This window comes from Myxococcus sp. CA005, assembly GCF_006518205.1.
GTDB lineage: Bacteria > Myxococcota > Myxococcia > Myxococcales > Myxococcaceae > Myxococcus > Myxococcus xanthus.
In genome coordinates this window covers 1-115,343 of sequence record NZ_SRLV01000011.1, presented here as the reverse complement: position 1 = coordinate 115,343, position 115,343 = coordinate 1, and the positions used below count along the sequence as shown (strand labels likewise).

Genomic DNA, 115,343 nt, shown 5'->3' with positions numbered 1-115,343 from the left:
CAGCTCGAGTACCTGGGCCGCATCGACCACCAGGTGAAGATTCGCGGCTTCCGCATCGAGCTGGGCGAAATCCAGACGGTGCTCAGCCTGCACCCGGCGGTGCGTGAGGCGCTGGTGCTCGTGCGTGAGAGCTCGCCCGGGAACAAGTCCCTGGTGGCCTACGTCGCGTCGTCCGAACAGCCTCCGCCCAGCGTCAACGAGCTGCGCCAGCATCTGCTCGGCAAGCTGCCGGACTACATGGTCCCCAGCGCCTTCGTGATGATGGAGCGCTTCCCGCTCACGGCGAACGGCAAGGTGGACCGCAAGGCCCTTCCGGAGCCCGAGGGCGCCCGCGCGGACCTGGCCGACCCGTACGTCGCGCCCCGGACGAAGGAGGAGGAAGCCCTCTGCGCAATCTGGGCGCAGGTGCTGGAAGTCCCGCGCGTGGGAATCCATGACAACTTCTTCGCGCTGGGAGGCGACTCCATCCTGAGCATCCAGGTGCTCACGCTGGCGCAGAAGCAGGACATCCGCTTCTCGTTGCAGCAGCTCTTCCAGCACCAGACGGTGGCGGAGCTGGCGGCGGCCGCCGCGAAGGCGGAGCCCGCGCGTGAGGTCTTCCCGCGCACCGAGCCCTTCGGCCTCATCTCCGCCGAGGACCGGGCGAAGGTGCCCGAAAGCGTGGAGGACGCCTACCCGCTGGCCCGCATCCAGGCCGGAATGCTCTTCCACATGGAGCTGGCGCCCACCTCGAACATCTACCACAACACGGACAGCTTCCATCTGCGCCTGAAGGCGCCGTTCGACCCCGCGCGCTTCGTGGAAGCCGTGCAGGTGGTGACGGCACGGCAGCCCGTGCTGCGGACGGCGTTCGACATGACGTCGTACAGCGAGCCGTTGCAGTTGGTGCACCGCGAGGCCCAGCTCTCCGTCGAAATCACCGACGTCCGCCACCTGTCCACCGAGGCGCAGGACGCCGAGGTCCGCAAACTGCTGGAGGACGAAAAGCAGCAACACTTCGACCTCGCGTGCCCTCCGCTGCTGCGCTTCTTCATCCACATCCGTGGTGAACGGGACTTCCAGTTCACGCTCACGGAGTGCCACGCCATCATCGACGGCTGGAGCCTCCACTCCACGTTGGTGGAGATGTTCAACCACTACTACGCGCTGGTGAACCACCAGGAGCCGCCGCGCTTCGAACCGCTGAGCATCACCTACCGCGACTTCGTGGCCATGGAGCGGCAGGCCCTCGCGTCCGAGGACCACCAACGCTACTGGCGAGAGCTGCTGGAGGACGGACAGGTCATGCGCGTGCCGCGCTGGCGCCGTCCACTGGCGGAGGGCGAGCCACGCATCGCCACGGTGAAGGTGCCCATCTCTCCCGAAGTGAGCGAGGGCCTGAATGCCCTGACGCGGACCGCGGGCGTGCCCTTCAAGAGCATCCTGCTCGCGTCGCACCTCAAGGTGATGAGCGTGCTGAGCGGTCAGGAGGACGTCATCACCGGCACGGGCGTCAACAGCCGCCCCGAGGAAGGCGATGGCTCGAAGCTGCGCGGCATCTTCCTCAACACGGTGCCCTTCCGCCTGAAGCTGGCCCCCGGAAGCTGGCTGTCGCTGGTCCGCGCCGCCTTCGACGCGGAGCGTGCGCTCTATCCGTACCGCCGCTACCCCATGGCGGAGATTCAGCGGCAGTGGGGCCGCGAGACGCTCTACGAAGTCATGTTCAACTACATGCACTTCCACGTCCTCCACGACATCGCGGGCACGCTCGCAGAGCTGGAGGCGCTGAGCACCATCCGCTCCGAGGGAACCAACGTCACCCTCGCCGTCCACTTCCAGACCGAGCCCCACACGCAGGAGCTCACGCTGGAGCTGGACTACAACGCCGTCGAGCTGGACCACGCCCAGGTGGAGCAGATTGGCGCGTGCTTCGCGCGCGTCCTCCACGCGCTGGCCTTCGAGGCCGAGGCCGCGCACCACACCTCCAGCCCACTGCCCGCCGACGTGCAGCGCCGGATGCTGGTGGAGTGGAACGACACCGCCGCCGCGCTGCCCACGGAGCCCACGTTCCTCTCCCGCTTCGAGGCCCGCGCCGCCGCCACGCCGGATGCGCTCGCCGTGGTCGATGGCGAACGGACGCTGACGTACCGGGAGCTGGATACACGTGCCAACCAGCTCGCGCATCATCTGGTGTCGCTGGGCGCGAGCCCGGAGCGCGTGGTGGCGCTCGGCCTGGACCGCTCCGTCGAGTTGGTCACCAGCCTCCTGGCAACGCTCAAGGCCGGCGCGGCCTACCTGCCGCTGGACCCGAGCTACCCCGAAGAGCGCCTGGCCTACATGCTGTCCGATTCGCGCGCCGTCGTGCTGCTCACCACGCAGACGCAAGAGGCCACGTTCACGGGCGCCAGCGTTCCTCGGCTCCTGGTGGAGCAGGAAGCGGTTCGGCTGGCGACGTTGCCGACGGAGGCACCGGCTTCGACCGCCGCTGGGGACTCACTGGCGTACGTCATCTACACCTCGGGCTCCACGGGGCTGCCCAAGGGCACGCTGCTCACGCAGCGAGGGCTGCTCAACTACCTGACGTGGGCCCAGGACGCCTACGCGGTGAAGCCGGGCCAGGGCTCGCTGGTCCACACGTCCATCGCGTTCGACGCCACCATCACCAGCCTCCTCACGCCGCTGCTCGCGGGGGGAGCCGTTCACCTGGTGCCGTCGGGGCGGGAGGTGGAAGCACTCGCACTCGCGCTCCAGCAGCCGAGAGGGCATGACCTGGTCAAGCTCACGCCGGCTCACCTCCAGGTGTTGTCCGGGCTGATGACGCCGGAGGCACTGTCGAAGCTGACTGGCACCTTCGTCGTGGGTGGCGAGGCCTTGCCGCCCTCCACCGTCGCCTTCTGGCGGAAGCACGCGCCCCAGATCCGGCTCATCAACGAGTACGGCCCCACGGAGACGGTGGTCGGCTGCTCCACCCATGACGTCAGCGCGGGTGAGTTGCCCGACGGCATCGTCCCCATCGGCCGGCCCATCGCCAACACGGCGCTCTACGTCCTGGACGCGCGCATGCAGCCAGTGCCCGTGGGTGTCTCGGGCGAGCTCTACATCGGAGGCACCGGCGTGGCGCGCGGCTACCTGGGCCGCCCCGCCCTCACGGCCGAGCGCTTCGTGCCGAGCCCGTTCGGTCAGAGTCCGGGACAGCGCCTCTACCGCACGGGGGACCAGGCCCGCTTCCTGCCGGACGGCACGCTGGAGTTCCTCGGACGCCGTGATGGACAGGTGAAGCTGCGCGGCTATCGCATCGAGCTGGGCGAAATCGAAGCCACCCTCCGCCAGCACGCGTCCGTGCGGGACGCGGTCGTCATCGTGCGCGAAGACTTCCCTGGGGACCAGCGGCTGGCCGCCTACGTCATCCCGCACGCAGACACGGCAGCGGATACGGCCGGCGTGCGCGCCTTCCTCCAACAGCGGCTGCCCGAGCACATGGTGCCCGCCGCCCTGGTCGCGCTGGAGACCCTGCCGCTCACAGCCAATGGCAAGGTGGACCGCAAGGCCCTGCCCATCCCCGACGGCCTGCTCTCCTCCGAGTCCCGCGCGGCGCCGCGAAACGGCACCGAGGAGCTGATGGCCAGCATCTGGTCGGACGTGCTGCACACGAACCATGCTGGCATCCACGACCACTTCTTCGACCTGGGCGGCCACTCGCTGCTGGCCACGCGCGTGGTGTCGCGGATTCGCGAGGCCTTCGGCGTGGAGTTGCCCATCGCCGCGCTCTTCGAGGCGCCCACCATCGCCACGCTGTCGGAGCGCGTCCAGGTGCTCCAGGCCCAGCAGGCCGGTGAAGCACCACCCCCGCCGCTCCAGCCCTCCTCTCGCGACGGCGAGCTGCCCCTGTCCTTCGCACAGCAGCGGCTCTGGTTCCTGTACCAGATGGAGCCGGACAGCCCCTTCTACAACATGCCCGCCGTCATCCGGCTGACGGGCGCGTTGGACCCGGACACCGTGCAGCGCTGCCTGGAGGCGCTCATCCGCCGCCACGAATCGCTGCGCACGACGTTCCGGATGAATGGCCAGACGCCCGTCCAGGTCATCCACCCGCCCGCCGCACCGAAGGTGGAGACCGTCGACCTGCGCGGCCTTCCACTGGAGCGCCGTGAAGTCAAAGCGCGCCGCCTGTCCGACGAAGAGGCCCGCCGTCCCTTCGATCTGACTCGCGGCCCGCTCTGCCGGATGGGGCTCATCCAGTTGGATGACCAGGAACACCTGCTGCTGCTGACCCTGCACCACATCATCGCCGACGGTTGGTCGCTGTCTGTGCTCGTCCGCGAGGTCGCCGAGCTCTACGCCGCCCTCTCCGCGGGCCAGCCGCCGCCGCTCGCCGCCCTGCCCGTCCAATACGCGGACTACGCGCGGTGGCAGCGGGAGTGGCTGTCCGGTCCCGTGTTGGAACGGCAGCTCGACTACTGGAAGCAGCGGCTCGCCGGGGCTCCGCCCAACCTGGACCTCCCCACGGACCGTCCACGGCCTCCGGTGCAGAGCTTCCGCGGCGCCACGCACCAGGGCGTGCTGCTGCCCGTGGACGCGGCCAAGGCGTTGCAGGCGCTCTGCCGGAAGGAGAGCGTCACCCCGTTCATGGCGGTGATGGCGGCCTTCCAGGCGCTGATGCACCGCTACGCCGGCGAGACGGACATCGTCGTCGGCACGGACATCGCCAACCGCAACCGCTCCGGCACCGAAGGGCTCATTGGATTCTTCGTCAACCAGCTCGTCATTCGCGGCGACCTGAGCGGGGACCCCAGCTTCCGGGCCCTGCTGGCGCAGACGCGGCGGGTGGCGCTCGATGCCTACGCTCACCAGGACCTCCCCTTCGAGGAACTGGTGAAGGCGCTCAACCCGGAGCGCGACCTCAGTTACTCGCCGCTGTTCCAGGTGAAGCTCATCCTCCAGAACGCACCATCCTCCGACCTCCACCTGGACGGACTGACGCTGCGCGAGGAGACCAGCACCACCGGCGCCGCCAAGTTCGACATGACGTGGGTGGCCACGGAGACCGAGCAGGGCCTGGAGTGTCTGTGCGAGTACAGCACCGACCTGTTCGACGCGGCCACCATCGACCGGATGATGGGCAACCTGCGTGAACTGCTCCTGGGCGCCATGGCCGTGCCAGACGAGCGCGTCTCCCGCCTCCCGCTGCTGTCCCAGGCGGAGCGGCAGCAGTCGCTGCTGGCGTGGAACGACACCGCCACGCCCCGAAGCCCGGGCCTCTGCGCGCATCACGTCTTCGAGCAACAGGCGGCACGGACGCCAGACACGGTGGCGGTGTCCTTCGAGGGACAGCAGCTCACCTACCGCGAGCTGGACGCGCGGGCGAACCAGCTCGCCTGGCACCTGAAAGCGTCCGGCGTGGGCCCCGAGGTCCGCGTGGGCCTGTGCGTGGACCGCTCGCTGGAGCTGGTGGTGGGCATCCTGGGCATCCTCAAGGCCGGCGGCGCGTGGCTGCCGCTGGACCCGTCGTATCCGGTGGAGCGGCTGACGCTGATGATGCGCGACGCGGCCATCCCGGTGCTCGTCACGCAGGAGCACCTGGCGGATGAGCTTCCCGCGCTCGGGCTGCTGGTCTGCCTGGACACGGACTGGCCGCTCATCGCCAGCCAACCGCAGACGCCGCTCGCGGTGGAGATGTCCGAGGACAACCTCGCGTACATCATCTTCACGTCGGGCTCGACGGGCCGCCCCAAGGGCACGCTGCTGACGCACCGGGGCCTGTGCAACACGGCGCTGGCCGCCATCCAGGCCCACCGCGTCCACGAGAAGAGCCGCGTGCTTCAGTTCGCCGCCTTCGGCTTCGACGCGTCGGTGTGCGAGGTGTTCTCCACGCTGCTCGCGGGCGCGCAGCTCTGCCTCGCTCCCCGGGAGGCCATCATGCCTGGCGCGCCGCTCCAGGGCCTGTTGACCGCGCAGGAGATAACAGGCGTCACGCTGACGCCGTCGGTGCTGGCGCAGTTGGAGCCGGAGACGTTGCCGAAGCTGGAGTCCGTCGTCTCCGCGGGCGAGGCCTGCTCGCCGGAGCTGGCGCGCCGGTGGCTGAAGTCCCGCCGCTTCATCAACGCGTACGGCCCCACCGAGGCGACCATCTGCGCATCGGTGGACGAGGCCCTGGACACCGACCGGCTGGGCATCGGCCGTGCGTGGGCCAACGTCCGGCTCTACGTGTTGGATGGCCAGATGCAGCCGGTGCCCGTAGGCGTACCGGGTGAGCTGTTCATCGGCGGCGCGGGCGTCGCTCGCGGTTACCTGGGCCGGCCGGACCTGAGCGCCGAGCGCTTCGTGCCGGACCCGTTCGCGGTGGAGCCCGGAGGACGGCTGTACCGGACGGGAGACCGGGTGCGCTGGCTGGCCGAAGGGCGACTGGAGTTCCTGGGCCGCCTGGACCACCAGGTGAAGCTGCGTGGCTTCCGCATCGAGCTGGGCGAAATCGAAGCGGCGCTGGCCGAGCACCCAGAGGTGCAGGACGCCGCGGTGCTGGTGCGGGAGGAGGCACCGGGCCGCAAGCAACTGGTGGCCTACGTCGTCGCTGACGATGAGGAGCAGCCGCCCGAACAGGACGCCCTGCGCCGGGCCCTGGAGTCACGCCTGCCCGAGTACATGGTGCCGTCCGCCTTCATCATGCTGAAGGCCATGCCGCTGACGCCCAGTGGCAAGGTGGACCGCAAGGCCCTGCCCTCGCTGGCGCAGGAGCAGGTGAAGCGCGAGCACGTCCACGTCGCGCCCCGCAACCCAGTGGAGCAGACGCTGGCGGACATCTGGGCGACGGTGCTGTCCCGCGAGCGCGTCAGCATCCACGACAACTTCTTCGAGCTGGGTGGCGACTCCATCATCAGCATCCAGGTCATCGCGCGAGCGCTGGAGGCCGGGCTTCACATCAGCCCCCGTCAGTTCTTCCAGTACCAGACCATCGCCGCCTTGGCCCCGCACGTGGGTCAGGCCCAGGTCGTGGAGAGCGAGCAGGGACCGGTGACGGGCCCCGTCCCGCTCACGCCCATCCAGCACTGGTTCTTCGAGTGGCAGCTCCCGCACCTCCATCACTACAACCAGTCGCTGTTGCTGGGACTGCGTCAGCCCGTCGCCGCGTCCGTTCTCCAGGACGCGCTGCGGGCCCTGGTCGCGCACCATGACGCGCTCCGCCTGCGCTTCGAGCGGACCCCCGATGGCTGGCGCCAGGAGAGCCTGGGGCTCGACAGCACCGTGACGCTGCGGGAGGTGGACCTGTCCGGACTGGACGAGGCCGCGCAGCGCGCCGCATTGGAGGAAGAAGGCCTGCGTGCCCAGGCGGGCTTCCGGCTGGGGGAGGCTCCGCTGGTGGTGGCCGTGCGCTTCCACCTGGGTCCGCAGCGGGGTGACCGGTTGCTGCTCGGCATCCACCACCTCGCGGTGGATGCCGTGTCCTGGCGCGTGCTGCTCATGGACCTGGAGACGGCGTGCCAACAGCTCGGCCAGGGGCAGCCGGTGGCGCTGCCTCCGAAGACGACGTCCTTCCAGGCCTGGGCTCGCCGCTTGGACTCCTTCGCGGCCAGCACGGAGCTGGAGCACGAGGCCGACTACTGGCTGAGCCAGGGTGAAGACACAGCGCCGCTCCCCGTGGACACCACGGACGGCGACAACACCTTGGCCTCCGCACGCACGTTGACGGTGGCGTTGGACGCCGAGGAGACCCGGCTCCTGCTTCAGGAGGTGCCGACGGCCTGGCGTGCCCGCATCGACGAGGTGCTGCTGACGGCGCTCGCACAGGCACTCTCCACCTGGACGGGACAGCGCCGGCTGCGTGTCCAACTGGAAGGCCACGGCCGCGAGGACCTGTTCGACGGCGTGGACCTGAGCCGCACCGTGGGCTGGTTCACCAGCGCCTACCCGGTGACGCTGGAGCTGCCCCGGGATGGCAGCGTGGGTGACGAACTCCGCGCTGTGCGTGATTCCCTGCGGCAGGTGCCGCGCAAGGGCCTGGGCTACGGGCTGGTGCGTTACCTTCGCCAGGACGAGCAAGGCACCCGGCTCCGTGCGCAGCCGGAAGCGCCGGTGGCCTTCAACTACCTGGGCCAGCTCGACTCGGCCCTGCCCACCTCGTCGCTGCTGGCGCCCGCGGACGAGCCCTTCGGCGCGCAGCAGGGGGCGCTCGGCCAGCGGCGGCAGGTGCTGGAGGTGAATGCACACGTCCTGGGCGGCAAGCTGGAGGTGTCCTTCACCTACAGCGAGGCGCTGCACCAGCGCACCACGGTGGGCGCACTGGCGCAGGGCTACGTCCACGCGCTCCGGGCCCTGGTGGACCAGCGGCGCGGCGAGGACGCGGCGCGGTTCTCCCCCGTGGACTTCCCGCTGGCGAAGGTGACGCAGGCCACGCTGAACGGCCTGATGCAGTCATACCCGGAGATGGAGGACCTCTACCCGCTGTCTCCCATGCAGCAGGGCATGCTCTTCCACGCCATGCTCGACCCCGACTCGGGGATGTACTTCGAGCGCGCGGCGTGGACGTTGGACACGGACCTCGACCGCGAGGCGCTGCGCGAGGCCTGGCAGCAGGTGATGGCGCGCTACCCCATCCTCCGCACCAGCTTCGTGGGTGAGGAACTGGAAGCGCCGCTCCAGCTCGTGAACCGTAGGTCCGTGCTGCCGTGGGACGAGCAGGACTGGATCCACCTGTCCGAGCCGGAGCAGCAGACCCGGCTGTCAGCCTGGATGGACGCGGACCGGGCGCGAGGCTTCAACTTGAAGCAGGCGCCGCTGATGCGCGTAGGCGTCCTGCGCCTGGGCATTCGGACGTGGCGCGTGGTGTGGAGCTTCCACCACTTGCTGCTCGATGGTTGGAGCGTGGGCCGCGTCCTCAACGAGATGCTGGCCATCTACGACGCGCAGCTCCGTCAGCAGCCGGTGCGGCTGGAGCAGCCGCCCGTGTTCCGCGACTACATCGCCTGGCTCCAGAGCCGGGAGATTTCGCAGGCGGAGACCTGGTGGAAGCAAGCACTGCGAGGCTTCGGCGAGCCCACGCCCCTCCCCGGTGAAACGGGAGGCCAGGCGCGCACCGCTGCGCAGGTCATGGGCGAGCGCAAGGTCCACGTGTCCGCCGAGGTGACGGAGCAGCTCCGCGCCTTCTCGCGGCGGCACCAGGTGACGCTCAGCACGCTGGTCCAGGCGGCCTGGGCCCTGGTGCTCGGACGTCATGCGGGCCAGGACGACGTCGTCTTCGGCGTCACCGTCGCGGGCCGACCACCGGAGCTTCCGGGCGTGGAACAGATGGTGGGCCTGTTCATCAACACACTGCCGGCCCGCGTGTCGCTGTTGGCCCAAAGCAAGGTGGTGGACTGGCTGAAGGCGCTCCAGGCGTGGCAGGTGGAGCGGGCTCCGTTCGAGTACGCGCCTCTGGTGAATGTCCAGGGCTGGAGCCCCGTGCCGCGTGGCACCCCGCTCTTCGAGAGCCTCGTCGTCTTCGAGAACTACCCCGTGGAGGATTCAGTGCGGCAGGGCGCGGGCGCGCTGGAGGTGCGCGACGTCACCGCTCAGGAGCGCACCAACTATCCGCTGACGCTCTCCGCGCATGCGGACAAGCAGCTGATGCTGAACCTGGACTTCGAGTCTCCTCGCCTCGGCGTGGAAGCCATGGAGCGGCTGCTGGAGCAGATCCAGACGGTCCTGGTGGGCATCCTCGGCGCGGAGGACAAGCACCTGTGGGAGCTGTCGCTGCTCACGCAGGAGGCCCGTCGCGAGGTGCTGTTCGACTGGAACGACACGCACGTGCCTGGACTGGGCGCGTGCCTCCACGAACTCTTCGAGGCACAGGCCCAGCGGACGCCGGACGCGGTCGCCGTGGTCGCGCCGGAGGCGGGCTCGCTCACATACGGGCAGCTCGACGCGAAGGCGAACCAGCTCGCGCACCACCTGCGCTCCCGGGGCATCGGCCCCGAGGTGCTGGTGGGCGTGTGCCTGGAGCGGACGCCGGAGCTGCTGGTAGCGCTGCTGGGCATCCTCAAGGCGGGCGGCGCCTACGTCCCGCTCGATCCCACCTACCCAGCCGAGCGACTCGCGCGCATGGCCTCCGAGGCCCGGCTCTCCCTGCTGCTCACCCAGCAGTCCCTCGTGGAGACCTTCGTCAACCCGGAGGTGTCGCTCTACCTGCTGGACACGGAGGCACCAGCCCGCGCCGCGCTGTCCACCCAGGCCCCCACGCGGCTCACCACGCTGGACGGTCTGGCGTACGTCGTCTTCACCTCCGGCTCCACGGGCACGCCCAAGGGCGTGATGATCTCCCACCGGAGCTGGACCAACGCGTACCTCGGCTGGGAGCGGAGCTATGGGCTGCGGGAGCACTGCCGCAGCCACCTGCAGATGGCCAGCTTCTCCTTCGACGTGTTCGCGGGAGACCTGTCCCGAGCGCTGTGCTCGGGCGGCAAGCTTGTGCTCTGCCCGCGGGAGTGGCTGCTCGAACCGCCCCGCCTGCTCGCGCTGATGAAGGAGCAGGCCGTGGACTGCGCCGAGTTCGTCCCCGCCGTGCTGCGCGGGCTGCTCCAGCACCTGGAGGAGACGGGCCAGACGCTGGACTTCATGCGCGTGCTCGTGGCCGGCTCCGACGCCTGGTACGTGAACGAGTACCACCGGCTCCAGGCCGTCATCGGCGACGACACGCGGCTCATCAACTCGTATGGCGTCAGCGAGGCGACCATCGACAGCACATGGTTCGAAAGCGGCGACCTGGGCCCCGGCGACACGCAACTGGTCCCCATTGGCCGTCCCTTCGCCAACAACCGCCTCTACGTGCTGGATGCGCACCAGCAGCCGGTGCCCGCCGGCATCGCGGGCGAGCTCTTCATCGGCGGCGAGGGCGTGGCGCGCGGCTACTGCCACCGCCCCGACCTGACCGCGGAGCGCTTCGTCCCCGCCCCGTTCGCCACCGAGCCTGGTGCGCGGCTCTACCGCACGGGAGACCGGGCGCGGTACCTGCTGGGAGGCGACCTGGAGTTCCTCGGCCGGGCAGACACGCAGGTGAAGCTGCGCGGCTTCCGCGTCGAGCTGGGCGAAATCGAGTCCGCGCTCGGCAAGCACCCGGCCGTCCAGGGCGCGGTGGTGCTGCTACGCGAGGACCCGGGGACGCCCCGCCGCCTCGTCGCCTACGTGGTGGGCTCAGACATCCGCGACACGGCGGTGCTCCGCGACCACCTGAGGGAGAGACTTCCCGACTACATGGTGCCGGCCGTCTTCGTGCGCCTGGAGTCCATCCCCCTGAGTCCGAACGGCAAGGTGGACCGCAAGGCCTTCCCTGCGCCGGACGCAACTCAGCGCACGGGCGAGCAGCGGGTCGTCGAACCGCGCTCGGAGACGGAGGTGAGTCTGCTCGCGCTCTGGAAGGACGTGCTGGGCCAAACGTCGCTGGGCGTCACGGACGACTTCTTCGACGTGGGCGGGCACTCGCTGCTGGCCACGCAGATCATCTCGCGCACCAACGCGATGTTCCAGGTGACGCTGCCGCTGCGCGCCCTCTTCGAGCACCCCACCATCGCAGGGATGGCGGAGCAAGTGGTGCTCGCGCAGTTGGAAGGCGTGGACGAAGCCGCGCTGGCCTCCGCCATGGAGGAAGTCGGCGACCTTTCGGACGCGGACCTGGAGAAGCTCCTGGAGGGGACGAATGAGTGACCTGCTCAAGAAGCTCGCGGGCCTCTCCCCGGAGAAGCGCGAGGCGGTGCTCAAGAAGCTGCGACAGCAGAACGTGGTCGCCGCGCCGAAGGAAGAGGCACGCACACCCGGCATCCCGCGCGTCTCACGGGAGCAGCCGCTGCCGCTCTCCTTCCCGCAGCGCCGGCTCTGGTTCCTGGACCAGTTCGAGCCCGGGACACCCGCTTACAACATCCCGGAGTTCGTGCGCCTCACCGGGCCGCTCCACGTCCCCTCCCTGGAGCGTGCGCTGAACGAGGTCATCCGGCGCCATGAGGTGCTGCGCACGACCTTCGTCGCGAAGGACGGCGAACCCCAGCAGCGCATCCTCCCGGAGCTGACGCTGTCGCTGGGCGTGCTGGACCTGAGCTACCTGCCAGGCCCCAAGCGCGATCCCCTGTGCGAGGAGCTGGCGATTCAGCTCGCGGGGACGTCCTTCGACCTCGCGGCGGGGCCGCTGCTCCACGCGAGGCTGGTGCGCATGGGCGACGAGGACCACGTCCTCCTGCTCGTCGTGCACCACATCGTGTCGGACGGCTGGTCCACCGGCATCTTCGTCCAGGAGCTGACGGCGCTTTATGCCGCCTTCGCCCAGGACAAGCCGTCACCGCTGCCGGAGCTCCCGCTCCAGTACGCGGACTTCGCGGCGTGGCAGCAGCAGTGGATGCAGGGCGACGTGCTGGCGTCGCAGCTCGACTACTGGCGCCAGCAGCTCGAAGGGAGCGACAGCGCGCTCAAGCTGCCCACCGACAGGCCGCGCCCGCGCGTGCGCACCTACGCGGGTGGCAAGCAGAGCTTCCAGGTCGCCCCTGCCGTAGCCCAGCAACTGAAGACGCTGGGGACTCAGGAGAAGGCGTCGCTCTACATGGTGCTGCTGGCGGCGATCCAGACGCTGCTCCACCGCTACACGCGCGAGCCGCGCATCAGCGTCGGCACGTACATCGCGAACCGGAACCGGACGGAGGTGGAGCCGCTCATCGGCTTCTTCCTCAACACACTCGTCATGCGCACGGGGCTCGAAGGCAATCCCACCTTCCGGGAGCTGCTGCGGCGCGTGGTGGACGTGACGCTGGGGGCTTACGGGCACCAGGACATCCCCTTCGAAAAGCTGCTGGAGGAGCTGGCGCCGTCGCGCGACACCAGCCACTCCCCCTTCTTCCAGGTGATGCTGGTGCTCCAGAACACGCCCACGCCCCCAGCCGAGCTGGGCGCGCTGCGGATGGAGTCTTTCAGCGTCTCCGGTGAAGCCTTCGCGCAGTTCGACCTGACGCTGTGGTTCTCCGAGGAAGCCGGTGGCCTGCAAGGCATCTGGGAGTACAACCGGGACCTCTTCGACGCCTCCACCATCGAGCGGATGGTCGCCCACTTCCAGACGCTGCTCGCGGGCATCGCCGCAAACCCGGCACAGCGGCTCATCGAGCTGCCGGTGCTTCCGGCGAATGAGCGTCAGCGCATCCTGCATGACTGGAACCAGGCCCGGCTCGACGTACCGCCGGGCACGTGCATCCATCACCTCATCGAGGCGCACGCCGCGCGCACACCCGATGCCATCGCCGTCACCGACCCCGGACGCCGGCTCACCTACGCACAGTTGAACGCGAAGGCCAATCAACTGGCGCACCACCTGCGTTCCGTGGGCGTGGGGCCCGAGCGAATCACCGGCGTCTTCCTGGACCGCTCCGTGGACATGGTGGTCGCGGTGCTCGCCGTGCTCAAGGCGGGCGGCGCCTACGTTCCGCTGGATCCGTCGTATCCGCCGGAGCGCACGGCGCTCATGCTCGCGGACAGCCGGCCCGCGGTGCTCATCACTCGCCAGGGCCTGGCGTCCCTCCTCTCCGCGCCGCTGCCGCCCGTGGTGGCCGTCGACACGGACGCGGACGCCATCGCCGCGAGACCCACGACGACGCCCGAGGGCGGCGCGAGCCCGGAGCACCTCGCCTACGTCGTCTACACGTCTGGCTCCACGGGCCGCCCCAAGGGCGTGATGATTTCGCACCAGAGCTTCGCCAACGCCTACCTCGCCTGGGAGCGCGACTACCGGCTGCCCGCGCTGCGCGCCCACCTCCAGATGGCAAGCTTCTCCTTCGACGTATTCTCCGGCGACCTCGCCCGGGCGCTCGGTGCGGGGAAGACGTTGGTGCTTTGCCCGCGTGAATGGCTGCTCGAGCCCGAAAAGCTCTACGGCTTGATGCAGCGAGAGCAGGTGGACAGCGGCGAGTTCGTCCCCGCCGTGGTCCGGCTGCTGATGGGGTACCTCCAGGAGAACAATCTCCGGCTGGACTTCATGCGCCTGCTCATCGTCGGCTCGGACACCTGGGACATGCGCGAGTACCACCAGCTCCGCGGCCTGTGCGGACCGGACACGCGGCTGGTGAGTTCCTACGGCCTGAGCGAAGCCACCATCGACAGCACGTACTTCGAACAGCCCGAGCCCACGCCCAGCGAGCAGATCGTCCCCATTGGCCGGCCCTTCGCCAACACGCAGATGTACCTGCTGGACAGCGCGATGCAGCCGGTGCCCATCGGCATCTCGGGAGAACTCTTCGTGGGCGGTGACGGGCTCGCGCGTGGCTACTGGGGCCAGTCGAACCTGACCGCCGAGCGCTTCGTGCCCAATCCCTTCAGCGCCACACCGGGCGCCCGCCTGTACCGTACGGGCGACCTGGCCCGCTACACGGAGGACGGCACCCTCGCCTTCATCGGCCGCAACGACACGCAGGTGAAGATTCGCGGCCATCGCATCGAACTGGATGAAATCAAGGCGAAGCTGCTGGAGCACTTCTCGGTCCAGGCCGTGGAGCTGCTCGTCCACGAGGACGCTGGCAACAAGCAGCTCGTCGCCTACCTCACGCTCACGACGCCAGACGTGGCCACGGCCGATGACTTGCGGCAGCACCTCAAGAAGCACCTGCCGCCGTACATGGTGCCCGCGGCCTTCGTCATCCTGGCCGCCTTCCCGCTCACCCCCAACGGCAAGGTGGACCGCAAGGCCCTGCCCGCGCCAGAGAGCGTCCGCCGCGACGCGCAGGACGGCTTCGTCGCTCCGCGCGACGAGGTGGAGACCCGGCTCGCGGCCATCTGGGAGGAGCTGCTGGCAGTGCGCCCCATCGGCGTGCACGACAACTTCTTCGACCAGGGCGGCCATTCACTGCTGGCCGTCCGGCTGATGGTGCGAATCCGTGAGCAATTCGGCCGCGCCCTTCCGCTGTCGGTCCTCTTCCAGAACCCCGCGCTGGAGCAGCTCGCCAAGGCGCTCCACGAAGAGGCGTCGCCCGCGCCATGGTCGCCGCTGGTGACGCTCCAACCGGGAGCAGGCCGCCGCGCCCTGTTCTGCGTCCCGGGCGCCGGTGGAAACGCCGTCTACCTTCGCGAGCTGGCCCAGGCACTGGGCCCCACCCTGCCGGTGCATGCCTTCCAGGCACGCGGGCTGGATGGACGCGCGGAGCCGCACCGCTCCGTCGAGGAGATGGCCGAGTGCTACATCGAAGCGCTCAAGCAGGTGCAACCGCAGGGGCCATACCACCTGCTGGGCCACTCCTTCGGGAGCTGGGTCGCCTTCGAGATGGCGCAGCAGCTCCGGAAGCAGGGCGAGTCGATTGCCTTCGTGGGCATCCTCAACACCACCGTCCCGGTGAACGAGGCCCCGCCGAGCGAGGCGCCCCCGTTCGACGACGCGGACTGGATGGCCTCTGTCGCGAGCACGGCCGGCCGTCTCTACGGCGTGGACCTGGGCATCTCCGCCGAGGCGCTCCGGCCGCTGTCTGCCGAAGCGCGCCGAGAGTACCTGACCCACAGGCTGGTCCAGGCGGGGCTCCTCCCCGACGGCGCGGACAGCCAGCAGGTCCAAGGGTTCATCGACGTCTACAAGGCCGCGTACGAGATTGATTACGTCCCCCGGGACACGTTCCCCGTTCCCGTCGCCCTCTTCCGGGCCCAGGAGCGGCACGAGGAAGACGGCATCGTCCCCGAGTCCTTCGCGGACGACCCGAGCTGGGGCTGGGGCCGCCACGCCTCCACGGCCGTCACGCCCGTGACGGTGCCGGGAGACCACATGACGATGCTGGCCGCGCCGCACGTCCAGGTGCTGGCGGAGTTCGTGCGCCAGGGCCTCGTCCGAGCCGGAGCCATTCGATGACGGCGGCGCCGTCCTTCCCCATGAAGTCCGCCGTCGTCATCTGGCTGGGACAGGTCCTGTCACTGCTGGGCTCGGGGCTGACGAGCTTCGCGCTCGGCGTCTGGACGTACAAGACGACGGGCGACGTGACGCAGTACGCGCTGGTCATGCTCTCCGCGACGCTGCCCGCCATCCTGCTCGGGCCAGTGGCCGGTGCGCTCGTGGACCGATGGAACCGCCGCTGGGTGCTGGTGCTCAGCGACGCGGCCGCCGGCCTGTCGAGCCTCGTGCTGGCGCTGTTGCTGTTCAATGACTTGCTCCAACCCTGGCACGCCTACGTCACGACCGCCGTGGTGTCGACGGCCAGCGCGTTCCAGCAGCCGGCCTTCGGCGTGCTCGTCTCCACGGTGGTGCCGCCGCAACATCTGGGGCGGGCCAACGGATTGGTGCAGGTCGGGCTCGCGTTCTCCCAACTGGTGGCCCCCATGTTGAGCGCCACCCTGATGGAGCTCATCGAACTCAAGGGCATCCTGCTCATCGACGCGACGACGCTCGTGCTCGGCGCGCTGCCCCTGCTCCTGGCGCGAATCCCCCGGGAGCACCTCGTGTCGTCGTCTGGCGAGGAGCGGGTGCCGCTGCTCGAGGCGATTCGGGCTGGCGGTGCCTACCTGCGCGCCACCCCAGGACTCCTGGCGCTCATTGGCTTCCTCGCGGCCAGCAACTTCCTGACCGGCACGGTCGAGGTCCTCGTCACCCCGCTGGTCCTGTCCTTCGCGGACGTGCGCACCCTGGGCGCACTCACCACCGCGGGTGGCGTGGGCATGTTGGCGGGCAGCCTGGTCATCAGCGCCTGGGGCGGCCCCAAGCGACTGATGAATGGCTTGCTCGGGTTCCAGCTCACCTGTGGACTCGCGCTCATCTGCGTCGGGCTGGCCACCTCCGTTCCCGTGCTGGCCGGTGTCGCCTTCGCGTTCTTCTTCGGCCTCCCCATCATCAACGGCTCCAGCCAGACGCTCCTCCAGCGCATCGTGCCCCTGGCGCTCCGCGGCCGTGTCTTCGCTTTCACCAGCACCATCACCGGGGCCATGTTGCCGCTGGCGTACACGATCGCCGGGCCTCTGGCGGACCACGCCTTCGAACCCGCCATGGCCTCGGGAGGAAAGCTCGTCCCCCTGCTGGGTGCGTTCGTCGGCGAGGGCCCGGGCCGAGGCATCGCCTTGATGTTCCTCATCGCGGGCGTGCTGGCGGTCCTCATGACGCTGCTGGCCACGCTCTACCGCCCGCTGCGTGAGCTGGACGTGCCCCCTCAGGACGCGCCTTCCGCCGAACCCGCGGCGAGCCCCTGAACCCTCCCCTCTTCCCACGACTTCCCAAGGAGACCCGCCATGCCGAGTCCCAGCCGTTCCGTACAGACCCTGACCGACCTGCTGCGCTGGCGCGCCTCGAACCAGACCGAGGCCCGCGCATATACGTTCCTCCAGGATGGCGAAGGCCAGGAGACCACCTGGACCTATGGCGATTTGGATCGCCAGGCCCGCGCCATTGCCGCGGCGCTCCAGGAGCACAAGGGCGCTGGCGAGCGAGCGCTGCTGCTGTATCCACCGGGGCTCGACTACATCGCGGCGTTCTTCGGCAGCCTGTACGCGGGCGTGGCCGCGGTGCCAGCCTATCCTCCCGCGCAGCTCCAGGCCGTCACGCGCATCCTCTCCATCCTCCAGGATGCGAAGCCACGCTTCGCGCTCACCACGCACGAAATCCTGGAGAGCGTGAACGCACTGGCCGAGGCCTACCCCGTCCTGAAGGACATCCGCTGGATTGCGACGGACGCGCTGGAGGATGGGCTGGAGGATGGCTGGAAGCGCCCCGCCATCACCGGCGACACGCTGGCCTTCCTCCAGTACACGTCAGGCTCCACGTCGACGCCCAAGGGCGTGATGGTGCTGCACCGGAACCTGATGTCCAACGAGGAGATGATCCGGCAGGGCTTCAGCCACGACGACCCGCCGACGATATGCGGCTGGCTGCCGCTGTACCACGACATGGGACTCATCGGCACGGTGCTCCAGCCGATGTACCTGGGATCGCACTCCATCGTGATGTCCCCGTGGTCCTTCCTGCAGCGCCCCATCCGCTGGCTGAACACCATCACGAAGTACCGTGCGACGACGAGCGGCGGGCCCAACTTCGCCTACGCGCTCTGCACGCGAAAGGTGAAGCCGGAGAAGCTCGCTTCGCTAGACCTGAGTTCGTGGCGCGTCGCCTTCAATGGCGCGGAGCCCGTGCGGGCGGAGACGCTGGTGGAGTTCGCGGACACCTTCGCGCCCGCCGGCTTCCGCCGGGAGGCCTTCTATCCCTGCTATGGCCTCGCGGAGGCGACGCTCTTCGTGTCGGGAGGCATCACCTCCGAGTTGCCACGCCACCTCACCGTGGATTCGGCGGCGCTCGAGCAGAACCGCGCCGTGGCCGCCCAGCCGGGCCCGTCCGCGCGAACGCTCGTCAGCTCCGGGCGGAGCTGGGGTGACAGCCTCATCCGCATCGTGAATCCAGAGACGCTGGTGGCGTGCGCACCGGGCGAGGTGGGCGAAATCTGGACGGCCGGTCCCCACGTCACTCACGGCTACTGGGGACGCGAGGAGACGAACGCAGAGACCTTCCAGGCGCGCATCCAGGGCAGCGAGGAAGGTCCCTTCCTGCGTACCGGCGATTTGGGCTTCATGATTGACGGCGATCTGTATGTCACCGGCCGCATCAAGGACCTCATCATCGTCGACGGTCGGAACCACTACCCGCAGGACCTCGAGCTGACGGCCGAGAGCCAGCACCCGGCGCTGCGCCCTGGCTGCTCGGTGGCGTTCTCCGTCGACCACCCGGAGGGCGAGCGGCTGGTGGTGCTGGTGGAGGTCAGCGCCCGCTTCGCTCCATCCGAACAGGGTGATGGCGCCCAGTCCCTGAACGGGAGCGCGCTCCAGAAGACCATCCGGCAGGCCGTGGCCGCCGCGCACTCCGTGGACGTCCATGAGGTCGTCCTGCTCCAGCAGGGCGAGGTCCTCAAGACGTCCAGCGGCAAGGTCCAGCGGCGCGCCTGCCGGGCGAAGTACGTGGAGGGCAGCCTCCAGCGCTGGGCCGCGTAGTCCGTCCCGCGCGGCATGTTGAAGCAGGCCCTCGCTACCTGCGAGGTCCGAGCACGATGATCGCCATCCCCAGGATGGCGACGAGCGCGCCCACGAGGTCCCACGTCGTGGGTCGCTCCCCTTCCACGAGCCACAGCCAGACGAGCGCCACGGCGATGTACACCCCGCCGTAAGCCGCATAGGTGCGGGCCGCGCCTGTCGGATGCAGCGTGAGCAGCCATGCGAAGACGGCGAGGCTCCCCGCCGCGGGCACGAGGAGCAGGGGTGACTTCCCCTGACGGAGCCAGAGGTAGGGCAGATAGCAGCCCACCACCTCGGCCACCGCGGTGAGAACGAAGAGCCCGAAGGCGTACAGCAGATTCACGGTGAGGAACCTTTCGTGACGCGCGGGTCAGGCCTTCGCTGGCGCTGCCGTTCCGTGGAGGTTGCCGAGGTGTTGCCGCGTGTCCGAGTCCATGCGCCGAGCCTTCCACCAATCCCCCGCCCTTCCCAGTCCAGAACCTGGCCCTCTGGCATCGGCTCACCCGCGGACACTCCGGGAGCGAATCGGACTCGCGGGCCTGCTGGCGCCTTGTGTGCGCGCGGCGGCTGAGGCATCCGGAGGGAGGCGGGAAACAGCACCCGCGCCGCTCCCCCTGGACATCCCACCGGGTACCCGCGACATGACGCTCATCCCGCCGCCAGAGGTCCAGGACACAGCCCCTCGCAAGAAACGGTGGCCGCGCGCCGTCGCGTGGACCCTGGGCGCACTCGTGGTGCTGGAAGTCTCCATCAACGTGGCGCTCAACCTGGGCGCCGTCCAGGCCATCATGCGCCGGTCCACCAGCCGGACCGAGCTCGCCTGGAAGCGCGCGTGGTGGCTCTGGCCCTTCGGACAGCTCCACCTCCGCGACTTCACGCTGACCCAGCAGAATCAAAACCAGTGGTGGCAGGTGAACCTGGACGCGTTGGAGGCCAACGTGTCGCTGACCGCCCTGCTGAGCAAGCGCGTGGACGTGCAGCGCATCGACGGGCATGGCGCGCGCTTCCGGATTGAACCGTCATTCGGCATCGAGAAGGAACCACCACCGGGCCCGGACTACCGCCCGTGGGTCATCCAACTGGCCGACGTAACGGTCCACGAGGTTCGCGAGTTGGACTTCGGCCGGGTCCGCTTCGTGGGGAACCTGGACGTGCAAGGCTCGCTGGACATCAAGGGCCGGGAGCGCATCCACGTCGAGACGCCCTCGATTCGCGTGGTCTCCGGTGCCATGGAGTTCGACCGGAAACCTGTCACCCGGCTGGAGCGCCTGGAGGCCAAGGCACGGCTCGAAGTCCCCTTCACGGACGACCAGGGCTGGGACCTCTCACGGGCGCTCAGCGCACAGGTGACGGGCCAGATGGAGCTGCTCCCACTGGACTGGCTGAACGAGCACCTGGGGTCGAACAACGCCGTCTCCCTGAAAGGGGGCGAAGGCAAGGTGGACCTGGACCTCCGCATCAAAGACGGAGGGCTGGCCGATGACAGCCGCATTGACGTCCAGGGCCAGGAGTTGAACGTGCGGGCCGGTCCCATCCGAGCGCGTGCGCCCTGGGCACTCAAGGCCTCGCTGGCTTCGGAGAGCCAGGACGCGCGGAAAGGGACGGCAACGCTTTCCTTCGCGCCCGTGCGGGTGTCCGGTCCCGAAGGAACGGGAGCAGAGGTCCCTGAAATCACCCTCACCGTCCTCGCGCGTCGCAGCGCGGAGCAGTCGGATTGGGAGCTCGAGCCGGACCTCCGCGTGGCCAGGAGCCGGCCGTTGGACTTGAGGATGCTCAACCCCTGGCTGGCGCGGACGATGGAAATCGACTCCGGGTTCATGACGGTGCAGAGCCGGGAGCAGTCGAAGTTCGCGAAGGTCCAGGACTCGCTGCGGCTGAGCGTGGACTCCGACCTCGTCTCCGGACGCATGGGAAACATCAAGGTCCTGCTGCGCGCCGAGGCGGACGTGGATGCACGGAACCTGTCGTGGGACACGAAGTCCCTGGCCCTGACGGGGACGACGCTCCGGCTGACGAATGTGTCCACGAATGGCCCCGTGCCCATCCGCGCTTGGAGCGGCGTCTTCACCCTGCCCCAGGCCCGACTGTCCCTGTCTCCGACGGTGCTGTCGGCACACTTCGCCAGCAAGCTCACGGACACACAACCTGTCGCCGCGCTGCTCACGTCCGCGAAGAATCTGCCGCGCTTCCTGACGTCCCTGCTCAACATCCGGGACGTCACCGTGACGGGCCGGGTGCAGATTGACGAAGGCGGACTCCAACTGCGCGAGCTGAAGGCGGACGGTGACGGCTTCTCCCTGCAAGGACACCTGGACCTCGCAGGCGGAGAGCTGCAGGGCGCGCTCCTGGCGACCCTGGGCGCCCTCACCGGTGGAATCGAATTCAAACCCGGCGGACAGGACCTGCACCTGCTGAACGCGAAGCAGTGGTTCGCGAAACAGCCTGAGCCACCGTTCCGGTAGGAGCACTTCGAGCTGTCCCTGTCGCAGTTCGTCTTCCAAGACGGCCAGGATGCAGCGCGTGATGCCCAATCCCGCCACGCACATCTGGTGGAGGGTACGTTGATTGTTGCTGGAGCCCCCCGGCTGTGGCGACCGCACGCCACGCATGCCGCGCCTCAATCGACCCCAAAGTCACCTTGCATTTCCTGTGGGATCGAGGCGCCCTGTCAGGAAGAAAACCCATTTCCACGTCTGGCGAGCAGATCGCTCGGGACCGAGATCTGGCCCCGCGAAGGTTGGCCGTGTCGTTCCCGTTGCCCTCCGCCCGTCATGTGGTATAGAGCCGCCCCGAAGCGCGAAGGACCCGCCCCATTACCAAAGCTGTTGCACGGACAGCGGGCGAGCAGGTAGGAAGGCAGTGGAAGTTCCGCAGTAAAAGCCGTAGGTTGCATCCCACTTACGGCCAGGTAGCTCACCTGGTTAGAGCGGCGGTCTCATAATCCGCAGGTAGTCAGTTCAAGTCTGACCCTGGCCACACAGAAGCCCCTGGAATCGTTGAGATTCCAGGGGCTTTTCGTTTGCTGCGCCCTGCTCCGGACCTCAGGCGGCCCGCGCGCGCCACCACTGGCGCACCTGGCACTCCAGCGTGGAGCGCAGGGGCACCCAGGCCGCGGTCGACCAGTGCCACTGGGACAGCCGGCGGAACCACCAGTACGAGACCGAAATCGACACGTCCACGGACGACACGTAGTGCCACCAGTGGATGGGGATGAAGAGGATCTCCCCAGGGCCTAGGAGGACGTCCACCCCGCGCGCACGGCTCAGGCGCGGGAAGCGCTCCAGGTCCGGCTGCGCGACGTTGACCGGGCTGTATCCCCCCAGGCAGCGCCCGCTCGAACAGTTCTCATGCCACGGCGCGTAGAGGTTGGGCGTGTCCTCCGGCGCGAAGAGCGTCAACCGCTTGCGCCCCAGCACCTGCACCAGCAGGTTGTCGGAAGGGTCGCGATGCAGCGACGTGAAGGCGCCCGCCGGGCCGAACCAGAAGATGGGTGACAGCCGGAGCTTGCGGCGCACCCGCTCGGGGTAGGGCCGGTGATGGACCTGGTAGGCATCCAACGAGCCGACATCCCGATGCAGCTCGGGCAACTGCGCCATCACCGAAGCGAAGTTCAAATAGTACTTCGGGCTTTCCGACGACAGCAGTTCCACATACCGGGCCAGCGTCGTCTGGAGCACCTCCTTCTCCCCCCAGTGCAGCATCGGGTCCTGACTGCGCTGGACCTCCACCTGCACGGGCGTGTCTCCAAACCTGTCCGCGAAGAAGCGTGGCGTCCACCGGCCACAGGCGGGCCATGTGGATGCGATTCCCGTGAGGATGACGGGCCGGCCTTTCGAAACGAATTCCCGATAGAACTCCTCAGGAGTCGGATTGTCGATGCGCTCAATACCGTTGGAGGCATTCTGCATGGCAATGCGCCTATGAGATAAGAGAAGGTATTCACCAGACTCCCGGCTGGCGCCGCGCGCCCTGCCTGGCCTTGAAAGGACATACCATGAAGGCTGCTGACCCGAGGAGCGTGGGCTTCGCATCACTGGCAGCATTCTTATGCAATCACTGTGGAAAACGATTGGACGACGCTCCGCGGTTCCACTGCTTTGAATGCGCCATGGATTCGTGCGAAGCCTGCATCAAAAAGCAACCCGCCGGCCGTTGGCTCGAAAGCCATGGCCCCGGACACACGGTGGGCTGTTTCCAGCAGCCGCCCATGCCGGGAGGCGCCCGCCTCCAGGAAGAGGTGCGGCGCTTCATCGCGGACGTCCAACGGGACCACACCTACTCCGGGGTCAACACCTATCTGGGAAACACGGTGATGAAGACGCTGCTTCCCCTGCTACAGCGCGCGGCGACCGAGCAGGTCGCGCCTCCGGACGATCAGACCGTGCGCATGATGGAGATGTTCCATGCGCACCTGCGCCGCAGGGTCCAGGGCAGACTCGTGGACTACTTCGAACGCCCCCCCCTGCTCGGCCGGGACGTCCCCGACACCGTCTTCGCGCTGAGCCAGGGCGTCTCCGATTGCATGCGATGGCGAGGCATCCCCTTGTTCAAGACGGTGTACGACCTGGCGCTCTATCCACGCCTGCTGTCGGACCTGCGGCCGCGCACGATCTTCGAAAGCGGAAGCGCGAATGGCGGCGGCGCCCTCTGGCTGGCAGACCAGCTCACGGCGCTGGAACTCGACTGCCATATCCACACATATGACCTGGTGAAGCCAGACGTCTCTCATCCGCGGGTCAGCTTCATGCAGGGGGACAGCCACAAGATTCAGAAGGTCTTCACGCCGGAACTGCTGAGAGCAGCACCTCACCCCTGGCTTTTCATCGAAGACGCCCATGTCAACGTCGACGGAATCCTGACGTACCTCCACGAATACCTCCGGCCGGGCGACTACGTCATCGTGGAGGACCCCGAAAGCGGACGCGTGTCAGGCGAAGAGTCGCTCGTCGAAGACCAACTCGGCAGGTTTCTCTGGCACCACCGCGAGGCCTACCGGGTCGATACCTTCTACACCGATTTCTTCGGCTACAACGCAAGCTGCGCCATGGATGCCATTTTCAAGCGAGTCTGAACGCCACCCCGTTTGAAGGAGGGGCCCGCGGTGCCCCGCCAAGGCAGCGCGGCCCCGCCCGCCAGGATTCATCAACCCACCGGCATGGAGGCCGCCGTCGCCCCCTGGCGGCCCAGGATGCGCAGCAACTGCTTGCGCGCGAAGTGGTAGTTCACCCGGGCCGTGGTGCCCACCGAGGCGAGCGTCCACCACCAGAAGTTCAACGAAATGGACAGCTCCAGCGTCCGGACATGGTGCCACCAGCCCGCGGGGATGAACAGCAGCTCGCCAGGCTCGAGAATTGTCTCGTAGGGCTGCGCCTCCGCGAAGCGCGGAAACCTTCGTGCATCCGGCGCCTCGATGTCCACGGGGCTGAAGATGACGGTGGGCATGTCGAGCGCCGGGTAATACAGGTGGCGCGAATCCTGGGGCGAGTACAGCGTCCACTTCTTGCGCCCGGAGATCTGGGCATTGAAGTTCTCCTGCCGATCGAAATGCACCGCGGACACGGTCCCCGCGGGCCCGAGCCAGAAGCCGGGACGCAAGGTCAGCCGGTCTTGAAGCGCTCGAGGGTAATGCGGCGGGATGCCCCAGGTTTGCGGCGGTGATTCGAAGTCCCCGAGCAGTTCGGGGGCCGCATCGAAGATGTTGGCATACGTCACGTAGTACGCCCCTGGCGGATGTTCGCCAGACATCATCCGAGCAATGGTGTCTCCAAGCCGGGCCTCTTCGTAGTAGCGGTTGCGCAGGAACTCGAGGGGATCGTTCGACGGCACCGAGGCCCTGCTTCGCTCGACGACGACGCGGTGGTCTCCAAACCGTTGCTTGAAAGAGTCCGCGCTCCAACGCGTCACAGCCGGCCAGTGGCTGACCACTCCGGTGAGCACCACCGGGCGGCGCTTCTCCAGATAATGCTCACGGAAGAAGGCGGGCGTGGGACTGGAAATTCGCTCAATGGCAATGGGGTGCTTGGCGTTCATACCTCTCCCGACGGAAGCCGGACTCTAACAATCATTGTCACGACACCGCAGCCAATGTCCATCAGCGCCCCCGGAGCCGCGTTCCTCCAGCGCAAACATATTCCATTCCAGCGCGGCAGCCGTTTTACAACGCAAACGCATCCACCAACAGCGCTTGCATTGATAAGGAAAGCAGATAGTAATGCCTCCCAAGCACATAACCATTCGCGGCCGCTGCCCTCGAGGGCGCGCCGCGGTTCGCCTGGGGAGCGACGTGCCTTCAAACACCGCCTATATCGTTTCCCGCTCCGTCTTCATCCAGCTCGACGGAGCGGGCCAGCTCGTCGCGGCCAATTCGGTTTCCCGTTCCCCCTGCGTCCTCGAGGAAGACGACCTCGCGATCCTGCGAGCCTTCAGCCACGCACGAACGCAAGAAGCCGCGCTCCATACCGTGCGGCAGGAGCGGTCGCTCAGCCCGGAAGCCTTCGCACAAGCCGTCGAGCGGCTCAGGGGAAACAACATCCTCACCCCCGTGCGCGCCGACTACCGCGCCGAGGACAGCGGCTATGTGCCGGCGTCGACCGGCTTCGCGTCATTCGCGCTGCACCATTGGATGCTGAGGGATTCAGTACGGGTGATGGCGTACCGCTCCGCCATCCTGCCCCACGTCCGGGACAAGGTGGTCGCGGACCTCGGCTGTGGCACCGGCATCCTCTCGATGTTCGCCGCGCAGGGCGGCGCGCGCCATGTCTATGCATTGGAAGAGAGCGAGGTGGCCGCGCTCGCACGGATGATGTTCCGGGCCAATGGCATGGAGGACCGCGTCACGCTTTTGACTGGCAACAGCAAGGACATCCAGCTCCCCGAACCCGTGGATGTCATCGTCCACGAAATCCTGGGCATCGACCCCTTCTTCGAAAACGTCATCCCATACATCGATGACGCAAGGAGACGCTTCCTCCGCCCGGGCCAGGGCACCTTGATTCCTCACAAAATAGAAGTCTGTTGCGTTGGGGTGGAGCCGGAGTTCGTTCCCTCCATCGCCCACCGCGCCAGGTTGGAAGCGCGTGAGTTCTCCGGGATGTATGGCCTCGACTTCTCGCCCTACCTGCACGTGCTGGAACAGGCGGATGAAATCAATGACGACGCCACGTTCCCCCGCCGGGCCAATGACTTCCGCGTGGGCTTCTTCGAGCAAGCCATTCTTTCGGAGGAGTGCGTGGTGCGCACCATTGACCTGGCGGGTGACCTGGAGGCGCAGACGGCGGGCGAGACGCTGTCATCCCTGAAGATACGGGCCGGCGGGCGGCTGGGCTCACTCCTGATGTTCTTCAGGGCCCACCTGGACGACCGGTTGGTGCTGTCCACCTCTCCCTTCTCGCCCCGGACGCACTGGGGCTGGGCGGTGAGGGACCTGCCGCGGGCCCTCTCGGTGAACGCGGGTGACGAAATCACGCTCACCTCCAGCCTGCTCACCGTGGCGGGCCGCCAGAAACTGAAGGTCCTACCGAAGTAACCGACGCATCCACCAGGAGCCGTTCCGATGAGCCAGCTTCGCGACCTGAGCGCTGTCGATGCCCTGTATGCCTCCGGCTATTTCGGCCCCAAGGCCCACGAGGCGCCGGAGTTCTACTGGGCGTCGTTGATGGGCGCCCTGCTGCCTTACAAGGACGACGAGGGACGCCCCTTGGGAGAGGAGATGGCGCCCTCCCACGTCCAGGCCGGCGTGCCCATGGAGATGCGGGAATGTCCTTACGCGGGCAGCCGCCGCAAGCACGCCCATCCCATGAATGTCTCCTCGCTGCGCCAGTTCAATCAGCACTGGCCCGCGGTGGTGGGCGGGCTGGCCGTCCTTCGCAACGCGTACCTGAAACAGGCGCAGCGCCCGCTCGACGGCCCCATCACCATGGTCGACCTGTGGAAGTTCAGCCGGCTGGGGGTCGCCCTCTCCGCGTACCTGCTGCGGCGCGGGCAACTTCCGCTCCAGGACGGCCACCTGCCCGCGGTGACGGCCATCCTCTACCGCATGCTCCTGGGCATCAACCGCGTGGCCCACCTGCAGGTGTTGATCATCATCTCCGCGGGCCTGTACGACCAGATGGAGGCGCTCGACCCGGCGGTGCTCTACGAGTTCACCGACGCGAACGAGCTCTTCATCGGGATGAACTCGGTGTGCGCGGGGCCGCGCGGGCTCATCGAGGACTCCTTCCGGGTCCTCATCTCCGGCCAGCTCCCGCCCCAGGCCGACCCGGGCCCTGTCAGTGCGCTGGTGAGCCGCCCCTTCCTCGAGTACGGCAACCTGCTGATGGGGTTGGACGCGCAGAAGTACCTGTTCGGCGTCCGGGCCACCTCGCTCGCCCACGAGCTGTCCAGGCAGCTGTCCCAACCGCGCGCGGGAGAGCCGGGGCCGGGCGAGCTCGCCGCGGCGCTGGAGGCCTATCAGCGCAGGACGGAGGAGCAGGTCAGCTCGCTGGCCCGGGAAGTCGCCGCCGCGGAGCAGGAGGTCCGCGAGCGCACCGTCCGGGACCTGGAGCGCTTCCGGGCGGAGTTGGACCAGGAGCAGCACGCCATCTCCGGCCAGGGCCTGGGCGCGCAGACCCGCGAGCTCGAGGCCCTGACCTTCCCCGAGGACACCCCCGCGCGGGTGATGGCCCTGCTGGAGAAGGCCCGCCCCGCCGGCCCCGCGCTGCGTCCCTTCGCCGAGGCCCTGACGGAGTATCTGCGCCTCGAACGCGCCAACCTGGCCATCTTCGAGCGCCTGCAGGGGCGAATCGAACATGCGCTCGGCCGCGACGGAGCGACGCTTCAGTTGGGTAACACGGACGTAATGAAGGCCTTTGGTCCGAAGTTGCGCGACTTCGCCTCCGAGTTCTTCAGACTCGACATCCAGAGCGGCGCCCAGAGAACCGTGCTCCGCCACGGCGCCGACACGCTGGTGCTCTGACATCCGCGGTCCACCTGATTCCTGCCCAGCCATCTTTGCCGGAGGTCTCCGCCGATGCTGCTCGCGAGCGCGAGGGAAGAAGCCCCCTGGAGTCCCACCCTCTTGCATTGCCTGCGTCACCGCGCGAGCACTCAGCCCGACGCCATCGCCTATACGTTCGTGGGCGACGACGCATCGGACGAGACGCGCATCTCGTACCGGGAGTTGGACCGTCGCGCGCGCGCCATCGCGGCCTCCCTTCAGCGGATGGATGCGGCGGGCGAGCGGGCCATCCTCCTCTACCCTCCGGGGCTGGACTACGTGGCCGCCTTCCTGGGCTGCCTCTACGCCAACGTCATCGCCGTTCCGGCCTACCCGCCCGACATCAGCCGCCTCAACCGCTCACTGCCGCGGCTCCAGGCGATCCTCACCGATGCCCGGGCATCCATCGTGCTCACCACCGAGATGATTCTCTCGCTGGTCGACTCGCTGGAAGAGCAGGCGTCGCAGCTGAGGGACCGCCGCTGGCTGGCCACCGACCTCCTGGAGGCGGGCTGCGAGGACGGCTGGCGAGAACCCGAAGTCACGGGGCAGACGCTGGCCTTCCTCCAGTACACCTCCGGGTCCACCGGCACGCCCAAGGGGGTCATGCTCACGCACGGCAACCTGGTGCACAACTCGCACCTGATTGGCCTGGGCATGGAGCTCCGCGAGGGGTCCGTAGCGGTGAACTGGCTGCCGCCCTATCACGACATGGGGCTCATCGGCGGCATCCTCCAGCCGCTCTACAACGGCTTTCACGGCGTGCTGCTGTCCCCCATCACCTTCCTGCAACGACCGCTGAGTTGGCTCCAAGCCATCGAGCGGCACCGCGGCACCTGCGCGGGCGGTCCCAACTTCGCCTTCGACCTCTGCGTGCGGAAGACCCGCCCGGAGGAGCGCGAGCAGTTGGACCTGCGCACGTGGCAGGTGGCGTTCTGTGGCGCCGAACCCATCCGGCCCGAGACGCTGGCCCGCTTCGCCCGCGCCTTCGAACCCGCGGGCTTCCGGCCCGAGTTCTTCTATCCGTGTTACGGGCTGGCCGAGGCCACGTTGATCGCCGCGGGCGGCGTCAAGGCGGAACCGGTGCGGACGGGCCACTTCGACGCGCGGGCGCTCCAGCACGGCCAGGGCGCCCCCCGGGACGAGGGCACCGGGCAGGACACGGTGACGCTCGTCAGCAGCGGCACCCAGCTTCCCACCCAGTCGCTCGTGGTGGTGGATCCCCAGGCGCGCACGCTCCAGGCCGACGGAGAGGTGGGGGAGATTTGGATGTCCGGGCCCAGCGTGGCCCAGGGCTATTGGGGACGCCCCGAGGAGACGGAGCGGGTGTTCCAGGCCCGCCTGGCGCGAGGCGAAGGGCCCTTCCTGCGCACCGGGGACCTGGGCTTCCTCCGTGACGGCCAGCTCTTCGTCACGGGCCGGGCCAAGGACCTCATCATCATCCGTGGCCGGAACCACTATCCCCAGGACCTCGAACAGACCACCGAGCAGAGCCACCCCGCGATCCGCCCCGGATGCAGTGCCGCGTTCTCCGTGGATGTGGACGGAGAAGAGCACCTGGCCGTGGCGTTCGAGGTCTCCGCCCGCCAGGAGGTTTCGCCCGACGACGTGGCCACGAGCGTCCAGCAGGCCATCGCCGAACACCACCAGCTCGGTGTCCACGCGGTGCTCCTGCTCAAGGCGGGGGCGCTTCCCAAGACGTCCAGCGGCAAGATTCAGCGCCACGCCTGCCGCGCGGGCTTCCTGGACGGAACGCTCGAGCTGATCGGTGCGTGGCGCAACCCAGCCGCGCAGGAGGCGCCGTCCGAACAGGTCGCCGAGGCCCCCCACCCGCCCGGCACGCCCGCGTGGCTCCGGGCCCGGGTCGCGGCCCTGCTCCGCGTGAGCCCGGCGTCGCTGGACACCCAAGCGCCACTCACCCGCTACGGTCTGGATTCACTGCAGAGTTTGGAGCTGCACTCGGAGCTCGAGCGTGAGCTGGGCATCGTCCTCCCCCTCTCAGCCCTGCTCCAGGGTGAGAGCCTCGATGCGCTCGCCCGCAGACTCACGGAGGCCACGCCCGCGTCCGAGCCCAACCCCGGACCCGCGCCGCTCACGGGCCCCCTGCCGCTCTCATACGGTCAGCAGGCGCTGTGGTTCCTGCATGCGCTGGCGCCCACCAGCGCCGCATACCATGTGGCGCGCGCGGTTCGCGTCCGCTCCGCGTTGGATGTCGCCGCCCTGCGACAGGCGCTGCACGCATTGATGGAGCGGCACCCCGCACTGCGCATTCGCATCACCTCCGAAGCGGGACAACCGCGGCAGGAAGTGATGTCTCCCGTGGAAGTGCCGCTGCGGGTCGAGGACGCGTCCGGACACGATGAGGCGTGGCTTCGGGAACGCGTCACCGCCGAAGCGGAGCGCCCCTTCGATCTGGGCCAAGCCCCTCTGTTCCGGGTCCACCTGTGGACCCGCTTGGATGCGAATCCCATCCTGTTGCTGACCCTGCACCATGCGGTGACCGACTTCTGGTCCCTGGCGGTCATGGCCGGCGAGCTGGGCGCGCTGTACGCGGCGGCGCTGCGCGGCCGCCCCGCCGTGTTGCCACCGCTCCCACTCACGCCCATGGACCACGCACGCTGGCAACGCGAGGCGCTGGCGGCGAGTTCCAGCGCGCCGGGCTGGGCTTTCTGGAAGCAGCAGCTCGCGGGGAAGCTGCCCGTGCTGGAGCTGCCCACGGACGCGACACGGCCGCCCCAGCAGCGCTTCCAGGGAGCCTCACGCGGGCTGCGGCTCACGCCGGCGCTCACCGGGCGGCTGCGCGACCTGGCGCGCGAACACGAGACCACGCTCTACACGGTGCTGGTCGCCGCGTTCCAGGCGCTGCTGCACCGCTACACCGGCCAGGACGACCTCATCATCGGTTCGCCCGCCTCGGGACGCACCCGCGCCCGGCTTTCGGGCCTGGTCGGGTATTTCACCAACCCCCTGCCCCTCCGAGCCCGATTCACCCCGGGCCTGCGCTTCGACACCTTCCTCCAGCAGGTGCGCGCCACGGTGCTCGGTGCGCTCGAACATCAGGACATCCCTTTCCCCGCCCTGGTGGAGCAACTCCAGCCCAAACGCGATCCAGCCCGCTCCCCCATCTTCCAGGCGATGCTGGTGCTTCAGAAATCCCACGTGGGCGCGGACCTCGGGCTGGAAGCGCTCGCGCTGGATGAAGCCGGAGTCGTGGTCTCGCTGGGCGAGCTTGACCTGGAGGCCTGGCCCCTGAACCGGGGCAGCGCTCAGTTCGACCTCAGCCTCGCGCTTGCGGAGACGCGCGAGGGGCTCTGCGCGTCCATGGAGTACGACACCGCCCTCTTCAAGGCCGGCACCATCGACAGAATGCTCGGGCATCTGCGCGTCTTGCTGGAAGCCGTCACCACCGCGCCCACCCTGCCCATCGACCAGGTGCCGCTGCTCACGGAGGAGGAACGCGCCCAGCTCCTGGACTGGAACGCGACGGCGCACGTCTACGAGGCGCCACTCACGCTGCACGGCCTCTTCGAAGCCCAGGCGGCCCGAACACCCGAGGCGGTCGCGCTGTGCTTCGAGTCGGAGACGCTCACCTACGGCGAGCTGGACCGCCGCGCCAACCAGCTCGCGCACCACCTGCGCGGGCTCGGCGTCGGCCCCGAACACCGCGTGGGCGTGTGCCTGGAGCGCTCACTCGAACTCGTGGTGTCCTTGCTGGGCGTGCTCAAGGCGGGCGGAGCCTACGTCCCCTTGGACCCCAGCTATCCCCAGGAGCGTCTGGACTTCATGCTGCGTGACGCGGCGGTCCGGGTGCTCCTCACGCAGCAGCGGCTGGCGAAGGTGTTCACGGAGGCCGCTGTCACGCGCGTGTTCGTGGACGCGGACGAGCGCGCGCCCTTCCAGCACGCGGAATCCCCGCGCCGCTCCGCATCCTGGAGCGAGTCACTCGCCTACGTCATCTACACCTCGGGGTCCACGGGGCGGCCCAAGGGGGCCATGAACACCCATGCGGGCGTCCGCAATCGCCTGCTCTGGATGCAGTCGGAGTACGGCTTGAGCGCGGACGACCGCGTCCTGCAGAAGACGCCGCTCAGCTTCGATGTTTCCGTCTGGGAGTTCTTCTGGCCGCTGATGACCGGAGCGCGGCTGGTGCTGGCGCGGCCTGGAGGACACCAGGACCCCGCCTATTTGAAGCAGCTCATCCAGGACGAGGCCATCACCACGGCGCACTTCGTTCCCTCCATGATGCAGGCCTTCCTCGCGGAGTCCGCGGTGGAGCAGTGCGCGAGCCTGCGCCGCGTGTTCAGCAGCGGTGAGGCGCTCTCGCCGGAGCTGCGCGACCACTTCGTGGCGCGGCTGCCGGAGACACGGCTCTACAACCTGTACGGCCCCACCGAGGCCGCGGTGGACGTGTCCGCATGGGACTGCCACCGCTCGCTTCCCTCCCGCACCGTGCCCATTGGCCAGCCCGTGGCCAATACCGCGTTGTACGTCCTCGACACGCGGCTCGCGCCCCTGCCCGTGGGCGTTCCAGGAGAGCTCTACATCGGCGGCGTGCAGGTGGGCCGTGGGTACCTGGGCCGCCCGGATTTGACCGCGGAGCGCTTCGTGCCGGATGGCTTCGCGCGCGAGGAAGGCATGCGCATGTACCGGACGGGTGACCGCGCTCGCGTGCTCCCGGACGGCAGCCTCGAGTACCTGGGCCGGCTGGACCACCAGGTGAAGGTGCGTGGCCATCGAATCGAGCTGGGCGAAATCGAAGCCACGCTGGAGCAGCACCCGGCGGTCCAGCAGGCGGTGGTGCTGGCGCGCACGGCAGTGGGGGACGACGTCCAATTGGTGGCGTTCATCTCGCACCGGGGCCACGCCCCCACGCCAGCAACGCTCCGGGACTTCCTGGCCGAAAGGCTCCCTGGGTTCATGGTGCCGTCCCACATCGGCATCCTCGCTGAACTGCCGCTCGGCCCCAGTGGCAAGCGGGATCGCCTCGCGCTCGCGTCCGTCCAGGTGGAGGCCTCGGACAACGGGCTGGAATGGATGGCCCCCCGCACGCCCACCGAGCTGACGGTGGCCCGCATCTGGAGTGACGTCCTCAAGCGCGAGCGCATTGGCGCGAACGATGACTTCTTCCAACTGGGAGGCCACTCACTGCTGGCCACCCGGGTCGTCGCCCGGCTTCGCGCCATCCTGGGCGTGGAAGTGCCGCTTCACACCTTCTTCGCGGCCCCCACCGTGGCCGCTTTGGCGGAGCGGCTCCAGTCCTGCCGGAGTGGAGGCCCCAAGCCGCCCCCCCTGCACCGTCGCTCCGAGCCGGGCCCCGCGCCCCTGTCCTTCGCCCAGGAGCGGCTATGGCTGTTCGCCCAGATGACGGGCCCCACCGCCATCTACAACATGCCCAGCGCGGTGCGGCTGAAGGGCACGCTCGATGTGCCGGCGCTGGAGCGCGCCCTGGGCGACGTCGTGCGGCGGCACGAAGCCCTGCGCACCGTGCCACGTGTCGAAGCCGGCGCCGAGCCCGTGCAGGTGGTGCTGCCGGCGGAGCCCCTGACGATGCCCCGCGTGGACCTGCGGGCCATGCCAGAAGAACAGCGGGAACCCAGGGCCGAAGCACTGGCCCGTGAAGAGGCCGCGCTTCCCTTCGACCTCGACCAGGGCCCGCTCCTCCGCGCGCGGCTGCTCCAGTTGGAGGACACGCACCACATCCTCCTGCTGACCCTGCACCACAGCGCCTCGGACGGCTGGTCCATGGGCGTGTTCGCGCGCGAGGTAAGCCAGCTCTACGGCGCCTTTACCCGTGGCGAGCCATCCGGCCTGCCGGAGCTCCCGGTGCAGTACAGCGACTACGCGCTCTGGCAACGCCGCTGGCTGGAGAGCGGCGAGCTCGAGCGCCAGCTGCGATACTGGGAGCAGCGGTTGGATGCGCTCCCCCGACTCCAGCTCCGCACGGACCGGCCCCGGCCTACGGTACAGCGTCACCAGGGGCGCAGCCGCCGCTTCCTGCTTCCCCAACCGCTGGTGGAGCAGCTCGAGGCGCTCGGCCGAGCGGAGGGCGTCACCCTCTTCATGGTCCTGCTCGGCGTCTACAACCTCGTCCTCCATCGCTATTCGGGACAGGACGACATCGTGGTGGGAACGGACGTGGCCCACCGCAACCCGCCGGAGGTCGAAGGGCTGATTGGCTTCTTCACCAACCAGTTGGTCTTGCGCGCGGACCTGTCCGCGAACCCCACCGTCCGTGAGCTGCTCGCGCGCCTGCGCCAGGTGACGCTCGATGCGTACGAGCATCAGGACGTGCCCTTCGAACGGCTGGTCCGTGCCCTCAAGTCCGAACGGGACGCGGGGTACGCGCCCCTGTTCCAGGTGAAGCTGGTCCTCCAGAACGCGCCGCCGCCGCTGCTCACGCTGCAGAGCCTCCACACCCACGTGATGGACGTGGAGGGTGGCGAGACGGCCCGCTGGGACCTGCTGCTCGACTTCAGCCCGGGCCCCGAAGGCCTGTGGGCCCGGGCCGAGTACAACACCGACCTCTTCGACGACGCGACCATCGTTCGGCTGTGGGAGCATTTCCTGCTCGCCGCGCGGAGCGTGCCGTCCTCATTGGCCCGCCCCATCGCCACGCTCCCGCTCCTGCTGCCGGCGGAGCAGGAACTCCTCGCCCGCTGGAACGACACGGCCACCGGATACCCCCGCGACGCCACGATTCAGGCGTTGTTCGAAGCCCACGCCGCGGCGACTCCGGACGCGGTGGCGTTGACGTGCGAGCACCACCAGCTCACCTATGGCGCGCTGAACCAGCGGGCCAACCAGGTCGCGCACCACCTGCGGGCGCTCGGCGTGAGCGCAGGAGCCCGGGTAGGGCTGTGCCTCGAACGCTCGTTGGACATGGTGGTGGCCCTGCTCGGCATCCTCAAGGCCGGCGGCGCCTACCTGCCGCTGGACCCGACGTTCCCCCCCGAGCGACTGGGTTTCCTCGTCCAGGATGCGCGCATGGCGGCGCTCGTCACCCGTTCGGGTCTGGCGGACGATCTGCCCGTCCAGTGGATTCCCGTGGTGAGCCTGGACGAGGACGCAGCGGCGCTGGCGGCCCGCCCCACGGCGAATCCCACCCCCGTCTGCAACGCGGAGCACGAGGCCTATGTGCTCTACACGTCCGGCTCCACCGGCAAGCCCAAGGGCGTGGCCGTCCCACAGCGAGCCGTCGTCCGCCTGGTCCGGAACACCCACTACGTCCACCTGGGGCCGGACGAGACGCTGCTCCAGTTCGCGCCGCTCGCCTTCGATGCGTCCACCTTCGAGGTCTGGGGGGCCCTGCTCAACGGCGCCCGCCTCGCCATCCATCCCCCCACCACGCCGTCGCTCGAAGAGCTGGGAAGCTTCATCGCCCGCCAAGGAGTGACCACCGTGTGGCTCACCGCGGGCCTGTTCCATCAGGTGGTGGACCACGCGCTCGAGTCCCTGGCGTCCGTGCGACAGCTCCTCGCGGGAGGCGACGTGCTCTCCCCCGCGCACGTGCGACGCGTGGTGGAGCGGTACCCGGGCTGCCGGGTCATCAACGGCTACGGCCCCACTGAAAACACCACCTTCACCTGCTGCCACACCGTGTCGCCGGACGAGCCGCTCGTGAACGCCGTGCCCATTGGCCGCCCCATCTCCAACACGCGCATTCATGTGCTCAACGCGGCACTGGAGCCGGTTCCCGTGGGCGCGCCTGGCGAGCTGTGCGCGGGCGGTGACGGTCTCGCGCTCGGCTACCTCAACGACCCCGCGCTGACGGCGCAGCGTTTCATCCCAGACCCGTTCAGCCCCGTGCCGGGCGCACGCCTGTACCGCACGGGGGACCGGTGCCACGTCCTGCCGGATGGGCGGGTCGAATTCCTCGGGCGCGTGGATGAACAGGTCAAGCTCCGCGGCTTCCGGATTGAGCCAGGGGAAATCGAGGCGGCCCTCGCGCTCCATCCCACCGTGCACGAAGCGCGGGTCATGGCCCGGGAGGACGGCCCCGGAGAGAAGCAACTCGTCGCCTACCTCGTCGCCAGGCCGTCCCGGGAACTCCCGCCAGCGGAGGACCTGCGGCGCTACCTCCAGGCGCGGCTGCCCGTCTTCATGGTGCCCTCCGCCTTCGTGACGCTCGCGGCCTTTCCCCTGACGGCGAACGGCAAGGTGGACCGACGCGCGCTCCCCGCGCCCACGGGCCCGGAGCGTGCGGCCTCCGAGCGCTACGTCGCCCCCCGCACCGCCGACGAGGAGGTGCTGGCGGGCGTGTGGTCCGAGGTCCTGGGCGTCGACACGCCAAGCCTCCACGACAGCTTCTTCGACGCGGGCGGGGATTCCATCCGCGCCATCCAGTTCGTGGCCCGGGCCGCGGAGCGCGGCCTGAAGCTGTCCGTGGCGATGCTCCTGGAGAACCAGACGCTCCAGGCCGTGGCGGAGGCCCTGCGCGCGGGGAACACCACCGAGGGGCCCACCGCGCCCACCGCGCCATTCGACCTCGTCCGCCTCGTGGACCGCGAACGGCTCCCCGCGCACATCGAAGACGCGTATCCCCTGGCCGCGCTCCAGGGCGGAATGCTCTTCCAGAGCCAGCTCGACACGGCCGCGGCGCTCTACCACGACGCCTTCAGCTTCCACCTGGAGCTGGACCTGGACGTGCCCGTCTTCCAGGCGGCCCTCCAGCAAGTGTTCGCGCGGCACACCGCGCTCAGGACCTCGTTCGAGCTGACGCGCTACTCGGAGCCACTCCAGTTCGTCCACCGCCAGGTGGAGCCCGTGCTGGCGGTTCACGACCTGCGGCACCTCTCCACCGAGGAGCAGGATGCGCACCTCGAAGCGTGGCTCGAGGAAGACCGCGCGCGGCCCTTCGACTGGAGCTGCGCGCCGTTGATGCGAGTCACACTCCACCTGCGCACGTCCACCACCGTGCAGCTCAGCGCCACCTTCCACCACGCCATCCTGGACGGCTGGAGCGTGGCCACCTTCTTCACCGAGCTGCTCGCGGACTTCGTCACCCTGCGCGGTGACAGGTGTCCGGAGCGGACAGCACCGGCGCTCCCCTTCCGCGAGTTCATCGCGATGGAGCGAGAGACACTCCAGTCCCCAGCGGTCCAACAGTTCTGGGCGCAGCAGTTGGACGGAATGGAGGTGACGTCCGTCACCCGAACCTTGCCGCCCCCGCCCGATGCGCCAGCACGGGGGCTCTCCCAACATCCCGTGCCCCTGGCCGCGTCGACGCACGCCGGGCTCCAGCGGCTCGCGCGTCTGGCCGCCGTCCCCCTCAAGAGCGTGCTGCTGGCGGCCCACCTCCGCGTCCTCGGCGCCGTCTGTGGCACCACCGACGTGGTGACGGGCCTGGTCAGCAACGGGCGCCCCGAGGTGCGCGACGGCGAGCGAACCCTGGGCCTCTTCCTCAACAGCGTCGCCTTCCGGCAGCGCCTGGGCGGCGGCACCTGGGTCGACCTGGTCCGCGAGACGTTCGCCACCGAGCGGCGCCTGCTGCCCCACCGGCGCTACCCCCTGAGCCGGCTGCAACACCCGCGCAGCGGACAACCGCCGTTCGAGGTCCTCTTCAACTTCGTGCACTTCCATGTGTACCAGGGCCTGCTGGGCATCGAGGGCGTGCGGCTCGTCAGCCCGGTCCGCTCCATTGAACGCCTGGACCTGCCGCTGGCCGCCATGTTCGGCGTCGATCCGGTGACTTCCGAGCTCCAGCTCTCATTGCACCATGACCCACGGAGGCTGGACGCTGGCCGCGTACCCTGGCTGGCGGAGTGCTACGCGCGCGTACTGGACGCCATGGCGGCCCAGCCCCAGGAGCGCCACGAGCGCGTCTGCCTGCTCTCCCCCGCCGAGCGCGAGCGCGTGCTGGTGGATTGGAACGCCACCCGGGATCCCCTGCCCGAAGACACCTGCGTCCACCACCTCGTGGAGACCCAGGCCTCGCACACGCCCGACGCACCGGCCGTCACCTTCGAGGAGCGCTCCTTCACCTACCGCCAGTTGGACGAACAGGCCACCCTGCTGGCCCGGCGTCTCCAGTCCGTGGGCGTGGGGCCCGACGCGCGTGTCGCCATCGTGTTGGACCGCTCGCTGGAGATGGTGGTGGCGATGCTGGGCGTCCTGAAGGCGGGCGGCGCCTACGTGCCGCTCGATCCCGCCCACCCCAAGGCGCGGTTGGAAGCCGTGTTGCAGGAAGCCCACCCGGCGGCCGTGGTGACCCGGCGTGAGCTGGCGCCGAACCTGCCGGTTCGAGAGGTCCCAACGCTCCTCGTCGAGGACGCCCCCGAGCACCCGCTCCCTCCGCTGACGCGAGGCGTGGCGCCGCGAAACCTCGCCTACGTCCTCTACACCTCTGGCTCCACGGGCCGGCCCAAGGGCGTCATGGTGGACCACGGCAACCTGGTGAATCACTTCGTCACGCTCGACGAACGGATTGAGGCGCGGCCCGCGGGCACCTGGCTTGCCGTCACGCCCTACACCTTCGACATTTCCGGAGTCGAGCTGGTGTGGACCCTGACGCGCGGCTTCCATCTGGTGATTCACCCCGAGGAACGTCACGCCCGCCGTTCGGTGGCCGAGCAGATCGAGCACCACGCCATCACCCACCTCCAGTGCACACCGTCGCGCGCCTCGCTCCTGCTCCAATCCCCCGGGATGGCCCGCGCGTTGGCACGGCTCCGGGTGCTGGTGCTCGGCGGCGAGGCCCTGACGCCCGCGCTGGCGGCGGAACTGCGCACCCGGCTCACCGGGCGGCTGTTGAACATCTATGGCCCCACCGAGACGACCATCTGGTCCACCACCCACGCGGTGGAGGCGAGCGGCCCCACCGTCCCCATCGGCCGGCCCGTGAGCAACACCGAGGTGTACATCGTGGACGCGCACGGCACGCCCGTGCCCATGGGCGCCGCGGGCGAGCTGCTCATTGGCGGAGAGGGCGTCTCGCGCGGCTACCTCCACCGGCCGGAGCTCACGGCGGAACGCTTCATTCCGAATCCGTTCTCGTCCCGCCCGGGCGCCAGGCTCTACCGGACGGGCGACGCATGCCGGTACCAGCCGGGCGGCGTCCTCGAGTTCCTCGGCCGCATCGATCAGCAGGTGAAGATCCGAGGCTACCGCATCGAGCTGGGCGAGGTCGAAGCCGTGCTCCGGGAGCACCCCGCCCTCCGTGAGGCCGCTGTCGTGGCGAGAACCCAGGATGACGACGCCGCGAGACTGGTTGCGTACCTCGTTCCGTCCCAGCGGGACACTCCGCTCGAGAACCTCCAGGCGCTGGTGGCGCACGTCCGCGCGTTTCTCCGGGAACGGCTGCCGGAGTACATGGTGCCCTCTGCCTTCGTGCCCCTGGAGGCCCTCCCCCTCAACGCCAGCGGCAAGGTGGACCGGCAGGCGCTTCCGCAGCCCTCGTCATCCCTGGCCGAGCAGCGCCCCGCGTACATCGCGCCCGCGGGGCAGCTCGAACTCGACATCGCCGAAGTCTGGCGCCAGGACCTGCGCCTCGACGTGGTGGGCCGCGACGAGAATTTCTTCGACCTGGGGGGCAACTCCCTGCTCGCCGCGCGCATCCAGGCGCGACTGACGGAGAAGCTCCAGCGCACGGTGACGCTGCTCGACATCTTCACCCACCCGACCGTGGGCGCCCTGGCGCGGCACCTGTCGGCGATGCCCGAGGCCCCGGCCATGGCCCTGGAGGCGCAAACCCAGCGGCAGAAGGAGGGCCTGGGCCGGCTCAAGCGCCTGGCGAAGAGGGTCAAAGGCGATGAGTGACACGCTGGAGTCCGTCCCCGACGGCATCGCCATCGTCGGGCTCGCGGGCCGCTTCCCCAAGGCCCGCGACATCGAGGCCTTCTGGGAGAACCTGCGAGCGGGCGTGCGCGGCATCTCCACGTTCACCGACGCGGAGCTGCTCGCGGCCCACCTGCCGGCGGAGCACGTTCGTCACCCCCGGTACGTGAAGGCGCGCGGCGCGCTGGAGGACACCGCGATGTTCGACGCGGCGTTCTTCGACTTCAACGCCCGCGAGGCGGAGCTCACGGACCCGCAGCACCGTCTGTTCCTGGAGAGTGCCTGGGAAGCGCTGGAGGACGCGGGTTACGACTCGCGGCGCTACCCGGGGAGGATTGGCGTCTTCGCGGGCGCCAGCATGAGCACGTACCTGCTGGATGCCCTGCGCGGTGGGGCGGCCCTGCCTGAGGGACTGCTCCAGTTGGCCATCGGCAATCTGAGCGACTTCCTGTCGACGCGCCTCTCCTACAAGCTGGACCTGCGCGGCCCCAGCGTGAGCGTTCAGACCGCCTGCTCCACGTCGCTGGTCGCCACGCACCTCGCGTGCCTGCACCTGCTCGCGGGCCAATGCGACATCGCGCTCGCGGGAGGCGTGTCCGCGCGGGCCCGGGAGGTGGGCGGCTACCTGTATCAAGAGGGAGGCATCTTCTCGCCCGACGGGCATTGCCGGGCCTTCGATGCCCGAGCGCAGGGGACGGTGGAGGGCAGCGGTGTGGGGCTGGTGGTGCTCATGCGGCTGGAGGATGCGCTGGCCGAAGGCGCGCACATCCGCGCGGTCATCCGCGGCACCGCCATCAACAACGACGGCCGCCAGAAGGTGGGCTACACCGCCCCCAGCATCCAGGGACAAGCGGAGGTCATCGCCATGGCCCACCGGATGGCGGGAGTGGAGGCCCGCACCATCGACTACGTCGAGGCGCACGGCACGGGCACGGCGATGGGAGACCCCATCGAGTTCACGGCCCTGGTCCAGGCCTTCGGTGAGGACGCGCTCCCTGGCGCCTGCGCGCTTGGGTCCGTGAAGGCCAGCATCGGCCACCTCGACGCCGCGGCGGGCGTGGCGGGGCTCATCAAGACCACGCTCGCGCTCGAGCACAAGCAACTGCCGCCCAGCCTGGACTTCGAGCACCCCAATCCCCAGCTCGACTTCTCGCGCTCGCCGTTCCATGTGAACACCCGGTTGACCGAGTGGCCGGCGCGGGAGACTCCGCGCCGCGCGGGGGTCAGCTCGTTCGGCATCGGCGGAACCAACGCGCACGTGGTGCTGGAGGAAGCACCTCCGTTCGAGCCGAGCGGCCCCGCGCGAGACACCCAGCTCCTCGTGCTGGCGGCGCGCACGCCTTCGGCGCTCGACGCGATGTCGGACCGGCTGGCCCGGCACCTGGAGGCCCACCCCGAACTCCCACTGGCCGATGCGGCCTTCACCCTCCAGGTCGGACGGCGCGCCTTCACGCACCGCCGAGCCCTGACCTGCCGCGGCCGGGACGACGCGCTCGCCGCGCTGCGCGGACACCGGCCGCGCGAGGTGTCTTCCGGCAGCGCCGCTGACGGCGAGCAGGCTGTGGCCTTCCTCTTTCCTGGCCAGGGCGCGCAGTACGTGAACATGGGGCGCGAACTCCATGAACAGGAGCCCGTGTTCCGCCAGGCCCTGGACCGCTGCGCCCGGCTGCTCCTTCCCCATCTGGACCTCGATGTGCGGCAACTCCTCCACCCGTCCGAGGCGCGGCGGGAAGAGGCCGAAGCCTTGCTGCGGCGAACCGCGTTCACCCAGCCCGCCCTCTTCGCGGTCGAGTTCGCCTTGGCCCAGCTTTGGGAGTCCTGGGGTATCCGCCCCGCGATGATGCTGGGGCACAGCGTCGGTGAGTACGTCGCCGCCTGCCTCGCGGGCGTGTTCTCCCTCGAGGATGCGCTGGCCGCCGTCGCAGACCGGGGCCGGCTCGTCCAGCAGCTGCCTCCAGGCTCGATGCTCAGCGTTCCGCTCCCCGCCGACACCTTGCAGCCGCTGCTGGGCGGGCGGCTGTCGTTGGCGGCCATCAACGGGCCCTCGCTGTGCGTGGCGGCCGGTCCTCGCGAAGAGGTCCAACGGCTGGAGCAGACCCTCGAGGACCGCGGGCACACCTGCACGTGGCTGCATACCTCCCACGCGTTCCACTCCGCGATGATGGAGCCCGCGCTCGCGCCGTTCGCCGCCCGGCTCGCGGACGTCCCGCTCCGTGCCCCGAAAACGCCCTTCGTCTCCAACCTCACCGGCCGTTGGATTTCCGCCGCCGAGGCCACCGACCCCGGCTACTGGGTGCGCCATCTGCGCGAGCCGGTGCGCTTCAGCGACGGCCTGAAGTGTCTGTTCGAAAGGCACGCTCCGCATCTGCTCGAGGCCGGCCCTGGACGAACCCTGACCACCCTCGCGCTCCGCCACCCGGACCGCCCGGCCGGAAGCGTCGCGGTCTGCTCATTGCGGCCCCCCAAGGAGGAAGGCTCCGACACGACGTTCGTCCAGCAGGCCTTGGGACGACTCTGGGTCGCGGGCGTGGAGGTGAACTGGGACGGCTTTCACGCCGGAGGCCGCCGCCACCGCGTGCCCCTGCCCGCCTATCCCTTCGAGCGTCAGCATTACCTGCTGGGCGTCCAGGCCGCTGCGCGGCAAGCCACCACCGCCGAAGCGGCCTCCGTTGCGCCCCTGGCGAGACACGAGCGCCCGGGCATCGCCACGCCCTTCGTGGCACCGGGCACCGTGCTCGAACGCCGGGTCGCGGGGATATGGGAGGAGAGCCTGGGCTTCTCGCCCATCGGGCGGCACGACAGCTTCTTCGAACTGGGAGGCCACTCCCTGCTCGCGACGCGCATCGTCTCGAGGCTCCAGGAGGAGTTCGGCGTCACGCTCCCGGTGGGGAAGCTGTTCGAGTCACCCACGGTGGCCGACATCGCGGCCCGCATCGAAGCGCTGGAGCCCACGACGAACCGCGCGGACATCCCGCGGCGCATGCCTCGGGAGGGAATGCGGGACCTGTCGTTCGCGCAGCAGCGGCTCTGGACCCTGGAGCAGCTCACGCCGGGAACCAGCGCCTATCACCTGCCACAGGCCCTGCGCCTGCGTGGCCCCCTCGATGTCTCGGCCCTCCAGGAGAGCTTCCAGCAGCTGGTACGGCGCCATGAGGCGCTCCGGACACGATTCCCCGCCACCGAGGGACGCCCCTTTCAGGAGGTCCTCACGAGCGCCCCGGTGACGGTGCGCACGCTCGCGCTCGACACACTCCCCGTGAGCGACCGTGAAGCGGCGCTGGAGCAATTGTTGTCCGAGGAAGCGGAGCAGCCGTTCGACCTCGCCCGGGGCCCGCTGATGCGCGTTGCCCTCGCGCGGCTGGCGCCCGATGAGCACGTGCTCTCGGTGACGCTACACCACATCATCGCGGACGGCGGCTCCCTGCGGGTGCTCACCCGGGAGCTTGCCGCCCTCTACACGGCGCTGCGGCGCGGCCACGACGCGGACCTGCCGGAGCTGCCCATCCAGTACGCCGACTACGCGCACTGGCAGCGGGACCTGCTCCAGGGGCCGGTGCTGGAAACGCTGCTCACCTACTGGAAGCAGCGGCTGGCTGGCCTTCCCTTGCTGGAGCTGCCCACGGATCGGCCTCGCCCCGCCGTACCGAACTTCCGCGCGGGGACCCATGCGGTGGCGCTGCCGCGTCCCGTGTCAGAAGCGGTGGAATCCATGGCGCGGCGCCACGGGGCCACGCCCTACATGGTGTTGCTGACGGCCTTCAGCGCGGTGCTCGGCTGCTTCAGTGGACAACGGGAGTTCGCGATTGGCACGCCCATCGCGGGGCGGACCCACGCGAAGCTGGAGGGCCTGGTGGGCCTCCTGGTCAACACCGTGGTGATTCGAACCGACCTCACGGGAACCCCCACCGGACAGGAGCTGCTCGCGAGAGTCCGCGAGGCGGCGCTGGGTGCGTATGCGCATGCGGACCTCCCTTTCGAGAAGCTCGTGGAGGCGATCAACCCCGAGCGCGACGCGAGCCGCACCCCGCTCTTCCAGGTGATGTTCTCGCTCCAAGAGGAGACGGGCGGCGCGCACACCGTCGACAATCTGGGATTGGAACCCATCGAGCGAGGCACCCGGACCACTCAGTTCGACCTGACGCTCTGGCTGAGGCCCACGCACGAGGGCTACTCGGGCGCGCTGGAGTACAACGCGGAACTCTTCGAGCCAACCACGGTGGCGCGGCTCGCCCACGCCCTGGAACAGGCGCTGGAGCGCCTGACGGCCACACCGGAACGCGAGTTCACCGCGTTGACGCGGCCCCAAGGCAGGCAGTGGCAGGCGTTGCTCGCGGCGTCCACCACGTCCCCCGCGCCCGCCGCTCCCTTTCCTGGCGTGCATCAGTTCATCGCACGGCAGTCACGGATCCACCCGGAGCGCCTCGCGTTGATGGCACCGGGGGAGGTGCTCGGCTACGGAGAGCTCGACCGCCGGGCGACCCAGGTGGCGCGGGTGCTGCGCACGGCGGGTGTGGGCCCCGAGACGCGAGTCGCCCTGTGTGCGGAGCGCTCCGTCGACGCGATTGTCGCCATGCTCGGCGTGCTCAAGGCCGGAGCGGCCTACGTTCCCCTGGACTCCACCGCGCCCCGCGAGCGGCTGCTGTCGCTCATCGAAGGCGTCGAGGCGCCGGTGGTGCTCGTCCAAACCGGGCTCGCGGCAGGCGTATCCGGTACACCGGCCCGCGTCATCCACCTCGACGTCCTGCGAGCCCAGGCCGCGCTCGAACCGGCGGTCCCCCTGGACGTCGACGTGTGCCCGGAGAACGCGGCTTACGTACTTCACACCTCGGGCTCCACCGGCCGCCCCAAGGGCGTCGTCGTGCCCCATGGCGCCCTGATGAATCATCTGCTGGCCGTGCAGCAGCGATACGGCCTGGGTCCCGAGGACCGGGTGTTGCACTTCGCCACGCTCAGTGTCGACGTCGCCGCGGAGGAACTCTTCCCCACGCTGGCAGCAGGCGCGACGGTGGTGCTCTCCCCTCCCGGAGCAGCCCCACCCGTGGCCGAGTTCCTGGCGCTGCTCGAGCAGGCCACGGTCACCGTGGTGAACATCCCAGCGCCGTACTGGCATGAATGGGTGGAGGAGCTGCCCCGGCTTCCGGTCGCGATTCCGCCTTCGGTGCGCCTGCTGGTGACGGGAAGCCAGGCACCGTCCCCCGAGCGGCTGGCGCGCTGGCGCGAGCGTGTTCCCTCCCACATCCGCTGGCTCAACGCGTACGGCCCCACCGAAGCCACCATCACCGCCACGGTGTGCGAACCCACGGCGCGTGTGGAGGCCAGCCGGGTCCCCATTGGCCGGCCGCTGGCGGGAGGTTGTCTGTACATCCTCGACGCATCCGGGCACCCCGTTCCCGCGGGCGCGCCGGGAGAACTGTTCATCGGCGGCGCGGGCCTCGCGCGTGGATATCTGGCCCAGCCCGCGCTCACGGCGGCGGCGTTCGTGCCCGACCCCTTCAGTGGAAGGGAAGGCGCACGGATGTACCGGACCGGAGACCTCGCGCGGCTGTTGCCTGATGGTGATGTGGAGTTCCTCGGCCGCAGGGACCACCAGGTGAAGGTCCGGGGCTTTCGAATCGAGCTGGGCGAAGTGGAGTGCGCGCTCGAACAGCTCGCGGAGGTCCGAGAAGCGGTGGTGCTGCATCGGCAAGCACCCGCGGGCGACGGCCACCTGGAAGCGCACGTGGTCCCCGCCGTCCAGGGATTGGCAGAGGCGACGTTGCGCCTGCGCCTCGGGGCGACGCTGCCCTCCAGCCAGATTCCCGCGCGCATCGTGATGCGGGAGTCCTTGCCACGTCTTCCCAGCGGCAAGGTGGATCGCCGCGCGGTGTCCGGCTGGCAGGCCTCCGAGGCGCTCCACGCGCCGCGTCCCCCGCCTCGCAACGCCACCGAGGAGACGCTGGTCCGGGTCTGGACGGAGGTGCTCAAGCGGCGCGAGGTTGGAATCCACGACAACTTCTTCGAACTCGGCGGTGACTCCCTCCTGGCCATCCGGGTCGTCGCGCGAGCGAACGATGCGGGATTGCGGCTCACCGCGCGCCAGCTCCTCCTCCATCAAACCATCGCCCAGCTCTCCGAGGTCATCGGCGACCAACCCGAACCACCGGCCCCCACTGCAGTGGGAGGGCCCATCCCGTTGACACCTTCCCAGCGGCGCTTCCTGGAGTCGGACGTGCCCGCGCCGCACCATTGGAACCGCTCGCTGCTCCTCGATGTGCACGAGCCACTCCAGACAGAGGCGTTCCAGGAGGCGCTTCGCTTGCTGCTCGCGCGTCACGATGCGCTCCGGCTCCGCTTCGTGCGGCACGAAAGCGGCTGGAAGCAGTTCGACGCGGGAAGCGCCGCGACGCCCCCCTTCTCGCGCGTGGACCTGTCCTCCGTCCCCGACACCGCGCTACCTCCGGCCATCGAATCCGCCGCGCAGGCCCTCCAACGAAGCCTGACGCTGACAGACGGCCCGCTGTTCCGCGTGGCGGCCTTCGACCTCGGTGCCCACCGACCTGGAAGGCTGCTGTTCATCTTCCATTTCCTCATCGCCGATGGCGTGACCTGGGCCCTGCTCACCGACGAGCTTCAGGAGGCCTACCGTCAAATCCTTGAGGGGCAGTCGATCCAGCGGCCTCCAGCCCCGGTCTCGTTCAGGGCGTGGGCCGAACACCTGCACGCGCTCGCCCACACGCCCCGGTTGGAGCAGGAGGCAACGGCATGGCTGAGTCAGCTCGAAGGCGCGTGCGGGCGACTCCCGCACGACCATCCAGGCACCAACTCAGAGGGTTCGATGCGCTCCGTGCGCATGAGCTTGCGCGAGGATGAGACCCAGCGGCTGCTTCAGCACGCCTCCGCGACGCGAAGCGGTCTGGAAGCCGTCTTGCTGACACCGCTGGCGCACACGCTCTCTCAATGGATGGGGGGCGCCGCCCTGCGCGTCGACCTGGGGCGACACGGACGCGCGGAGCTGGAGGGGCTCGAACCCACGCGCACCGCGGGCTGCATGGCGGCGGACGTCCCTGTCCGGCTGGATGTCGTCGGCGCCAGCGGACTGTCCCAGGCGCTCGAGTGGGTGGCCAGCTCACTGCGCCAACTGCCCGGCCAGGGCCTGGGCCACGGATTGCTGCGCTACATGAACGGCACGGAGGGGCTGGCGCGGAGGCTGGGCGCACTGCCAGGCGCCGAGGTGAGCTTCGATTACATGAGCCAACGAATGCTGACGGAGAACCCTGCGTTCCGGCTCGCCCGTGAGTCGACCGGCACCGACCGGGACCCATCCGCCCGGCGGAGCCATGTGTTTCAGCTCATCGCCGCCGTGGTGGACGGCCTGCTGCAGTTCGAATGGCGGTACAGCAACGAATTGCACGAGCCGTCCACCGTGGAACGGCTCGCCGCCACCTACCTGGCGGGAGTGCGACACCTCGCCGAATCGCGCAGTGAAAGGAACACGACGCCATGAAGCAGATCATCGACGACTTCCATGCGTTGTATTTCGGAGCGCTTGTCACGCGGGAGTACCACGGCGGAGGCGAGCGGTGGATGGGAGTCCCCATCCGGAAGGTGCCGCATGACCTGTGGATCTACCAGGAGATCCTCCACGAGACGCGCCCGGACCTCATCATCGAAACGGGAACGATGTTCGGGGGCTCCGCGCTCTATTTCGCGCACCTGTGTGACCTCCTGGGCCACGGTCAGGTCATCAGCATCGACCTCGACCAACGGGAGAGCGTGCCCCGGCACCACCGCATCGAATACATGCAGGGGTCCTCGGTCGCGCCGGAAATCCTCGAGCGTGTCCGCGGCCGCATCGCTCCCGGAACCCGAACGATGGTGGTGCTCGACTCGGACCACAGCGCCGAGCACGTGCTCCAGGAGCTGCGCCTATACAGCCCGCTGGTGTCGCCAGGGCATTACCTCATCGTGGAGGACACGAACATCGGCCACCCTCTGCACACGTTCCAGGTGGAGCGCGGGCCCATGGAGGCCATCGAGGCGTTCCTCCCGACAGCGCCCGATTTCGAGCGGGACAGCAGCCGGGAGAAACTCCTCTTCACCAGCAACCCCGGCGGTTTCTTGAAACGAATCCGCTAGGTCTCACCCCGTGCGGCGCCTGGGCGAGCTTCGCCTCACGCGACGCCAGGCGGACGGTAGATGCACTTGGCCACCTGGGAGAGCGCCTGGAAGCCGAGGCGCTCGAGGATGGGCCGACTCATGTCGCCCGCCTCGACATAGAGGTGCGCGATGTCGCGTTGACGCGCCACCTCGGCCCGCGCCGCCACCATGGCGCGGTAGAAGCCCCTGCCCCGGAAGTCCGGGAGGACCGAGCCGCCCCAAAGACTGGCGAAGGGCGCCCCCTCCTCGATGCGAATCCAACTGGAGCACACGGGCCGTCCTTCCGACCACCCCACGAAGATGCTCAGCGTGTCCGGCTGCGTCCGCAGCTCCTCCTTCAATGCGTCGTGCAACCATTGGCAGTCCTGACTCCAGACGACCTCTTGCACCTTCATGGCCGCCGCGAGCCCGGTGGCGTCGTCCACGCGCCGGATTTCGACGCCCGGAGGAAGCGCGGTCGCGGGCTGCGAGCGGGCCGTGTCGAGCACGACCAGCGTCACGTGCGCCTGAACCTCGAACCCTGCTCGGAGTAGACGCGTCTCCAAATCACTGGGGCTGTCCTGGGTGTAGACCTTCCACATGAAGGCGCGCCCCAATGAGCGGAAATACGCCATCTGTGCCGCGATGACCGCCTCCACGTTCTCTTCATCCGTGTGGGCCCAACACAGGGAATTGTCAAAAGGGGATGGCGAAGGCCCGAGGGCCCGGAGGAAGCCCTCCCCGCTCTCCATGCGCCACGCGGGGTCGGAGGACACCGCGCGCCGCCGGACGAGTTTCTCGAACCGCGCCAGGATGTCTGAAGAACTGGAGGCACTCATACGACACCGTTTCCTTCCGCCCTCGTGAGGTCCGCGGATCCAATCCGCGCGAGCAGCAACCACGCCGTCGAAACCCCGGCGAACAGCAGCCCGAAGAAGCGCATGCTGACGCGCAGCTCGACATAGTGGGTCAACATGCCCATGACGATGCCCGCGGGAGGGACGACCGCGAACAGGATGTTGTGAAGGCCCAACAGCCGCCCCTGGAGGTCCTGGGGACACGTGAGCTGGATGAACATCAGTGTCAGCCCGGCCAGGGTGGCGATGCCGAAGGAGCTGATGGCCAGCATGACCGCGGCCCCCAGCGGCGAGGTCGAATAGGAGAGGCCCACCTGCGCCAGTCCCACCACCAAGGGGGCGCACACGAGCCGCATGCCGGCCCACCTGGGCGCGGTCACCGCCAGCCCTGGCCCCATCAGCAGGACCGTCCGCCGCCGGTCGTAGCGATCCGCCACCTGCCCCGCCCAGGCCATGCTCACCAGCACCGGAATGCTGGCGATGCTGATTAATGACGCGACCTGCGCCGCCGAATCCGCGAGCCGGGCCACCAGCCAACCGCCCGCAATCTCCATCATCCATCGGCCGGCGACGGAGATGTTCTCGAAGAACCAGAACAGCCAGAAGGGCTGGCTCACGAAGCCGGCGGGCGGCCCCCCGGGCAGGGCTGCCAATGCCAGGGCCGGGTCTCCCCGGCCGAGGGCCTCCCCGGCATGGGCGGGGGCGTCAGGAGAACTCACAGGCACCGCTGGACACTTTGACGGTCATGACAAGCCCTTGCATTGACAACCATTACACCACCCGCTTCAATGACAAAACAAACACTCCACCCCACCTAGAGCTACGACAATAGAAGCCACCCTGACCTGAATCGCAAGACACCCCAGACCGCCCAGGAATTTCCTCTCAAGAATTCAACCCACACAGAATTCTCCACGGCACCCCATGTCCAATCCCATCATCGAAGCGCTCGACGCGGCCATGATTCCCTTCCGTCGAACCCATGCGGGTGAGGCGCTCGCGCGTGTGGAAGAAACCCTGCTCATCAACACGGGGCGACAGCCCCTCCCACCGCTGCCGGCGCTGCAACGCCCGTCATTGTTCTACTTCCCGGGTCTGGGCACGCGCGGCTGGTACTCGGCCTCCGAGTACCCCTCGCTCGACTCCCTGGCCCGCCTCCTGAAAGAAGCCACGCCGATGCTGCGCGAGGAATTCCTGACGCGCGCGCACCAGGGCGAACTGCTGGCCTACGAAGAGCAGATGCCGGGCCGCTTCCCCACCCTCGACCGGCAGGACTGGGGGTCGCTCTATCTGCTCAAGGAGGGCATGCGGAACGAGACGAATTGCGAGGCCTGCCCCCGCAGCGCGGCCTTGATGGAGACGCTCTACCCTCAGTTCAGCCCGAGCGGCGCCTTCTTCTTCTCCGTGATCGGCCCGGGAACGAAGATTCCGCCGCACCACGACACGATGAACCTGAAGCTCACGTGCCACCTGCCGCTCATCGTTCCGCCCGACTGCCGGATCCGGGTAGACGGTGAGACGCGCGAATGGGTGGAGGGCGAGTCCCTGTTCTTCGACGACACCTTCCTGCACGAGGTGTGGAACAACAGCGACCGGCCTCGGGTCTGCCTGCTGCTCGACATCTGGCACCCCGGCCTCACCGCCATCGAGCGAGAGGCCATCACCGCGCTCGGCCGGGTGATGGGGCAGTTCATCAACCAGGGATACACCCCTCCCTGGTCGACGAATGGCCGAATCTTCGAGCACTGAGGCCTGGCCGGAAGCCCCGCCCTCAGCCCGCCACGTCCAGCATCCACACGTGGCCGTCCGGGTCCTTGAACGTCCCCGAGTACCCCCAGGGCTGCTTCCCCGGTGGGGCCGGGACCTCCGCCCCCGCCTCCCGCGCCCGGGCAATGAGCGCGTCCACCTGGGCCTCCGTCTCCAGCGACAGGCCCAGGATGCACTCGGAGACGCCCGGCTCCGCCACCCGGTTGCCGCCCGCCACCCAGCCGAACCCGCCCGTGGGGATGAGCATCAGGCTGACGCCCGCGTTGAGCCGGAAGTGGACGGGCTCGGGCATCGCGTCGCCCTCCGTCCCGGCCATGAGGGCGAAGCCGAGCCCCTGCCGGTAGAACCGAAAGGCCCTCGCCAGGTCTCGCGTCGGGAGACTCACGATGACATGGGGACCGCCCGGTTCACGGGCCTTCAACGAATCATGCGCTGCCACGACGACCTCCAGGGAAGGGGTTCCTGAGGATGAGACGTCCCTCGCGGCCCGAAATCATCGCCCCCCCTGGAGAAAGGGCCGGGGCACACTCGCCACCCCGGCCCGGGTACGGACTACTGGCAGTCGCTCAGCGGGAAGACGTAGTCACGGCGCGGCGTCTGGCCGGGATCCTGGTTGATGGCCGCGACACTCAGCTCGCTGTAGTTCACCGTCGTGCTGCTGCCGATGACCATCTGCGTCTTCTGCACGCGCGTGGTGGACAGCACCACCTTGCCAATGGTGCCGCTCGGCTCGATGCGGTAGCAGTTCATGATGCGCGGGTCCACCGTGGACCGGCGGCACTGGTTGTACTGCCCCAGAATCTCGCGCTTCGTGTACGTGCAGCGACAATCCCAGGGGTCGTACTCCTCGGAGACGTACGCGGCCTCGAAGCCGGTCGCCGTCTGGACGACCTCCAGGTGCGTGCCGCCCTGGAACTCGTCACAGCGCAGCACCACGTCGCCCACAGCGCCCTGCTTCACTTCCGCCGTCTCGGCAATCACCTCGGCCTCGGCCGCCGGGTCCTGCGGCTGGGCACCGTTGCAACCCACGCCCATGAGGGCGCTCATCAGAATCATCGCGGAGAAACGAATGGGGGAACGCATTCCAGCTCCTGAAGAAAAGTCCGGGTCATCCCAGACCTCTCACATGGGAGCTTTTCCCGTGATGAAGCGCAATACACTTCTCCGTAACAGCGCCTCATTCACACTGCGCGTCCCAGCCGTCAGGACATCCGGAGCGCCGTCCACAGCGACAGGGCGCCGAAGATGAAGAAGAGGCTGGCGGCGGCCCACCGCACCCAACTCATCTGCACCCGCCCGGCGAGCCGGTCCCCCAGGAACACAGCCAGGCCGTCCGACAGCATCATCCCGGCCGTGGTGCCCAGCGTCACCGTGATGGGCGCCTGATAACGCGCGGCCACGGCCATGGTGGCCAACTGCGTCTTGTCCCCCATCTCCGCGAGGAAGAAGAGCACCACCGTGGTGAGGAAAGCGCCGAAGCGCGGCGGCTTGCCTCCGTCTTCATCCAGCGTGTCCGGCTTGAGCGTCCACAAACCGAAGCCGATGAAGAGCACCGCCAGGAGCAGCGCCATCCACTTCGCCGGCACGTGCGCGGACACCCAACTGCCCACGCTGGACGCCAGCGCGTGATTGGCGACGGTGGCGACGAAGATGCCCGCCAGCACATGCCACGGCTTGCGAAACCGCGTGGCCAGGGAGAACGCGAGCAACTGCGTCTTGTCCCCCATCTCACTGGCGGCCACCAACACAAACGAACCCATGAGCGCTTCCAACATGACGACTCCCTCGCAACAACAGGGCCGGGGTTCAGATTCGTGGGAGACGCCAGGGCAGCACGCGCACACGACGGACCTCGGCCAGGAAGAAACGACAATCCCTGTCCGAAGGTCTCGTTCGTCTCGCGAACATCACGAGGTGGGGGCCCGGGCCGTTTCCAGCCAGTGTGTCGAGCTTCCCGCCGCCAGCGCCGCTGGCGTGAACTACTCCCCTAAGGCAAGTCGCGGAGTAGCAGCGCGGTACCGCGCTGTCAACGCGAGCTGCGGCACGGCTCGAGCCCCTGGCCCCCGGCGCATTTTTTGACGACGTGCCCGTCCGCCCGCCTAATGCCGCGGACAGGCAGGTAGCGGCCTGTAGCAGCCACGCCCGGAGGAAGTCCGATGCAGGATGGAAGCGCCAGTCCCCTGAGCCCCGAGGCTCCGTCGTCCCCGGCGGCCACGGAAGTGTCTGTCGACGTCCGAGGCCCGGACGCCGACATCGTCTCCACCCACGTCCTGGTCCCCGAGGAGCAGGTCCAGAAGCTGCGCGAGCTGGCGCGGCGGACCCGCATCCACCAGAGCGAGTACCTGCGCGAGGCCGTGGATGACCTGCTCGGCAAGTACGGCCGCGGAGAGCCCAAGGAGGAAGGCCAGTCATGAGGTCTGCCGCCGTCGCGTCCCGCGCGTCCCTTCCTCGCACGCGTGAGCTGATGCCCGCTTCAATGCTGCGCGACGCCGACGCGGCCCGCCTGCTTCGCACCCGACTGGACTCCGAGCGGCCGGCCTCGATTCGCGAGGCCATCGTCCGCTGGTTGGATCAGGAACTCTGACACGATGCGTCCGGCCCCCCACATGGAGGCCGGACGTGGCGCCGGGGTAGGCTCCGCGATTCCTTTTCGGAAGGAGCCCCACACCCCATGCGTCTCCCGATTGTCAGCGCCGCACTCGCGCTCGCCGCCGCCGGCTGTGCCACCCCTGGCTTCGACAAGCTCTACCCGGGCATGTCGTCCCATCAGGTCGTCGATGCCATGGGCTCAGGACCCACGCGCGCGCAGGAGTTCCCGGACAGCTCCACCGCCTGGTACTACGGCGAGGACCGCTGCGTGCTGATGCGCGACGACAAGCTCGTCGCCAAGGCCACGTCCGAGGACTCCACCACCATCAACACCCCCGTCGTCTCCGTGCGCGACACCTCGAAGGCCCTGTGCGCGCCAGAGGGCTACGCCTCCTCGGAGAAGCGGGAGCAGGTCATCGACACGCCGTTCGGCACCCTCAAGGGCAACATCGACCCGAAGGCCGCCATGGAGAAGGTGAAGGGTGTGGTGACGGGCAAGAGCGGTGACACCGCCCCCGCGAAGACGGGAGCCGCTCCCGCGGAGACGGAGCAGGCGTCGACGCCCACCCCGTAAGAAGCCGCATCGACACGGCACCCGGGGCCGGGATGCGGCCCCGGCGTCAGGCGGAAGGTGCCGCCGCCTCGCCGTCCTTGTCGTCCAGCTTGCCGGCGATGTCCTTGAACGACAGGTGCCCCATCGACAGCAGGATGAGGCCCAGGCCCACCTGCTGCACCGTCTGGCTCAGCCACATGACGTTGGCGTAAGCCAGCCCGCTCGCATTCACCGCGGCGGCCGGAAGGAAGAGGCTCAGGCCCACCTTCGTGGCCGCCTGGAAGGTGCCCATCATCCCCGGCGCCGCCGGAATCATCAGCCCCACCACCAGCACGCCCAGCACGACGTAGGCCTGGAAGAGCGTCAGGTCCATGGGCTCGCAGACGGTGCCGGGCGCCGCGCCCGAGCAGTCGAAGGCGTTGGCCAACATGGACATCCCCGCGCCATTCACGCCCCAGTACAGCGCCGTGTAGAGGAAGAAGAGCGCGACCTGCCGCCCCTTCGGCAACTGCCGCATGGCACCCACGAAGGTGTCGACGATGTCCGCCACCTTGTCCGCCACCTGCGGCGCCAGCCGGCCCACGGTGGCGCGCACCAGATTCACCGTGCGCTGCTGCTGCCAGAGGCCGAAGAGGAGGAACGCCAGACCGCCGCCGAACACCGCGAACATCAGCCACGAGCCCAGCTTGACGTAGCGAATCTCCGGCGTCTCCGTGGGCACGAAGAAGAGCAGCGCTCGCAGCATCGCCGCCACGAAGAGGCCGTCCACGATGCGCTCCAGCACCACGGACGTCATGGCCGCGCTGCGGCGGATGCCACTGCGCTGCGCGATGAGGAAGGGCCGCGCGAACTCGCCCAAGCGGAAGGGCAGCACCAGCAGCATCATGAAGCCGATGCCGGACGCCTCATTCAGCTTTCGGAACGGGACCTGCTCCAGGCCCGACAGAAGGCAGCCCCAGCGCAGGGTGCGGAAGACGTGGATGGCCAACAGGCAGCCGAAGTACGGCACCAGCCACGCGTAGTTGGCCGACTTCAGGCTGGCCAGCTGCGTCGCCCAATCCGTGTCCCGGAAGGCCCACCACATGAAGAGGAAGGTGACCAGGAGGCTGGCCAGGAGTTTGACGGCACGTTTCACAGGGGCCGGGTATACCGTCAGTCCGGGTCGGACTCCAGTGACTCCCCGGCCAACAAAGTCGCGGGATTGTCCCTCATGAGACGGGCGAAGCTCGCCTCCCCTGCCCTGCTCCGCAGCTCCGCCAGCGAGCGTCCCACCCAGTCCCGGGCCCCCACGGGCCCATGCAGGTCCGTGGCGCCCACCGCATAGAGCCCGTCGTCCAGGAAGGCGCGGGACAGCTTCTTCGCCGTGCCGCCATAGCGGCCGATGAGCGCACCGATATCCAGTTGCAACAATGCCCCAGCTCGCACGGCCTCCGCGGCGCGGCCCTTCCGCTCGAACTCCAGGCAGCGCTCGGGATGCGCCAGCAGCGGCACCACGCCCTTGGTACGGATGCGGAAGAGGATGTCCGGCAGCGCGGGGACGGGCGCGGTGTAGGGCAGCTCCACGAGCACGTAGCGGCCCGGGCCCAACTTGCGGGCCTGGGGTGTGCTGAGGCCGCGCAGGAAGGCATCGTCGAGCACGTTCTCCGCGTTGCGCCCCAATGCCAGCGGGATGCGCTCGCGCTCCAGGGCCTCCGCCAGCTCCGCACGGCGCACGTCCACCACCTCCACGGGGGCGTACTCGGGGCGCGCGTGCGGACTGGGGGCGACGGTGGAGAAGCCGAGGTCGACCAGCGCACGCGCCATCTCCAGCGCGTCTTCCAGCGTGCGTGCCCCGTCATCCACGCCGGGCAGCAGATGGCAATGCAGGTCGACAAAGCCGCTCATGCGTCGCCGTGCTGGCGTGCCGGGTGGCTGTCGGCGGGCAGCTCGTCTTCCTGCTCATCCGCCTGCCGGTCGGGGACGCGGTACTCCTCGCCGAGCCACCGGCCGAGGTCCACGGCGCGGCAGCGCTTGGAACAGAAGGGAAAGGCAGCGTTCTCCCCGCGCGGGGGAACGGGCTTCTGGCAGATGGGACACGTCAGGGTGCTCATGGTGGACGGTGTTCTAGATAAGCGTTGACGCTCTCGCGAGCCAGGATGTTTCGTGCTCGCCTTTCCATAGGAGGCGCCTGCCATGAAGGTCCTTCGCATCACCCGTCCGGGAGGCCCCGAGGTCCTCGCCGAGGAAGAACGCCCCGAGCCCGTCCCAGGCCCAGGGGAGATTCTGGTCCGGGTGCGGGCGTCCGCGCTCAACCGAGCGGACCTTCTGCAGCTTCGTGGCCACTACCCCGCGCCGCCGGACGTCGCACCGGACATTCCAGGCCTGGAGTACGCGGGCGAGGTGGTGGCCGTGGGCCCGCGCGCACGGCGCTTCCAGCCCGGCGACCGCGTCATGGGACTGGTGGGCGGGGGCGCGTGGTCGGACCTGCTCGTCACCCACGAGCGAGAGGCGATGCCCATCCCCGACGGCATGGACTTCACCGACGCGGCGGCCATTCCGGAGGCGTACCTCACCGCGTTCGACGCGCTGGTGCTCCAGGGCGAGCTCAAGCCCGGCGAGACGGTGCTCGTCCACGCGGTGGCCAGTGGCGTGGGCTCGGCGGCGGCGCTCATCTGCCAGGCCATGGGCGCGCGCGTGGTGGGCACGGGCCGCAACGCGGCGAAGCTGGCCCGCGCGGCCGCCTGGGGCGTGGCGCGCACGGTCCTGTGTGACACCAGGCCGCCGCGCTTCGCCGACGCGGTGCGCGAGGAGACAGGCGGCCGGGGCGCGGACCTGTGCCTGGACCTGGTGGGCGGCGGCTACGTGCCGGAGACGCTGAACGCCCTGGCGCCCCGGGGGCGGCTGATGCTGGTGGGGCTGGTGGCGGGCGCGGCCACCGAGGTGAACCTGGGCACGGTGCTGACGAAGCGGCTGCGCATCACCGGCACCGTGCTGCGCAGCCGTCCGCTGGAAGAGAAGATCGCGCTGGCGCAGAGCGCGGAGCGGCATCTGTTGCCGCTGTTCCGCACAGGGGCGCTGCGGCCCGTGATAGACGCGGTGGTGCCGCGCGCGGACATCCGGCAGGCGCTGGAGCGCATGGCCGGCAATGACTCGGTGGGCAAGCTGGTGGTGCGCTGGGCGTGAGCCGCATCGCGCACTGAAGGAACGGATTCGATGACGGAGCAGCAGCAAGAGCTCGAAAAGCTATTCCGGCAGATCAACGACCTCCACTACATCCAGACCTATCACCGGGTCGAAATGCCGGAGGCCGAGTACCGGCAGAGCCTGGCCAAGGCGGAGCGCAAGAACGCCGAGGTGGTGACTCAAATCCGGGCACTGCTCGCCAGCGGCGTCAGCCTGGACTTCAAGACCATCAACGGGCACTCGCCGATGATGATCGCCGTGCCCCAGAACAACGTCGACGTCATCCAGTTGCTCATGGAGTACGGCGCCGACATCCGGGCGGGTTCGAACTACGAGTTCCCGATTCACCGGGCTGCGGAGTTCGGCGCTGACCGCGTCGTGCGGTTCTTCATCGACCAGGGCATCGACCCTCGGCTGAAGACGGAGGGGGGCAGGTCGGTGCTCTCCGTCGCCCGCGCCTCGCGGCACAGCAAGAACGTGGGCCCCCTGCTCGTGGAGCTCCTGAAGAAGACCCAGGACCAGCGAGGCCCTCCGCCCAAGAAGGTAAAGGAGCTCTCCGAGGAGCGCGTCACCCAATACCTGTCAGGGGACGCTCCCGCGGGGGGCAACCCCAAGACGTGGGAGCAGCTCCGCGCGTTCATGGAGAGCGTCTTCGTCGAGGAGTACTCGGTCACCATCGACCAGCTCTACGCGGGCATCGCAGAGCACGGCAACACGAACGCCCCGCTCGTCTTCGCCACCATCGACCTCATCCGGCAGGTCGCCACGCGGGCCCCCGCGAGCAAGACACTCAAGAAGGTGTCCAAGAACCCCTTCGTCCACCACGGCGACCTCGTGGTGGAGGGCCCCCTGAAGGTGCTGTCGCTCCTGGTGACGGGGAACCTGACGGTGAAGGGCAAGGCGTCCAACTTCGAAGGGTGCCAGCTCTTCGTGGGCGGTGACTTCGAATGCGACACCTTCCAGACCGAGGGCCCCGTCATCATTGGAGGGAACCTCAAGGCCTCGACCGTCGACGCCTTCTACAACGACTACAGCCTGGACGTCCGGGGCGTGCTGACGGCGGACCGGCTGGTGATTGAGAAACATCAGGTGCTGGCCGGGCGTTTCGACGTCAAGGAACGCATCGAGAAGTAACAGACCATTGCGCCCCGACACCGGGCCTTTATCCTGCGCCGCCATGGCTACCCACTTCGACCCCAGCGCCGCCGCCCAGCCGGACTCCGGCGTGTTCGGCCTCCCCCACTCCCCGGAAGAGGCGCACGTCATCCTCATCCCCGTTCCCTTCGAGGCCACCACCAGTTACGGCGGTGGCACGTCCGAGGGGCCAACCGCCGTCCTGGAAGCCAGCCGGCAGGTCGACCTCTTCGACGTGGAGACGGGTCGTCCCTACGAGCGTGGCATCGCCATGCTCCCCGAGCCCCAGGAGCTGCGCGACTGGAACACCCGCGCCAAGGAGCGCGCCCAGGTCGTCATCGAGGCCGGTGGCATCCACTCCGGCGAGGCCGCGCTGATTCAGGCCGCGCAGGACGTGAATGTCCTCTGCGACCAGATGAACGAGCACGTCTACCGCACCACCAAGCACTGGTTGGACCAGGGCAAGCGCGTGGCCGCGGTGGGCGGTGACCACTCCATCTCCTACGGCATCATCCGCGCGCACGCGGAGAAGTACCCCGGCCTGGGCGTGCTGCACCTGGACGCGCACGCCGACCTGCGCGTGGCCTACGAGGGCTTCACCTGGTCCCACGCGTCCATCATGTACAACGTCGCGGAGCGCATCCCCGGCGTGAAGACGCTGGTCCAGGTGGGCCTGCGCGACATGAGCGCGGAGGAGTACCAGTACATCGCGGACTCCAACGGCCGCGTGCACGGCTTCTTCGACGCCGTCCTCCAGAACAAGCGCTTCGACGGCGTGCCCTGGAACCGGCAGGTGGATGAGATGGTCGCCCTGCTCCCGAAGCAGGTCTACCTGTCCTTCGACATCGACGGGCTGGACCCCGTGCTCTGCCCCCACACGGGCACCCCGGTGCCCGGCGGACTGTCCTTCGCCGAGGCCGTGGCCCTCATCGCCGGCGTGGTCCGCTCCGGGCGCACCATCGTGGGCTTCGACCTCACCGAGGTGGCCCCCGACCCCGAGGGCGGCGAGTGGGACGGCAACGTCGGCGCCCGGCTTCTGTACAAGATGATTGGCTGGATGCTGAAGTCGCAGCAGGCCTGACGTCTCGTCACGCGAAGCGCCCGTGAAGGGATGCCATCGCGTGTCAGGTGCTCCGCGGCAGCATCAGGCTGAACGTGGAGCCCTCGCCGGGTCGTGACTGGACGGACAGCGCGCCCCCTTGCAGGCGCACCAGCTCCGAGGCCACGTACAGCTCCGGTCCGCGGACGCCCTTCGCATCCATCCGGAAGGGCGTGAAGAGGTGGGCCAGCGCCTCCGCGGCCACCCCCGGCCCCACGTCCTTCACGCGCACCGTGAGCTGCGTCTGGGAGATTTCGAGCGCCACCTCCGCGTCCCCCTGCCGGACCGCGTTCGCCAGCAGCACGTCGAACACCTGCCGGATGCGCGGCGGGTCCACCTGCGCGTGGACTGGCTCCTCGGGTGCTTCCAACGTGACGTGTGCGCCATGCGCCGCCACCGCGTCGCGCAGGTGCTGGCCCACGTCCGTGTCGATTCGCGCCAGCGTCGCCTCGCCCGAGGACAGCCACGCCAGCTCGCGCAGGTGACGGCCCACGGCTTCCATGGACTGGAGCTGCGCCGCCAGCGTGTCCAGCGCCGCGCGGTCCACGGAGGGCGTGCATTCCAGCCGGCGAAGCTGCTCGCGGGCCGTTTCGAGCGGGCCCTGGAGCGTCTGCGCCACCCACTGCCCCAGCGCGCCCACGGGGGACGCCGCGTGCGCCATCCGGGGCTCCGGCGAGGCGGCCAGCGATTTGTGGATGACCGATTCGAAGTCGGTGATTTCAAAGGGCTTGTGGAGGAAGGCGAACGCCTCCGGCGCGCCCTGGGGCAGCACCGCGCTGAGGAGGATGACGGGCACGTCCTTGAGCTGTGCCTCCTGCTTCATCCGGCGGCAGAGCTCCACGCCGCTCAGCCGCGGCATCATGTGGTCCGTCACCACCAGTTGAGGATGCCGGGCACGCGCCAGACCGAGCGCCTCCTCGCCATCCCGCGCTCTCAAGACGTCGTGGCCCAGGTCCTCCACGACTTGACTGAGAACCTCCAACACCGCTGGCTCATCGTCCGCGACCAGGACGAGACTCATGCTTCCACTCCCTCGCCTCGGCACGCCGCGACTGCTTGCGCGCCGCCAGGATAACAATCCACTCCCACGGTGTACTGACACTCCGCGAGGACGTGCATCCCAGAGATGCATTCGTTCATGGATGACCGGAGTGGTTTATGAAGAGCGAGACACCGCATCCAGGGGCCCCGGGTAGGCTGCGGCCTTCCCGACAATCAGAATGTCCTTCGCCCGACAATCCCTGGCGGTGCACGGAGGGTTGGAATGAAGCACGCAGTCATGAGGTGGAGCCTGCTGGTGATGGCCCTGCTGACCTCGGGCACGGCGAACGCGGACATGGCGCGGCGGCGTGACGCCATCGTCGAGGTCGTGCAGAAGGTCTCCCCTGCCGTCGTCTACATCGGCACCGAGCAGGAGGTGGAGTCGCGCTTCCGTGGACGCCGTTCTCCCCTGGAGGAGTTCTTCGGTGGCATGGGCGCGGAGCCGGAGCGTCAGAGAATCTCCGGCCTGGGCAGCGGCGCCATCATCGACCCCAGCGGCATCATCGTCACCAATGACCACGTCATCCGGGGCGCTTCCGCCATCCACGTCATCCTGGCGGATGGCCGCTCGTTCGACGCGGAGGTCATCGGCAGCGACGCGGCGAACGACCTAGCGGTGCTCAAGGTCAATGCCAAGGAGGCCCTCCCCATCGCGAAGCTGGGCACCAGCTCCGACCTGATGATTGGCGAGACGGTGGTCGCCATTGGCAGCCCGTTCGGCCTCAGCAAGACGGTCACCGCGGGCGTCGTCTCCGCGGTGGGCCGCACCTTCCGCGCCGACAACCGCGTCTACAACGACTTCGTGCAGACGGACGCCGCCATCAACCCGGGCAACTCGGGCGGCCCGCTGCTCAACGTGGATGGGGAAATCATCGGAATCAACACCGCCATCTTCGGCGGCGGCGCGCAGGGCATCGGCTTCGCGATTCCGGCCGACAAGGTGCGCCGCATCGTCGACGAGCTGACCCGCTTCGGGAAGGTGCGCCCGGCGTGGGTGGGCATCGATACGGCCGACCTGCCTGTCCGCGTCGCCCGGCAGCTCGGGTGGGACCGGGCCTATGGCGCGCTGGTGACGGCGGTGGAGGCAGGGAGTCCGGCCGCGGAGGCTGGCGTGAAGCGCGGGGACGTGGTGGCGGAGCTGGGCGGCTCGCGCATCCAGGACGCCGAGGACTTCGACACCCGCGTGCGCGGCTACCCCGCCCGCTCCGCCTTCCCGGTGGTGCTCTTCCGCGAAGGCGGCCTGCGCACCGTCCAGGTGACGCCGGTGGAGTTCCCCGCTCGCATGGTCGAGGGGCTGGCGTGGGAACGGCTGGGACTCCGCGTGAAGGAGATTCGCGGCGGCCTGGCCGTGTCCGGCGTGCGCCAGGGCTCCGCGGCGGCGGACATCGGGCTTGAGCCCGGAGACATCATCCTCCGTGTGAACAACCAGCCCGTGACGACGAACGACGCCTTCCGGGAGTCCCTGCTCACCGCGCGACGGGGACGTAGCGTCCTGTTGCTCGTGCGGCGCGGGCGCTACGGCTACCACGTGACGCTGCCCTTCGAGCGGGAAGCAGGCTACCGGCTGTAGCTGTCGGGAAAGGGCGACGGGCTCCCCGTATTTCAGGACCCGCGTGACTCGCACTAACATGCGATGTCATGAGTTCCGTCCGTTACCAATCCCTTGGTCCCCTGCTGGCTGGGGAAGGCTCACGTGCCTTCCTCGGACTCGCCCTGGAGGACGGCGCGTCTCCCCGTCCCGTGGTGCTCATCTGGGCACCGCAAGATGTCGTGCAGAACCCCGAGCTGAAGGCGACCTTGCGTCGCGAGACCGCTCGCGCGCTCGTCTTCGAGCATCCGCACATCCTCCGTGTCCACGCCCTGGCCGAGCAGGATGGCGGACTGGCCCGTGTCACCGAGTTCGCCGACGGCGAGCCCCTGCGTCGCCTGCTGGAGGCCCACCCCCGCCTGCCGCCGCACTTCGCGGCGCTCGTCGTGGCGGATGCCGCCGTGGGTCTCCACTACGCGCACGTCGCTGGCAATGACGACGGCACGCCCTTTGTGCACGGTGACGTCCGGCCCGAGACGTTGATGATCTCCTTCGGCGGTCTGACGAAGGTGACGGGCTATGGCGCGCTCGGCGTGGCTCCGCGCGAGCGCGGTGGCAAGCGCGTGAAGAACCGGCGTTTGTACAGCGCGCCCGAGCAGCTCCTCGGTGGACGCGAGGCGGTCAACGTCCAGTCGGACGTGTTCCTCCTGGGACTCGTCCTGCACGAGTGCCTCTCCGGGAAGATTCCCTTCAAGGATGCGGCGGACCCGGACAAGGCCGTGCTCACGCGCTCGCTGCCGCCCATGGCGCAGGACGTGCCGCTGAAGCTGGACGCGGTGCTGCGCCGGGCGACGGCGAAGCGGGCCAAGGAGCGGTATCCGACGGCGCTCGCGTTCCGCGAGGCCGTAGTCGAGGCCGTCGGCTCGCTGCCCACGCATGCGGAGTTCTCGGAGTTCCTGTCGAAGTACTTCCCGCCCGAGAGCGAGGCTCGCGCGACGCGGCGGCGGGTGATTGAAACGGGCATCGCCGAGGTGATGCAGAAGGCTGGCATCTCTCCGCCCGCCGTGGCTGAGTTCCTCGCGCGCGGCGCCCTGCCCCCGGGCTTGATGCCCGCGAAGTGGCCGGAGTTGCCGGGACAGTTGCATGCCTCGGGCTCGCCCGATGGTTCGGGTGCGCAGGCTGGGAGTGGCTCGGCGGCCGGTGGCAACGCGCAGGCGGCACCGGCTGCGGGCAGCACGGGGCAGTCCGGCTCCGGTTCGGCGGGGGCTCAGACGCAGTCCGGTGCAATTGGCCACGCGCAAAGTGGCGCGGGTGCACAGACTCAATCCGGTGCAGGCAGCCAGGCGCAGGCTGGCGCACAGGCGCAATCCGGCGCGGGCGCTCAAGCGCATTCAGGCGCACAGACTCAGTCCAGTGCAGGTGGCCAGTCACAGGCGGGCGCAAGCGCACAGGTCCACTCCGGCGCGGGCGCACAGCATCAGTCCGGCGCAAGCACTCAGGCCCATTCAGGCTCAGGCGCACAGGCGCAGTCCGGCGCGGGCGCACAGCATCAGTCCGGCACAGGCACTCAGGCTCATCCCGGCGCCACGGGCACGGGGGCCTCGGCAGGGGCCACTGTCCCCACCGGCCCGACGGGCGCGGACGCACACGCGGCCCCCACGACGCCTCCCGCCGCGCAGAAGCAGTCACGCACCTGGATGGCCTTCGTGGGCGTCGGTCTGGCGCTCACGGTGGGCGCGGGGGCCGTCGTGCTCAGCCAGCTGCCCTCCAACATCGAGTCCGAGCTCGAGGACGCGGGCGTCACCGACGCCCTGCCCGTCGACGCCGGCGTGACGCAGGATGCGGGCCCCGTGGATGCCGGCATTCCCATGGGCACGCTGGACGTCACCGTGGACCCGCGCGTGGAGGTCTCGATTCCTGGGCAGTACCTGGGCCGCACGCCGGTCTCCGCGGCCGTGCCCGCGGGCCGTCACGTGCTGACGCTCAGCAACCCGGTGCTCGGCATCCAGACGACACGGGTCATCACCGTGCCGGCGGGTGGCCGTTCCTCGCAGCAGATCTTCCTCAACAAGGGATTCGCGAACGTACGCGCCCCGGAGGGCGCCATCGTCACGGTGGATGGCCGGCTCATCGGTGCCGCACCCATCGAGGAACTGGACTTGTACGAAGGCACGCACCAGCTCCTGGTCATCGTGAACAACTCCCGGTGGCAGAAGACGTTCAAGGTGGAGCCGGGCCAACGCGTCACCTTCGACGTCAACTTCGAGAAGCCCGAAGAGGAGTAACCGGGGTAGCAATCTCCGCGGCGTGAACACTCGTTTCACGCCGCGGTTGCGGTGCCTTCGGGGCGCGACCAGACTCCCGCGCCCATGAACACCTCCGCCACGGAGTTCGACATCATCGCCTGGGGGGCCACCGGCTTCACCGGGCGACTGGTCGCCGAATATCTCGCCAGGACCCAGGACAGCCACCGCGCACGGTGGGCCCTGGCGGGACGCGACCTCGACAAGCTGGAGAAGGTCCGGCAGGGGCTGGCGGCGATTGCGCCCTCCTTCGCGGAGCTACCGCTGCTCGTCGCGGATGCACGCGACGCCGCGTCGCTGGATGCCCTGGTCCCTCGCACCCGCGTGGTCTGCACCACGGTGGGCCCCTACGCACGTTACGGCAGCGAGCTCGTCGCGGCGTGTGTTCGGGCCGGCGTCAGCTACTGCGACCTGACGGGTGAAGTGCAGTGGATGCGGCGGATGATTGACGCCCACCACGAGCAGGCGCGGCAGAGCGGCGCACGCATCGTCCACACCTGTGGCTTCGACTCGATTCCGTCGGACCTGGGCGTGTTGATGATGCAGGAGCACATGCGGGAGCACCATGGCGGGCACCTGGAAGCAGTCCGCCTCTACATGGGTCCCATGCGCGGAGGCGCTAGCGGTGGCACGGCCGCGAGCATGGTGCAGGCGATGGAAGAAGCATCAACGGACCGCTCGGTGCGGCGAATCATGGCCCACCCGCATGCGCTGGACCCCGTCCCAGGCCGCTGGCGACCCGAGTCCAAGGACGCGCTGGGCGTCCACTACAGCCAGGAACTGGGCCAGTGGACCGGCCCGTTCCTCATGGCGACCGTGAACACGCGCGTCGTCCGACGCAGCAATGCGCTGCTCGGTCACCCGTGGGGAGAGCACTTCCGGTACGCGGAGGTCGCCAGCTATGGCGCCGGGCCCAAGGGCCTGCTGCGCGCCACGGGCGTCACCGCGGGCCTGGGAGGCGTCGTCGCCGCGATGCAGGTGAAGCCCCTACGCACGCTGCTGGAGAAGAAGGTACTGCCCGCGCCGGGTGAAGGCCCGTCTCTGGAAGCCCGGGAGAAAGGCTTCTTCGTCGCGCAGCTTCGTGGCGAAGGCACCTCCCCCCGCACGGGCAAGCAGGTGCGGCTGAAGGGCAAGGTGGCGGCGCAGGGAGACCCGGGCTACGCGGCCACGTCGCGGATGCTCGCCGAGTCCGCGCTGTGCCTCGCCTTCGACGACACTCCGACCACGGGCGGCGTGCTCACGCCGGCCTCCGCCATGGGCATGCGACTGGTGGAGCGGCTGCGCCGTGCGGGCATGACGTTCGAAGTGGAGGAGCTGTCCACCTGAGCCATTCCGCCGCGAGCGCGCGATGTCCTACGCGCTCTTGCGGCGCCGCATCATCGCCTCGTACGAGCGGCCCACGCTCTGCGAGAGGATGAGCAGCTCGCCCACGTCGGGCGGAGTGAGCTGGTCCGGGCCGTTGTCCACGTAGAGCAGGTGCACGACCTTGCCGCGCACCAGCAGCGGGAGGATGACGGCCGTCTTCGGGAACCCGTCCCCCAGCAGCTTGTAGAACACGCCCATGGCCGCATCACGGCGGACGGGCCCGATGTAGTGCGAGCGCGTGTCCCGCACGAGCCGGAAGGTGCTCTGCTCCCGCAGCGGCACGCCGATGCGGCGCACCACCGCGTCGCGAACCCCCACCCCCATGCCGTGCCAGCCCGTCACGAGGCTGCCCTGCACCGACAGCAGCAGGTTCCGCTTCCACTTGCCCAGCGCGAAGCGCAGCACCGTGTGCGCCACGTCCTCGCGGTCCGAGCTGCGAGCCAGCTCCGCCTGCGCTTCCGCGAAGGTCAGCGGCGTCGGCGGCGGCTCCGGTGCGCGCGGCACCTGCACAGGCGGTGGCGAGCCGCCCAGCGCGGGCGCCGGGGGTGGCACGTGCGGCTGAACCATCTGCGGTGGGACAGCGATGGCCTGGGGTGGCGGCGGCGGAGCCACGGGCACCTGCGGCCGGACCGTCGCGGGCGGAGGCTCGGGCGCGGCCTCCAGTACCTCTACGCCGGTGATGATCTCCTCCTCGCCCATGTCCCCGTCGGAGTCGGCGCCACCGCGCAGGGCGGAGGCGTAGACGGACTGGAACTCCTCCTCGCTCATCAAGTCTGGCGGCGTCTCCGCGGCCTTGGCCAGCTCGGCCTGCGAGCCCGCCGAGGGACGCGGCCGCACCGCGTTCATGTCGACGGCGCGCAGCGGCCGGAACGCCTTGCAGTAACGGCGCAGCAGTTGGTTCATCCGGAACTCGGGGATGACCACCGGCACCACGCGCTTGCCCGTCTTGAAGGCAATCGCGTCCAGCGTCGAGAAGTCGTGCGGGTTCACGACGGCGATGCTCAGCCGCGTCGCGTCCACCCGCATGGGCAGGTACTCCTTGTCGTCCGCATGGTTCGAGGAGACCAGCTCCATCGCCTTGGGGTCCGGAACCATCTCCCCGGACGCGAACGCGCTGTTGTGGACCTTCCCCAGCGCCTTCGCCAGGTCCACCTCCGACAGCAGGCCCAGCTCCACCAGGTTCGTTCCCAACCGCCCGCCATGCACCACCTGGGCCTCGAGCGCTTCTTCGAGTCCCTCGGCGGTGACGAGACCATCCTTCAGGAGCTGCTCACCCAGGCGCATGGGGCCGCTTGTAGCCGTGCCCCGTCCCGCTCCGCAAGCACACCCGCAGCCGTGGGGCGGTGCGTCTAGTCCTCCGGGTGATGACTGAGCGCAACGCGGTTGCCTTCGGGGTCCCGGACGTACACCGACCACCGCGTCTCGTTCTCCAGCGGCACACCCGCGCGGGTGAAGGTGTCGACCACACCCGCCCGAGCTGCCTTCGGAATCCGGAATGCCAGCAGCAGAAGACCCGGCGCCTCGTGGCGAAACGGCGTGGAGACGGGCTCGCCGCCCGCCGCCTCGATGGCCAGGAAGCCGCCCCCAGGCACGCCCACCCAGATGCTCCGCAAGGAGCCGTCCGGGCGGAGATGACGGGTCAACTCCGGAAAGCCCAGCAGGTCTCTGTAGAAGCCGGTGACACGCTCGATGTCCCGCGCCTGGATGGCCACGTGGTGGAAGCCCTGAACGTCCATGACGCGGATGCTATGGTCTGCGCGCCCATGGCGCGACTGCTCATCGTCGAAGACAACCACGAGCTGGCCTCCCTCATCGTCGCCCTGGCGCAAAGCCGGGGACACGACGCGAAAGCCGCGGCCACCGGCGAGGCCGCGCTGGAGTCACTCGGCCCCGGACAACACTGGGACGCGGCCCTGGTGGACCTGCTGCTCCCGGACATCCGGGGCAGCGAGGTGCTGGCCGCGCTGCGTGCCCATGGCATCCCCGCCATCGCCGTCAGTGGTGTGTACAAAGGGGACCGTTTCGCCCAGGAGGCCGTGCAGGTCCACGGCGCCCGGAGCTTCTTCGAGAAGCCGTTCGAGCTCATCACCGTCATGGAGGCCCTGGAGCAGGCCGGTGGCGTTGCACCTCAACCCCGCGCTCCCCCGCCCATCGCGGAGAGCGTGCTGCTGGACGAGCTGCTCGATACCGAGGACCTCATCGTGCTGGAAGAGTTCCCCCCTGAGCCCAGCGACGCCGCCGAGCCCCTGCAGGTCGTCCCCAGTACCGACCCGTTGCCAGAGCCCGCGGACACGGAGCACGCCCTCCCCCTGCCCTTCGGCAGGCGCGAGCAGGTCTGGAGCGAAAGCACCGCGCCTTCGACTCCGCCGCCGCCCAAGCGCGCGCTGCCCGACTGGTCCCTGGGCGGCGTCCTGGAGGACGCCACCGTCGCGCGGCTGCTCAACGCCTATTACGAAGCCCGCCACCACGGCGAGCTGAAGCTTCAGCAGGGCCAGGTGCTCAAGGTCGTCTACTTCGAGTCCGGCCGCGTCGTGTACGCCGCGTCCAACCTCGCCGCCGAGCGCTTCGGCCGATTCTGCGTCCGCCAGGGCGTGCTGCCCGAGGCCCGGCTCGCCGAGGTCGCCGCCTTCGCGAAAGAGCGCGGACTGCGCACCGGCGAGGCCATGCTGCGCATGGGCCTGATGGACGCGGCCCAGCGAGAGCAACTGCTGGTGGAGCAGGTGAAGGAGATCATCTGGTCCACCTTCACGTGGAAGGAAGGCGGCTACGGCTTCAGTGCCATGCGCCCCCGCCGCACGGACCTGGTGAAGCTGTCCGTCTTCCCCGGTGACCTGGTGCTGGAGGGCGTGGCGAAGACGGAGACGCTGGTGACGCTGCGTCGGCACATGCCGCGCTCGCGCCGGCTGTTCCCCACCGCCGATGCGCCCTACGGCCTGCACGAGCTGAAGCTCGAGGGGGCCCAGGCCCTGGTGCTGGCGTATGCGGACGGCAGCAAGACGGTGGAGGACCTGCTCGCCCTCACCGACCTGCCGGAGCGGCAGACGCTGGCCACGCTGCGGGGACTGGAGCTCCTCGGTGTACTGGAGGAGCGGCCCGACACGCCGAGCCGCCGTCACCGCATCAGCTTCGGGCTGTAAGCGCCGCCCTACTTCCGGCGGCGCAGCACCCGCGCCAGCGCCGCCAGCCCGAAGACGGCCGCGCCCGAACCCCCTCCCGAGCAGCCGCATCCCGACGTCGGAGGCGGCACCGCGGCATCCCCCGAAACGGGCACGCCGTTGAGGGTCATCTCCCCGCCCAGCCGCGGCGTGGACAGCAGCGGCGAGCGGCCCACGTACGTCAGCATCTGCGTGCTCTGCGCGGGCAGCCGGATGTCCTCCACCCGGAAGCCACCGTCCACCGCCCGCGCCTCCACCGCGACGCCGTCCAGCTTCACGCTGCCGGGCACCCACTCCAGCCCGTCCACGTTCTCCAGGTAGTGGAGGCCGCCGACCTCGCACTCGGAGGTGTTGCGCAGCTCCACCACCACGCCCACCAGCCCCTTCTCCGAAGCCGTGGGCGACTCCATCGCGTGACGCACGTCCACGAAGCGCTCGGAGGTAATCGGCAGCACGTAATCCGTGGTCGCGGTGTTGCTGCCGCCCGCGTCGGCGAGGACGCGCAGGGTGATGGACTGGCCCACCAACGCCTCCAGCCCTGTCTCTTGCGTGCTCACCGTGACGCTCGGGCCCGCCAGGGAGACTTCTGACAGCGCGGGCCCCGCCACCTGGGACCAGGAGATGGCCACTTCGCCGCAGGCATTGGCCGGAATCGTCTGCGTCAGCGTGGCGCTCGCGCCTTCGCCACAGCGTGCCACCAGCGCCCCGGCTTCGAGCGCTCCCAGCCGCGCCGGCAGGGGCTGGTTGGGAATCTCCGTCTGAGCACGGCCGCCCTCTCGCACCGGCCCCTCACTGTCGTCGAAGAGCTCGCCGCGCACGCGGTAGGACTCGAGGGTGCAGGAGCGCGGGAGCGCGGGGCGCCACGTCCCGGGTACCGGCACCACCGCCGAGTCCAACGCCTCGCCGCCCAGGGTCTCCAGGAACATCCGCGCCTTCAGCGTGCGCGCGTCCACGCAGTTCAGCGACGTGTCCAGGGCGATGTCCACGTCCCCTTCGCCCGACGGCACCACGCCCAGCTCCAGGCTGCCCGTGGCCACGTCCTCCAGGGAAGGCTCCACCCGAACGCGGAGCTCGGCGTCAGCGCTGTCCTGCGTGCCACCGCCGGTAACGGGAATGCGATTCCTGGCGGTGAGGGCCAGCGTCCCGTACGCGCACTCCGCGGCCTCGACGCGCAGGCGCTCGCTCGACACCGGCGAGTGCAACGTGACGGCCGTTCCGTCCGCGGTCCTCACGGTGACACCGTCGGGAATGCCCGAACCGGAAGCGCTCAGCCGCCACTCCGTGTCCACGGTCGGCAATCCGGACGTCCCCTCGCAGGTGTGCAGCGCATCGGGGACCACGTCCACGCTGGCCCCTGGGCCCGACGTGAGCGTCCGCTCCGAGCCCGAGGCGAAGGGAACCAGCGGCCGGCCCCAGGGCGCGACGTCCACGGTGAAGATGGCGGCGGCGCTGGACGTCAGGCCGCCTTCATCCACGCCACGGACCTCGTACGCGTAGCTGGTACCCGACTCCTGGCACAGCACCTCCGGCGGCGTGAAGGTCGCCTGGGCGCCGCCATCGGTGGAGAGCAGCGGTGCGCCCGACTGTCCTGAGACGGGAGACCAGACGTAGCGCACCGCCGGACAGGCCTCGCTCGCCGGCTGCGCGGTGAACACCCGCGACGCGCCCGACGCGGTGGTCGACTCCCGTGAGGGCAACACCGTGGGCTGCGCGGGCCCTTTGGTGTTCACCACCCGGTAGGCCACCGTGGCCTGCACGTCGTGGGACGCGAGCCCGTCCGAGGCGTAGACCCGCAGGAGCCCCTCTTCGTCCTTGCAGACGGGCCGCTGCGGAACGAGCGTCACGTCGAGCTGGTCGGGGTGCTCCACGATGTTGACGCCAACCAGGTCGGCGCCCGGCGTTGACGATGCATCCACCGACACGCGCACCGCATCGGAGTCGGCGTCGGTGGCGGAGAACCGAGCCGTCGCCGTCCCCGTTTCGTTCACCACGATGGGCGAGGGCCCCACGTCCAGCACGGGGGCGTTGGCGTTGACGTACGTCACGACGTTGAAGCTCGGCTGGTCCAGGATGAACAGGCAGAACGAGGAGCCGATGCACGACACCTCGAGCGGCGTCGCCTGCGAAGCGCCCGGAAGCGCCGAGCCCTCGAAGACCGGGTGGACCCGCCACTGAGTCCCCGCGTTGTCCGCGCTGCTCGCGGGCACGGCCCCCAGCACCACGGGCTCCCCGCTGGGATCCACGCCCACCGCGAGGCCAAAGCCTTCGCCATGGACGCTGCCGTTGCCCGTGTTCACGTCCACCGAGGTGATGCGGACGTCGCTCATGCCGTCGGGCAACATCACGGCGGAGAAGGTCGTCCCGGCCGGGTCCAACTGTCCGCGGAACAGGCCGTCCGAATTGCCGAACAACGCGATGGGATGCGGTCCGCTTCCGGCGAAGAGGTCCACCGTGAGCGGAGCCTCGCTGGTCAGGTGCGACGGCACGACCATCTGCGCCTGACGCCTGTCCCGCGTGTACCAGAGGAACTCCGTCCGGGTGACACCGGTGACACTGAAGAGCGCATGGGGCGCGCCATCCGAAGTCTCCACCACGCCTAGCACGTCCGTGGAGGACAGGAGGCCCGCGCCGGCGCTCAGCAACGTCCAGGGCGTGGGGCCTGCGAGCCCCGCTGACGCCGTCAGCAGTGAGAGTCCACCGTCAGAGAGGGCCACCGCGGCATAGCCCGTACCAGACGGGGTGTGCTTCACCCGCCGGATACCCACCACGGTGTTCACCGGGTCCGGGGGGATGATGTTTCCAGCCGCACGGCAGTTCTGGTGACTGATGACGTCACCCGGGCGCACGACGACGGCGAAGCAGCCCATCGGAGACAAGAACGTGCCGAAGACGTCGCTGTGCAGGAAGACGGCGGACTGGATGCCGTTCTCGAACAGCTCCGTCTGCGTCGAGGTGCTCACCGAGTAGCTGCCCGGAGCGAAGACGTCCACACTGCGGGCGATGCCCGGCACCTCATCCACGTCCCAGTCGGCGCGTGCCGCAGTGGCAACACCCAGGCAGAGGCTGATGATGACGAGGGGACGCACGGATTGCTCCTAGTAGGCCACTTCGGCTCGCAGGTAGAGCCGGTCCTGATTGTCCGACGAGTCGGGGGACAAACCCAAGCCGCTGAAGCCCAGGAGTGTGTACCCGGTGGCCAAGCGCAGCCGCTCATCGACCCGATAGGCGACTTCCGCACGGAGCGCGGTCAGCCGCTCGCCCTCGGGAGACGCCGTTCGCCGTGCCAGCTCTGCCCCCAGCTCCAGACCGCCCACGATTCGCACCGCGGGACGGAGGGTGCCCGTCCACACCCAACGCCCCGAGTCCTCCGCCCGGGTGTGCCCCGCATGCAGGCCCGCCGCCACGGAGAGCCGGTCGCCCAGGCGCACCGCTGGCAAGAGAGAGAGGGTCTGTAAGGCCCGGTCTCCGAAGGCGGACCGGACGCCGGGCAACAGCTCGCGGGTGATGCCGTAACGCGCCACCACCAGCCAGGGCCCCGGCCGCCACGCCACCGCCGCGTAGCCTTCCACCAGCCGCGTCTCCAGCACGTCCGCGTTGACGGTGCGCGCGAAGTCCACCCGCCCGGAGGCCGTCACGTCCTCCAGCAACTGCGCCTGCGCGGCCAGTGCCACCACCGCTTGCAGACGGTCCACCGCCGTGGCCGCGCCTCGCTCCGGCGTGCCCTCCTCCCGGCGAAGCTCCACACGCCCGTCCAGCCGCAAGCGCGCCAGGACGAGCTGCCCGAAGACACCGCCCGCCTCGCGCCGCAGCGGGCTGTCCACGTCCAACAGGCTGCGCACGCCGCGCTCGTAGCGCGCGCCCACGCTGAAACCGCCCGTCACCTGCTGCTGGAAGCCCACGGCGCGAGCCAGCCGCACGGCCGTCGCGTCGTGCGAGCCCACATCCTCCACGAAGAGCGCGGTGCCACTCTCCGGCAGCTCCGTGCGGGCACCCGTCAGCGTCCGTCCCGCGCCGAAGTCAGGGCCGTCCACGTCGACGGAGTAACCGCCGTAGAACACGTCCTGCCCCCGCCGCGACTCAACGTTGGCCCACGCCCGGGGGCCCAGCTCCGGTCCCCAGCCTCCGAACACCCCAGCGCGCGTGGTCCGGTCCACCTCGACATCCACGCCCGCGGACGTGAAGGTGTCATCGAAGCGCCCGGGCCCTTCGCCATGCAGGGCCAGGGCCTGCCGGTGCGCTGCGCGAAGCTGAAGCCGCTCGAACACCCGCAGCGAGCCCGCCACGCCCGCGGAGGTGCGACCACCGAAGAGCGTGGGCCCCACTCCTGCCACCCGCGCCGCGTTCAGCCGCGAGTCACGGACCTCCGCACGCACGCCCCACCGTGCCTCTTCCCAACCCACACCCGCGGCCAGGACGCGAGCGGAGAACGGGCTGTCCATGAATGGCTCACGCGGATCGGCCGAGCTCCGCTCGTCCGCCAGCAACGTCAACCGGAGCCGGCCCAGCGGCTGGCTCACACGGATTGACGACTGCCGGAAGCGCGCAGCGTCGGTGTGTGCGCCATCGGAGAAACCCCGCCCGCGCAGGCGGAACGCCGCGTCCACCGAGCCCTCGCCATGAAGCCCGGGACCTGACAGCTGGAGACTCACGGCCTCCGCGCCGGTGCCCATGTCCGGCCGGGGGCGGATGAAGCTGAGGCCACCGTCATCCGAGACGCCGAAGAAGGAAGCATCCACGGCGGTGCCACGGCTGGACGCGACTTCCGCCGCCATGCGGTAACCACCGAGCGCCGTGCTCGCGCGTCCCGTGTAGAGCGTGTACGGCCGTCCCTCCCGGCCCTCGCGTACCGCGCCGAGTCCCAGCCGCGAGCCGCGCCACTCGCCCCACACCTCACCGCCCGCCGTGTCGCCCGCGTCCGCGATGCGCAGCGCGGCGTAGTCCACCACCAGCACCGGCTCGGGTGACTCCGTGGGCGCGCTGGTCCGCAGCCAGGCTTCGCCCGCGAGGAAGGAGAGCGGACGCGCCAGGAGGATGCGGCCGGCGAAGTAGTCGATGTCGTAGTCGATGCCGCGAATGAGGTGCCGCTCGCCCAGCGGCAGACCGGTGACGCCGTCCCGCAGCTCCACGCGCACCAACTCGGAGCCCTCCGCCACCGAGGCCGCGCCCAGGTAGTAGAGGCTTCCGCCCGTGGCGCGCAGCTCCTCGTGCGCGGGCACCGCGGACACCTGCCGCACCGGGTCCGTCAGGCTCCCGCCAAACGCCTTCACGCCCACGCGCGTCGCCTCCTCGCCGGCATGAACCTCCGCGTAGGGGCCGAAGAGCGGACGGTGATAACGGCCCACTTCACGGTCGTGAAGCTGCGCGCGGTAGGTGCCCAGGCCCGCGCGGCCGTGCTCCGCGTGGCGCGCCTCAAACCGAAGACGTGCCTCCGAGGCATTGGGCGTCAGTGACACCGAGTCGTCCCCCCACTCCGCGGGCGCGAGGTCCGGGTCGGCGGCGCGGTCGAAGCGCTCCGGCATGCGCGGGCGGAGCCAGTCTGGCAGGCTGGCACCGTTCAGCGTGCGACCATCCGTGTCGCGCAGGTCCAGCTCGCCCACCAGGTCCACCGCGCCCAGCCGGAGCTCCGCGTGAGCAGAGCCGCGTCCCCGCAGCTGCACGTCGCCATTTCGCGGCGCATAGGTGGCCTCCAGGTCCAGCAGGCCCACGGCGAAGGGACGTACCGCGGCGGCAATCTCCAGCGTCTCGTCACGAGGCGGAGCATCCGGCGGCGACAGCCGCACGGGCACCTGGTTGCGCCCCGGGGACAACACCACCAGGACATCCGCACGGCCTTCGGGCCCCACCACGACTTCGCCCTCGGGCGTGCGGATGCGCGTCCCCAAGGGCGCCTCGACCTGCACGCGGGAGGCGCCACTGGCCGCGGGCGCGTCACTGCCCGCGGGCAACTGGAGCGTGGCGAGGGGCAGCATCGGCCTGGGGGCCACCAACCAACCGCCGTCACGCGGGACCACGTCCACGCGCTGGCGGTACAGGCGCACCGTGCCCTGGGCCCCCGTGGCGGTGATGGACAGTGGGTTCTCTCCCTCGACGAGCGGCACCTGCGCCTGCCATGCGCCCTTCTCGTCCACCTGGGCTGCCACACCCGACACGGTGACGGCGTCGCCCGCGGAGGCCTGTCCTGCGACACGGAAGCGCACGACGCCCTGCCCTGGCGCGACTTCCGCCATGGGCGGTGCCTTGGCAAAGGAGAGCCGCACGGGCGCGGCCTCCACCGTGACGCTGCGCACGGCGAAGTCCTGGAGGACGACGGCGCCCCAGGGGACCTCGACCGTCGCCGCCTCCGGGCTGACCCGGCTGGAGATCGGCAACGAGCGCGTGTCCACCTTCAGCCGATGACGCCCTGGCCGCAGGTGCAGTCCCCCCACCGAATCCGGCACGCGGGCATCGACGCCGGTGATGTGGAAGCGGCCCCGCGCGTCCGTGCGGACTTCGCGGCCGGTGGTGAGCACCAACCGCACGTCGGGCAGGCCCGGCTCATCCGCGCCGCACAGCCCATCACCGTCCACGTCCTGGCACACCCGGCCCGCGATGGTGGAGGCCTGCGATGGAGTGTCCTGCGACAGCGCCTGCGCCCAGGTGCTCAGCGGCACCAGCATCGCGGCGGCGAACAGGCAGGCCAGCATGCGCATCATGGGCGCACCTCCGCCAACGCCGTGACGCCCGTGGCGACATCCGCGACGGAGACACTCACCGGTCCCGGCGCCCGCACGGTGAAGGAGGTGCGCCCCTCCTCCACCCGCTCTTCGGCTCGCTGACCACCCGTGAGCGAGACGAACACCTCGCGCCCCATCAGCACCTGCCCGTTCGCATCCTCCACCCAGTACGTCACCCGCGTCCCGCTCACCTTGAGCCGCACGTTCACCGGAATCTCAGGTGCCAGTCGCACGCGTTGGGACGCGGCGGACGACACCAGCGGGCGCTCCAACGGAAACACAGGCCCATCCGCACCCAACACGTGAACCGTCCGCGTCAGGCCCGTCCACACGCCGTGCGAAATCTCCAGCGTTCCCGGGCGCGCGGGCCCCAGGCGCACCGTGCCGTCCGTGCCCGTCGTCACCTCGCGGCCATCCACACGCAGCGGCTGTCCCGGCACCGGCAGACCCGCCAGGTCGGACACGCCCGCGTACAGCTCGCCTGCGGCCCGCCACACGGTGATGCGCGCCGGCTCATGGCCCGAAGGCCCCCATGCGCGAGCACGCAGGTCCACGTCCGTCGCTGCCCCCGTGGCTGGCGGAGCCCAGGCGCTGATGAAGGTCCCCGGCTGTGGCTCCTCCGCCGGACCGAAGGTTCCCACCAGTGCGCTCAACTCCACCGTCGCACCCGGCCGGGGACGGTCGAAAGCATCCCGCGCCGTCACTTCCACACGCGTGCGAGCCCCGTGGTGCACCAGCGCATCACCCACTTCGAGGCGGGTCATCGCGACGGGCCCCTGCACCAACTCCAGCGCCGGAGACTCGCGCGAGCCGGGCCCTCGCTGAGGCCACGCAACCTCGATGCGCTCGTCGCTCACCAACTTCCGCGGCGCGGTGTAGCGCCACTCCAGCAATCCTCCCGGCGCGCGCGTGGGGCCGCGCAAGGTGCCGTGGCGGACCTGGGTCGTAACGCGCGCGTCGTCCACGGGCTGGCCCATGGCATCACTCGTCGCGCAGACCAGCCGGGCCTGGGACACGCCGTCCGAGGGGAGCCGCTGCGGCTGAAGCACGCAGGCCAGGCCATCGGTGGGCGGCAGCCTCAGGTCGATGGGCATCCGCCGCACGTTGCCCACCTTGTCCACCACCCGCCCCTGCCCGATGCGATGTCCGGGCGGCACGATGATGGGCACCCGGAAGCGACCGTCATGCCCGGCCACCGCCGGACCGAACGTCTGGCCCGCGATGTCGATGGCAATCTCCGCGTCGGGCTCCGTCGTTCCCGGCAGATTCACGGACGCGGCCAGCGGAACGAGCACGCGCCCGTAAGCCCCATGCACCGACTGCGGACTGGGCCACGCGGAGAAGGCCACCAGGATGGCCACTTCGGGGTAACGCGTGTCCGGCAGGACGTAACGCGCGCGATACGTGCCCGGCCCCGTCCGCTCCAGCCCTTCCACGCGGCCCACGCTCACCCTCACCACGGGAGGCGCGCCGCTGTCATCCGCGGTGCCATCCGGCCGGACCAACTGGACGGTGAGCCGCGCTTCCGTGTCCTTGCCCTTCACGGGTGCGGGTGGCTCCAGCGCCAGCCGCACCTCGGCGGCCGGTGGCCCCAGCACGTAGCGCGCCTGGGCCGCCAGTCCATCCACGTTCGCGCGGACCACGACGTCACGCGCGCCCGGACGCGGCGTCACCACGAACGTGCGCAGCGGCGGCTCCGCGGTGTCCTCTCGCAGCTCCGCGCCGTCTGCCTGCACCGAAGGCTTCCCCATCGGAACCGGACGGCCCGCCGAATCCTTGCGGACGAGCGCCACGGGGAATCCATCCGGCGCCACGGCGGACGACGGCCCGAGTATCTCGAGCGTGTCCGCCCAGGCCGGGGCACACAGCAGCAACAATCCGAAGAGGAGAAACCGGTTCAGGGCCGCGTCAGTCTACAGGGCGCGGTGGCTGTGCCGAAGCGCCTTCCGCATCCGCGCGCTCGGACGCAGCCAACACGCCAGCAACAGGATCACCCCGGAAAGCGTCAACGGCCCGCCGCCCGTGCTACAGCCCCGAAGCGCTGTGTCATGCACCGGCCCTTCGGGCACGAAGGTCGCCGGCGACACCGCCGAGGACGAAGATGACACCGCCTTCAGCGCACGCCCCGGAATGACGCGGGCTCCCGTGGAGGTATCCGCCACGGGCTGACACACGGCGGGGGGACCATAGACGCGCAGCCGGAAGGCACTGCCGGGCTTGCCGGAGATGAGCGCCGCCAGCGAGTTGTGCCCATCCAGCGGCGCGCGCGTGGCCACCAGCGGAACACCCTGCTTGAAGCGAGACGGGTCCACCAGCTCGCGGCCGTTGATCCACACCCAGCCCGCGGTGGAGTCCTCGCCGTTGTAGCCGTTGTCCACGCACAACACGCCCTCACCCGTGCCCGCGAACCCGAGCGCCACGCCGTTGGGCTGACCACTGGTGCGCGCCACTTCCAGCGCCGCGAGCAGCGGCCAGGTACCGGGCCGCGCGCAGACCGCCTCGGGGGACGGCGTGTCCACCGCCGCGAGCTTGCACCCGGGCTCATCATCCAACTTGAAGGTGAAGGCATGGACGTTGAAGTCGCCGTTCTCCGAAACGGTCCACACCACGCGCACCGTGCCGTCCGCGTCCACGCTCAGGTCGGTGAGGCTCTCGTTCTCCGGCGTCTCGGTGATGGCGTAGAGCGTCTCGGTGCTCAAGTCGTAGAGCACGATGTCGAAGTCGTTCCTCACCGGGTCCCTGCGTTCGAAGGCAATCAGCGAGCCGCTGATGCTGGGATTCGCGTCCATGCCCGGCAGCGCCAGCCGCTGCTCCGTGCCGCCGTTCAGGGGCTTCCAGTAGATGTCCCGGTCCGTCACGCCATCCAGGGTCCGCGTGCTGGCGTAGACGGCGATGTCCCCGTTGGTGTCCGGCTGCGACTCCTCGCCCTCGCTGCCCGTCAGCGCCTGTGAGCTGAATCCGTAGGCGCCTCGCCGCGCCTGCCAGATGTCGCAACGCAGGCCCTGCTCGTCGCACTTGGCCCAGACCACCGTCGAGCCATCCGGCGACACCGCGGGCGCACGGTCCTGGAACGTGTCATCCGTGAGCCGGGTGAGCGTGCCCTGGTCCAGGTCATACACGGCAATCTCCGGCTGCGACGTCACGCCGGTGTAGCCGAAGTCCTGCCACGCCACCGTGCGGCCGCCAATCACCGCGGAGCGCCGGCTACTGCCCGCCTCCGGAGCCAGCTCCCGCGGTGCCGCGTCCACGGCCACGTCGAACGTGTAGATGGCGCTCGAAGTACTCACGCGCGTGAAGACGATGGTGCCGTCCGAGATGTCCGACACGAAGTCGAACGCGCCCCCATTGGGGATGGCCGCATCCGCGGAGGTCCGCAGGTCGTGGTAGCGAATCTCGCTCGTGCCACGGGACTCGTTCGTATAGGCCACCAGCGGTCCGCTGACGTGCGGGTCCGTCTGGTCACCCGGGCCGCCGGCCACCACGTGCAGGGTGCCCGTCAGGGTGCGGAGCTCCGGTGTGGAGGCGAAGACGAGCGGGGAAAACAGGCAGCAACTCAGGGCCAGTGTCCGCAGCATCGGATAGGACCTCCCGGGGGTTCCGAAATGAAGACCCATGCCCGCCCAAGGCGCAGTGGGCCCGGAACCTGTCCGGTGCTGACTTCCCACGGCGGTCACGGCCGGCCGGACTTCAGGCCCCGCGGCTTTGCGCACCGGGGCTTTCGCCCGGGATTGCCCTTGAACAGGAATGACTCCTCCCCGAAGTGTAGGGAGCCCACTCGCCGTGGGTCAAGGCGAACACCCGCTCGCACCCACGGCTGCTGGTTCAGTCGTCGCGCGGCTGATTCCAGATGTTCTCGGTATCCGTCTTGAGCGGCGGCGGCGTGGTGTCGACGACCACGTCCTTGGTGTCCTTCTGTTGCGTCCGCCCCACGCCATAGGCCTGGACATCGACGGTGTTACGGCCTTCGCGAAGAACCACCTTTCGCTGGAAGTTTCCCTCTGCATCGGATTTGGCGCTGACGCCATCCACCTCCACGCGGCTGCCCGGTGACGTCTGCCCGCGAACGACCAGCTCACGCTCGCGGCGGGTGCGCTCGGTGGGCCAGTCCACCTTGAGCAGGAGACTGGTGGGGATGGGTGACGGCTCCGACGGCGCCTGCCCCGGACGGACGACGGCCTGCTGTCCCGCGCGGACGATGACGACCTTGCCCTGACCGAGCAGCGTCACCTCGCCTTCACGCGTCCCCACCGCCACGGTGCCGTCGCCGTTGTTGCTCATGGTGAAGGCACCGGCCTGCTGCAACGTGGCCTTGGCATCCGCGTTCGCCGCCTTCACCTCGAAGGTGTGACGCTGCCCCGGCCGCACGACGGCGGTGGCCATACCGCGCGAGAGAAGGATGCGGGACAGCGACTCGGTCAGCTCGTCCACGGAAATCTCCGTGCCCGGGTCCATGTGCACTTCCACCGCCTCGCCGCCAATCAGCATGGCGTACGAACCGTCATCGGTGCGCACGCGCTCATCCCGGCGCAGCGCCATGCCCACCGTGGCCTCGCGCCATGAGCCGTCCGTGTTCTGCACCTCCACCTTGCCGGACACCTGCGTGAGCTCCAGCACCAGCGGCTTCTGCGCCACGGGCGCCTCGACGACGGGCGGCGCGGCGGGAGGAAGTGGCGGCGGAGGTGGCGGGCGCAGGAAGACGAACCACCCCACTGGCAACGCCGCGAGAATCAGCACGAGGCCAATGAAGAAAGGCGCCTGACGGCGCGATGGGCGGGAATCAGCCATGGGCAGCCTCGTTAGCTATCACAGGCCCCCCAAGGGGCCTCACGCCTTCGGCAGCTTCACGGTGAAGCAACTGCCCTGCTCGACTTCCGAGCGGACTTCGATGCTCCCGCCCGCTTCCGTCACCACACGCCAGGCCACGCTGAGCCCCAACCCCACGTTGGACCACACGTCCTTCGTCGTGAAGAAGGGCTCGAAGATGCGGGAGCGGACGTTGGGGGCAATCCCCTTCCCCGTGTCCTCCACCTCCAGGAAGCCGAAGCCGCCGACTTCGCCCGTGCGCAGGGTGAGCCGCTTCTCGGGTGAATTCAGCATCGCGGTGCGCGCGTTGGACACCAGCGCCAGCACCACCTGCGACAAGTGCCCCGGGTCGGCACGCACTCGCGCGAGCCCGTCTCCCAGCACGCTGGTGAGCGCCACGCCATCGCCGCGAAGCTGGTGCTCCGTGAGGCTGAGCGCGTCACGCACCACCGCGTTGAGGTCCACCGGCCGCAGCTCCGCGCGCTCGCGCTGCTGGGAGAAGCGCAGCAGGTTCTGGGTGATTTCCTTGCAGCGCTTGGCGCTCTGCTCGATTTTCCGCAGCGACTCCAAGTCCGGGTCGGCGGCGCCTCGGTCGAGCATCAGCAACTGCACGTTGCCGAGGATGCCCGCCAGCGGGTTGTTGATTTCGTGCGCCACGCCCGCGCCGAGCTGCCCCACCGCGGCCAGCTTCTGCGCCTCCACCAACTGCGCCTGGGCCGCCTTCAAGTCCGCGGTGGCCTCCTCCACGCGAACGCGCAAATCGTCGTTCCAGCGCAGCATCCGGGCACGCGCCGCCTCCAGCTCCTCGCCCATGCGGTTGAAGGTGGTGGCCAGCTCGCTCAGTTCATCCTGGCCGGAGACCTTCAAGCGCGTGTCCAGCTCGCCACGCCCGTAGGCCTCAGCGCCGCGCACCACCTCCGCCAGCCGCACGTTGAGGCGGCGCGTGAAGAGGGCTCCCAGCCCGAGCAGCACCAGGAAGGTGGCGCCAATGGACAGCAACACCGTGCGCCGCATGCCGTGCACGGGCGCCAACGCGGTGGACTCATCCACTTCCACCAGCACGTCGAAGCGCATGCCATGGGGCACGCGCGCCACGCTGACCCGCCGGGCCGGTGACTCCACGCGGAAGCTGCGCACCAGCTCCGTCAGCGGCAGCGCCGGGGCCAACAGGTGCGCGCTCAGCTCCGGCGCCAGTGCCTGCCCCCGGCGCTCCGACGCGGTGCTGGCGAGCACGCGCCGCTCCTCGTCCACCAGGTCGATGCGGCCCAGCCCTTCGCCCAGGCGCCTGCGCAGCACCGCCTCCAGCGGATGGAGCACGACCTCGGCGACGGCGAAGGGCGCGCCCTCGCCTTCCGCCAGCTTCACCGCCACGGCGACCGCCGAGCGCCCCTCGTCCGAGTGCACGTACGCGCTGCCCAGCGCCGCCTGGCCCTTGCCGCCGCCTCGCAGCGTCTGCACGGGAATGGAGCGCACCAGCCGGTCCAGGGACTCCAGAGAGAAGGCCGGGTGCCCGTCGATGGCCTGCGCACGGAAGACGGGCGCGCCCAGTGGACGGCCCTCCGCGTCCAGCTTCAGCACCGCGCTCACCGCGGGAGACTGGCCGTAAAGCAGCCGCAGCGCGCCCTGCGTCTCCGCGTCGCTCGCGGCCTGCCAGTCGATGAGCTCCGCCGAGCGGGCCAGCGCGTCCACCACCTCCATCATGGTGGCGCCCACGGACTCGGCGGTGGCGACCGCCTGCGCGCGCTGCTCCGCGTCGATTCGGGCGGCCAGCTCGGCCTCTGCGCGCGAAAGCAACAGGAAGCCGACCGCGGCCAGGGGAAGCACCGTCGCGGCGAGCATGAACAGGACGAGTTGCTGGTAGAGCCTCATCCGGCCACGGAGCGTACCACCCGCTCCTGGTCACTGCGCAGGAAGACAGAGCCCGCAATCGCCTTGGCGCGCTTCTTCATGTCCGCGGCGCGCCGCGCCAACTCCGCGTGGTCCTGCGTTCCGTCCGTCATCACCGCCACCACGGACACGCTCATGATGGGGAACTGCCGCTTCTCCCCGTAGCGGTCCTCCGCCTCGATGTGGCCGCGCTCCCGGTCCTGCCGGTCGTAATAAAGCGGGATGATGCGGTCGAACGTCTCAATGGCCTTCTGGCAGATGCGGTCCACCGACTCCGGCGAGGTGATGAAGACGAAGTCGTCACCGGCCACGTGGCCCAGGAAGTCACCGGGCGCGCCGTCCTGCGCGAACACCTCACGCATCAAGTCGCCCGTCTGGCGCACCACGCCGTCCGCCTTCGCGAAGCCGTAGTAGTCGTTGTAGGCCTTGAGGTTGTCCAGGTCCAGGTAGCAGAAGGCGAAGGGGCGGCGCGCGGAGAGGCGCCGCTGCACCTCGCGCTCGATGGCGGTGGAGCCCGGCAATTGCGTGGTGGGAGAGGCCGACAGCTCCTGCTCCTTGCGCCGCATCACGCTCTCCACGCGCGCCCCTAGCTCCAGCGCGTCGAAGGGCTTGGTGAGGTAGTCGTCACCGCCCAGCTTGAGCGCGCGCACCTTGGAGGACGTCTCCGCGCGGGCGGAGATGAAGATGACGGAGATGTGACCACCGGCGCTCTCCGCCTTGATCTCCTCCAGGAAGACGAAGCCGTCGCCGTCCGGCAGCGTCACGTCCAGCAGCACGACGTCCGGCCGGCGCTCGCGCAGGGAGCGGCGCCCCTCCTCGATGGAGCCCGCCAGCGCCACGTCGAAGCCGATGTTCTCCAGCACCTCGCGGCAGATGGCGGCAATCTTCGCATCGTCGTCCACCACCAGCACGCGGCCGTGCGCCGGGCCCTGGCGGCCGCGCACCAACGAGTCCACCGTGGCCAGCAGCTTGTCCGGCGCCAACGGGCGCACCAGGAAGGCATCCGCGCCCGCGCGGAAGGCGCGCTGACGCTCGTCGAAGGCGGAGGACACCAGCAGCGGCGCACGGCGCGTCTCCGGGTCGTGCCGGAGGATTTCCGCCAGCCGCAGCCCGTCCACGTCCGGCAGGCGCACGGACACCATCACCGTGTCGGGGGCATACCGGCGCGCGGCGGCCAGGCCGTCTTCCGCGTCGAAGGCCAGCCGCACGTCGTAGCCACGCCCGGTCATCAGCGCCTTCGCGATGAAGGCCACCTCGGGCTCGCCATCAATGATGAGCACCCGGCCGCGGCTCTCCTGCCGGCGCGGGAGCTGGATGGCGTCCGCCACGTCGTCTCCCCGGCGCAGCTCCGGCGGCGGCTCGGTGGGCAGCACCACCATGAAGCGCACGCCGTCCGTACACGGCTCGCACCAGATGCGGCCTCCGTGGGCCTCCACGATGTTGCGGCAGATGGCCAGCCCCAGGCCGGTGCCTCGCACGGTGCGGTTGGCCTTGGTGCGCGCCTGTTCGAAGCGGTCGAAGATGCGCTCCAGGCTCTCCTCCGAGATGGGGTCTCCGCTGTTCCAGCAGGACACCACCACGTAGCCCGGCAGGCTGGAGGTGGCGTGGATCTCCACCCGCACCTCCCCGCCCTCCGGGGTGAACTTCACCGCGTTGTTGAGCAGGTTGTTGAGCACCTGGTCCAAGCGGTTCGGATCCGCCAGGACGCGCAGCGGATGGCGCGGCAGCACGGGCTTCACCAGCACGCGCTTCTCGCCGAAGGCCGGGCCGTACTTCTCCACCACGCGCTGGACGAGCTCGTCGAGGTACGACACCTCGAAGTTCATCCGCAGCCGGCCCTTGGCGAACTTCGACAGGTCCAGCAGGTCGTCCACGATGGCGTTGAGCTTCTCCGTGGAGTCCCGCGCCAGCGACAGGTAGCGGCGCTGCCGCTCGTTGATGTCGCCGGCCATGAAGTTGAGCACCAGGTCCAGCGCGCCGGAGATGGACGTCAGCGGCGTGCGCAGCTCGTGGCTCACCATGGAGACGAACTCGTCCTTGCGCTCCTCCAGTCGCTTCTGCTCGGTGATGTCGCGCAGCACCACGCACACGCCACGCAACGTGTTCCGCGCGTCCGTCACCGGCGTCACCGTCGTCTGGACGTGCCGGTCGAAGAGCTTCACCTCCTCGCGCAGCACCTGCCCGCCCCCGTACTCCCAACCGCGCACCAGGTGGAAGGGCTGGAAGCCCAGGCGCTCCTCCATCAGCCGCGTCGTCTGCTCCTCGGGGTTCTCCCCCGCGTGTAGCAGCCGCCGCGCCGCCGGGTTCATCACCACGATGTCGTTCTTCTCGTCGGTGAGGACCACGCCGTCGGCCATGGACTCCACCATCCGCTCCATGCGGTGGCGGGCTTCCTCCTCCGCCGAGCGCAGGGACTGGATGGCGTCCGCCGTCTGGTTGGCGAGCACGTCCAGCAACACGCCGTCGTCCTCGGAGAAGGCGTCCGGCTTCTGGCTGAACAGCGACAGCATGCCCACCGGGCGCCCACCCGCGACCAGGTTCACCGTGAGCTGGCTGGGGTACACCGACGGCGCCGCCGCGTCCTGGGTGGTGGTGCCCGCCACGCGGGTGATGACGCGGTCCTCGGGCAGCAGGAGGCCGCTGCTCTTGCGGTACGCACCGAGCATGGACTCCTTCACGCCCAGCAGCGCCTTCTCCCCCACCATGCCCTGACAGCGCAGCCGCAGCGTCGCGCTGCGCGCCTCGTCCGGTGCGATGAGCGCCGCGCCGCAGTCGTACGGCAGCACGCGCGCCACGGCAATGAGCACGCGGTCGATGATGTTGTCGTAGCTGGCCGGATCATTCGCGCTGGCGCGGCTGACCTCGTACAGGACGAAGAGCGCCTCCACGCGCTGGTGGAGCTGACGGATCAGCCGCTCCTTGTCCTTGCGCAGCTGCGTGTACTCCACCGCGTTCTTCACGGTGATGAGCAGGTCGTTCACATCCCAGGGCTTGGTGATGTACCGGTACACCTGCCCCTGGTTGATGGCCGCGATGATGTCGTCCGGGTGGGTGTATCCCGTGAGCAGCAGCGCGGTGACGTCGAAGCCCTCCGCGCGCGCGGTGGCCACCAGCTCGATGCCCGTCATCTCGGGCATCCGCTGGTCGGTGATGAGGACGTCCACCGGCTCCTTTCTCAGGATTTCCAGCGCGGCGGAACCGCTTCGGGCCGTGAGGACGCGGTACCGGCGCTGGAACATCCGCGTGAGGATGTCCAGGACGTCGGCCTCGTCGTCGACGAAGAGCAGCGTGTGGCGGAGCTCGGACAAAGCAGCCGAAGTGTACGTCGAGTTCGTCCCCCCACCTCAAGAAGTGAGAAACAGGACGGAACGGGGCACACCGCGAGTGTGCAGGGTGACACCGGACGAGTTGACTCTACACGTCTGTTCAGGGAGAGTGACACTGAAAGCCTGTTGCCTGGGGGGAACGACTCCCCGGCAGGACGGCAGACGAGTGAGGGAGCGCATGGAAGAGCTCACGGAACGCCAGCGCGAGATTCTCAGCTTCATCGTCAAGGAGACGGAGACCCGGGGCTTCCCGCCGACGATTCGCGAAATCGGGGAGCACATGGACATCCGCTCGACGAACGGCGTCAACGACCACCTGAAGGCGCTGGAGCGCAAGGGTTACCTGAACCGGGGCGAGCAGCAGAGCCGCTCCCTGGTGGCCACCAAGCGCGCGCGGTTGCTCCTCGGCCTGGGGGCGCGCAAGGACTCCGGCATGGTGGAGATTCCCCTGCTGGGCAAGGTCGCCGCCGGCGCGCCGCTGCTGGCGCAGGAGAACATGGAGGACTCCGTCAAGATCGACAGCTTCCTGCTCGGAGGTGTGAATGGCCGCGAGGTCTTCGCCCTGCGCGTGAAGGGGCAGTCGATGATTGACGACGGCATCCACGACGGGGACTACCTCTTCGTGAAGAAGACGCCATCCGCACAGCCGGGTGAAATCGTGGTGGCCCTCATCGAGGACGAGGCCACGGTGAAGCGTTACTACCCGGAAGGGGACCGCATCCGCTTCCAGCCGGCCAACGCCACCATGCAGCCCATCTACGTGAGCCGCGCGGAGTTCCGGTCCACGATGATTCTGGGTCAGGTGGTGGGCGTGTACCGCAAGCTCCAGGGCGGCCGCACCCCGTAGTCCACCCCACCCGTCCCGGGCCGTTTCCTGGCCCGGGCCTGACTCAAGGGCACTTCTTGAGGGTGGCGTCAGCCGCCGTCGCCCGCGCGCAGGCGGCCTGCAGGATGCCGGTGTCCTTGAGTTCCCGCGCCAGTTGGGCAGTGGCGACGTGCAGTTCGGCGTCCTTCGCGTGGTCCTGCTCCGCGCTGAGGTTCGCGAGGATGCGCAGCGCGTCCGGCTTGCGGTCCATGGTGGCCAGCAGGCTGGCCAGCTCCCGCAGCTCGCGGATGTCCTGGCCGGACACGGACTCCAGCGCCGCGGACAGCTCCTCCTTCGCGGCCGCGGCGTCCTTCATCCCCAGGTAGATACGGGCCAGCGCCACATGGACGATGGCGCGGTCCTGCACGCGCAGGGACTCCTTGTACGCGCTGATGGCGTCCCCGGGCTTGTCCAGCTTCATCTGGATTTCGCCGACGAGCTCCCAGAGCGTGGGATCCCGAGGCGAGCGGCTGGCGGCGTCGCGGTAGGCGTTGGCGGCCTCGGTGAGGTTGCCGGCGCGCACCAGGGCGTCCCCCAGGGTGGCGAGCACGTCCGCGGTGTGGATCCCGTCATCCACGGCCTTCTGGGCAGCGACCAGCAGCTCCGGGTAGCGCTGCTTCGAGGACAGGACGTCCAGCGCGCGCATGATGAGCGCGGACTTCTGCTCCGGAGAGGGCGCCGCGTTGGACGCGAGCGTGAAGTGCCGCACGGCCGCGTCGTGGTCGCCCTTCTTCAGGTCCAGGTCGCCCAGCGACTCCAGGGCGTTGAAGTCCTGAGGGAAGAGGGACAGGGCCTTGCGCAGCGAACTCTGGGCTTCGACCACCTGGCCCAACTGCGTCTGGATGAAGCCCAGGCGGCTCCAGTTGGTGGAGCGCTTGGGCTCCAGCTTGAGGGCGGCCTCGAACTCGGCGGCGGCGTCCGTCAGGCGGCCCATGGAGAGGTACACCTCGCCGCGCGCGGCGGGCAGGCGCGGGTCGTCCGGGGCAATCTGCTTCATGGCCTCGAAGGAGGCCAGGGCGGCGTCGAAATGGCCCTGGAGGTACTCGGCGGTGCCTTTGACGTAGAGGCCCTCCGCGTGGTCCTTTGGTTTGACGCGAGGCGTCTCGTCGTCACAGCCCGTCAGGGCGAGCAGGGCAATCAGGGAGAGGGCGCGCGGTCGCGGGAACATGAGGGGCTCCGAGGCTCAGAAGTGGTACGCGATGCCTGCGTTGAGGTCCAGGTTGAGGCCGTCTCCCAGCTTCGATTCCGACAGCCCCAGCACCGCCTGCGCGACGTTGGTGCCCAACTCGACCTGGAAGCCCACCGAGCCGGCGATGAGGTACTCCAGGCCCGCGAAGCCCACGACGGTGGGCAGCGGGCCGGTGGACTGGAAGATACCGAAGTCACCGAAGGACAGCTGCACGCCCAGGCCGAAACCCCAGTAGGGCCGCAGGGACTTCTCCACGTTGTGGTAGTGGCGCGCGCCCACGACGCTGGGCAACACGCTGAGGCCACTGCGCACGCCATCCTGCGTGGAGCGCACGTAGCTGAAGCCCACCTGGAGGAAGCCGACCCATTCGGGGTGGAACCAGTAGCCCACCTCGATGTCACCACCTGGGTTCACGTTGGAGAGCTTCTCGATGAAGTTGTTGTTGACGCGCAGGCCCAGCAGCAGGCCTCCACCCCCCGTGCGCGAAGAGCCGCCCAGCAGCGGGCGGGCCGCCACGGACTCCTCCGGCGGGGCGAGCGCGGCGAAGAGCTGGTCGGAGACGGCCTTCGCGGTGCGCAGCAGGTCCTCCGCTTCCGGGGCCTCCGCGCGAGGCCGGGCCAGGATCCGCCCGCCCGCGGCGTCCAACAGGTTGGCGGTGAGCAGGTACTGGTCGCCGAAACGGTCCAGGCGGCCGGCCACGACGTAGCGGGCGCCGGTGAGGGCCACGAGTTCCTGGAAACAGTCTCCCCGGTCACACGTCTTGAGGCCCTGGAGTTGCTGCTGGCGCTCGTCGTCCAGGGCGGCCTCGACGTCCCACTGCGAGAGGACTCGCAGCCGCGGCGACTCCGCCAGCCGCGAGGTGATGAGCGAGGTGACGCCCGGCGCCGCGTCGCGGCCCGCCTCGTTGGCCTCCAGCATCAGCACCGCCACGACGACGGGCCCGGCCGCATCCGTCGTGCTCGCCTGGACCGCGGCGGCCTGTGACACAGGGGCTGGCGCCTGGGCATGCGCCGCCGAAGCCAGCAAGACGAAACAGGAGAGCCACCAGGACACGAAGCGCGACACGGGCCGGCACTCTACCTTCACCTGGGCCCGGCACCGAGGCCCAGACGTCACACGACGTAGCGCCCTGCCCCGCCGACTGGAGCAGGAAGGCAGCCGGGCCCGCGCCGCCTCGCCTACGAGGAGGGCATCGGCCCCAGAAAGTCGAGCGGGTCCACGGGCTTGCCGTCCAGGCGCACCTCGAAGTGCAGATGGGGCCCGGACGTCCGGCCCGACTCGCCGACGGTGGCAATCACCTGCTCGCGGCGCACCTTCTGCCCGGTGCGCACGCGCAGGTCGCGGTTGTGCGCGTACAGGGTGATCAGCTTGTTCGTGTGCTCGACGATGACGATGTTGCCGTAGCCACGCTGCTCGCCCGCGTAGAGCACCGTGCCTTCCTGCGCCGTCTTCACGGGCGTCCCGGAGGGCGCGGCCAGGTCGATGCCGTCGTGCGGCTCCTTCCCCTTCTTCCCGAAGCGGCCGTACAGGACGCCCCTCATAGGCCAGTCGAGCTGCCCCTGCGTGGCCACACGAGGCCGGCCCGCGGCGCTCGCCGGACGCGACAGGGACCGGCTGCGCGACGGGGGCTCCTCACGGCGACCCGAGGTCGGCACGCTGCGCCGCCCCCCAGCCGACGTAGAGGTCCGGACCGGCTCCGGGTCCGCCTCCGCCAGGGCCCGCACGGGCACGCTGCGCTCGACACCGGGGATGGAGAGCTCCTGCCCCACCGCCAACGCCCACGGCGCCTTGATGCCGTTGGCCGCCCCCAGCTCCTCCACCGTGAGGCCGTAGGTGCGGGAGATGCGGTACATCGTCTCGCCCGGTGCCACGAGGTGGCGCACGGCCACCAACTCCGGTTCGTCGTGGACGCCCCGCAAACTGAACGGAAGCGGCGTGGTCCGCTCCGCCGCGTCGGTGACTTCCGCCGTCTCGTCCTCACGCGAAACGGCGTCCAACCCGGTGTCCGGCCCGGCAACGGAGGATGCCCGGGTGCCCACGCAGCCGCTCAACAGCACGGCCAGGAGGAACACCCGGAGCGCCCCACGCGCTCGGCTGGACACGCACGGCGCCAACGCTAGGCACCGTCCGGTTCATGCCGGTTGAAGCCATCGACCTGCCACCCGGAGAGGTCCGGAAGCCGGCCATGGTCCGTCAGCTCGAAGTGCAGCGGAGTGACGGAGACGCGCTTGTCCCGAAACACGGCATTGCAGTCGCTGCCCGGGATGTCCTCGTGCTGGTAGTCGCTACCGCCAATCCAGTAGTACTTCCGGCCACGAGGGTCTTCGTTCTCCACCACCTCGAAGCCGTACGAGTGACGGCCCTGGCGGGTGACGACGTAGCCCTCCGGTTCCACGCCCCCAGGGATGTTCACGTTGAGGAGCATCCGCGGCGGGAGAGGACGCGACAGGGCGCTGGACACCAGCGAACGAGCGAACCGGGCCCCCGGCGCGAAGTCGAAGTTCCGCCGGGCCACCAGGCTGAAGGCGATGGCGGGCACGCCCAGGAGCGCACCCTCCATCGCCGCGGCCACCGTGCCGGAGTACATGATGTCTTCGGCCAGATTCGCGCCGTGGTTGATGCCGGAAACCATGAGTACCGGGCGATCATCCTTCAGGAGATGGTTGATCGCCAGATAAGCGCAGTCCGCGGGGGTTCCGTCGACGGCGAACCACCGCTCCCGCACCTCCTTGATGCGCAGCGGCCGGTGCAGGGAGATGGCGTGGGAGGCGGCGCTCTGCTCCCGGTCGGGAGCCACCACCCACACCTCCCCCAGGGGGCTCACGGCCTCGACCAGCGCCTGAAGCCCCTCTGAGAAATAGCCGTCGTCGTTGGAAACCAGGATGCGCTTGGGCTTGTTGCTCACGGGCTCACTTCTTCTGGTTCAAGGCGCGGAACACCGACTTGCCAGCGTAGCGGGCCGCGGCCCCCAGCTCGCCTTCGATGCGCAGCAACTGGTTGTACTTGGCCACGCGGTCGGAGCGGGACGCGGAACCCGTCTTGATCTGCCCGCAGTCCAGCGCCACGGCCAGGTCGGCGATGGTGGTGTCCTCCGTCTCGCCGGAGCGGTGGCTCATGACGGACGTGTAACCGGCGCGGTGCGCCATGCGCACGGCGTCGAACGTCTCCGTCAGGGTGCCAATCTGGTTCACCTTCACCAGGATGGAGTTGGCCGTGCCCGTCTCGATGCCGCGGCCCAGGCGCTCCACGTTGGTGACGAAGAGGTCGTCACCCACCAACTGCATGCGCGAACCCAGCGCGTCGGTGAGCTTCTTCCAGCCCTCCCAGTCATCCTCCGCCATGCCGTCTTCGATGGAGATGATGGGGTAGCGCTCGGAGAGGCCCCGGTAGTACTCGAGCAGGCCGGTCGAGTCGTACTCCTTGCCCTCGCCCTTCAGCTTGTACTTCTTGCTGCCCTTGTCGAAGAACTCGCTGGCCGCCACGTCCAGGGCCAGGAAGAGCTGCTCACCGGCCTTGAAGCCCGCCTGGTCGATGGCCTCCATGATGAGCTTCAGCGCCTCTTCGTTCGCCGGCAGGTCCGGGGCGTAGCCGCCCTCGTCGCCCACGCCCGTGGCCAGCTTGCGGCCCTTGAGAATCTTCTTCAGCGCGTGGAACACCTCGGCGCCCCAGCGCAGGCCCTCCGCGAAGGAGGACGCACCGGCGGGCACCACCATGAACTCCTGCACGTCCACGCGGGTGTCCGCGTGCGCGCCGCCGTTGAGGATGTTCATCAGCGGCACCGGCAGGGTGCGCGCCTGCACGCCGCCCACGTAGCGGTACAGCGGCAGCCCGTGCGCGTCCGCCGCGGCGCGAGCGGCCGCCATGGACACCGCGAGGATGGCGTTGGCGCCCAGCTTGCCCTTGGTGGCGGTGCCGTCCAGCTCCAGCATCCGCTGGTCCACCGCGAACTGATCCGCCGCGTCCATGCCCACCAGCGCGGGCGCGAGCACGTCGACCACGTTCTTCACGGCCTTCTGCACGCCCTTGCCCAGGTAGCGATGCTTGTCGCCGTCGCGCAGCTCGATGGCCTCATGCTCACCGGTGGACGCACCGGACGGCACCGCGGCGCGGCCACGAGCGCCCCCGGCAAGCTGGACCTCCGCCTCCACGGTCGGGTTGCCACGGGAGTCGAGCACTTCGCGCGCCAGAATCTGAGAAATCTCGGTCATAGGCTGCCGTTTCTAGAAGAGCCCTCCGGGTCGGGCAAGCGTGCTCGCGGCCCGCGCTGCTACAGTGTCCACCCGTCGAATGCCTCCGCCCCAACGCCGCCCCGCCTTGAAGGGGCCTGACCCATTGCTTGCTCAACGGCGCCGCGGCGCGCTGCTCGGCATGGCCGTGGGCAATGCCCTGTCCGTCCCCACCGCGCACCGGCCCTTCATGGCCGTTCCCTTTCCCAAACAGGCGGAGGGGCCCTACATGAAGCTGATGGGCGGCGGTCCGCATGAGCTGCGCCGCGGCCAGGTGACAGAAGAGGTCCAGCTCGCGGCCTGCCTGAGCCACAGCCTCCGGGCCATGAAGCGTTACGATGCCGCGGACGCACTGCGTCGTTACCGCGCCTGGCAGCCGCACGCCTTCGACGTCAGCGAGCCCATGACGGAGGTCTTCGAGGACTGCCAGACGTCGGGATTCCCGCCCCTGGGCGCGGGCAGGCGCGTGTGGCTGCGTGCGTACCGGAAGCCCGCGGACCCGGGGAGTCTGGCCCGCGCGGCGCCGCTGGGCGTGTACCTGGCGGGTGACGCCCACGCGCTCACCCAGGCCTCGCTGGAGGACTCCGCCCTCACCCACTTCGACCCGCGCTGCCAGCTCGCCTGCGCGGCCTTCAACGCGGCCATTGGCCATGCCGTCACCCATGGCGCGGGCCTCAAGGCCGCCGACCTCATCCCCGCCGCGGAGTCGGGCCTGCTGCTCGCCGGCGCGGCGCTCGGACGTTCCGCCAGTGACTATGTGCAGGAGGTGTCCTTCGCCGCGTCGCTCCTGCGCGAGGACCTGGCCATCGCCCAGCAAGAGGACCCGATGCTGTACGGGCCGGAGCTGCACCTCCACCGTCCCCTGCACGCGGTGCGCGTCGCCTTCCGGCTGGCCTTCTGGGAGCTGCTCCACGCCCCCAGCGCCGAGGCCGCGCTCCTGGACGTCGTCCACCGGGGCGGCGACACGGAGGCCCACGCCACCATCACCGGCGCGCTCCTGGGCGCCTTCCATGGCGAGCAGGCCCTGCCCGAGGAGTGGCGAAAGCAGGTCCTGGAGGCCCTGAGCACCGTCAAGGGGCCGCTGTGGGATGTCTATCACCCCCGGCACCTGCTGGCCCTGAGCAACGCCTGAGGGCTCCTGAATGCGCGAAGCCCGCGGGGCCGTCCTGGGAAGGACCGCCACCGCGGGCTCGGGGACACACTGGCGCGGCCGTCAGGCCGCTCGCCAGGGTCAGGACAGCAGGTCGATGACCACTACGCCCCGCTGGGGCTTGTCGTCCTCGGTCTCCGTGCGGCGACGCGGGCGGTCATCCGGCACGGGGAGCGGAAGCTCCACCACCGGCCTGTCATGCTCCTCACGGCGGCGCTCACGGCGCTTGATTTCTTCAATGATGAAGGCGTCGAGCATGGGTTTTCCGTCTCCCTCAGCCTACGTACCCCGATGTACGCCCATCCCGCCCCAATACCATTTCCATCAATATCAGATGCAAATTAAGAACCCCGGTTCCGCGCTGGGTACGTTGCAGCCATCTCGCACGGTTGCCCGTCTGCCACCCGACACCCAGGCCAGGGCACCCAGGGCAGAAATGTCGTGGAGGCCGAAAATCCATCGGGATGGTGTTCATTTTAATGCCCTCGAAGCGGCCCGCAAGCGGACCGTCCCATGGGCATACTCCTCGTATCCGGCGTCGCAAGCCCCTTCGATTCGGCCTCGTCCGCCCGCCTGCTATGGCGCGCGGAGCATCCGGGTCTCCGAAGACTCCTGGCGGCCGGCGGGCGATGGTGGAGTCGCCCGCCAAGACGCCGCCCGGAGGTGTGATTCAGGGCGCCTCGAAGCGGCGCTTGAAGGCGTCCAGCATCTTCGGCAACGAGGTCTCCACCAGCGCGGAGACGACGCTCTTGGGCACCAGCGCGCCCAGAGCCATCTCCACGGTGTAGGTGGCCTTCGTCTTGCCCTCGCCCTCGGGCACCAGGACCCAGCTGCCCTGGTTGTCCTTCATGAACTCGCCCTTGATGTAGGTCCAGGACATGCGGGTGGGCCGCTCCTCCGTGACGTGGATGGAGTAGTTGATGGTCTTCACCACATCCACCTTGTAGTGGACGTCCACCGTGTTGCCCTTGCGGTTCTCGGTCCGGATGCCCTTCACCTCGGGAAGGAACTCCGGGTACCGCTCGTACTGGGTGATGACGTCGAAGACCTTCTCGATGGGGGCGTTGACGATGATGGTTCGCGAGGCGCCAGGCATGGGTGTCTCCAGGGGACGTGAGTCAGGGTGGGAGCTGCGGCCTAGAAAGCGTACCCCGGCTTCTTGTCGAACTTGTGCACCGACTGGATGAAGCGGACGGTGCCCGTCTTGCTGCGCATGACGACGGAGTGCGTCTCGCAGCCGCCGCCGAAGAAGCGCACGCCCTTGAGGAAGTCGCCGGTGGTGACGCCGGAGGCGGCGAACATGACCTCGCCCTTGGCCAGCTCCTCGGCGGTGTAGATCTTCGAGATGTCGGTGATGCCCATCGACCTGGCGCGGTCGATTTCGCCCTGGTTGCGGGGAACGAGCCGGCCCTGCATGTCACCGCCGGTGGCGCGGATGGCCGCCGCGGCGATGACGCCCTCGGGCGCGCCGCCGATGCCCATCAGCACCTCCACGCCCGTGTCCTCGAAACACGTGGCGATGGCGCCGGCCACGTCACCGTCCTCGATGAGCCGGATGCGGGCGCCCGCCGCGCGAATCTCCTTGATGAGGTCGGTGTGACGCTCGCGGTCCAGCACCACCACCGTGAGGTCTTCCACATAGACCTTCATCTTCTCCGCGATGGAGCGGAGGTTCTCCGTGGGCGTCTTGCGCAGGTCGATGGCGCCCCGGGCGCGCGGGCCCACGGCCATCTTCTCCATGTACGTGTCGGGGGCGTTGAGCAGCCCGCCCTTGCCCGCCATGGCCACCACGGCGATGGAACCCGGACGGCCGTAGGCGCACAGGTTGGTGCCCTCCAGCGGGTCCAGGGCGATGTCCACCTCGGGCGCACCCTCGCCACGCTTGCCCACCTTCTCGCCGATGTAGAGCATGGGCGCCTCGTCGCGCTCGCCCTCGCCGATGACGACGGTGCCATCAATCTGCAGCGCGTCGAAGGCGCGGCGCATGGCGTCCACGGCGGCCTGATCCGACTCGTCCTTGTTGCCGCGGCCCATCAGTCGTGCGGAGGCGATGGCCGCCATCTCGGTGACGCGCACGACCTCCATTGCCAGGTTGCGATCCATGTGTGTGCTCCTTGCGTATGCCGGAAGGGTTCAGGTGGAAGGGGAAGAGCCCGGGGAAGGCCCGGTCGTTTCGAGCAGCCGGATGAGGGAGTCCGGCAGCCGCGTCGGCTTGCCGTCCCGCCCCACGCAGGCATGACGGGTCATACCGGTGCAGAGCAGCGTGCGTGGCGCACCGTCACGAAACAGCGCGTAGGTGAACACGATGGAGGCGCGGCGCAACTCACTCACGGTGGTTTGGATGACCAACAGATCGTCGTAGCGCGCGGATGCCTTGTACTGGCAGCTCGCCTCGGCCACGGGTAGCAGGGCACCAGAGCGCTCCAGCTCGGCGTAGCTGCCACCCCGGGCGCGGAAGTACTCACTGCGCGCGAACTCGAAATAGCGGAAGTAATTCGCGTAGTAGACGACACCCATCTGATCAGTGTCGCCGTAGATGACGCGAAGGCGGGCCTCGACCATGAATCGAGCGACCCTAACAGCGCGATGTGCGGCGTCCAAGCAGTGACACGCGTTGTTGGTTGCTTCTCACCATCCCGGCGGAGATGGTTCTCATCCCAATGATTCGCGCACTTTCCCTCGCCGTGGCGCTGGCCACCCTGCCCGCTTTTGCCCGACCTCCCAGGCTGACGCTCGTCATCAGCGTGGACGCGCTCGGCAGCGACGTGTTGCTACGCAACCGTCCGCGCCTGAAGGGCGGCCTGCACCAGCTCCTCAACCAGGGCGCGTACTTTCCTTATGCGCGCTACGGCTACGCCGAATGCCGCACCGCGCCCGGCCACGCCACCCTCTCCACGGGCGCCAACCCCTGGCGGCACGGCATCGTGGACAACCGGTGGGTGGACCGCTCGACGATGAAGCGCGTGATGGCCTTCGCGGACGCGGCCCATCCGGTGCTGGAGGTGCCGCTGAAGCCGGGCCAGGACTCCGGCCCCGCCCACCTCATGGTGGAGACGCTGGCGGACCGGCTGCGCGTGACGACGCAGGAGCGTGGCAAGGCGGTGGCGTTGTCCATCAAACCCCACGCGGCCATCGCCCTGGCCGGGCGTGCGGGACAGGCGTGGTGGTTCGACAAGGGCGAGGGGAAGTTCGTCACCGGCACCTGGTACACGAAGGAGTTCCCGGCGTGGCTGAAGGCGCTGAACGCGCGGAAGCTGCCGGAGGCGTCCTTCGGCAAGAAGTGGGAGCTGATGCGGCCGGCCGCGGAGTACGTGGGCGAGGACGAAGGCCTCGCTGAGGCAGACGTCTACGGCCTGGGCCTCACCTTCCCCCACCCGCTGGACGGCGGGCTGCCGTCGCCGGGCCCTGCCTTCTACCAGGCGTTCGCCCTCTCACCGGACTCGCATGACCTGCTGGTGGAGGCGGCCAAGGCGGCCATCGCCGGCGAGGGACTGGGCCAGGACGACGTGCCCGATCTGCTGGCCGTGAGCTTCAGCAGCACGGACCTGGTGTTCCATGAGTACGGGCCCTACTCGTGGGAGATGCAGGACACGCTGCTGCGGCTGGACAAGGCGATGGGCAACCTCATCGCCGCGGCCGAGCGCGCCGCGGGAGGACGCGGCAACCTGGTCATCGCGCTGTCTGCGGACCACGGCGGCGCGGCGATGCCGGAGCAGTGGGCCGCCAAGGGGCTCGCCGCGAGGCGCGTGAGCTCGAAGGAGCTGGCGGAGAGCCTGACGCAGGCGCTGCGTCAGCAGTTCGGCGGCGACGTGACGGCCACGCTCGAACAGCTGGACGTGTACCTGGGCGGCAAGACGCACCAGGGGGGCTCAGTGGACGCGGCGGTGCGGCGCGCGGCGGCGGCGTGGCTGGCGAAGCACCCGTCGGTCATCACGGCTGTGGCTAATGACGACCTGTTCACCGCGCCGGACACCGAGGGCTACCTGACGCTCATGCGCAAGAGCTACTACCCCGGGCGCAGCGGCGACGTGCTCTTCATGCTCCGGCCCTTCCACATGCTCCACTACATCCCCACCGGCACCAGCCACGGCACGCCGCATTCCTATGATTCACAAGTGCCCGTCGTCTTCGCGGGCAAGGGCGTGAAGCCGGGCATGTACCTGGAGGAGATCGACCCCGTGGACTTCGCCCCCACCCTGTCGGCGCTGATGGAGATGGGCATGCCCGCTTCGGCGGAGGGCAAGCCCCGCGCGGAGGTCCTCACGGGCAAGTGAGCGAACGCGTCAGCGTGGCGGACACGCGCTCTGACGGCGCCGTCCGCTCCGGTCCGCGTTCCGTGAAGGACAGGCTCCGCGCGTCCAGGCGGGATGCCGGGACGCCCTTCGACACGGAGGCGCTGGAGCTAGGAGCGCCTCCGTGTCCGCGCGCTACGCCGGCTTCGGCTGCTTGCTGCGCGCGGGCCGCTTCGCCGCGGCGGTGATTTCCAGCGACAGGTCCATGGCCCGCGCGGAGTGCGTCAGCGCGCCCATGGACACGAAGTCGATGCCCAGCTTCGCCAACCGAGGCAGCCGGTCCAGCGTGACGCCGCCCGACACCTCGAGCGGCACGCGGCCCGCCGCCAGCTTCACGGCCTCGCGAATCTGCGCGTCGTCCATGTTGTCGAGCATCACCACGTCGGCGCCGTGCTCGATGGCCTCCGCAAGCTGCTTGAGGTTGGTGACCTCGATTTCGACCTTCGTCAGCCGAGGCCCGTTGAGCTTCGCGCGGCGCAGCGCCTCCGCGATGGAACCACCCACGGCGGCGATGTGGTTGTCCTTGATGAGGACGCCGTCGAAGAGGCCGAAGCGGTGGTTGGAGGCACCGCCCATGCGGACGGCCTCCTTGGCCACCGTGCGCATTCCCGGCGGCGTCTTCCGCGTGTCCAGGACGCGCAGATTGGAGCCACGCACGGACGTGACGGCCTGCTGCGCCAGCGTCGCGATGCCCGCGGCCCGCTGCACGATGTTGAGCGCGGTGCGCTCCGCCGCGAGCAGCGAGCGCATCCGTCCGTGACACCGCGCGGCGACCATCTTCGGTTTGATCTCCTGACCGTCGCGGCGCAACAGCTCCACCTCGACGTTCGGGTCGACCGTCTTGAAGACACGGACGAAGGCATCCAGTCCCGCGAGCACCAACTGCTCCTTGGCGACCAGTTCCGCGCTGCCCTCGTAGTCAGGAGGGATGAGGGCCTGCGAGGTGACGTCACCCGCCGCCCCCAGGTCCTCATCGAGTGCGAGCGCGATGAGCCGGTCGAGGTAATCCTGCTGCTGCACGTCTCCTCCTGCTACCGCCGGGCCTTTGCCCGCGCCTTGGGTTTCGCCCCGGTGCCCTTCTTCGCGGGAGCCTTCCGGCCCGCCGCCTTCTTCACCGGCTTCTTGCTGGCGGCAGCGACCTTCTTCGCGGCCCCCTTCTTCGTGGCAGCCTTCTTCGCGGCGACCTTGGCCGGAGCCTTCTTCGCAGCGGCCTTCTTCGCCGCGCCCTTGGCAGGCGCCTTCTTCGCGGCGGACTTCTTCGTGGCAGCCTTCTTCGCGGCGACCTTGGCCGGAGCCTTCTTCGCAGCGGCCTTCTTGGCAGCGCCCTTCGCCGGAGCCTTCTTCGCAGCGGCCTTCTTGGCAGCGCCCTTCGCGCCCTTGGCCGGAGCCTTCTTCGCAGCGGCCTTCTTGGCAGCGCCCTTCGCGCCCGCGGCCTTCTGGGCCGGAGCCTCCTTCGCGACGGCAGGCGCCTTCTTGCCCGCAGCCTTCTTCGCGGGACGCGCCTTCGCCGGAGCGGCAGGCTCCTCATCCTCGCCGGACGCGGAGACAGCCTCCACCACCGTCTCCTTCGCGATGGACGACGCCTTCTTCACGGCGGCCAGGGTGGCCTTCACCACGGCCTTCGCGGTGGAGGCCACCGTCTGCTCGGCGGCGGCGGGCGCCTCACGGGCGTCGCCACCGGCGCGCGCCGTGTTGAACTCCCGCATCGCGTCGTCGACGAGGCCCATGCTCATGTACGCAACGCCGAGGTCATGATGGTCGGCCGGAGACAGGCCTTCCTTCGTCCCCGCGCGCAGCTTCTCCAGGGCGTCCTGCACCTGGGGGTCCGCGGCTTCGGGCACGCCGCCCACGGCCTCGAGCTCGTCCTTCAACTCCTCCGCCAGGTCGACGTTCCCCTCGGCTTCCGCATCCGGCGCGGCCTTCACCTCGGCCGGAGCAGCGGCTTCCTCCTCCTCCTCGGTGGACTCGGCGAGCGTCTCGTATTCAGCGCCCCCCTCGGCCGGAGGCGGCGTCTCTAATCGAGCAGCGCTCTCGGGCGGCGTGATGGGCTCGGTCGCGACGTCGGCTTCAGTCACGATGTCGGCCTCGGTCGGCTCAACGCTTTCGGTCGGCGTGCGGCTCTCGGACGGCGGCGCTGCGGGCATGGCGGGCTCCGGGGCAATGCGCTGCAGATGGTCCTGAAGCTTGGCCTTGCGCTCCTTCAACTCCTCCACGCGGGCGCGGTCCTTCTCGACCACGTCCGGGGGCGCCTTGGCCACGAAGTTGGGGTTCTCCAGCTTGCGCAGCACACCGGCGGCCTCCTGCTCGGTGCGCGCAATCTCCTTGCGGAGGCGGTCGCGTTCCGCGTCCAGGTCGATGAGACCCGCCAGCGGCACGTAGATTTCCAGGTTCGTGCCCACGAAGGCGGCGGCCTGCGGCGGCTTGGTGCCGGGCGCACCAATCTCCACGTCGGACAGGCCGGCCAGCGGCATCAGGTACGCGCGCCAGCGCTCCAGCAGCTCGCGCGTGCGAGCGTCCGGGCTCTGCACCACCGCCTTCACCTTCGTCGCGGGCGACAGGTTACTCTCGCCGCGGATGGTGCGCAGGCCCTCGATGGAGGCGATGACCGGGGCCATCTCCGCCTCGGCGGCCTCGTCCACCAGGTCCGCGTCGGGCTCCGGGTACGACGCGATCATGATGCTGTCCACCGACCGGGACATCGGCAGCTTCTGCCAGATCTCCTCAGTGATGAACGGCATGAACGGGTGAAGCAGCCGCAGGATGCGATCCAGCGAGTACACCAGCACCGCGCGCGCGGAGTCCTTCGCCTGCTCATCGGTGCCGTAGAGCGAGCCCTTGGCCAGCTCGATGTACCAGTCGCAGAACTCGGCCCACAGGAACTGGTACAGCGTGGAGGCCGCCTCGGCGAAGCCGTACGTCTCCAGCGAGGCGCGGGCCTCAGTGGTGGCGCGCTGGAGCCGCGAGAGAATCCAGCGGTCCGCCAGCGTCAACGGACGCTCCTTCAGAGGACGCTCATCCAGCGTGAACTCGCCCATGTTCATCAGGGCGAAGCGGCTGGCGTTCCACAGCTTGTTGCAGAAGGCCTTGTAGCCAGCCATCCGGTCCATGGACAGCTTGATGTCCCGGCCCTGCTGGGTGAGCGACGCGAGCGTGAAGCGCAGCGCGTCCGCGCCGAAGGCAGGCATGCCCTGCGGGAACTTGTTCCTGAGCGTCGGCTCAAGCTTGTCCGCGGGGGCGCCGAGGATGACGTCCAAGGGGTCGATGACGTTCTTCTTCGTCTTCGACATCTTCTCGCCCTTCTCGTCGCGCACCATCGCGTGCAGGTACACGGTGCGGAAGGGCACATCCCCCATGAAGTGCAGGCCCATCATCATCATCCGGGCGACCCAGAAGAAGATGATGTCGTGGCCCGTCTCCATGACGGACGTCGGGTAGAACGTCTGGAGCTCCGGCGTGTTGCGCGGCCAGCCCAGCGTGGAGAAGGGCCACAGCGCGGACGAGAACCACGTGTCCAGCACGTCCGGGTCCTGGATGAACGTGGCGCCGCCGCACTTCGGGCAGGACGAGGGCTGCTCACGCGCGACAATCGGCTCCGCGCGCGCGAAGTCCACGCCGCCCACCTTCACCGTCGCGGAATCCAGCGGCAGGTCGGTGTCGTCCCCCAACCGAGGGCTGCACGCGGTGCAGTAGTACGCGGGAATCTGGTGGCCCCACCAGAGCTGGCGGCTGACGCACCAGTCGTGGATGTTGCGCATCCAGTGGAAGTAGGTGTTCGTCCATGACTCGGGGACGAACTTCGTGCGGCCCTGCTCCACCGCCTCGATGGCCGGCTTCGCCAGCGGTTCAATCTTCACGAACCACTGCGGCGACAGGCGCGGCTCCACCACCGTGGTGCTGCGCTGGCACGTGCCGACGGACAGCTTGTGCGGCTCCTCCTTCTCCAGCAGCCCCTGCTCCTGGAGGTCCGCCAGCACCTGCTTGCGCGCCTCGAAGCGATCCAGGCCGGCGTACTTGCCGGTCTCCTTCGTCATCCGGGCCGATTCGTCCAAGATGGACAGCATCGGCAACTTGTGACGCAGGCCCGTCTGGTAGTCGTTGAAGTCGTGCGCGGGCGTGACCTTCACCACGCCGGTGCCGAACTTCGGATCCACCAGTTCGGCGTCCGCGATGATGGGAATCTCGCGGCCGCTGAGCGGCAGCACCACGTGCTTGCCAATCAGGTCCTGGTAGCGCTCGTCCTCCGGATGGACGGCCACGGCGGTGTCGCCCAGCATCGTCTCCGGGCGCGTGGTGGCCACGGTGAGCGTGCGGTCGGTGTCCTTCACCGGGTAGCGGATGTGCCAGATGGAGCCGTTCTTCTCCTGGTGCTCCACTTCCAGGTCGCTGAGCGCCGTGTGGCACGAAGGACACCAGTTGATGAGCTTCTGGGCCCGGTACATCAGGCCCTCTTCGTACAGCCGGACAAAGACCTCGCGCACCGCGGCGGAGGACTGCTCGTCCATGGTGAAGCGCTCGCGGCTCCAGTCCAGGGACGCGCCCAGGTAGCGGTGCTGCTCGCCGATACGAGCGCCGAACTTGCCCTTCCACTCCCAGACGCGCTCGAGGAAGGCCTCGCGGCCCAGGTCGTGGCGGCTCTTCCCCTCCGTCTGCTTCAGCTCCCGCTCCACCACCATCTGCGTGGCGATGCCGGCGTGGTCCGTACCTGGGAGCCACAGGGCGTTGAAGCCGCTCATCCGCTTCCAGCGGATGAGGATGTCCTGGATGGTGGCCGTCAGCGCATGACCGATGTGCAGGCTGCCCGTGACGTTGGGCGGCGGCAGCACCATGGAGAACGGCGGCTTGTCGGAGGGCGCCTCGGCGCGGAAGTAGTTGCGCTCCAGCCAGAACGCGTAGCGGCGAGCCTCGACCTCGGTGGGCTCGTAGGCCTTCGAAAGTTCAGTGGTATCGGTCATTGAAAACGGCCGGCCCCGGAGACCGGGGCCGGCAAAGGTCAGGAGGTTACGGCGCCAGGCGCCTCAGTGCTGGGTCTCTCGGTCCTTGATGAGCCGCTCGAGCTCCTCACGGATGATGGTCTCCGCCAACTGCGGTACCACCTCCCAGGCAATCTTCTCGATGACCTCGCGGGAAGCCTTCGAAAGCGCCTCGCGCAGCAGGGCCTCGCCCCCATCCGCGGCAGGCGCACGGGCGCTCGCCGGCCTGGCCGCGACGGGCGCGGGGGTGGCGATGTCCAGCGAGATCTCCTCCGCGTCACCCTGGTCGGGCAGCGAGTCCTCGATGCTGATGGACGGCTGGGCCGCGGCGGGCGCGGGCGCCCCCAACCCGAACGGATCCCTGCCCCGCGCGGCGGGCTGCGGCGCCGCTCCAGGAGGAGGCTGCGGCGCGCCAACCGGCGGACGCGCGAAGCCACCCGGCGCGGGACCACCCGGCGGAGGCGGCACGCCCGGACGCGCCACGGCGCCCGGCGGCATTCCCGGACGCGGCGGAAGGCCCGGCGCGGGACCACCCGGCGGAGGCGGCACACCCGGACGGGCGCCCGGCGGCATCCCAGGCCCCGGAGGACGCGCGCCCGGAGGCACGCCCGGCCCCGGAGGACGCGCCATGCCCGGCGGCATCCCAGGTCCCGGAGGACGCGGCGCGCCCGGCGCACCCGGCGGCGGCATTCCCGGCCCCGGAGGACGCGCCATGCCTGGCGGCATCCCAGGTCCCGGAGGACGCGCGCCCGGCGGCGGCACACCCGCGCCCGGCGGACGCGGCACGCCCGGCCCTGGAGGAACACCCGGACGAGCCCCCGGCGGAGGCGCGGGACGGGCCCCCGGCGGAGCAGCGGCGGCAACGGGCGCGGGCGCCGCGGCGGGCTGAGGAGCCGCGTGGCGCACCTGCGTGGCGGCCGACGCGGGCATCGTGTTGGACTTCTGGCCGACCAGCGCCTTCACCTTGTCGAGCAGCACCTGGCTCTCGAAGGGCTTGGTGACGTGGTCATCAGCGCGGGCGGCGCGAGCGCGATTCTCGTCGAACGCTTCGAACGTGCCGGCCAGCAGCACCACCGGGATGCCCTGGGTGGCCGGGTCGTTCTTCAGCGCTTCGCAGACCTCATAGCCGCTCTTGCCCGGCATCATGACGTCCGCGAGGACGACGTCCGGACGCAGCTCGCGGGTGCGGGAGATGGCGTCCAGCCCGTTGTCCACCGCGGTCACCTGAAAGTCCTCGGTCGCGAAGATCATCCCGATCACCTTGCGGATGGTGAGCGAGTCATCGGCGACCAGCAGATTCTTGGGCATCGGTTCGGGCCTCGGGGAGCATCCACTCCCCTGAATTCGTTGGTGATTCCCGCCGCGAGGGTTGACTCGCGGCAGTCTGACAAGCGGGGCAGCTTACGAGTTGCCCTCTGGGACGATCAAGAAAACATGCGTTGCAGGTCCAGGAACGCCACAGGCTCGCTCAACCCGGGAGCACGGAAGCTCCCCGCGGTGTCGTCCGGCTCGAATCGTTGCATGACGCCGAGCACCCGCGTGGCCGTCAGCCCCACGTTCCGCCCGGCCAGTTCCGTGAGGACGATGAAGGATTCCGGCACGGGCGCTTCCCCCAGCAACGCGGGGACCGAGCAGACGGGCCACAGCACCTGATCATGCGGAAAAATACCAGCCACCGGTCCACTCGGCACGGGCAGGACGCAGAAGGCCTCTCCCCGGCTGATGACCTGCGACACCAGACCCAGGGGGACTCCGAACAATCGACTCTGAGACTCGAAGACGAGCGCGCGGTCCGGAGCCGCCTCCGCCCAGTGCACGGGCCGGGCGGCAACCGCCGGCGACATCGACCCCACCCGGTGCGGCAGCGCCTCCGCGATGAGCTCCAGGTACAGCCGCGACTTGTGCAGCACGGCGCCCCGGCTCAGCGGAGCCAGCGAGTCCGCCAATCCCGGTGGCAGCAGGAAGAACGGCGCGCGGGCCACGTCCGCCACCTCCACCACGGAGCGCACGCGCACCGCCAGGGTGGGACTCACGTCGAGCACCACCACCATGCCCGGGCCTTCCTCGGGCGGCCCGCCCAGCAGCGCGCAGAGGTCCTTCACCTCCAGCACACCCCGCAGGCTGCTGCCGTTGGCGCCCGGCATCGCTACTTCCATGACAGACGTCGCTTCCACGGCGTAACGGGTTTCCCCGGCCTCAACGAGAAGGCAGAGCCGACGGCCGCTTTCGAAGGGGGACACGGGGGCCGACCCTAGCAGCCTTCCATCGGTTGGTGCTAAGCCGATGGGAGATGGCGCGAATCCTCCTCGTCGACGACGAAAAGATCGCCCGCACCCTGTACGGCGACTACCTCACCGCCGTGGGACACGCCGTCACGGCGGTGGGCACGCTACAAGAGGCAAAGGAAGCACTCGCAGGCGACCGTTTCGACGCGGTGGTGACGGACCTCATCCTCCCCGGTGGTGACGGCATGGAGGTCCTGCGGCACGTGCGGGAACATCACCCGGGCGTGGAGGTGGTGGTCATCACTGGCCTGGAGAAGGTGGACCCCGCCGTGCGCGCCATCAAGAGCGGCGCCGCGGAGTACCTCGTCAAGCCGGTGGCCCCGGAGGCCCTGCAGCACGCCGTGCGCCGAGCGCTCACCACGCGCGACCTGATGCAGGAGAACGCGTCGCTGCGCCGCCATGTGGCCATGTTGGAGGCGGGGCAACGCATCGCCACCACCCTGGACCGCGAGAAGCTGGCCTCGGCCACCGCCAGCGCGCTGCAGAGCATGGCCTCCGCCAGCGCCGTGGTCCTGCTGGAGCGCGACTCTGCCTTCGCGCTGCGGCGCCACGGCACCAGCGGCCTGTCCACCGCGCTGGAAGAGCCGCTCATCGCCGAGCTCATCGAACGCCTGACGAACGAACGCGGTCCGCGCGAGCTGGACGGCATGGACGCGCCCTTTCCTCGCGCAATCTCCTTCCCCGCGCTGGAGGGTGACGCCGTGCTGGGACACGCGGTGCTCTTCTTCGGCGGCACGGGCGCGGAGTGGGCGGGCGAGACGGCCAGCTTCCTGGTTCGCAACTGGGCGCTCGCGCTGCGCAACCTCGGCCGCTTCGCCGCGGTGGAGGACCTGGCGTACGTCGACGACCTCACGCGCCTGTTCAACACCCGCTACCTGCACCTGGTGGTGGACCGCGAGGTCCAGGACGCGCTCCAGTCACAGCGCACCTTCAGCCTGCTGTTCCTGGACCTGGACCACTTCAAGTCCATCAACGATACCCATGGCCACCTCGTGGGCTCCAAGGTGCTGGTGGAGGCGGCGCGCGTGGTGAAGGGCTGCGTGAGAGACCACGACGTCGTCGCGCGCTACGGCGGAGACGAATACGTGGTGGTGCTGCGCAACACCGACTCCGGCGGCGCGCTCAAGGTGGCCGAGCGCATCCGACGCACCATGGAGACGCACAACTTCCTGGCGCGCGAAGGCCTGTCGCTCAAGCTCACCACGTGTATCGGCGTGGCCAGCTTCCCCGAGCACGCCCAGGACAAGGCCACGCTGTTGGACCTGTCGGACCGGGCCATGTACCGCGGCAAGCGGGGCTCGCGGAACGTCGTCTACATGGCGGCGAAGGACCTGGAGGCCCCACCGGCCGAGCGCCGGCAGGCCCACTCCGCGTCCTGACGGCTACCGGCGCAGGCTGCCCACGGTGAGGCGCTTCTCCGGGGTGACGTCCGCCGGAGACGGCGCCGCGCCCTCCTTGCCCACGGCCTCCACGGCCTCGTGCGACGCGCCGGAGGTAATGAGCCGGTACTTCTCCACGGCCTCCTTCGCGTGCGCGGCCTGCTCTGGATCCAACCGGGCGATGAGCTCCCAGAAGAGGGCGGCGTGCTCGCGCTCCTCGTCCATGACGTGCTGGAGGATGGCCTTGGCGTCCTCGTTGTCCGTCGCGTCGATATGGGCCGCGTAGAGGTTGATGGCGTCCAGCTCCGCCTCGATGTTGAGACGGATGGAGCGGGCCAGCTCGGTGTCCGTCATCTTGCGGGGGACCAGCGAGTGGAACGGGTTGGTCTGCGGCATGAAGGCCCTCCCGAGGCCGGTGTCGCGATATCCGGATTTCCGGACGGTGCGATGAGAACGCGGCCAGCATCCGTGCCGGCACGGTCCGGGTCAACGGATTCCCTCCAGGTGCGTTGCGTACAAGCGGTTGCCTCCGCCATGCTCGTCACATGGAAACACCCGTGCCGCTCGCCCAACTGCTCCAGGCCGTGGAGGCAGGGGACCTGACGGCCGCGCGAACAGCGGCGGCGGCGCTGCAACGTGCGGGAGCGCACACCTCTCAGCTGGCGGCGGAGGTGCTGCACGAGCTGCGACAACCGCTGCTCGGCGTGAAGGCCTACGCCCAACTCCTCGCGGAGGACGGCGCCGCCCCCGGGCCCCTGCGCCTGCTGCTGGCCCAGGTGGAGCGGATGGAGCAGATCGTCTCCGACTTCATCCGCCTGTCGAGCGAGCGACCGGCGTCCCAACAGCGCCTCTCCCTGGCGGCCCCCATCTGGGCGGCGGCGAAGCACTTCAGCATCAACCCGGACTCCTCGCGCATCTCCCTGGAGGTGGAAGCCCCGGAGGACATCACCATCCAGGGCAACGCGCGCCTCATTGAACAGCTCACCCTGAACCTGCTCAACAACGCGCGCGACGCCATGGCGGGGCGCGGCCGGGTGAAGGTGGTGCTCACGATGGAGGGCCCCTCCCCTGCCCTCTACGTGGCGGACTGGGGTCCGGGCATCCCCGAGGAGCTGCGAGCGCGCATCTTCGAGCCCTACATCACCGCCAACAATCGAGGCACCGGACTGGGCTTGTCGGTGTGCCAGCGCATCGCCCGCGAGCACCACGCGCGCCTCGAGCTGGCCCCGCAGGGCGTCATTCGCGACGTCCCGCCCCCGGCCACCGTGTTCCGCGTGCTCTTCCCCGCGACGGACGCGCCGCCCACGCAGAAGCACCGGGTCCTGGTGGTGGATGACGAAATCATCATCCGCATGGTCTTCCGCGACCTGATGGGCAAGGAGTGCGAGATCATCGAAGCGGCAAGCGGCGAGGAGGCCCTGGACCTGCTGCAACAGGCGCCGGTGGACCTCATCGTCACCGACAAGAACCTGCCCGGCATGTCCGGCCTGGAGCTGGCGCAGCAGGCGCGGCGGCGGCACACGGACTCGCGCGTCATCCTGATGACGGGCTACCCGTCGCTGGTGACGACACAGCAGGCGCTGGAGCTGGGCGTGGTGGACTACCTGCTCAAGCCCTTCGACGACATCCGCGAGGTGCGCGCCCTGCTGCGCTCCACGCTGGCCCGGAAGCCCGCCCCCGCGCCGCTGGAGACGAACCCCGCGATGCGCCGGGTGGACGTGCTGGAGGACAACCCGGCGGCGGCGGCGCAAATCACCCACGCCCTGTCCCTGGTGGGACTGGAGGCGCGCATCCTGACGACGACGGAGCTGGCCGCGCTGGAGCCGCCCGCGGGCGTGGTGGTGAGCTGGGACTTCACGCCCGCCTACGGGCGCAAGGCGCTGGAGCTGGGCAAGGCGCTGGCCCAGGGCGCTCCCTTCGTCGTGCTGGCCGAGCACCTCACCATGGAGACGGCGCTGGAGTCCCTCCGTGCGGGCGCCGCCGCGTGCCTCCCCAAGCTGATGTCCGACGCCTCGGCGCTCAGCCGAGAGTTGAACCGCGCATTCAAACGAGAGACCCCATGAGACTCGCGCTCCTGTCCGTCCTGCTGTTGGGTGTTGCTTGCTCCTCCGACAAGCCGCCGATGCAGGACGGGCCGGACGCGGGCCGTGGCGACGCGGGCACCGGGACAGACGACGCGGGCACCAGGACAGACGATGCGGGCAGCGGCGACGCGGGTTGCGAGCCGCTCGCCTCGGGTCCGGGCACCCCACTGCTCACCGGGTTGAACACGCCCCGCAGGCTCGCGGCGGACGAAACGGACCTCTACATCGCCGAGTCCCACTCCCTGAATCCGCAGCAGCCCCAGCCGGGCCCCGGGCGGCTCCTCCGGCTGCCACGCGCGGGCGGTGACACGGTGTCCCTGGCCACGGGCTTCCGGGCGCCGGATGCCATCGCCGTGGTGTCGGACTCCGTCTACGTGCTCGACCTGGACGGGCTGTGGCGGGTGGACAAGGCGACGGGCGCGAAGGACGCACGGCCGCTCGATGCCACGGTGAACAATGTCACCATTGGCGGCACGGACGTCCTGCCCGCGCGGATGGGTGACCGGGACGTGGTGGTCATCGCGACGTCGCACCGCCGGCTGGTGCGCGTGGACGCCTCGGGCGGCAACCGCCAGGAGCTCTACGCCGGCACGGGCTACACGCAGGTGCGGGGAGCCCGCGTGGTGGGCCAGGACGTGTGGTTCCTGGTCGCCGCGGGAGAGAGCCCCGGCCTCTACAGCGTGCCGCTGGACGGCAGTGCCCCGGCCACGCTGCGCGACGGCACCATCACCGCCGGCACCTCGCTGGAAGTCACGCCCACGCACTTCCTCGTCACCGAAGGAGGCGGCGGAAACGGCCGCGTGCTGCGCCTGCCACGCGAGGGCGGCGCGGCGGAAGTCGTCGCCACGGACCTCCAGGGGCCCGCCTTCCCGGTGGAACTGAATGGGACGCTCTACTTCAAGGACGTCAGCACTGGCGGCACGGGCTTCCTCCGCCGCGTGAGCACCTGCACACCCGGCGCCCTGGAGCCCGTGGGCCCAGAGGGCGTGGGGCCCGGTGGCCTGCTGGTGGACGGCGACACCCTGCTCTACACGTCGCAGGAGAGCGGCACCGGCGGCGTCGTGGGCCGCGTGCCCTGACCGCCAGGCAGTCCCCGCTGAAACGACAACGGCCCCGGCGCCTCCTGACGAGGCATCCGGGGCCGTTGACTGCCGAGGCCCAGACGGCCCGGGACTCACGTCCCGAGCCCTCCGGAGCGGCTCAGTAGTCCATGTCGTCGCCGCCGTAGTCCGGCATGCCGGCACCAGCGCCGCCGCCCTTGGCCTTGCCCTTCGGGCGCTCGGCGACCATGGCCTCGGTGGTCAGCAGCAGCGAGGCGACGGAGGCGGCGTTCTGCAGCGCGGTGCGCTCCACCTTCGTCGGGTCGATGACGCCGGCCTTCTCCAGGTCCTCGTAGACCTCCGTGCGGGCGTTGTAGCCGAACGCGCCGGTGCCCTCGCGGACCTTGTTGATGACCACGGCGCCCTCGACGCCGGCGTTGCTGGCGATCTTCCGCAGCGGCTCCTGGAGCGCACGGCGGATGATGGCCACGCCGAAGTCCTGCTCACCGCCCGGCTTCAGCTTCTCCAGCGCGGGCAGCGCGCGGAGGTAGGCCACGCCGCCGCCAGGGACGATGCCCTCTTCGACGGCCGCGCGGGTCGCGTGCAGCGCGTCCTCGACGCGGGCCTTCTTCTCCTTCATCTCCGTCTCGGTGGCCGCGCCGACGTTGATGACGGCCACGCCGCCCACCAGCTTCGCCAGACGCTCCTGGAGCTTCTCGCGGTCGTAGTCGCTGGTGACGGAGTCAATCTGCGTGCGGATGAGCTTGATGCGGCCCTCGATGGCCGCCTTCGTGCCCACGCCGTCCACGACGGTGGTGTTGTCCTTGTCCACCGTGACGCGCTTGGCGCGGCCCAGGTCGGTCAGCGTCAGCGTCTCGAACTTGTGGCCCAGGTCCTCGCTGACCACCGTGCCGCCGGTGAGGACGGCGATGTCCTGCAGCATCTCCTTGCGGCGGTCACCAAAGCCGGGGGCCTTCACCGCGCACACGTTCAGCACGCCGCGGATCTTGTTGACCACCAGGGTGGCCAGGGCCTCGCCCTCGATGTCGTCGGCGATGATGATCAACGGCTTGCCGGAGCGGGCCACCTGCTCGAGCAGCGGAATCATGTCCTGCATCGACGAGACCTTCTTCTCGCTGATGAGGATGTAGGGGTCCTCCAGGACGGCCTCCATCCGCTCGCGGTTGGTCACGAAGTACGGGGACACGTAGCCGCGGTCGAACTGCATGCCCTCGACCACGTCGAGCGTCGTCTCGAGGCCCTTCGCCTCCTCGACGGTGATGACGCCCTCCTTGCCGACCTTCTCCATCGCGTCCGCGATGATGGCGCCGATGGTCTCATCCCCGTTGGCGGAGATGGTCCCCACCTGGGTGATGGCCTTCTTGTCGGCGGTGGGCTTGGACAGGCTCTTCAGCTCGCCCACGACGACCTCGACGGCCTTGTCGATGCCGCGCTTGAGGTCCATCGGGCTGTGGCCGGCGGCCACCAGCTTGAGGCCCTCCTCATAGATGGCGCGCGCCAGCACCGTGGCGGTGGTGGTGCCGTCGCCGGCCTTGTCGGAGGTCTTGGACGCGACCTCCTTCACCATCTGCGCGCCCATGTTCTCGAACTTGTTCTCGAGGTCGATCTCCTTGGCGACGGTGACGCCGTCCTTGGTGATCGTGGGGGAGCCGAAGCTCTTCTCGATGACCACGTTACGGCCCTTGGGGCCGAGGGTCACCGCGACCGCGTCCGACAGGGTGCGGACGCCGCGCAGGATGGCCTCACGCGCGGACTGATGGAAGAAAATTTCCTTCGCTGCCATCGCAACCTCCTGAATTCACTGGGGGATTTTACTAGTACGACACGGGCCGTTAGCACTCGGCCATGGCGAGCGCCAACATAAGGGCCGCCTGAACGATGTCAACCAGGAAGGGTAGCCGTGTAGGCGAGCGGACGGCCCGAGGCACCCTGCCGGGAGGTGCGCCGTGGGCTATTGCGCGAAGCGGACCAGGGTGAGCAGTTGGCCCATGTCCAGGGGCTTGTGGAGCGTCAGGGCCACGCCCTTGCGCAGGCCGCGGTCCGTCACCGAGCCGTCCTCGCTGCCCGTCATCAGCAGCACCGGGACGCTCTGGAAGCGGGGGTCCGCCTTGAGCATCTCCGTGAACTGGATGCCGTCCATATGGGGCATCACGTAGTCGGTGATGACCATGCTGACCTGGTTGCGCTCCAGCACGTCGAGCGCCTGGAGCGCGTCGGACGCCGAGTAGACCGTGAACCCATGCATCTCCAAGAAGCGAGAGAGCATCGTGCAGAGTTCGAGATCGTCGTCGACGACAAGGATGTTCACGGGACTGAGCGCCGCACCAGGACGGGCCAAGGAACGTAGCAGCCGTGCGCGGCGTTGACAACGAAGTGCGCGGCTTCATATGTCGCGGCCCCATGGGGATGCGGACGTCGAAGCGAACGGGGGTGAGCGGGATGGAGGCGCTGGACGCGGCAGCAGAGGCCTTTGAGACGGGCGACTTCGAGGCGGCCCTGGCCGCCGCCGACCGCGGCCTGGCCCAGGCCCCGGACTCGGTGGACGCCCTGCACCTGCGCGCCGCCGCCCTGGTGGAGCTGGGCCGCCTGGAGGAAGCCGGCCGGGCCTTCGGCGCCGCGCTGAGGGTGTCCCCGGACGACCTGGAGGTGCTCCTGGGAACCGCGGACTGCCTCATCTGCCGCGCGGGCGAGGACCGGGAGGCCGTGGAGGAAGGCCTGGGCTTCTGCGCGAAGGGCAAGCGCCTGGCGCAGAAGGCCGGCGACGTGGAGCTGCTCTACGAGTTCCTCCTCCTGGAGGGCATGGGCCTGAACCAGGTGGGCGAGTGCCGCGCGGCCCTGGCGAGCCTGGACGCGGCGCTGGGGCACATGCCGCGCTCGGTGGACGCGCAGTTGGAGCGGGGCATCGCCCTGTTCGAGCTGTGCCGCTTCGACGACGCGAAGGGCGCCTTCGACAAGGTGCTGAAGGACACGCCCGACGAGGCCTGGGCTCACCAGTACCTGGGGCTGATGGCGGAGCGCCGGGGCGACGAGAAGGAGGCCCAGCGCCGCTTCGCCAAGGCCCAGGCGCTGGTGCCGACGGAGTTCTTCCCGCCGGTGGAGCTGGGCGAGGCCGAGTTCGACCGCGCGGTGGAGGCCGCGGTGCAGTCCCTGCCCGGCCACGCGAAGCAGTACCTGGACAACGTCACCATCGCGGTGGAGGACCTGCCGGCGGATGAAGACCTGCTGGGTGAGGACCCTCCCCTGTCACCGAGCATCCTCGGGGTGTTCCGCGGCCTGGCGGTGGGCGAGCGCAGCGTGACGAACGCGTTCGACCACGTCCCCGCGTCCATCGTGCTGTACCAGAAGAACCTGGAGCGCTTCGCCCGCACCCGCGAGGAGCTCATCGAGCAGATTGGCATCACCGTCATGCACGAGGTCGGTCACCTCATGGGGCTGGATGAGGATGACCTGTGGCAACGGGGGCTGGACTGAGCGCCGCGAGCGTCTGGCGGATGCCGTCGCGGTACGGCGTCTTCCGGATGTCGCCGAGCAGCGCCCGCAGCGCCGAGTCGTCCATGATGACGGGCGAGGTGTGCAGGTAGTGCATCTCCCCGAGCTCGCGCATGAACGGGCTGAAGAGGCCGATGAGGCGCACCATCCCCGGCCCCAGCACTGAGTACTTCGCGGGGTGGCCGGCCTGGGCGTAGATGTCCTCCACCAGGGCCGCCTGGGAGGTGACGCCCGCGCCCCCGAGGTTCCAGAAGCGGCCGTAGGCCCCCGGATGGTCCATGAGCGCCGTCACGGTGGGCCCCACGTCGGGCACGTAGACGAACTCATGGGGCGTGTCGATGGGGCCGATGAGCTGGGCGCGCTTGCCCTGTGAGGCCGCGACGAAGGCGCGGTGGAGGAAGCTGTTCTCCACGCCCGGGCCGTAGAAGTCCGGGAGGCGGAGGATGGTGACTTGGATGGAGCCCGCCTTGTCCGCCGCGAGCAACAGGTCCTCCTGAGCCTTGCGCAAGCGGCCCTTGTTCGTGTGCGGCACGCGGGGGTGGGACTCGTTGACGACGTCCGTGCGCGGCCGGCCGTAGGGGTACACGCTGGCGATGAAGACGATGCGCTCCACGCCCTCGGCGATGGCGGCGTCGAGCGTGCGCTTCATCAGCACGGGGTGGAGGTGGAATTGCCAATAGGGCACGCCGACCAGATAGATGAGCGTCTGGACGCCCCGGGCCGCGGCCTGGATGGAGGCCATGTCGTCGGGATTCCAGGTGACGATCTCCGCCTGCGGGTCCGCCCCGAACTCCCGCTGGAGTCCCTCCCGGGAGCGCCCCACCACGCGGTAGCCCCGCCCCTGCCCCCACAGCGCCTGCGCGATGCTGTGTCCGACGACGCCCGTGGCGCCGAACAACGCAACCGTGCCCATGTCCTGCTCCCTTTCCCGAACGGCGAGTGGTTTGTAAACACCGTTCATGAACGCCGTTCATCTACTGCTGGGCGTTCAGTGGGTCAAGGCCTACACTGGGAGCATGGGGATTGCAGAACGGAAGGAACGACAGCGAGCGGAGCTGCGCGAGCAGATTCTGCGAGTCGCCCGGGACATCGTGGTGAAGGAGGGCTTCCCTGCCCTCTCGATGCGCAAGCTGGCGGACGCGGTGGAGTACGCGCCGGCGACGCTCTACCTCCACTTCGAGAACCGGGAGGCCATCGCGAAGGAGTTGTGCGTGCGCGGCTTCCAGGACCTGCTGGCCATGCTGGAGCCCGCGGCCCAGGTGGAAGACCCGCTGGAGCGGTTGCCCAAGCTAGCGGAGGCCTACGTCCGCTTTGGCCTGGAGCACCCGGAGACGTACCGGCTGATCTTCATGGAGGACCCGAAGCTCTCCACCGCCCTGTTCGGAGACCACCCGGAAGGCCCGGGCCCGAGAGCATTCGGGGTGCTGGTGCAGGTGTTCGTGGACCTGCTGGCGACCGGGAGGCTGGAGGAAGGCACGAAGCCAGAGCAACTCGCGGAGGTGCTGTGGGCGGGGGTGCACGGCATCGTGAGCTTGAGGCTCACATGCACGGGGTTCCCGGGCACGCCCGCGGAGGAGCTGACGCAGGTGCTGGTGACGACGTTGGTGAAGGGCTTGCCGGGATTGAAGGCGGGACGGGCGCAGAAAAAGACGCGGTGAGTCGCGCCCGTGCCCCTTGGTTGACGGGGTCCGCAGGGTCCGGCGTAATCGCAGACGGTAGGGCTTCCGGACCTGGTGGCCGGCCCGGTCTTCAAAACCGGTGAGGGGCGCCGAGAGGCGTCCCTGGCGAGTTCGATTCTCGTGCCCTACCGCCACGAGTCTAAACGTAAAGATACAGCACCTCGCGCGCAATAGGATCGGACGAACTCAAACCGTTTATTTGAAGGCCAATAGCCCAATGCTTCGAGCGCTGCGTAACCGCTATCCAAAACAAGGCGGCCTCAACTTCATATTGTAGTCTCGGTCGTCGCTAGGTCTCAAGCATGCACTCCAACTCCCTCGGGCAATCGCAACGTCGTCGCCGCATGCGGCATAACGAGCGCCTCACCTCACAGACCAAGCCCCATCCAAAGCTCCAGCTTTACCCGAAACGACGACCTTGATTAAGTCAAGCATCCCAGACCATCACGTCGCAATCTCACCGCTCGGCGCATCACGAAGCACTGGCAACTCGACTCACAATCAACACACAACCCCAAGTCAAAATCGCGAGACCGCCCAGGGCAAACCTCGAAAGCCAACTCAGCCCCCAGACCAACCACCACTACCCCAGATGCACCACCCAAACACAACCCACCACCCATGACAAAGCCAGATCCCGAAAAAATCGAACTAAAGTATCAACCCCCTCATGACTGGGAAGCGAGGCTCACCAAGCTCGCAAAAGACGCCGACCTAAACATATTCAACATATACCACATTGGAGACGCAATAACATACAGAATAAGACCCCTCTTGCCTCTGCCTGGTGTTCCTGCATCCCCTCCAGAAAAAAGGATCCAGGCATTTCGCGATGCAGCGCAGAAAATGCTCGAAGATCCAGCTCTTTCCAGAGAGAAACCGCGCCCTCCCTCCAATTTGCTCCACGACCCTCCCTTGATTTATGTCGGGGTCGCATTCCTGCTCATAGCAATCGCAGTATTCGCCTCCTCCCTGGCAAATAAAACACCACTCCCCGCAACCCTACTAACGACAGCCCTCGCAGCATCAGCGCTCTTCTCATTCAATATTCGTTCAGCAATCGCCGCAGCCGCCCCAAGCACAACCACCGCACTCCAAGAAACACTGCGTCGCCAGGAAGAGCTATTTAACCGTCTCTCCTACGCACACACAGAGAAAGAAACAAACTCAGGCCTAGCCAAGGCAACCTTGATAATTCGCGCCAATAGCGCAAAGGAAGACCAAGACAAGCTCTGGAGGAGATCCAACATAGCATTCTATGTTGGCTGCACACTATTCATTATTTCACTCACGGGTCCTGCGGTTACATACTGGATGATTGCCAAGGGAATACTTACCGACTGGCGCCAATACCTACCAGGAATATCCGCTTCAATCATCATGGTCACAGCAGCCGCAACTCTTTTGCGCTACGACGGGAAACTACGTGACCACTTCCAAGCAAAGTCAGACGAAGTCGCATATTTCAACAGGCTCCAATTGGCGATCGACTCCGCGCACGCACTGTCGGAAAAAGCATATCGAAACACCTTGCGGAGAGTAATACGCCAGCTAATCAGTCCTCCATCGAGCCTCGTAAAGACAGCCCTCCCTCCCCC

General features: G+C 69.2%; 69 protein-coding genes and 2 tRNA genes (1 of these 71 running past the window's edge). 33 read left to right on the top strand and 38 right to left on the bottom strand.

The window, feature by feature from the left end:
* The 4 genes in view from FMQ63_RS07235 to FMQ63_RS07220 are tightly spaced (at most 39 nt apart) and all read left to right on the top strand, a layout consistent with a single transcriptional unit that may run on beyond the window.
* Positions 1-11,649: the 3' portion of a non-ribosomal peptide synthetase gene (locus tag FMQ63_RS07235; RefSeq protein ID WP_020478358.1), read on the top strand. Its footprint begins 2,592 nt before the window's first position; 11,649 of the gene's 14,241 nt are visible here — the last part of the coding sequence; its start codon lies off the left edge, out of view; its stop codon occupies positions 11,647-11,649.
* Complete coding sequence (locus FMQ63_RS07230) at positions 11,642-15,802, top strand: amino acid adenylation domain-containing protein (RefSeq protein WP_020478357.1); 4,161 nt, start codon at positions 11,642-11,644, stop codon at positions 15,800-15,802. The genes FMQ63_RS07235 and FMQ63_RS07230 overlap by 8 nt, the downstream gene beginning before the upstream one ends.
* A 20-nt stretch (positions 15,803-15,822) precedes the next feature.
* Entirely contained in the window at positions 15,823-17,127 is a 1,305-nt protein-coding gene (locus FMQ63_RS07225; protein WP_228556373.1) for an MFS transporter, read from the top strand.
* Between the two features lie 39 nt (positions 17,128-17,166).
* Positions 17,167-18,912, top strand: coding sequence for a fatty acyl-AMP ligase (locus FMQ63_RS07220; protein ID WP_011554405.1), 1,746 nt, complete (start codon positions 17,167-17,169; stop codon positions 18,910-18,912).
* Between the two features lie 34 nt (positions 18,913-18,946).
* Here FMQ63_RS07220 and FMQ63_RS07215 read toward each other — a convergent pair whose 3' ends face one another.
* Positions 18,947-19,276, bottom strand: coding sequence for a YnfA family protein (locus tag FMQ63_RS07215; protein WP_011554406.1), 330 nt, complete (start codon positions 19,274-19,276; stop codon positions 18,947-18,949).
* A 298-nt stretch (positions 19,277-19,574) separates the two neighbouring features.
* Between FMQ63_RS07215 and FMQ63_RS07210 the strand changes: the two genes are divergently transcribed.
* Together FMQ63_RS07210 and FMQ63_RS07205 are read left to right on the top strand one after the other, a co-directional pair.
* Positions 19,575-21,395 carry a hypothetical protein gene (locus tag FMQ63_RS07210; RefSeq protein ID WP_225909335.1) on the top strand — a complete coding sequence of 607 codons (1,821 nt, stop codon included), beginning with the start codon at positions 19,575-19,577 and terminating at the stop codon, positions 21,393-21,395.
* 440 nt (positions 21,396-21,835) lie between these two features.
* A tRNA-Ile gene (locus FMQ63_RS07205) sits at positions 21,836-21,909 on the top strand.
* A gap of 65 nt (positions 21,910-21,974) precedes the next feature.
* On the opposite strand, the gene FMQ63_RS07200 is transcribed toward FMQ63_RS07205, so the two are convergent.
* On the bottom strand, positions 21,975-22,841 hold the full coding sequence (locus FMQ63_RS07200) for a cupin-like domain-containing protein (RefSeq protein WP_011554408.1): 867 nt from the start codon (positions 22,839-22,841) through the stop codon (positions 21,975-21,977).
* Positions 22,842-23,140: 299 nt separating this feature from the next.
* On the opposite strand from FMQ63_RS07200, the gene FMQ63_RS07195 reads away from it, so the two are divergent.
* The gene (locus tag FMQ63_RS07195; RefSeq protein WP_228556372.1) at positions 23,141-24,004 is read left to right on the top strand and encodes a CmcI family methyltransferase; all 864 of its coding nucleotides are present in this window, start codon (positions 23,141-23,143) and stop codon (positions 24,002-24,004) included.
* Between the two features lie 71 nt (positions 24,005-24,075).
* On the opposite strand, the gene FMQ63_RS07190 is transcribed toward FMQ63_RS07195, so the two are convergent.
* Positions 24,076-24,963: a cupin-like domain-containing protein gene (locus FMQ63_RS07190; RefSeq protein ID WP_011554410.1), complete on the bottom strand. Its 888-nt coding sequence runs from the start codon at positions 24,961-24,963 to the stop codon at positions 24,076-24,078.
* A gap of 253 nt (positions 24,964-25,216) precedes the next feature.
* Between FMQ63_RS07190 and FMQ63_RS07185 the strand changes: the two genes are divergently transcribed.
* Genes FMQ63_RS07185 through FMQ63_RS07165 form a run of 5 tightly spaced genes read left to right on the top strand, consistent with a single transcriptional unit; the run spans position 25,217 to position 47,794 of the window.
* Positions 25,217-26,458, top strand: a complete 1,242-nt coding sequence (locus FMQ63_RS07185; RefSeq protein ID WP_225909336.1) for a 50S ribosomal protein L11 methyltransferase — start codon at positions 25,217-25,219, stop codon at positions 26,456-26,458.
* A gap of 27 nt (positions 26,459-26,485) precedes the next feature.
* Positions 26,486-27,886, top strand: coding sequence for a hypothetical protein (locus tag FMQ63_RS07180; RefSeq protein WP_011554412.1), 1,401 nt, complete (start codon positions 26,486-26,488; stop codon positions 27,884-27,886).
* A 54-nt stretch (positions 27,887-27,940) separates the two neighbouring features.
* Positions 27,941-39,661, top strand: a complete 11,721-nt coding sequence (locus FMQ63_RS07175) for a non-ribosomal peptide synthetase (RefSeq protein ID WP_011554413.1) — start codon at positions 27,941-27,943, stop codon at positions 39,659-39,661.
* Positions 39,654-47,162 carry a hybrid non-ribosomal peptide synthetase/type I polyketide synthase gene (locus tag FMQ63_RS07170; RefSeq protein ID WP_011554414.1) on the top strand — a complete coding sequence of 2,503 codons (7,509 nt, stop codon included), beginning with the start codon at positions 39,654-39,656 and terminating at the stop codon, positions 47,160-47,162. Before FMQ63_RS07175 ends, FMQ63_RS07170 begins: the two co-directional genes overlap by 8 nt.
* Positions 47,159-47,794, top strand: a complete 636-nt coding sequence (locus FMQ63_RS07165) for a cephalosporin hydroxylase family protein (protein ID WP_011554415.1) — start codon at positions 47,159-47,161, stop codon at positions 47,792-47,794. Before FMQ63_RS07170 ends, FMQ63_RS07165 begins: the two co-directional genes overlap by 4 nt.
* Positions 47,795-47,829: 35 nt before the next feature.
* On the opposite strand, the gene FMQ63_RS07160 is transcribed toward FMQ63_RS07165, so the two are convergent.
* Together FMQ63_RS07160 and FMQ63_RS07155 are read right to left on the bottom strand one after the other, a co-directional pair.
* Complete coding sequence (locus tag FMQ63_RS07160) at positions 47,830-48,633, bottom strand: GNAT family N-acetyltransferase (protein WP_011554416.1); 804 nt, start codon at positions 48,631-48,633, stop codon at positions 47,830-47,832.
* A complete protein-coding gene (locus FMQ63_RS07155) occupies positions 48,630-49,268 on the bottom strand; it encodes an MFS transporter (RefSeq protein WP_011554417.1) in 639 nt (212 codons plus the stop codon). Before FMQ63_RS07155 ends, FMQ63_RS07160 begins: the two co-directional genes overlap by 4 nt.
* A 307-nt stretch (positions 49,269-49,575) precedes the next feature.
* Between FMQ63_RS07155 and FMQ63_RS07150 the strand changes: the two genes are divergently transcribed.
* Entirely contained in the window at positions 49,576-50,400 is an 825-nt protein-coding gene (locus tag FMQ63_RS07150) for an aspartyl/asparaginyl beta-hydroxylase domain-containing protein (protein ID WP_011554418.1), read from the top strand.
* Between the two features lie 22 nt (positions 50,401-50,422).
* On the opposite strand, the gene FMQ63_RS07145 is transcribed toward FMQ63_RS07150, so the two are convergent.
* The 3 genes from FMQ63_RS07145 to FMQ63_RS07135 form a co-directional block, all read right to left on the bottom strand.
* Positions 50,423-50,857, bottom strand: a complete 435-nt coding sequence (locus tag FMQ63_RS07145) for a VOC family protein (protein ID WP_225909338.1) — start codon at positions 50,855-50,857, stop codon at positions 50,423-50,425.
* A gap of 113 nt (positions 50,858-50,970) precedes the next feature.
* Positions 50,971-51,501: a hypothetical protein gene (locus FMQ63_RS07140; RefSeq protein ID WP_011554420.1), complete on the bottom strand. Its 531-nt coding sequence runs from the start codon at positions 51,499-51,501 to the stop codon at positions 50,971-50,973.
* 119 nt (positions 51,502-51,620) lie between these two features.
* On the bottom strand, positions 51,621-52,193 hold the full coding sequence (locus FMQ63_RS07135; protein WP_011554421.1) for a TMEM165/GDT1 family protein: 573 nt from the start codon (positions 52,191-52,193) through the stop codon (positions 51,621-51,623).
* Between the two features lie 381 nt (positions 52,194-52,574).
* Here FMQ63_RS07135 and FMQ63_RS07130 point away from each other — a divergent pair, with 381 nt between their 5' ends.
* The 3 genes from FMQ63_RS07130 to FMQ63_RS07125 all read left to right on the top strand — a co-directional run bounded on the left by FMQ63_RS07130 (position 52,575) and on the right by FMQ63_RS07125 (position 53,581).
* Entirely contained in the window at positions 52,575-52,832 is a 258-nt protein-coding gene (locus FMQ63_RS07130) for a ribbon-helix-helix domain-containing protein (RefSeq protein ID WP_011554422.1), read from the top strand.
* Positions 52,829-53,002 (top strand): hypothetical protein, encoded by a 174-nt coding sequence (locus FMQ63_RS37320; protein WP_011554423.1) that lies wholly within the window; start codon positions 52,829-52,831, stop codon positions 53,000-53,002. The genes FMQ63_RS07130 and FMQ63_RS37320 overlap by 4 nt, the downstream gene beginning before the upstream one ends.
* An 87-nt stretch (positions 53,003-53,089) precedes the next feature.
* The gene (locus FMQ63_RS07125) at positions 53,090-53,581 is read left to right on the top strand and encodes a hypothetical protein (RefSeq protein WP_011554424.1); all 492 of its coding nucleotides are present in this window, start codon (positions 53,090-53,092) and stop codon (positions 53,579-53,581) included.
* 46 nt (positions 53,582-53,627) lie between these two features.
* On the opposite strand, the gene FMQ63_RS07120 is transcribed toward FMQ63_RS07125, so the two are convergent.
* From FMQ63_RS07120 to FMQ63_RS07110, 3 genes are read right to left on the bottom strand one after another with little or no spacing between them, the layout of a single operon-like run.
* Entirely contained in the window at positions 53,628-54,695 is a 1,068-nt protein-coding gene (locus tag FMQ63_RS07120) for a lysylphosphatidylglycerol synthase transmembrane domain-containing protein (protein ID WP_011554425.1), read from the bottom strand.
* 17 nt (positions 54,696-54,712) lie between these two features.
* Complete coding sequence (locus FMQ63_RS07115; RefSeq protein WP_011554426.1) at positions 54,713-55,444, bottom strand: tyrosine-protein phosphatase; 732 nt, start codon at positions 55,442-55,444, stop codon at positions 54,713-54,715.
* A complete protein-coding gene (locus FMQ63_RS07110) occupies positions 55,441-55,650 on the bottom strand; it encodes a DNA gyrase inhibitor YacG (RefSeq protein ID WP_020478355.1) in 210 nt (69 codons plus the stop codon). Before FMQ63_RS07110 ends, FMQ63_RS07115 begins: the two co-directional genes overlap by 4 nt.
* A gap of 82 nt (positions 55,651-55,732) precedes the next feature.
* Here FMQ63_RS07110 and FMQ63_RS07105 point away from each other — a divergent pair, with 82 nt between their 5' ends.
* From FMQ63_RS07105 to FMQ63_RS07095, 3 genes are read left to right on the top strand one after another with little or no spacing between them, the layout of a single operon-like run.
* Entirely contained in the window at positions 55,733-56,722 is a 990-nt protein-coding gene (locus tag FMQ63_RS07105) for an NAD(P)H-quinone oxidoreductase (RefSeq protein WP_011554428.1), read from the top strand.
* 30 nt (positions 56,723-56,752) lie between these two features.
* Entirely contained in the window at positions 56,753-57,856 is a 1,104-nt protein-coding gene (locus tag FMQ63_RS07100) for an ankyrin repeat domain-containing protein (protein WP_011554429.1), read from the top strand.
* Between the two features lie 43 nt (positions 57,857-57,899).
* Positions 57,900-58,937 (top strand): agmatinase family protein, encoded by a 1,038-nt coding sequence (locus FMQ63_RS07095; RefSeq protein ID WP_011554430.1) that lies wholly within the window; start codon positions 57,900-57,902, stop codon positions 58,935-58,937.
* A gap of 43 nt (positions 58,938-58,980) precedes the next feature.
* On the opposite strand, the gene FMQ63_RS07090 is transcribed toward FMQ63_RS07095, so the two are convergent.
* A complete protein-coding gene (locus FMQ63_RS07090; protein ID WP_011554431.1) occupies positions 58,981-59,976 on the bottom strand; it encodes a response regulator in 996 nt (331 codons plus the stop codon).
* A gap of 243 nt (positions 59,977-60,219) precedes the next feature.
* Between FMQ63_RS07090 and FMQ63_RS07085 the strand changes: the two genes are divergently transcribed.
* From FMQ63_RS07085 to FMQ63_RS07075, 3 genes are all read left to right on the top strand, one after another.
* Positions 60,220-61,566 (top strand): trypsin-like peptidase domain-containing protein, encoded by a 1,347-nt coding sequence (locus FMQ63_RS07085; protein ID WP_011554432.1) that lies wholly within the window; start codon positions 60,220-60,222, stop codon positions 61,564-61,566.
* Between the two features lie 68 nt (positions 61,567-61,634).
* Positions 61,635-63,809 (top strand): PEGA domain-containing protein, encoded by a 2,175-nt coding sequence (locus FMQ63_RS07080; RefSeq protein ID WP_011554433.1) that lies wholly within the window; start codon positions 61,635-61,637, stop codon positions 63,807-63,809.
* An 84-nt stretch (positions 63,810-63,893) separates the two neighbouring features.
* On the top strand, positions 63,894-65,153 hold the full coding sequence (locus FMQ63_RS07075; protein WP_011554434.1) for a trans-acting enoyl reductase family protein: 1,260 nt from the start codon (positions 63,894-63,896) through the stop codon (positions 65,151-65,153).
* Between the two features lie 27 nt (positions 65,154-65,180).
* On the opposite strand, the gene FMQ63_RS07070 is transcribed toward FMQ63_RS07075, so the two are convergent.
* Positions 65,181-66,476 carry a general secretion pathway protein GspE gene (locus FMQ63_RS07070; RefSeq protein ID WP_011554435.1) on the bottom strand — a complete coding sequence of 432 codons (1,296 nt, stop codon included), beginning with the start codon at positions 66,474-66,476 and terminating at the stop codon, positions 65,181-65,183.
* Positions 66,477-66,541: 65 nt separating this feature from the next.
* The gene (locus tag FMQ63_RS07065) at positions 66,542-66,928 is read right to left on the bottom strand and encodes a VOC family protein (protein ID WP_011554436.1); all 387 of its coding nucleotides are present in this window, start codon (positions 66,926-66,928) and stop codon (positions 66,542-66,544) included.
* Between the two features lie 12 nt (positions 66,929-66,940).
* Between FMQ63_RS07065 and FMQ63_RS07060 the strand changes: the two genes are divergently transcribed.
* Positions 66,941-68,329, top strand: a complete 1,389-nt coding sequence (locus tag FMQ63_RS07060; RefSeq protein WP_020478354.1) for a response regulator — start codon at positions 66,941-66,943, stop codon at positions 68,327-68,329.
* A gap of 8 nt (positions 68,330-68,337) precedes the next feature.
* Here FMQ63_RS07060 and FMQ63_RS07055 read toward each other — a convergent pair whose 3' ends face one another.
* From FMQ63_RS07055 to FMQ63_RS07025, 7 genes are all read right to left on the bottom strand, one after another.
* Complete coding sequence (locus FMQ63_RS07055) at positions 68,338-71,433, bottom strand: MYXO-CTERM sorting domain-containing protein (protein WP_011554438.1); 3,096 nt, start codon at positions 71,431-71,433, stop codon at positions 68,338-68,340.
* Positions 71,434-71,442: 9 nt separating this feature from the next.
* Positions 71,443-75,039 (bottom strand): hypothetical protein, encoded by a 3,597-nt coding sequence (locus FMQ63_RS07050; protein WP_011554439.1) that lies wholly within the window; start codon positions 75,037-75,039, stop codon positions 71,443-71,445.
* Positions 75,036-76,937, bottom strand: a complete 1,902-nt coding sequence (locus FMQ63_RS07045; RefSeq protein WP_011554440.1) for a hypothetical protein — start codon at positions 76,935-76,937, stop codon at positions 75,036-75,038. Before FMQ63_RS07045 ends, FMQ63_RS07050 begins: the two co-directional genes overlap by 4 nt.
* Before the next feature lie 36 nt (positions 76,938-76,973).
* A complete protein-coding gene (locus FMQ63_RS07040; RefSeq protein WP_216608357.1) occupies positions 76,974-78,635 on the bottom strand; it encodes a hypothetical protein in 1,662 nt (553 codons plus the stop codon).
* 247 nt (positions 78,636-78,882) lie between these two features.
* Positions 78,883-79,845, bottom strand: a complete 963-nt coding sequence (locus FMQ63_RS07035) for a FecR domain-containing protein (protein ID WP_011554442.1) — start codon at positions 79,843-79,845, stop codon at positions 78,883-78,885.
* A 39-nt stretch (positions 79,846-79,884) separates the two neighbouring features.
* On the bottom strand, positions 79,885-81,732 hold the full coding sequence (locus tag FMQ63_RS07030) for a sensor histidine kinase (RefSeq protein WP_011554443.1): 1,848 nt from the start codon (positions 81,730-81,732) through the stop codon (positions 79,885-79,887).
* A complete protein-coding gene (locus FMQ63_RS07025; protein ID WP_011554444.1) occupies positions 81,729-85,058 on the bottom strand; it encodes a response regulator in 3,330 nt (1,109 codons plus the stop codon). The genes FMQ63_RS07030 and FMQ63_RS07025 overlap by 4 nt, the downstream gene beginning before the upstream one ends.
* 196 nt (positions 85,059-85,254) lie before the next feature.
* On the opposite strand from FMQ63_RS07025, the gene lexA reads away from it, so the two are divergent.
* Positions 85,255-85,923 (top strand): transcriptional repressor LexA, encoded by a 669-nt coding sequence (gene lexA, locus FMQ63_RS07020; protein WP_011554445.1) that lies wholly within the window; start codon positions 85,255-85,257, stop codon positions 85,921-85,923.
* A gap of 43 nt (positions 85,924-85,966) precedes the next feature.
* On the opposite strand, the gene FMQ63_RS07015 is transcribed toward lexA, so the two are convergent.
* The 5 genes from FMQ63_RS07015 to eno form a co-directional block, all read right to left on the bottom strand.
* On the bottom strand, positions 85,967-87,109 hold the full coding sequence (locus FMQ63_RS07015; RefSeq protein ID WP_011554446.1) for a lipopolysaccharide assembly protein LapB: 1,143 nt from the start codon (positions 87,107-87,109) through the stop codon (positions 85,967-85,969).
* A 15-nt stretch (positions 87,110-87,124) separates the two neighbouring features.
* Positions 87,125-88,246: a hypothetical protein gene (locus tag FMQ63_RS07010; protein ID WP_011554447.1), complete on the bottom strand. Its 1,122-nt coding sequence runs from the start codon at positions 88,244-88,246 to the stop codon at positions 87,125-87,127.
* Between the two features lie 62 nt (positions 88,247-88,308).
* Positions 88,309-89,244: a M23 family metallopeptidase gene (locus tag FMQ63_RS07005; protein WP_011554448.1), complete on the bottom strand. Its 936-nt coding sequence runs from the start codon at positions 89,242-89,244 to the stop codon at positions 88,309-88,311.
* 2 nt (positions 89,245-89,246) lie between these two features.
* On the bottom strand, positions 89,247-90,035 hold the full coding sequence (gene surE, locus FMQ63_RS07000; protein ID WP_011554449.1) for a 5'/3'-nucleotidase SurE: 789 nt from the start codon (positions 90,033-90,035) through the stop codon (positions 89,247-89,249).
* 4 nt (positions 90,036-90,039) lie between these two features.
* Entirely contained in the window at positions 90,040-91,338 is a 1,299-nt protein-coding gene (gene eno / locus FMQ63_RS06995; RefSeq protein WP_011554450.1) for a phosphopyruvate hydratase, read from the bottom strand.
* A 79-nt stretch (positions 91,339-91,417) separates the two neighbouring features.
* On the opposite strand from eno, the gene FMQ63_RS06990 reads away from it, so the two are divergent.
* Positions 91,418-92,488, top strand: a complete 1,071-nt coding sequence (locus FMQ63_RS06990; RefSeq protein ID WP_026113888.1) for an ADP-ribosylglycohydrolase family protein — start codon at positions 91,418-91,420, stop codon at positions 92,486-92,488.
* Between the two features lie 99 nt (positions 92,489-92,587).
* Here FMQ63_RS06990 and FMQ63_RS37315 read toward each other — a convergent pair whose 3' ends face one another.
* From FMQ63_RS37315 to FMQ63_RS06975, 4 genes are all read right to left on the bottom strand, one after another.
* The gene (locus FMQ63_RS37315) at positions 92,588-92,764 is read right to left on the bottom strand and encodes a hypothetical protein (protein WP_002639449.1); all 177 of its coding nucleotides are present in this window, start codon (positions 92,762-92,764) and stop codon (positions 92,588-92,590) included.
* 412 nt (positions 92,765-93,176) lie between these two features.
* The gene (locus FMQ63_RS06985) at positions 93,177-93,602 is read right to left on the bottom strand and encodes a type II toxin-antitoxin system RatA family toxin (RefSeq protein WP_011554452.1); all 426 of its coding nucleotides are present in this window, start codon (positions 93,600-93,602) and stop codon (positions 93,177-93,179) included.
* A 41-nt stretch (positions 93,603-93,643) separates the two neighbouring features.
* Positions 93,644-94,609: a class II fructose-bisphosphatase gene (gene glpX, locus FMQ63_RS06980; protein WP_011554453.1), complete on the bottom strand. Its 966-nt coding sequence runs from the start codon at positions 94,607-94,609 to the stop codon at positions 93,644-93,646.
* A 30-nt stretch (positions 94,610-94,639) separates the two neighbouring features.
* Positions 94,640-95,068, bottom strand: coding sequence for a thioesterase family protein (locus FMQ63_RS06975; RefSeq protein WP_011554454.1), 429 nt, complete (start codon positions 95,066-95,068; stop codon positions 94,640-94,642).
* A 98-nt stretch (positions 95,069-95,166) separates the two neighbouring features.
* Between FMQ63_RS06975 and FMQ63_RS06970 the strand changes: the two genes are divergently transcribed.
* Positions 95,167-96,780 carry an alkaline phosphatase family protein gene (locus tag FMQ63_RS06970; protein ID WP_026113887.1) on the top strand — a complete coding sequence of 538 codons (1,614 nt, stop codon included), beginning with the start codon at positions 95,167-95,169 and terminating at the stop codon, positions 96,778-96,780.
* A gap of 153 nt (positions 96,781-96,933) precedes the next feature.
* Here FMQ63_RS06970 and nadC read toward each other — a convergent pair whose 3' ends face one another.
* From nadC to FMQ63_RS06950, 4 genes are all read right to left on the bottom strand, one after another.
* On the bottom strand, positions 96,934-97,818 hold the full coding sequence (gene nadC / locus FMQ63_RS06965; protein ID WP_011554457.1) for a carboxylating nicotinate-nucleotide diphosphorylase: 885 nt from the start codon (positions 97,816-97,818) through the stop codon (positions 96,934-96,936).
* Positions 97,819-97,829: 11 nt separating this feature from the next.
* A complete protein-coding gene (locus tag FMQ63_RS06960) occupies positions 97,830-101,750 on the bottom strand; it encodes a valine--tRNA ligase (protein ID WP_011554458.1) in 3,921 nt (1,306 codons plus the stop codon).
* A gap of 63 nt (positions 101,751-101,813) precedes the next feature.
* Positions 101,814-103,076, bottom strand: a complete 1,263-nt coding sequence (gene romR / locus FMQ63_RS06955; RefSeq protein ID WP_011554459.1) for a motility regulator RomR — start codon at positions 103,074-103,076, stop codon at positions 101,814-101,816.
* A gap of 116 nt (positions 103,077-103,192) precedes the next feature.
* Positions 103,193-104,008, bottom strand: coding sequence for a chemotaxis protein CheW (locus FMQ63_RS06950; RefSeq protein ID WP_011554460.1), 816 nt, complete (start codon positions 104,006-104,008; stop codon positions 103,193-103,195).
* Between the two features lie 50 nt (positions 104,009-104,058).
* Here FMQ63_RS06950 and FMQ63_RS06945 point away from each other — a divergent pair, with 50 nt between their 5' ends.
* Positions 104,059-105,432 carry a diguanylate cyclase gene (locus tag FMQ63_RS06945; RefSeq protein WP_011554461.1) on the top strand — a complete coding sequence of 458 codons (1,374 nt, stop codon included), beginning with the start codon at positions 104,059-104,061 and terminating at the stop codon, positions 105,430-105,432.
* 3 nt (positions 105,433-105,435) lie between these two features.
* Here FMQ63_RS06945 and encC read toward each other — a convergent pair whose 3' ends face one another.
* On the bottom strand, positions 105,436-105,828 hold the full coding sequence (gene encC, locus FMQ63_RS06940; protein ID WP_020478352.1) for an encapsulin nanocompartment cargo protein EncC: 393 nt from the start codon (positions 105,826-105,828) through the stop codon (positions 105,436-105,438).
* A gap of 149 nt (positions 105,829-105,977) precedes the next feature.
* Here encC and sinK point away from each other — a divergent pair, with 149 nt between their 5' ends.
* Together sinK and sinM are read left to right on the top strand one after the other, a co-directional pair.
* Positions 105,978-107,495, top strand: a complete 1,518-nt coding sequence (sinK, locus tag FMQ63_RS06935) for a hybrid histidine protein kinase/response regulator SinK (RefSeq protein ID WP_153881071.1) — start codon at positions 105,978-105,980, stop codon at positions 107,493-107,495.
* Positions 107,492-108,595, top strand: coding sequence for a signal integration modulator SinM (sinM, locus tag FMQ63_RS06930; RefSeq protein WP_020478351.1), 1,104 nt, complete (start codon positions 107,492-107,494; stop codon positions 108,593-108,595). Before sinK ends, sinM begins: the two co-directional genes overlap by 4 nt.
* Positions 108,596-108,716: 121 nt before the next feature.
* Here sinM and groL read toward each other — a convergent pair whose 3' ends face one another.
* Both groL and FMQ63_RS06920 read right to left on the bottom strand, forming a co-directional pair.
* The gene (gene groL, locus FMQ63_RS06925; protein ID WP_011554465.1) at positions 108,717-110,360 is read right to left on the bottom strand and encodes a chaperonin GroEL; all 1,644 of its coding nucleotides are present in this window, start codon (positions 110,358-110,360) and stop codon (positions 108,717-108,719) included.
* 168 nt (positions 110,361-110,528) lie between these two features.
* Complete coding sequence (locus FMQ63_RS06920; RefSeq protein WP_002639463.1) at positions 110,529-110,885, bottom strand: response regulator; 357 nt, start codon at positions 110,883-110,885, stop codon at positions 110,529-110,531.
* Between the two features lie 92 nt (positions 110,886-110,977).
* Between FMQ63_RS06920 and FMQ63_RS06915 the strand changes: the two genes are divergently transcribed.
* On the top strand, positions 110,978-112,048 hold the full coding sequence (locus FMQ63_RS06915; RefSeq protein WP_044275696.1) for a metallopeptidase family protein: 1,071 nt from the start codon (positions 110,978-110,980) through the stop codon (positions 112,046-112,048).
* Here FMQ63_RS06915 and FMQ63_RS06910 read toward each other — a convergent pair.
* Positions 112,002-112,979, bottom strand: coding sequence for an NAD-dependent epimerase/dehydratase family protein (locus FMQ63_RS06910; protein WP_011554468.1), 978 nt, complete (start codon positions 112,977-112,979; stop codon positions 112,002-112,004). The two genes, FMQ63_RS06915 and FMQ63_RS06910, sit on opposite strands and share 47 nt — an antisense overlap.
* A gap of 46 nt (positions 112,980-113,025) precedes the next feature.
* Here FMQ63_RS06910 and FMQ63_RS06905 point away from each other — a divergent pair, with 46 nt between their 5' ends.
* The 3 genes from FMQ63_RS06905 to FMQ63_RS06895 form a co-directional block, all read left to right on the top strand.
* Positions 113,026-113,724: a TetR/AcrR family transcriptional regulator gene (locus FMQ63_RS06905; protein ID WP_020478350.1), complete on the top strand. Its 699-nt coding sequence runs from the start codon at positions 113,026-113,028 to the stop codon at positions 113,722-113,724.
* 56 nt (positions 113,725-113,780) lie between these two features.
* Positions 113,781-113,879, top strand: a tRNA-Sec gene (locus tag FMQ63_RS06900).
* Positions 113,880-114,366: 487 nt separating this feature from the next.
* Positions 114,367-115,343, top strand: a 977-nt coding sequence (locus tag FMQ63_RS06895; protein ID WP_141276575.1) for a hypothetical protein, incomplete at its 3' end; no start/stop codon positions are given.

Bases quoted from the DNA above. Each gene is read 5' to 3' on its own strand.
- FMQ63_RS07100 (WP_011554429.1), top strand. From the start codon at position 56,753: ATGACGGAGCAGCAGCAAGAGCTCGAAAAGCTATTCCGGCAGATCAAC.
- FMQ63_RS07105 (WP_011554428.1), top strand. From the start codon at position 55,733: ATGAAGGTCCTTCGCATCACCCGTCCGGGAGGCCCCGAGGTCCTCGCC.
- FMQ63_RS06970 (WP_026113887.1), top strand. From the start codon at position 95,167: ATGATTCGCGCACTTTCCCTCGCCGTGGCGCTGGCCACCCTGCCCGCT.
- FMQ63_RS07150 (WP_011554418.1), top strand. From the start codon at position 49,576: ATGTCCAATCCCATCATCGAAGCGCTCGACGCGGCCATGATTCCCTTC.
- encC (WP_020478352.1), bottom strand. From the start codon at position 105,828: ATGCCGCAGACCAACCCGTTCCACTCGCTGGTCCCCCGCAAGATGACG.
- FMQ63_RS07195 (WP_228556372.1), top strand. From the start codon at position 23,141: ATGCCGGGAGGCGCCCGCCTCCAGGAAGAGGTGCGGCGCTTCATCGCG.
- FMQ63_RS07175 (WP_011554413.1), top strand. From the start codon at position 27,941: ATGCTGCTCGCGAGCGCGAGGGAAGAAGCCCCCTGGAGTCCCACCCTC.
- FMQ63_RS07035 (WP_011554442.1), bottom strand. From the start codon at position 79,845: ATGGCTGATTCCCGCCCATCGCGCCGTCAGGCGCCTTTCTTCATTGGC.
- FMQ63_RS07135 (WP_011554421.1), bottom strand. From the start codon at position 52,193: ATGTTGGAAGCGCTCATGGGTTCGTTTGTGTTGGTGGCCGCCAGTGAG.
- FMQ63_RS06945 (WP_011554461.1), top strand. From the start codon at position 104,059: ATGGCGCGAATCCTCCTCGTCGACGACGAAAAGATCGCCCGCACCCTG.
- groL (WP_011554465.1), bottom strand. From the start codon at position 110,360: ATGGCAGCGAAGGAAATTTTCTTCCATCAGTCCGCGCGTGAGGCCATC.
- FMQ63_RS07090 (WP_011554431.1), bottom strand. From the start codon at position 59,976: ATGAGTCTCGTCCTGGTCGCGGACGATGAGCCAGCGGTGTTGGAGGTT.
- FMQ63_RS07075 (WP_011554434.1), top strand. From the start codon at position 63,894: ATGAACACCTCCGCCACGGAGTTCGACATCATCGCCTGGGGGGCCACC.
- romR (WP_011554459.1), bottom strand. From the start codon at position 103,076: ATGCCCAAGAATCTGCTGGTCGCCGATGACTCGCTCACCATCCGCAAG.
- FMQ63_RS06975 (WP_011554454.1), bottom strand. From the start codon at position 95,068: ATGGTCGAGGCCCGCCTTCGCGTCATCTACGGCGACACTGATCAGATG.
- FMQ63_RS07050 (WP_011554439.1), bottom strand. From the start codon at position 75,039: ATGATGCGCATGCTGGCCTGCCTGTTCGCCGCCGCGATGCTGGTGCCG.
- FMQ63_RS07110 (WP_020478355.1), bottom strand. From the start codon at position 55,650: ATGAGCACCCTGACGTGTCCCATCTGCCAGAAGCCCGTTCCCCCGCGC.
- sinM (WP_020478351.1), top strand. From the start codon at position 107,492: ATGAGACTCGCGCTCCTGTCCGTCCTGCTGTTGGGTGTTGCTTGCTCC.
- FMQ63_RS07210 (WP_225909335.1), top strand. From the start codon at position 19,575: ATGACGCTCATCCCGCCGCCAGAGGTCCAGGACACAGCCCCTCGCAAG.
- FMQ63_RS07095 (WP_011554430.1), top strand. From the start codon at position 57,900: ATGGCTACCCACTTCGACCCCAGCGCCGCCGCCCAGCCGGACTCCGGC.
- FMQ63_RS07225 (WP_228556373.1), top strand. From the start codon at position 15,823: ATGAAGTCCGCCGTCGTCATCTGGCTGGGACAGGTCCTGTCACTGCTG.
- FMQ63_RS07085 (WP_011554432.1), top strand. From the start codon at position 60,220: ATGAAGCACGCAGTCATGAGGTGGAGCCTGCTGGTGATGGCCCTGCTG.
- FMQ63_RS06990 (WP_026113888.1), top strand. From the start codon at position 91,418: ATGCCTCCGCCCCAACGCCGCCCCGCCTTGAAGGGGCCTGACCCATTG.
- FMQ63_RS07070 (WP_011554435.1), bottom strand. From the start codon at position 66,476: ATGCGCCTGGGTGAGCAGCTCCTGAAGGATGGTCTCGTCACCGCCGAG.
- FMQ63_RS06915 (WP_044275696.1), top strand. From the start codon at position 110,978: ATGGGGATGCGGACGTCGAAGCGAACGGGGGTGAGCGGGATGGAGGCG.
- FMQ63_RS07220 (WP_011554405.1), top strand. From the start codon at position 17,167: ATGCCGAGTCCCAGCCGTTCCGTACAGACCCTGACCGACCTGCTGCGC.
- FMQ63_RS07080 (WP_011554433.1), top strand. From the start codon at position 61,635: ATGAGTTCCGTCCGTTACCAATCCCTTGGTCCCCTGCTGGCTGGGGAA.
- FMQ63_RS07040 (WP_216608357.1), bottom strand. From the start codon at position 78,635: ATGCTGCGGACACTGGCCCTGAGTTGCTGCCTGTTTTCCCCGCTCGTC.
- FMQ63_RS07060 (WP_020478354.1), top strand. From the start codon at position 66,941: ATGGTCTGCGCGCCCATGGCGCGACTGCTCATCGTCGAAGACAACCAC.
- FMQ63_RS06960 (WP_011554458.1), bottom strand. From the start codon at position 101,750: ATGACCGATACCACTGAACTTTCGAAGGCCTACGAGCCCACCGAGGTC.
- FMQ63_RS07170 (WP_011554414.1), top strand. From the start codon at position 39,654: ATGAGTGACACGCTGGAGTCCGTCCCCGACGGCATCGCCATCGTCGGG.
- FMQ63_RS07115 (WP_011554426.1), bottom strand. From the start codon at position 55,444: ATGAGCGGCTTTGTCGACCTGCATTGCCATCTGCTGCCCGGCGTGGAT.
- FMQ63_RS07165 (WP_011554415.1), top strand. From the start codon at position 47,159: ATGAAGCAGATCATCGACGACTTCCATGCGTTGTATTTCGGAGCGCTT.
- FMQ63_RS07180 (WP_011554412.1), top strand. From the start codon at position 26,486: ATGAGCCAGCTTCGCGACCTGAGCGCTGTCGATGCCCTGTATGCCTCC.
- FMQ63_RS37315 (WP_002639449.1), bottom strand. From the start codon at position 92,764: ATGCTCGACGCCTTCATCATTGAAGAAATCAAGCGCCGTGAGCGCCGC.
- FMQ63_RS06905 (WP_020478350.1), top strand. From the start codon at position 113,026: ATGAACGCCGTTCATCTACTGCTGGGCGTTCAGTGGGTCAAGGCCTAC.
- FMQ63_RS07065 (WP_011554436.1), bottom strand. From the start codon at position 66,928: ATGGACGTTCAGGGCTTCCACCACGTGGCCATCCAGGCGCGGGACATC.
- eno (WP_011554450.1), bottom strand. From the start codon at position 91,338: ATGACCGAGATTTCTCAGATTCTGGCGCGCGAAGTGCTCGACTCCCGT.
- FMQ63_RS37320 (WP_011554423.1), top strand. From the start codon at position 52,829: ATGAGGTCTGCCGCCGTCGCGTCCCGCGCGTCCCTTCCTCGCACGCGT.
- FMQ63_RS07030 (WP_011554443.1), bottom strand. From the start codon at position 81,732: ATGAGGCTCTACCAGCAACTCGTCCTGTTCATGCTCGCCGCGACGGTG.
- lexA (WP_011554445.1), top strand. From the start codon at position 85,255: ATGGAAGAGCTCACGGAACGCCAGCGCGAGATTCTCAGCTTCATCGTC.
- FMQ63_RS07125 (WP_011554424.1), top strand. From the start codon at position 53,090: ATGCGTCTCCCGATTGTCAGCGCCGCACTCGCGCTCGCCGCCGCCGGC.
- FMQ63_RS06985 (WP_011554452.1), bottom strand. From the start codon at position 93,602: ATGCCTGGCGCCTCGCGAACCATCATCGTCAACGCCCCCATCGAGAAG.
- FMQ63_RS07190 (WP_011554410.1), bottom strand. From the start codon at position 24,963: ATGAACGCCAAGCACCCCATTGCCATTGAGCGAATTTCCAGTCCCACG.
- FMQ63_RS06910 (WP_011554468.1), bottom strand. From the start codon at position 112,979: ATGGGCACGGTTGCGTTGTTCGGCGCCACGGGCGTCGTCGGACACAGC.
- FMQ63_RS07160 (WP_011554416.1), bottom strand. From the start codon at position 48,633: ATGAGTGCCTCCAGTTCTTCAGACATCCTGGCGCGGTTCGAGAAACTC.
- FMQ63_RS07140 (WP_011554420.1), bottom strand. From the start codon at position 51,501: ATGCGTTCCCCCATTCGTTTCTCCGCGATGATTCTGATGAGCGCCCTC.
- glpX (WP_011554453.1), bottom strand. From the start codon at position 94,609: ATGGATCGCAACCTGGCAATGGAGGTCGTGCGCGTCACCGAGATGGCG.
- FMQ63_RS07200 (WP_011554408.1), bottom strand. From the start codon at position 22,841: ATGCAGAATGCCTCCAACGGTATTGAGCGCATCGACAATCCGACTCCT.
- FMQ63_RS07015 (WP_011554446.1), bottom strand. From the start codon at position 87,109: ATGTTCCCGCGACCGCGCGCCCTCTCCCTGATTGCCCTGCTCGCCCTG.
- FMQ63_RS07230 (WP_020478357.1), top strand. From the start codon at position 11,642: ATGAGTGACCTGCTCAAGAAGCTCGCGGGCCTCTCCCCGGAGAAGCGC.
- sinK (WP_153881071.1), top strand. From the start codon at position 105,978: ATGGAAACACCCGTGCCGCTCGCCCAACTGCTCCAGGCCGTGGAGGCA.
- FMQ63_RS07130 (WP_011554422.1), top strand. From the start codon at position 52,575: ATGCAGGATGGAAGCGCCAGTCCCCTGAGCCCCGAGGCTCCGTCGTCC.